The sequence below is a fragment of the Pseudomonas sp. MF08875 genome (genome assembly GCF_059862525.1).
Map to the genome: position 1 here is coordinate 57,672 of NZ_JCBCUW010000005.1, position 115,343 is coordinate 173,014.

Below are 115,343 nucleotides of genomic sequence, written 5' to 3' on the forward strand. Positions count from 1 at the left end.
CAAGCCATGCTCGAAAAGCTCTTCCAGTTTTTTGATGATTATCAGGAGGTACCTGAAGCCCTGATTATTAGCCGTGATGGTGATGTAACCCGCAGCGGTTACCGGGTCGCCGGAACACCGTGGCTCCAGGATGGCCACTTCGTACCCAAGGTCTACGAAAGCATGACCGGCCTGCTGGTATCGCGCTCGGATCGGGTCGATCAATACCTACGCCCGTTCGCCACCAACGAGGAAGAGGACAACCAGAACAAGCGCACCGATATGGGCAAGTTATGGGCCTTCTACTGGAAGCACTCTGTTTTATTCGGCCAGATCTATACGGCCAAGAAGCAGGCGGAGGGCGTGGAGAATGCGCATGGCCCCGGCACCATGCCAAGCGCCTACTGGCACGCCCAACTCCCGCAGCTGTGGCAAACCCTTAGCAATCGCGGCCCCGGCCATTTCACACCCACCCCCTGGCTACCCGTGCGCTGGGCCGAACACCAGGTCAAGGAGTTCGACGCCGCGCCCATGCTCGGTTACCTGCACCGCCCGATCAAAGTGGCGATGAGCGACGAAACCGGCAAACGCCTCAAGCCCGCGCTACAGGTCAAAGCCTTGCAAGGCGCCTGGCTCAAAGCCCTGAACACCTTGCCCGAAGGCGCTGCCCCGGTGCGGGTGTTCTACGACAGCACCGACAACATCGACGGCCTGATTGCCCTCAACAACACCCTGCACATCCTCAATACCGACGGCACCGGTATTGAGCTGGGCAATGTCGACGAAGGTTACGACCTGGGCCGTCGCCTGGGTAATACCGGGGTCAGCAGTGCGCTGGTGGCCATCAACCTGGCTACCATGGCCAGCTACCTCGATGGCGGCACCAGCGCGGTGGTCTACAACGGCAGCGACGGCAGCACCACCGTGCAAATGGTCCGCCCGCCCGACGCAGCCACCAAAGCCCACAACGCGAAAACCCGCTGGGCCGACCCCTTCCTTTTCGGCGCACCGGGAGTGACCCAATGAAGCACCCCGTTTGTTTAGGCGACGCCACCAGCAGTGGCGGCAAGGTTATCGAGTGCCAGCTTGCTGGCACTCATCAGATCAACGGCAAAACCGTCGCTGTGCTTGGCGACAAAGCCACCTGCCCGCTGCATTTAGGCATCTACGCGTTTACACAGGGCCACCCCCATCGGCGCATGAACGGTCTGAGTGTGGTGATGGATGGGCATCGGCTGGCATGCGGCTGCCTTGGGCTTGCAAGCCATGGGGCCAGCGTGCGGGTTGAATGATTGCGCTACGGTGTTCAATCGATCTGTGCACAAGGCCCGCATCCCGATGGATATAGGCCTTTGTTGTTGGGTGCAGGCCTCACCCCCGGCCCACATCCCCGTCCGGCTGATTAAGAAAGATCAGTACTCCCAGGATCGCCATGTAGAAGCGGAACGCGGCGTTTTGGCCGTTCCAGGTGGGGGATTGCCACATCATGAACCACTCGGCGCCGATCACCATGAAGCCGAAGAACCACAGCATGAAGCCCACCGTGAGGCCGGCCAACGCGTATTTTTTGGCGCGGTTGAAGCCGCTGCCGTGGCTGTGCCGTGCGCGCCATAACATCAGCGCGCCCCAGCCCAGCAGGGCGGCGGTGAGGGCTTCGGTGGCGATTATCAGGGCATAAGCCGCGTGCCAGAGCCAAGGGGCGTGGATGGCGCGGTGCAGTTCGCTGTTGTCGGCGAACAGGGTGTCCATGCTCAGCACATGGCGCACGAAGGCGAAGTTGGAGCCGTAGTCGGTGAGGTTGTTAAGCATCGCGAGAAAGGCGAAGGCCGCGAGGGCAAGGGTCATGGCGATTTTTGCGTAGCGTGTGGTCATGGCGTGGGGTCCATCCATTGGCAGGTAATGGACGACGCTAGCAGGCCGGGATTTTGGCGGTTGGGCAAGAAAGCCGCCATTTGTAGGCGGGGAATTACGAAAGTGTAAGGGTGGTTGTCATGTGTCGCCGGGTAAGTCCCAGGTGTGTGTGGGATTGCTCCGGTTGAGTCAAGGCACGGCCTGAATCCGTTGTAGCCGTTGTTGTAGCAAGCGGGCTTGCCCGCTTGCTACAGCGCGACGGGGAGCGTCAGGCGCGCAGGGCTTGTTGCAGGTCTTCGAGGAGGTCTTCGATGGCCTCGATGCCGACCGAGAGGCGGATCATTTCCGGTTTGACCCCGGCCTTGGCCTGCTCGGCTTCGTTCATTTGCCGGTGGGTGGTGGAAGCCGGGTGGCAGGCCAAGGATTTGGCGTCGCCGATGTTGACCAGGCGTTTGAAGATTTGCAGGGCGTCGTAGAAGCGCACGCCGGCCTCGTAGCCGCCCTTGAGGCCGAACGAAAGGATCGCCGAGGGCTTGCCCTGCATGTATTTGAGCGCCAGTTCATGGTGCGGATGGTCGCTCAGGCCGGCGTAGCTGACCCACGCCACTTGCTCGTGGTCCTTGAGGAACTGCGCCACTTTGAGGGCGTTTTCGGTGTGGCGTTCCATGCGCAGGGCCAGGGTTTCCAGGCCTTGCAGCAGCAGGAATGCGTTCATTGGCGCCAGGGCCGCGCCGGTATTGCGCAGGGGCACGGTGCGGGCGCGGGCGATAAAGGCCGCCGGGCCGAACTTTTCGGTGTACACCACGCCGTGGTAGGCCGGTTCAGGGGTGTTGAGGCCGGGGAATTTTTCCGGGTAGTCGGCCCAGGGGAAGGTGCCGCCATCAACGATCACGCCGCCCAGGGAGTTGCCGTGGCCGCCCACGTATTTGGTCACCGAGTGCACGACGATGTCGGCACCGAACTGGATCGGTTTGCACAGGATGGGCGTAGCCACGGTGTTGTCCACCATCAGCGGCACGCCACGGGCGTGGGCAACGTCGGCCAGGGCCTGGAGATCGATGATGTTGCCCGCTGGGTTGCCGATGCTCTCGCAGTACACCAGTTTGGTGTTGTCATCGATCAGTTCGGCGATGGCCTCGGCGCTGTCGTCGCGGGCGAAGCGCACATCGACGCCGAAGCTGGGCAGCAAGTGGGCGAACAGGGTGTAGGTGCCGCCATAGAGTTGCGGCGTGGTGACGATGTTGTCGCCGGCACGGGTCAGGGTCTGGATCGCGTAGTGGATCGCGGCGCTGCCGGCCGAGACGGCCAGGCCCGCGATGCCGCCTTCGAGGGCGGCGAGGCGTTGCTCCAGCACGTCGTTGGTCGGGTTCATGATCCGCGTGTAGATGTTGCCAGGTACGTCAAGATTGAACAGGTCGGCGCCGTGCTGAGCGTTATCGAACTCGAAAGCGACGTTCTGGTAAATGGGCACGGCCACGGCTTTGGTGGTGGGGTCGGATTTGAAGCCGTGGTGCAGGGCGATGGTGGCGTCTTTCATGAGTGGGTATGACCTCCTTGGATTGGGTGGGGGCTCCGGGCGTGGGGAGCGGGGTTGTTGGCGATAGTTTCAGCGTGCCGTGCAGGTAATACCCCGTTGGCTGGCTGGTGGGCAAGCTTAGTCCTACAGAATCTATGGACTTTACTTAGATTATTTTCAGAAATGCCCCCGTGTTTACGGCATAAGCGTCACCTGACGCGCAGCCCTGCACGTTTGTGCCGGTAAAAGGTAAACTCCGCCCCCTGCGCAGGAGCAACCATGAACTATCGTCACGCCTTCCACGCCGGCAACCACGCCGACGTCTTCAAACACCTGACCTTGACCCGCCTCATCGCCCTGATGTCGCGCAAGGAGCAGCCGTTCGCCTACCTCGACACCCACGCCGGGATCGGCCTGTACGACCTGCAGGGCGACCAGGCCAGCCGTACCGGTGAGTACCTGGAAGGCATCGCGCGGCTGTGGGGCGAGGCTGACCTGCCGCCGCTGGCCGCCGACTATATGCGCGTGCTGCACGAGATGAACCCCGATGGCCAATTGCGCTACTACCCCGGCTCCCCAGAGCTGGCGCGGCGCCTGACCCGCCCTCAGGACCGCGTGTTGCTCAACGAGAAACACCCCGAGGACGGTGTGTTGCTCAAGGACAACATGAAGGGCGACCGCCGGGTGAAGGTTCACCTGGGCGAGGGCTGGCACGTGCCACGGGCCATGCTGCCGGTGCCGGAGAAGCGGGCGGTGATGCTGATCGACCCGCCGTTTGAGCAACTCGACGAAATGCAGCGCTGCGCCGCGTCCCTCAAGGAAGCAGTGGGGCGCATGCGCCAGACCGTCGCGGCGATCTGGTACCCGGTCAAGGACCAGCGTGCCCTGCGTCGCTTCTACCAGGACCTGGCCGGCACCGGTGCGCCGAAGTTGCTGCGGGTGGAGTTGCTGGTGCATCCGCTGGACACGCCCAGCAGCCTCAATGGCTCGGGGCTGGCCATCGCCAACCCGCCGTGGGGCCTGGAAGAGGAACTGCGCGAGTTGCTGCCGTGGCTATCCAAGAAACTGGGCCAGACCCAGGGCGGGTGGCAGATGGATTGGCTTATTGAGGAATAAGAGTGGTGAGCGGCAAGTTTCAAGCGGCAAGTAGGGAGAGGAACCCGCGCTTGCAGCGTTTAGCTTGCCGCTGCGATCTTCAGATTGGGCAGGTCACGCCCGTGCCGCCGATCCCGCAATAGCCCTGGGGGTTTTTCGCCAGGTACTGCTGGTGGTAGGCCTCGGCGAAGTACACGGTCGGCGCTTCGTCAATTTGCGTAGTGATATCGCCCAGGCCGGCCTTGGTCAGCGCTTGCTGATAGGCCTGTGCGCTGGCTTTTGCCGCGTCCAGTTGTTCTGGCGTGGTGGCGTAGATCACCGAGCGGTATTGGCTGCCGATGTCGTTGCCCTGGCGCATGCCCTGGGTTGGGTTGTGCAGTTCCCAGAACATTTTCAACAGGTCTTCGTATTTGAGTTTGGCCTGGTCGTAGACCACCAGCACCACTTCGCTGTGGCCGGTCATGCCCGAGCAAACTTCTTCGTAGGTCGGGTTCGGCGTGAAGCCGCCGGCATAGCCGACCACGGTGCTGACCACGCCGTCGCGTTGCCAGAATTTGCGTTCTGCGCCCCAGAAACAGCCGAGGCCAAAGATCGCAAACCCCACATCGTCCATAAACGGACCCAGCAGCGGGTTGCCGTTGACGAAGTGGGTTTCAGGCAGGGCCATCGGTGTTTCGCGCCCGGGCAGGGCTTGTTCTTTGGTTGGAAGCACGTTTTTGTTCACCAGGATTTCCGAGCGCAAGACCATGTTCAGTCCCCTCAGTCAGGTTGAGTTGTAAATAGACAGACCGCCAGTGTGCCCGAGTGTTACCGCGCTGTCAGGCGATTGGGCCGCGGGGGTAGCGCTTGAGCTTCTCCACCAGCTCTGCGCCGGGGATGGGCCGGTCGAACAGGTAGCCCTGGCCGACGTCGCAGCGGTGGCGGCGCAGGAAGGCCAGTTGCTCGGCGGTTTCGATGCCTTCGGCGACGACCTTGAGCTTGAGGTTGTGGGCCATGGCGATCACTGCGGAGGTGATTTCCATGTCGTCCTGGTTGTCCGGGATTTCGTTGATGAAGCTGCGATCGATCTTGATGATGTCGATCGGGAATTTCTTCAGGTAACTCAGCGACGAATAGCCGGTGCCGAAGTCGTCCATGGCCAGGGTCAGGCCCAGTTTTTTGAGCTGGTCCAGTTGCTGGTGCGTGTCTTCCGTGGCTTCGAGCAGCAAGCCCTCGGTCAATTCCAGCTCCAGCAGCGAGGGTGGCAGTTGCTCTTCCTTGAGGATGCTGGCGATGGAGGCCACCAGGTCCGGGTCGGAAAACTGCTTGGGTGACAGGTTGATCGCCACTTGCAGGTTGCCCAGGCCACTGGCGGTCAGTTGTTTGCTCATGCGGCAGGCCTGGCGGGCGATCCATTTGCCGATCGGGATGATGAGCCCGGTTTCTTCGGCGACGCTGATGAATTGGTCGGGGCGGATCATGCCCTTTTCCGGGTGGTTCCAGCGCAGCAGTGCTTCCATGCCCAGCAGGCGGCCGCTGCGCAGGCACAGCTTGGGCTGGTAGAACACGTCCAGTTCGTTCTGGGTCAGGGCGCGGCGCAGGTTGTTTTCCACGAACAGTTTGTAGCTGGCTTCGGCGTTCAGCGCCTCGGTGAACACCTGCACCTGATGCTTGCCGTTGGCCTTGGCCTTGTGCAGCGCCAGGCCGGCGTTGCGCATCAGGGTTTGCGGGTCGCGGCCGTGCAGGGGCGCGCAGGCCAGGCCCACGGAGCCGGTGACGCTGATGAGTTGGTTGTCGACGAACATCGGTTTGTCGAGGGTCATCAGCAACTGGCTGGCCACTTGCTGGCCGCCTTCGAGGTCGGTGTTGTCCAGCAGCACCGCGAACTCGTTACTGGCAAACCGCGCCAGGCTGCCAGTGGGGCTCAGGCTATTGCGCAGGCGCCGGGCCAGGCTTATCAGCAACTTGTCGCCGGTCTGGTGGCCGAGGCTGTCGTTGATCCGCTTGAAGTTGTCGATGTCTACCAGCAGCAGGCTGATGGGCGTATCGCTGTCGCGGGCGAAGCGCTCGTCCAGGTTGCGGATGAAGGCGGGGCGGTTACCCAGGTTGGTCAGGTTGTCGGTGTAGGCCAGGCGTTCGATGCGCTGCTGGGCGAGCTTGGTTTGGGTGATGTCTTCGTAAATGCCGATGTAGTGGGTCAGCTCGCGGTTGTCGCCATACACCTTGGAGATGGACAACTGGCCCCAGTAGGGCTCCAGGTTTTTGCGTCGGCTCTTGAATTCGCCCTGCCAACTGTTGCTCTTGACCAGGTTGGACTGGGCGTCGAACAGCAATTCGCTGAGGTTCTCCAGCGCCGGCAGCTCCGAGAGCTTGTGGCCGTGGACTTCTTCGGTGCTGTACTGGGTGATCGCGGTGAAACTGGGGTTGACGTATTCCACCACGCCCTCGCTGCTGACCAGCAAAAAGGCGTTGGCGCTTTGCTCGACGGCGCGCTGGAACAGGTGCAGGGCGCTGGTGGCGGTACGGCGGTTGTGGTTGTTGATGACCTGGGCGAACTGGTCGGCCAATTCGCCGGCAAAAGCGATTTCGTCGGACTGCCAGGCGCGGGTTACGCCGGTCTGTTCCAGGCACAGCACGCCGACGACCTGGCCATCGACGCGGATGCTGGCGTCGAGCAGGGCGTTCACATCCCGCGGGCGCAGGCTTTCGGCCATCTCCCGGGTGCGTGGGTCGCGCATGGCGTTGTTGGCGTCAATGGCGCGGCTGGTGTGCAGGGCTTCGAGGTAGCTGGGAAAACCGCTGGCGTCGAGCGGCGCCGGCACGCGGTACTCCTGGGAGCTGCGGTTGTAGGCCGAGATCGGCACCAGTTGCTGGCCATCGAGGTTCCAGATACTGGCGCTGTCGATCTGGTAGATGTCGCAGGCGCTGCGGGTAATCAGTTCGGCCGCTTCTTGCAGCGAATTGCCGGTGCTGTAGCGCTGGCGAGCCAGCAGCAGGATCAGCTCTTGCTGGGCGCGCACGCGCTCCAGGTGTTGGAGTTGCTCCTGCTGGGCGCGCTGGTTGAGTTCCAGGGCAATCTGCAGGCGGCTGTTCTGGGTTTCCAGGTCCAGGCACGGGGTGGTGGCGATGCCGTCGAACAGACCGTCCACCACCATCAGGTAGCCGCGCAGCAAGTGGCGATTGTGCTGCTTATAGGCTTCGCCCAACTCCAGCAGGCTCAACTCGCCCAGAGCGGTGTGCAGGGTGTAACGCACCAGATAGTGAGGGCTCTGGGCCAGTTGCTGCTGGATGGTGTCGTGCAACTGATAGCGCGCTTGCGGTTCCATCAGGCTGGCGTAGGGCGAGCCCACCAAGGCGCAGAGTTCGACGGCAGGCAGGCCGAACTGGCGTTCGCAATTGGGGTCCAGAAACAGCAGCGCCCAGCTAGCCTCATTCAGCCGCTCGAAACGCAGCATGCCGAGCCGCGAGGGCACGGGCAACTGCGTCACTACCTCGGCCGCCAGGCGAGTGGCGACATCAGGTTGGCTTTTCATGGGGAAACTCGCTTCGAAAATGCTGATCGCGCCGGGCTCACGCCCTCTTTACTGTTGCCTGCGGCAAGGTTGCATGATGCACAGCAGGCTGACAAGAGAGGATGAAGGCTAAGTGCTATAACAGGCTATCGGCAGGCGAGCGGTTTTCTCCAGAACATTGCCAAAGCCTGACTCAGGTCAACGGCCGCGGGGGACCGCCGACCGGTAATCAAGGGTTCAGCGCAGGGGGATTGCCACCGATTCGAGAAGTTCTCCGCTGATGCCTTGGAAGTTCACCAGCACCTGTGTTTGCTGGATGCTGATGTGCGCAAAGTTGTCCTGGCTGATAACCGCGCTGGTCAGGGTGGGCGTGTAGTGGTCCGCCGACACGCTCTCCAGTGGGCGGTCAAGGATGAAGTCGCTGGTTTTGGCGTAGGGCAGGAGTTTGGAGTTGCAAAACGGCGAAGACACGATGGTGTGCACCAGAAAGTCTGCATCCTGGGTGTGGGTCAGTGCGCAGGTCATGGAGCCATGGACATCGCCGGCGATGAAAATGACGTTTTGGATGCGGTGTGCCTGGATGGTGTCGAGAATCCGTTGGCGCTGGTCGGGGAAGAATTTCCAAGTGTCATCGCCATCGTTCTTGGCGTCGGGAAAAAACATCACGGTGGTGACGATGAACTTAACTCGGGCTTGGCTAGTGATGAGCCATTTAAGTAAGGCGGCCTCCTGTTCTTCGTCAAGTATGCGCCGGTTATTGGCGCTTAGTGATCTGCGGGTGCGGGTATCGAGCACGAACCATTCACAGTCGCCATTGGTGAATTGATAACCGTAGTGACTTGCAGGGGCGTGGCTAGAACCAACTTGCTCTGGTTGGGGGCCGTGGCTGTGTTGGTAAATCTCATAGGCGCGAATGGCATTGTCGTAGAGTGAGTTATCGGCACGGCTTTTTTTCGCGGGCCAGTTATCTTCAATTTCGTGGTCATCAAGAATCATGTAAGTAGGAACGTTGGCCATGAGGTTCTTGATATGGGGCTGGGAAAATGCGAGGCGATACTTATGCAGTATTTGGTTGTAACTTCGGTCGGGGGCGGCAAAGTTGAGGTCGTCCAAATAGACTTGGTCACCGATCATCAGTAAGCCGTCCAGTGGCGTGCTGGAATGCTCGGACAGTTCGTGAATGGATTTGAAAATACGATCTCCGAGTGCCGGCGCAGAGGGTATGCCCAGGGTAACCCGCAGGTAGCGACAGGAGCCGATGACGTAGGTCAGTTCGGTGTCTTTTTGGCGGGTAGCGGTCTTGAACGAATAGAGCGCTTCAGGCCAGTCCAGTGATAGATCGTTGGGGAAACCCGTGACGTCTTTGTCATGGGGGGCGCTGAACCAGCCTGCCTGGAATTCATAGCGGGCATCCTCACGCAGGTCATCCAAGGCAATGACGGCGGTCATGTCTTGCTGTTCGAAAAGCTCCGCAAAATGTGGGTCCGACCAAGAATCTGTGCCGCGCAGGCGATAACGCAGGGCGCAATAAGATGACTCTGAGGGAACGTGTTCGCCCCGTAGAAATATGCGTGTGCTGTGCAGCGTTGTATGGCCGACAATAGGCCCGACAGTGGCGCTAATCATATTCGAATCCTTTCGATATATGGGGGGTGGGTTTTTTCTCCGAGTGGGAGTGCGTGAATAAAGGCTAGTAAGTTGCGCAGGGTTGCTGTTTTAGAAAGAGCGCCAATTGCTGTGTTCTATTGGACTTTATAGGTTGCACACTTTGCTTTGCCTGGGTGGGCTGAAGGTAACTGTGGTGTGGGAAAGTTCAGGCTTGCTGTCAGGCCTCTAAGAGTGATGAGGATATTGGCGGGCAAAAAAAGCCCCGCCACAGGGGCGGGGTTGAGGTACGAGCGTGGCGCTCGGAAAACGTGGAGCCCAACGGCCCTGCGCAAGGCAGGGCCGGCGGGTGTTACAGCAGGATGGTGCGGATATCGGCCAGCAGGTCGCTCAGACGCTTGGTGAAGCGTGCGGCGGCTGCGCCGTTGATGACACGGTGATCGTAGGACAGCGACAACGGCAGCATCAGTTTCGGCTGGAAGGCTTTGCCATCCCAGACGGGCTGGATGGTGGCCTTGGAGACACCGAGGATCGCCACTTCCGGGGCGTTGACGATCGGCGTGAAACCGGTGCCGCCAATGTGCCCGAGGCTGGAAATGGTGAAGCAGGCGCCTTGCATGTCGTCGGCGGTGAGCTTCTTGTCGCGCGCCTTGGCGGCCAGCGCAGCGGCCTCGGCGGCCAGTTGTAGCAAGCTCTTCTGGTCGACGTTTTTGATGACCGGCACCAGCAGGCCTTCGGGGGTGTCGACGGCGAAGCCGATGTGCACGTACTTCTTGCGGATGATCGCCTTGCCACTCGGGGCCAGGGAACTGTTGAAGTCCGGCATTTCCTTGAGCAGGTGCGCGCAGGACTTGAGCAGCAGTGGCAGCACGGTGAGCTTGACGCCGGCCTTTTCGGCCACGGCTTTCTGTGCGACACGGAAGGCTTCCAACTCGGTGATGTCAGCCTGGTCGAACTGGGTCACGTGGGGGATGTTCAGCCAGCTGCGGTGCAGGCTCGACGCGCCGATCTGCATCAGGCGAGTCATCGGCACTTCTTCGGTTTCGCCGAAGCGGCTGAAATCCACTACCGGGATCGGAGGGATGCCCGCGCCGCCGGTCGCACCGGCCGGTGCTTCCTTGGCCTTCTGCATCATGGCTTTGACGTAGACCTGCACGTCTTCTTTGAGCACGCGACCGTGGGGGCCGGTAGGGCTGACGGCGCTCAGTTCAACGCCGAACTCACGGGCCAGTTGGCGCACCGCAGGGCCGGCGTGAGCCTTGGCACCGCTTGGCGCTGGCGCAGCCACCGGGGCTGGCGCGGCTTCGGCCTTGGCGGCCGGCGCAGGTGCGGCGGCAGGCGCTTCAGCCTTGGGCGCAGGTGCCGCAGCGGCAGGCGCTGGGGCGGCCGGGGCAGCAGCGCCCTGGACCTTGAGCTTGAGGATGAAGTCGCCAGTACCGACTTCGTCTTCGAGCTTGACGCCGATGCTTTCCACGATGCCGGCAGCCGGCGACGGGATTTCCATGCTGGCCTTGTCCGACTCAAGGGTAATCAGCGACTGGTCGGCCTCGACGCTGTCGCCGACCTTGACCAGTAGCTCGATGATCTTGGCCTTGCCCGAGGAACCGATGTCCGGGACGTGGATGTCCTGGACAGTCGCGGCCGCCGGTGCAGCGGCCGGTGCCGCAGGGGCCTGGGCAGCAGCCGGTTTTTCCGCGGGTGCGGGGGCTGCGGCAGGCGTGGTGGCCTCAGGTGCCGCAGCAGCGGCGCCCTCGACTTCCAGCTCCAGCAGTTCGTCGCCTTCTTTGAGGCGGTCGCCCAGTTTCACTTTCAGGCTCTTGACCACGCCGGCCTTGGGAGCAGGGATTTCCATGCTCGCCTTGTCCGACTCCAGGGTCAGGATGCTCTGGTCGGCTTCGATGGTGTCGCCGACTTTGACAAACAGTTCAATGACTTCACCTTCACCGCTGCCGATGTCAGGTACGCGAATGAGTTCGCTCACAAAAATTCTCCTCAGCAGTCCAGTGGGTTGCGTTTTTCCGGGTTGATACCGAACTTGACGATGGCCTCGGCCACCACCTTGGGTTCGATGTCACCACGGTCAGCCAAGGCTTCCAGGGCTGCCAACACCACGAAGTGACGGTCAACCTCGAAGAAGTGACGCAGCTTTTTGCGGCTGTCACTGCGGCCGAAACCATCGGTGCCCAGGACTTTGAACTCCTTGGACGGGACCCACTGGCGAATCTGTTCGGCGAACAACTTCATGTAGTCGGTGGAGGCGATGACCGGACCCTTACGGCCGCTCAGGCACTCTTCGACGTAGCTCAGCGCAGGCTTCTGGCCTGGGTGCAGGCGGTTGCTGCGCTCCACGGCGAGGCCGTCGCGACGCAGTTCGTTGAAGCTGGTCACGCTCCATACGTCGGCGCCGATGTTGAACTCTTCGCGCAGGATCTTCGCCGCTTCGCGCACTTCACGCAGGATGGTGCCGGAGCCCATCAGTTGCACGTGGTGGGCCGCTTCGCGGGTGTCTTCTTCAAGCAGGTACATGCCCTTGACGATGCCTTCCTCGACATCGGCCGGCATGGCTGGCTGCTGGTAGGACTCGTTCATCACGGTGATGTAGTAGAAAACGTCCTGTTGCTCTTCGGTCATTTTCTTCATGCCGTCCTGGATGATGACCGCCAGCTCATAGCCGTAGGTCGGATCAAAGGTACGGCAGTTCGGGATGGTGCCCGCCAGGATGTGGCTGTGACCGTCTTCGTGTTGCAGGCCTTCGCCGTTGAGCGTGGTGCGCCCGGCGGTGCCACCGATCAGGAAACCACGGGTGCGGCTGTCGCCAGCGGCCCAGGCCAGGTCGCCAATGCGCTGGAAGCCGAACATCGAGTAGAAGATGTAGAACGGCAGCATCGGCTGGTTGTGGCTGGAGTACGACGTACCGGCAGCGATGAAGGAACTCATGGCGCCCGCTTCGTTGATGCCTTCTTCGAGGATCTGGCCCTTCTTGTCTTCGCGGTAGAACATCACCTGGTCTTTATCGACGGGCTCGTAGAGCTGGCCGACGGAGGAGTAGATGCCCAGTTGGCGGAACATGCCTTCCATGCCGAAGGTACGGGCTTCGTCCGGGATGATCGGCACGATGCGTGGGCCGATTTCCTTGTCCTTGACCAGTTGCGCCAGGATGCGCACGAAGGCCATGGTGGTGGAGATTTCACGGTCGCCCGAGCCGTCCAGGATCGCCTTGAGGGTGTCCAGGGGCGGCGTCGGGATGCTGATGCTCTTGGCGCGGCGCTGTGGCACGAAACCACCCAGTGCGGTGCGGCGTTCGCTCAGGTAACGGGCTTCGGCGCTGCCTTCTTCGGGTTTGAAGAACGGCAGGTTTTCCAGCTCATCGTCCTTGACCGGGATGTCGAAGCGGTCGCGGAACAACTTCAGGCTGTCGACATCGACTTTCTTGGTGTTGTGCGCGGTGTTCTTCGCTTCGCCGGCGCCAGTGCCATAACCCTTGATGGTCTTGGCCAGGATCACGGTCGGCTGTTCTTTGTGGTTGACCGCTTGGTGGTACGCCGCGTAGACCTTGTACGGGTCGTGGCCGCCACGGTTGAGCTTCCAGATCTCGTCGTCGGACAAGTCGGCAACCATCGCCTTGAGTTCAGGGGTGTTGAAGAAGTGCTCACGGACGAACGCGCCGTCCTTGGCCTTGTAGTTCTGGTATTCGCCGTCGATGACTTCGTCCATGCGACGTTGCAGGATACCGTCCACGTCCTTGGCCAGCAGTGGGTCCCAGAAACGGCCCCAGATGACTTTGGTCACGTTCCACTGGGCGCCACGGAACACGCCTTCGAGTTCCTGGATGATCTTGCCGTTGCCGCGAACCGGGCCGTCGAGGCGCTGCAGGTTGCAGTTGATGACGAAGATCAGGTTGTCGAGCTTCTCGCGGCCGGCCAGGGAGATGGCGCCCAGGGATTCGGGCTCGTCGCACTCGCCGTCACCCAGGAAGCACCAGACTTTCTGCTTGCCGGCGGGGATGAAGCCGCGCGCTTCCAGGTACTTCATGAAGCGTGCCTGGTAGATCGCCTGGATCGGGCCCAGGCCCATGGACACGGTGGGGAACTGCCAGAAATCAGGCATCAGCCAAGGGTGCGGGTACGACGAGAGGCCGCCACCGTCCACTTCCTGGCGGAAGTTGTTCATTTGCTCTTCGGTAATGCGGCCTTCCATGAACGCACGGGCGTAGACGCCTGGCGAGGTGTGGCCCTGGAAGTAGATCAGGTCGCCGCCGTGTTCGTCGGTGGGGGCCTGGAAGAAGTAGTTGAAGCCGATGTCATACAGGGTTGCGCTGGAGGCGAAGCTGGAGATGTGACCGCCCAGGTCAGAATCTTTCAAGTTCGTGCGCATCACCATGGCCATCGCGTTCCAGCGTACCAGCGAGCGAATGCGGCGTTCCATGAACAGGTCGCCAGGCATGCGTGCTTCGTGGGTAACGGGGATGGTGTTGCGGTACGGCGTGGTGATGGCGTAGGGCAGTTGCGAGCCGCTGCGGGTCGCGAGTTCGCCCATACGGGTCATCAGATAGTGAGCACGGTCTTCGCCTTCTTTGTCGAGAACCGATTCCAGGGCGTCCAGCCATTCCTGGGTTTCGACGGGATCGAGGTCTTGCATGGCTTGCTCCAGGGCGGAAAGGCTACCAGAATCGGTTGCCTGAGTTTGCGACTGGCCTTGTGGGCAGACGACATAAAATTCTTGGATGGCCGGCAGGTTGTTCCGGCGTCGTGTAGTTTTACTACAAATCGTCGGCCATTTCAGCCCTTCGGATGTATAGACGAGTAGTAAAACTACAGAAGAGTGACCCGTCTGCTCCTATTGGTTGATGAGAAAAAACGTTATTGCAGGTCTTTGTCGAGCAATGAAAGGTGACGGGTTGATGTTCGCTACCAAAAAAATACAGTTTTCAGCTATTTCTAACTTTTGTTGGACAGTCAGTCAGGTAGCGCTTTTCGGGCGTTCACTACATTGCCCTCTTTCTAATGCCGACCAAGGATAGACCATGAGCCTGCCCCCGTTGACCGAACTGCCGGCCATTCTCCTGCCATTGGTCAGCCGCGCCGAGCAGGCGTTTCGCGCCGCCGTGGCAGCCCTTGACGATGACCATGGCCTGGCCGCCTGGCCCGCCGAGCGTTGGGCGGCCTTTGCCCGCGTCACGGCAGCCAGCGACTTCGTGATTGAACAGAGTGTGCGTGACCCTTTGATGTTGCTGGCGCTGGTGCAGTCCGGCGAGTTGGACCGCGCCTATGGGCCGGGCGAGTTGTGCGCGCAGATCGCCAGCACCGTGGCGGCCGCCGACACCGATGATGAGCTGGCTCGCATCCTGCGCCGCCAGCGCACGCGCCACCAGGTGCGGATCATCTGGCGCGACCTGACCCGCCAGGCTGACCTGGTGCAGACCTGCCGCGACCTTTCGGACATGGCCGACGCCTGCATCGACCAAGCCTATCAATGGTTGTACCTGCGCCATTGCCAACAGTTCGGCACGCCCACCGGCGCGCGCAGCGGCGAGCCGCAGCCGATGGTAATCCTGGGCATGGGCAAGTTGGGTGCGGTGGAACTCAACCTGTCTTCGGACATCGACCTGATCTTCGCCTACCCCGAGGGCGGCGAGACGGTGGGGGTCAAGCGTGCGCTGGACAACCAGGAGTTCTTCATCCGCCTGGGCCAGCGCCTGATAAAAGCCCTCGACCCGATGACCGTCGATGGCTTCGTTTTTCGCGTCGATATGCGCCTGCGGCCCTATGGCTCGTCCGGTGCCCTGGTGCTGAGCTTCAATGCGCTGGAGCAGTACTACCAGGACCAGGGCCGTGACTGGGAACGCTACGCGATGATTAAGGCGCGGGTGGTGGCGGGCGACCAAGTGGCCGGCGGGCATCTGCTCGACCTGCTGCGGCCCTTCGTTTACCGGCGTTACCTGGACTTCTCCGCGATCGAAGCGCTGCGCACCATGAAGCAGTTGATCCAGCAGGAAGTGCGGCGCAAGGGCATGGCCGACAACATCAAGCTTGGCTCCGGCGGCATCCGCGAGGTGGAGTTCATCGCCCAGGCCTTTCAACTGATCCACGGCGGCCGCGACCTGAGCCTGCAACAGCGGCCTCTATTAAAGGTGCTTGGCACTCTCGAAGGGCAGGGCTACCTGCCGCCGGCAGTGGTCGGCGAGCTGCGCGAAGGTTATGAGTTCCTGCGTTACACCGAGCACGCGATCCAGGCGATTGCCGACCGCCAGACCCAAATGCTCCCCGATGGCGAGCAGGATCAGGCGCGCATCGCCTTCATGCTCGGCTTTACCGACTGGGCGGCGTTCCACGAACAACTGATGTACTGGCGCAGCCGGGTGGATTGGCATTTCCGCCAGGTTATCGCCGACCCGGATGAAGACGAAGGCGAGGAAAGCGAAGTGGTGGTCGGCGGCGAATGGCTGCCGCTGTGGGAGGACGCCCAGGACGAAGAGGCCGCGTGCCGGCAATTGCACGAGGGCGGTTTTGTCGATGGCCCCAAAGCCCTCAAAGCCTTGGCCGGCCTGCGTGGTAGCCCGCAGTTGCGGGCCATGCAGCGCTTGGGCCGCGAGCGCCTGGATGCGTTCATTCCCCGTTTGCTGGCCCAGGCTGTAGAGCACGCCAACCCGGACCTGGTGCTCGAACGGGTACTGCCGCTGGTGGAAGCGGTGGCGCGGCGTTCGGCCTACCTGGTGCTGCTCACGGAAAACCCTGGGGCCTTGCGCCGCCTGCTGACGCTATGTGCCGCCAGCCCCTGGATCGCCGAGCAGATCACCCGTTTTCCGCTGCTGCTCGACGAGTTGCTCAACGAGGGGCGCCTGTTCAAGCCGCCCCTGGCGCCGGAGTTGGCCGCCGAATTGCGCGAGCGCCTGACGCGCATTCCCGAGGATGACTTGGAGCAGCAGATGGAGGCCCTGCGCCATTTCAAACTGGCCCACCGTTTGCGCGTCGCAGCCTCGGAAATCGCCGGCAGCCTGCCGTTGATGAAAGTCAGCGACTACCTGACCTGGCTCGCCGAGGCGATTCTCGAACAAGTGCTGGCCCTGGCCTGGCGTCAGACCGTGGCCAAGTACGGCGTGCCGCAACGCACCGACGGCACCCTGTGCGACCCGGGCTTCATCATCGTCGGCTACGGCAAGGTGGGTGGCCTGGAGCTGGGCCACGGCTCGGACCTGGACCTGGTGTTCATCCACGACGGCGACCCGCAGGCCGAGACCGATGGCGCCAAACCCATCGACGGCGCGCAGTTTTTCACCCGTCTGGGCCAGCGCATCATTCACCTACTGACCACCCAGACCAACTCCGGCCAGCTTTACGAAGTGGACATGCGCCTGCGACCTTCGGGCGCATCCGGGCTGCTAGTCAGCTCCCTCGGCGCCTTCGAGCGCTATCAGTTGAACGAGGCCTGGACCTGGGAGCACCAGGCCCTGGTGCGGGCGCGGGTGTTGGTGGGCAGTGAGGAGGTGGGCCTCGCCTTCGAGCAGGTGCGCGCCCGGGTACTGGGGCGCGAGCAGGATCTGCCCAAGCTGCGCCAGGAAGTCAGCGAGATGCGCGCCAAGATGCGCGACAACCTCGGCACCAAGGCCACGGCGGCCGGCACGGGCGCCAATGCCTTCCAGGCCAGCGCACCGTTCGACCTCAAGCAGGACGCCGGAGGTATCGTCGATATTGAATTTATGGTGCAATACGCCGCTTTGGCGTGGTCTGCGCAACATCCGTCGTTGCTGCGCTACACCGACAATATCCGCATTCTGGAAGGGCTGGAGCAGGTAGGGCTGATGCCCGTGGCCGATGCCAGCCTGCTGCGCGAGGTGTACAAGGCCTACCGCGCCGCCGCGCACCGCCAGGCCTTGCAGAACGAGGCTGGCGTGGTGGCAGGGGACCAGTTCGTGGACGAACGCCAGCAAGTCCTGCGGATTTGGCGCGAGCTGGGGCTAAGCTGATGCGGGCGACGCACATCTAATGTGCGAGCGGCGCCCCACTGGGGGCGCCGCTTCACAATGACTATCGAGGCGGGGAGGCGTAAGCCTCCCCGTATCGTTTGTGGGAACTACATGAATATCCTGATCGTTGGACCCAGTTGGGTCGGTGACATGGTGATGGCGCAGACACTGTTCCAGTGCCTCAAGCAACGTCACCCGCAGTGCGAAATCGACGTGCTGGCCCCCGAGTGGAGCCGGCCGATCCTGGAACGCATGCCCGAAGTTCGCCAGGCCCTGAGTTTCCCCCTCGGCCACGGCGCCCTGGAGCTGGCGACGCGTCGGCGCATCGGCAAAACCCTGGCGGGCCAATACGACCAGGCGATCCTGCTGCCCAATTCGCTGAAATCGGCGTTGGTGCCGTTCTTCGCCGGCATCCCCCAGCGCACCGGTTGGCGTGGCGAGTTCCGCTACGGCCTACTCAACGACGTGCGCCGCCTCGACAAAGAACGCTACCCGCTGATGATCGAGCGCTTCATGGCCCTGGCCTACGCGCCGGGCGCCGAGTTGCCTACGCCTTACCCGCGCCCGGCCCTGCAAATCGACCCGCTGACCCGCGATGCAGCCCTGGCCAAGTTCGGCCTGAGCCTGGATCGCCCGGTGCTGGCCCTGTGCCCGGGCGCTGAGTTCGGCGAGTCCAAGCGCTGGCCGTCGGAGCACTACGCCAAGGTCGCGGAGCTGAAAATCCGCGAAGGCTGGCAGGTCTGGCTATTTGGCTCGAAAAACGACCACAGCGTCGGCGAAGACATCCGCAACCGCCTGATCCCGGGGCTGCGCGAGGAGGCGATGAACCTCAGTGGCGGCACCTCGCTGGCCGAAGCCATCGACCTGCTGTCCTGCGCGGACGCGGTGGTGTCCAACGATTCCGGGCTGATGCACGTGGCGGCCGCGCTGAACCGCCCATTGGTGGCGGTGTACGGTTCGACCTCGCCGGGGTTCACCCCGCCGCTGGCCGACCAGGTTGAAATCGTACGCCTGGGCCTCGATTGCAGCCCCTGTTTTGACCGCACCTGCCGTTTCGGCCATTACAACTGCCTGCGCCAATTGATGCCGCAACCGGTGGTGGACGCCTTGCAGCGCTTGCACAGCGCCCCGGTCGAGGTCCGTTAAGTTGCGGGTATTGCTCATCAAGACCTCGTCCCTGGGCGACGTCATCCACACCTTGCCCGCCCTGACGGACGCCGCCCGTGCCATCCCCGGCATCACCTTCGATTGGGTGGTGGAAGAAGGCTTCGCCGAGATCCCCACTTGGCACCCGGCCGTGGGCAAGGTGTTGCCCGTGGCGATCCGCCGCTGGCGGCAGAACCTCTGGCAAACCTTCAAAAGTGGCGAATGGCGGCGCTTCAAGCAAAGCGTGCGCGCCAACAAATACGACCTAGTGATCGACGCCCAGGGCCTGCTCAAAAGTGCCTGGCTGACCCGCTATGTTCGCGCCCCGGTGGCCGGTTTCGATCGCCAGTCGGCCCGCGAGCCGTTGGCGGCGCGCTTCTATTCCCGGCGCTTGGCAGTGGCCCGTGGGCAGCATGCGGTTGAACGCCTGCGCCAGTTGTTCGCCGTGGCCCTGGGCTACGACTTGCCCAAGGGCTTGGGCGACTACGGTTTGAGCATCGAGAAACTGGTGGAGCTGCCGCGTCGCCAGCCGTTCGTGCTGTTCTTGCACGGCACCACCTGGGACACCAAGCACTGGCCCGAAGCCTATTGGCGCGAGTTGGCCGAACGCGTGGGCCACCATGGCTTGGAAGTGAAGCTGCCGTGGGGTAACCCGGCGGAAAAGGCCCGGGCCGAGCGCATCGCCAGCGGTTTTCCCCATGCCCAGGTGCTGCCCAAATTGAACCTGGCCGGTGTGGCCAAAGTGTTGGCCGCCGCCCAGGCGTGCGTGGCGGTGGATACCGGGTTAGGCCACTTGGCCGCGGCGCTGGACGTGCCGACCATCTCCCTGTTCGGCCCCACCAACGTCGGCCTGACTGGCGCCTACGGCAAGAGCCAGGTGCACCTGGCCAGCGATTTTCCCTGCGCGCCGTGCCTGCAAAAAAAATGCACTTATCAACCGACTGCGCGGGACCAGCAGCGGTTCGATCTCAAGCGCGAGTGGCCGCTGTGCTTCACTCGCGTCAATCCCGAGCGTGTTGCTAGCCGTTTAAGCACGTTGTTACTGGCTGAGGAATTGCGCTGATGCAACTGGCTTTCGTCCTTTATAAATACTTCCCGTTTGGCGGTTTGCAGCGCGACTTCATGCGCATCGCCCTGGAGTGCCAGCAGCGCGGGCACCAGATCCGCGTCTACACCCTGATCTGGGAAGGCGATATCCCGCCCGGTTTCGAGGTGCTGGTGGCGCCGGTCAAGGCGTTCTTCAATCACAGGCGCAACGAAAAACTCACCGAATGGATGCAGGCCGACCTGGCCCGCCGCCCGGTGGACCGCTTGATCGGCTTCAACAAAATGCCCGGCCTGGACGTCTACTACGCCGCCGACGGCTGTTTTGAAGACAAGGCGCAAACCCTGCGCAACCCGCTGTACCGCCGCTGGGGCCGCTACCGGCACTTTGCCGAGTACGAGCGGGCGGTGTTCGGCAAAGACGCGAAAACCCAGGTGCTGATGATCTCCGAGGTGCAACAACCGCTGTTCATCAAGCACTACGACACGCCGCTGGAGCGCTTCCACCTGCTGCCCCCGGGCATCGCCCAGGACCGCCGCGCACCGGCCAATGCCGACGAAATCCGTGCGCAGTTCCGCCGTGAGTTCAACTTGGGCGACAGCGACCTGCTGCTGGTGCAGATCGGCTCCGGGTTCAAGACCAAGGGCGTGGACCGCAGCCTCAAGGCCCTGGCGGCGCTGCCGGCGGAACTGAAAAAACGCACGCGGCTGTTTGTAATCGGCCAGGACGACCCCAAGGTATTCCAATTGCAAAGTGCCACATTGGGCTTGGGCGACCAGGTGCAGTTCCTCAAGGGGCGCAGCGACATCCCGCGCTTCTTGCTGGGCGCCGACCTGTTGATCCACCCGGCGTACAACGAAAACACCGGCACCGTGCTGCTCGAAGCCGTGGTGGCGGGGTTGCCGGTGTTGGTCAGCGCGGTGTGCGGTTATGCCCACTACATCCGCGAGGCGGACGCGGGCCTGGTGCTGGACGAACCCTTCGACCAAGCCCAATTGGCGCAGTACCTGGCCACCATGTTGGCCGACGATGCGGCCCGTAAGGCCTGGAGCCTCAACGGCCTGGCCTTCGCCGACACGGCCGACCTCTACAGCATGCCGCAGCACGCGGCAGATGTGATTTTGGCGGAGCAAGCGCAATGAAACTGATTCTCGCCGAACCGTTCAAGCGCCTTTGGGCCGGGCGCGATGCGTTCACCGAAGTCGAAGCCTTGAGCGGCCAGGTTTACCGCGAACTGGAGGCCCGCCGCACCCTGCGCACCGAGGTCGAAGGGCGCGGCTATTTCGTGAAAATCCACCGCGGCATCGGTTGGGGCGAAATCTTCAAAAACCTGCTCACCGCCAAGCTGCCGGTACTCGGTGCCGGCCAGGAATGGCGGGCGCTGGAACGCTTGCATCAGGCCGGCGTGCCGACCATGACCGCCGTGGCCTATGGCGAGCGGGGCAGCAACCCGGCGGACCAGCATTCGTTCATCGTGACCGAAGAACTGGCGCCGACCATCAGCCTCGAAGACTTCAGCCTCGACTGGCGCGCCCACCCGCCGGCGCCGCGCCTCAAGCGTGCGCTGATCGACGAAGTGGCGCGCATGACCGGCATGATGCACCGCGCCGGGGTCAACCACCGCGACTGCTACATCTGCCACTTCCTGCTGCACACCGACAAACCGGTGCGCGCCGACGACCTCAAACTGTCGGTCATCGACCTGCACCGCGCCCAGACCCGCCCGGCCATTACCAAGCGCTGGCGCAACAAGGACCTGGCCGCGCTCTACTTCTCGGCGCTGGACATCGGCCTGACCCCGCGTGACAAGCTGCGCTTTCTCAAGGGCTATTTCCTGCTGCCGTTGCGCCAGATCCTGCGCGACGAAGCGCCCTTGCTGTCGCGCCTGGAGGGCCGGGCCAAGAAACTCTACGAGCGCAAGCAGCGTTACGGAGATGCGCTCTGATGGCGGGTTGGAACCTGGAGCCGGCCTACCGTCACCTGGACCAGGACTTCGGCAGCCTGGACGCCGTATTTGCCCTCAAGGGCGAACGCCTGACCCACGACCCCTTGTCGGAAGTGATCCGCGTCGAACGTGGCGGCATTCACTACTACGTCAAGCGCTACAGGGGCGCCGGCAAGGGCCTGCGCCGTTACCTGGGCAAGCCGCGGGTCAAGGCCGAATGGCAGAACCTCAAGCGCTTCGCCAAGTGGGGCATCCCCACCGCCGACGTCATTGCCTGGGGCCTGGAACGCAAAGGCCTGGCCTATGACCGCGGGGCGATGATTACCCGCGAGCTGCCGCACACCGAAGACCTGTCGGCCCTGGCCAAGCGCCAGGACCCGCGCCTCAAGGACCGGGCCTGGGTCGATGGCCTGAGCCGGCAACTGGCGCTCTACACTCGGGCGATGCACGAGCATTGCTTTACTCACAACGACCTGAAGTGGCGCAACCTGTTGATCGATAAAGAGGATCGCCTCTATCTGATCGACTGCCCCAACGGTGATTTCTGGCGCGGCTTCTGGCTCAAATACCGTATTACCAAGGACTTGGCGTGCCTGGACAAAGTGGCCAAATATCATCTTTCGGCCACCCAGCGCCTGCGCTTTTACCTGCAATACACCCAACGCTTGCGCCTCAATGCGGCGGATAAGCAGCGGGTGCGGCACGTGGTGAGATTTTTCGAGGGGCGCGAATGATGGACTTTATGTCGGCGCAGGATCGCGCCTTGCTGGAACGTCATGGCCTGGGCACTTTCGACGCGCTCTGGGCCAAAGAGCTTGAGGCGGTGGACGAGCCCAACAGTAGCCGTGGCGGCTGGAGCAGCGTGTATCGCCTGGACCTGGAAGGGCAGGGCTTCTACCTCAAGCGCCAGAGCAACTACCTGACCCGCACCTTGCATCGCCCGTTTGGCGAGCCGAGCTTCGCCCGGGAGTTTCGTAATATCAGCCGTTACCAGCGCCTGGGCATCCCCGCGTTGGAGGCGGCGTTTTTCGGCGAGCGCAAAGTGCCCGGCGAAACCCGTGCGCTGCTGCTGACCCGGGCCCTGGACGGCTGGGACGACCTCGATTCGCTGTTGCAGCGCTGGGCCGAGCTGAGCGCTGTACAGCACCGGGCAATTTTGCAGGCCTGTGGCGTGCTGGCCCGCCAACTGCACGGCTTGCGCCAGATCCACGGCTGCTTCTACCCCAAGCACATCTTTTTGCAGGCCAGTGGCGACGGTTACCAGGCCCAGTTGATCGACCTGGAGAAAACCCGGCCCCTGCTGTTTGGCGTGCGCGACCGGGTCAAGGACCTGGAGCCCTTGTTGCGCCGCACGGCGCGAGTATGGAATGCGGCGGATGTACGCATATTGCTGGCGGCCTACCTGGACCAGCCCACCGACAGCACCCTGGTGGACGCCTGGCTCGTACGCCTGGGCGCACGCAGTAGCCATAAGGAGGCCCGTTGATGGGTTTGTCCGAACTCAAAAATGCCGGTCGCACGCCCGCGCTACCCATCAGCCTGACCCTGGCCGACGCCGCGGGGCCTGCTGATTTGCAGTTGCTCAGCCTGTTGCGGGTATTGCCGGGCCAGCGTTATGTGGGGGCTGGGGTCTGGCGCGGGCGGGCGGTGCTGGCCAAGTTGCTGGTGGGCAGCAAGGCTGCGCGGCATTTTCAGCGTGAACTGGCCGGTGTGCGTTTGCTCGCCGAACAGGGCCTGACCACGCCGCTGCTGTTGGCCGATGGCTTGCAGGAAGGCGCGGGCGGCTGGCTGTTGTTCGAGTACCTGGAAGGCGCGCAGAGCCTGGGCGAGGCCTGGCAAGCGGTACAAGCCCTGCCGGTGCTGGCCGACGAGCAAGTCGCGGTGCTGGGCGAAGCCCTGGCCGCCATCGGCCAGTTGCACGCCAAAGGCCTGTGGCAGGAAGACCTGCACCTGGATAACCTGCTGCGCCACGGCGGTGAGCTGTATTTGATCGACGGTGCGGGGATCTGCGCCGAACAGGCCGGTAAACCCCTGTCGCGGGACAAGGTGCTGGAAAACCTCGGGGTGTTTTTCGCCCAGTTGCCCAAGGCCCTGGAGCCCTTCACCGAAGAGCTGCTGGTGCATTACCTGCTCAGCAACGGCGAGCACGCCTTGCCCCTCGAATCCCTGCAAAAGCAGGTCGATCGCGTGCGGGCCTGGCGCCTGCGCGATTGGCTGAAAAAGGTTGGCCGCGAATGCACCCTGTTCGCCGTGCAGCGTGGTGCGTTTATGTTGCGCGCCATCCGCCGCGAAGAAGAAGCGGCCATGTTGCCGGTGCTGGAGCAGGCCGACGCCTTGCTCGACCAGGGCCACCTGTATAAAACCGGCGGCGCGGCCAGCGTGGGCCGGGTGGACGTGGCGGGGCGCACCCTGCTTATCAAGCGCTACAACATCAAGGGCTTTGCCCACTGGCTCAAGCGCTTCTGGCGCCCGAGCCGCGCCTGGCACTCCTGGCGTGAAGGCAATCGCCTGGTGTTCCTGGGGATCGCCACGCCCAAGCCACTGGCCTTGCTGGAAAAACGCTTTCTGTGGCTACGCCGTAGCGCTTACCTGGTGACCGAGTACCTGCCGGGCCCGGACATTCTCGAGCGCTTTGCCCCCTACGTGGCCAGCGGTGCCGCGCCCGAGCGTGAGTTGCAGGCGTTGGATCAACTGTTCGCCGAATTGATCCGCGAGCGCATCAGCCACGGCGATTTCAAGGGCCACAACCTGTTCTGGCACGAGGACCGCTGGGCGCTGATCGACTTGGATTCGATGTGCCAGCACTCATCCGCCAGCAGCTTCGCCCCGGCCTACGCCCGCGACCGCGCGCGGTTCATGCGTAACTGGGCGCCGGACAGCGCCCTGTACCGGGTGATCGACCAGCGCTTACCTCGGTAAGCCCTGGTTCCGGCACAAGCCTGTTCCCGCGTCACGTCAAAAGTTGTACTCAGCCCCCGCCCCCGCATACCACGAGCGCCCCGGCGCGGCTTCGTAGTAGCGGTGGTTGCCGTCGCCGACGATCACCGAGCCCACGTACTGGCGGTCCAGCAGGTTGTCCAGGCGTAGGGTCTGGTGGAAGGTCCAGTGCTGGGCCTTCTGCTCGAAGCGGGCGCGCCAGTTGAACACGCTGTAGGCCGGGGCCGCGCGCTGCTGGTTGGTGTCTTCGACGTAGACCTTGCTGCGGTACAGGCCTTCGACGGCGGTGCTGACCCAGTCCCGGGGTTTCCAGTTCAGCTCGGCGAAGAGGGTGGTTTGGGGCACGCCGGGCAGGTAGTTGCCTTTGTCGACTGGGTTTTTAGTCTTTCCGCTTACGCTGACAAAGTCGCTGTCATAGGTGGCCTGCAAGCGGGTGTAGGCCAGGCTGGTGCTCCAGTGCTCGCTGAGTTGGCTCTCCAGGCCCAGCTCGAAGCCGCGGCGCAGGGTGCGGCCGGCGTTTTGATAGCTGGTGCGGCCAGCGTCGGAGCCAGCCACCACCAACTCATCCTCGGTGGTGATCTGGAACACCGCGGCGTTGATCCGCGTGTCCTGGCCGACCTTGGCTTTCAGGCCGATTTCGTACTGGGTACTTTGCGAGGGCTTGAGGCCGAAGTTGAAGCCTTCGTCGCCGCCGGGGGCGTAGGCCAGTTCGGCCTGGGTCGGGGTCTCGAAGCCTTTGCCGGCGCTGACGTAGCCGTGCAGGTTCTCGGTGAAGGCGTACAGGGCGCTCATGGACGGTGTGGTTTTCTGGTAGCGCTTGTTGCCGCTGGCGTCGCCGTTGCTGAGGAACTTGTCGTCAACGTCCATTTCCATGGTGCTGTGGCGCAGGCCGGCTTGCAGGGTCCAGCGGCCCAGGGCCCAGTTGGCCTGGATATAGGGGTCGAGGCTGCGGGCGGTGTCCACTTCGTCGCGACGCTCCTCGCCCTTGACCCCCAACTGGCTGCCTTTGTAATTCTGGTAGCCGTGGCGGTCGTCCTGGCTCTGGTCGAAGTCCAGGCCGCCGATCAGCGTCAGCTCGCCGGCCACGCCCTCAACCGGTTGCAGCCAGCGCACGCCGGCACCGTAGAAGGTGCGGTCGAACTGCACCACGCCGCCGCCGCGTTCGTTGGCGGGATTGGGGATGGTCTCGCCCTTGTCGTTTTTAATCGTCTTGGGAATCGACAGGTACTGAATCACGCTGCGCTGCCCGGTGTAGGCGTTGACCTGCAAGGTCGCGTCGCCGATATAGCGTTCGTAGTTCATGCCCAGTTGCTGGTGGTCGATGCTTTTGCGGGTGTTGTAGTTCAGGGCGTTCGGCGTCACCGAGCGCGGGTCGGCCTTGTACCCCGCCCAGGTCTGGCCCAGCGGGTCCTGGGTGCCGTTCTGTTCCAGGCTGCTGTAGATCAGCGCCATCTTGCTGTCATCGTCGGGCTTGAAGTTGAGCTTGGCGAAGGTCTGGTCGCGGCGTGCGCTGCTGTGGTCGCGGTAGCCGTCGGTGTCCAGGCTGGAGGCATCGAGGACAAAGCCTGCGCCCTCCACCTCGCCTTCGGCGCTGAGGTGGTTGCGGTTCAGGCCATCGCTGCCGAACAGGGTTTCGGCGCCGATGCGCGGCGGGCCTTCGCCCTCGCGGGAGAACATCTGGATCACTCCGCCGGCGTTGCTGCCGTACAGGCTGGCGGCCGGGCCGCGCAGCACTTCGATGCGCTCGGCGGTGTCGAGGTTGAACGTGGCAGCCTGGCCCTGGCCGTCCGGGGTGCTGGCGGGGATGCCGTCGGCGATCAGCTTGATGCCGCGCACGCCGAAGGCCGAGCGAGCGCCGAAGCCGCGGGAGGAAATCTGCAAGTCCTGTGCATAGTTCTGGCGGTTTTGCACCACCAACCCCGGCACGCGTGACAGTGCTTCGGAGGCGTTGATGCCCAGTTGGCCGTCGCTGATCTGCTCGCGGCTGATGGCGTCCACGGAGTAGGGCAGGTCAAAGCTGGAGCTGATACTGCGCGAGCCGCTGACCACGCTGGGGTCGAGCTCCAGGGCGGGGCTTTGGGCATGGCTGGTGCCGATAAAGCCCCACAGCGTGAGGAGGACGAAAGGGGCGCGGGCAACTGTTTTCATTGGGGTGGTAAAGGTCCGTAGTGGGCCGCACGCAGGGTGGCGGCAAAAAAAGGGGCGCGAGTGTAACGATTGATGAGCGTGGCGGGCGGATTTATTTAGCACCCTATCGTTATTGACGGCCTCGCCATACTGTCCTTTGGTGGTGGTGGCGCGGGAAAAAGTCCCGGCGCGTCGCGCTCCTGTGAGCAGGGTAGCTGGCGAGTAGCGAACCGGCAGGCTCGATGTTGCGCGCCTGGGCTGGCTGCCACAGGGCTTGGCCTGCGTCAAAGGCGTGTCTACAGACCCTGGCCTTATTAGGCTATAATCCCGCCCTTTTACTGCCTGTCGCCGCTGTGCGAGGGCACATTCATCTCGGGCGCCCGCCGCCCGCATGCAGACTTACTAGAGGCTAGACCCCTGTGGCATTGACGATTCTTGGCCTGTCCGGCGCCCTTAGCCATGATCCTTCCGCAGCCCTGTATATCGACGGCAAGCTGATCGCAGCGGCTGAAGAAGAGCGCTTCGTACGCGACAAACATGCAAAGAACCGCATGCCCTACGAATCGGCGAAATTCTGCCTGGAACAGGCCGGCATCAAGCCCGGCGACGTCGATGTGGTGGCGATCCCGTTCGCACCCATCAGCCTGTTCGGCAAGGCCCGTTGGCACTACGCCAAGCGCTATTGGTACGCCCCGGACCGCGCCCTTGACGCGATCCTGATGGGCAACCGGCGCTACAAGCGTTATCGCAACAAAATCGTCTGGTGCCTGGAGCAACTGGGCTTCGACCCGAAGAAGATCAAGATCGAGCCGGTCGAGCATCACCTGGCCCACGCCTCCAGCGCCTACCACTGCTCCGGTTTCAAAGAGAAAACCGCGATCCTGGGGATCGACGGCAAGGGCGAGTACGCCACCACGTTCTTCGGCTACGGCGAAAACGGCAAGATCCACAAGATCAAGGAATTCTTCGACCCGGATTCCCTGGGCGGCCTCTACGGCGCGATCACCGAGTTCCTCGGTTTCGAGATGCTCGACGGCGAGTTCAAGGTCATGGGCATGGCGCCCTACGGCGATGCCAGCAAGTACGATTTCTCGCGTTTGGCCTCGTTCGAGAATGGCGAGTTGGTGATTAACACCGACTACGCCAACGTCATTGGCCTGCGTCGCTACAAAGAGAACGGCAAGGGCTTTTACTTCTCGCCCAAGCTGATCGAGTGGCTGGGCCCCAAGCGCGAAGGCGATATCGCCGACGAGCCGTACATCCACTACGCCGCGAGCATGCAAGCGCTGTTCGAGAAACTGGCGTTGCAGATGATCGACTACTACCTGGGTGACGTGCTCAAGGAAACCGGCAAGCTCGCTTTCGCTGGCGGCTGTGCGTTGAACGTCAAGCTGAACCAGAAAATCATCGCGCGCGATGACATCAAGGAACTGTTCGTGCAGCCTGCATCCGGTGACGCCGGCACTGCGGTAGGTGCCGCAGCCTATGTGTCCCATGCCCGTGGCGTGCCGGTGGAGAAGATGGAGCACGTCTACCTCGGCCCTTCCTACAGCAACGAAGATGTGATCGCGGCCTGCGCCCGTCACCCGAGTGCGCCGACGTGGCGCAAGCTCGACAACATGCCGGAAAAAATCGCCAAGATCATGGTGGATGGCAATCCGGTGGCCTGGTTCCAGGGCCGCATGGAGTTCGGCCCACGTGCCCTCGGCGGGCGCTCGATCATCGGTTGCCCAAGCGCCACCGGCGTGGCGGACCGGATCAACCACCAGATCAAGTTCCGCGAGCGCTGGAGGCCTTTCTGCCCGTCCATGCTCGACACCGTCGCGCCGCAGATGATTAAGGTCGATCACCCGGCGCCGTTCATGACCTTCACTTTCGAAGTGGCCGAGGAGTGGAAAACCCGCGTGCCGGAGGTGGTCCACGAAGACGGTACATCCCGCGCCCAGGTGCTCAAGCGCGATTACAACCCGCGTTACTACGACATGATGAAAGCGCTGGAGGTGCTGACCGGCAATGGCGTGTCGTTGAACACCTCGCTCAACCGCCGTGGCGAGCCGATGATCTGCTCGCCCACCGATGCGCTGAATATGTTCTTCGGCTCGGATCTGCAGTACCTCATCATGGAAGACATTTTGGTGGTCAAGGATGGCGCGGACGACTACACCGTTGACTGAATTACTGATTAGCGTTGTTATCCCGGCCTACAACTACGCCAAGACCTTGCCCCGTGCGGTGAACTCGGTGTTGGCGCAGCTAGGGCAGGCGAACGCAGAGCTGTTGGTCATCGATGATGGCTCCACGGACGAAACTCCTCAGGTGCTGGAGCACTTGCAGGATGAGCACCCGGGGCTTTTTCGCGTGATACGCAAGGTCAATGGCGGCCTGGCTTCTGTGCGTAACCTGGGCATCCTGAAGGGGAAGGGACAGTACCTGATCTTTCTTGACGCCGATGACGAGATGGCGCCGGGGGCGCTGAAGGCAGTGACGCAGCATATTGCGGCCGCTCCCCAGACGCGGTTGATTATCGGCGGCCATTGGTCGGTGTTCGAGGACGGCTCCCGTACGCTGCATCACGTTAAGCCTTTGCCCGTCACGGCGCGCGAACGGGTGCGTGGGTACTTGCTGGACAAGACCGTGTCGCTGTCCAATGGCGCCTGCGCCATGCACCGCGAGGTGTTCGCGCCCGGTAATTATCCCGAGCATTTGCGTAACGCCGAAGACCTGCCGGTGTTCGCCCAGGTGCTGGCGCGGTTCCCGTGCAGTGTGCTCGACCAGCCATTGGCACTGATCTACAAGCACCCGGGCAGCATGCGCCACGACCTCAAGCAGAGCCTGGCGGCCGGTGTGGGCATGGTGGAGGAAGTGTTTTCCCCGGCGCGCATGCCCGCTGATTTGCAGGACTTGCGCCAGGCGTTCCTGGCCCAGCGCTGCCTGTCGTTATTCCGCGATTGCTACAGCGCGGGTGATTACGCCAATGCCAGGAAGTTCTATGCCCTGGCCGTGCGCACGGACTGGCGTTCGCTGATGCGCTGGTCCTATACCCGCAAGGCCATCCGATTGCTTTTCGCGTGAGTGTGTTGATGCCTATACAGGGAAGTTGGGCACAAAAGGCCCGTGAGCTGGATCGTTATCGCTGGAAACTGCTGCGCGAGCGCCATGGTCGCTGCGCCAGTGCCCTGCGTTTGCTGCGCGACTTTCTGGTGGATGTGGCAGTTGGCGTCCGTGCCAGGCTGTGCTTGAGCCGCGTGCTGGAACCGACGCCTTGCGAGGTGCTGTTGCTGCACTCGGCGCCCAAGTCCATGGCGTTGCAGCGCAAGAATATTCTGATCGACGCGGTGCGCCATCGGGGCCTGCAATTGGCCGAGGCGGCGCTGCGCTCGGCGCCGGAGTCCTGCGCCAAGCGCATGCTGTTGGCACCGCCCGAACCGGTGCCGTTGCGCTATCTAGCCTACGCGGCCCACGCCCAATGGCTGGTCAGCCAATATCAGCCCAAAGTCCTTGTCAACGAGCGCAACGGCAGCCTGCACGCGCCTTTCCTGCGCTTGGCGCTGGCGGCGCGTGGGGCCACGCTGCTGCAATTGGCGCACTCGGCGACCCTAGAGCCTTCGCGGCGCCTGGCGATGAACGATTTCGACTATTACGGTGTGTTTGGCCGCAGTTCGCTGATGGCGTTGCAGGCACGCGGCTTGCGCTTTGGTGAGTCCACCGTGGTGTTGGTGGGTTCCTACCTGGCTGATGAAACCTACGATTTGCCAGTAGCTGATCCCGCGCTCAAGACGCTGCTGATCCTCGGTGTCGGTCCGGACCGGGAGAAAGAGCCCGGTTACCAACGCACCTACGCCTTACTGCGCGATTGGGCCGCGGCACACGGGCATTATCGCGTGCTGTTCAAGCGCCACCCGCGCAGCAAGGCGCAGTTCTGGAGTGAGGCGGCGGCGAGCCTGGGCAATGTCGAGTTGTTGGCGCCGGCCTGTACCTTGGCCGATGCGTTGGCGCAGTCCAGTGTGGTGGTCAATATCATGTCCAACGCCGGGTTGGAGGCGGGCTTGGCTGGGCGGCCGGTGATCTATGTGAATGCCGGGGATGACGCGGATATCTTTTCCCACGAGCAGTTTTTCGGCGCTCAGGTGCGCGATGGCGAGGTGTTTTCCCGCCGCTTGCAGGCGCTGGAGCTCGATTATCCGGGGCATGTCGCCCAGGCCCGGGCCTTTGCCGATTTCCACTTGGTGTACGGTTCGCAGGGGCTGGCTAAAACCGTGCAACTGGTGGACCTCCTGGCGCGCGGCGAAGACCCGGCCAGGGTCTTCGAGACGATTACCCTGGCCGCCGTAGGCTGACGCCTCAGGCGTTGAGCGCCAGGCTCAATTCCCTTTCGTTGCACACACGCTGATGAGCCAGGTAATGCTCCAGAAACTGGTTGTCCTGGAGCAGCCACGCACGGTCCTGGCGGTAGCGCAGCATGTGCTTGAAGTTGCGCAGGCGCAGGCTTTTGCGCAGCGGCTTGCGGTAGGTGCGCAGGTCGGCGATGTCGATCAAGCCCAGGGTGTTTTGCGGGGTCAGTACCACGTTGCCCAGGTGCGCGGAGCGAAAGTAGACGCCCGCTTCATGCAGGCGCGCGATGAAGGTGCCCAATTGCCCGCGAAGGCCTTCGTGGCCCGGGGCGGCGAGCAACTGGCGTAGGGTCTGGCCAGGGAGCGGGTCGTAGTGCACGGCGTCTCGCTCGACGCTGGGGATGCGGTAGACCTGGCGCACGCGGGGGCACTCGATGGCGCGCTCGCGCAACGCCTGGCAATTGTCGGCGAAACGCTGTGCATAAGGCGCCCATAGGGCCGAGGTGAGCAGGCGTTTACGGCGGAATAGCTTGAGCATCGAACCATCGGCCAGGCGCAGGACTTTATCCCCTTTACCATCGGCTTCGAGAACGTCGGCGCCCTCGCGCAGGTTGAGGTAGAGACTGTGGTCGAGCGTTTGCATCGAGGCTCCGGGCTTGGCCTGACAGAATGGGCAGCCGGCTATGGTAGCGCAGTGGGCATGCGGCCAAAACCGCTGTGCTACAATCGCCGCCCTTTTTCAGGCAAATTGGCTCGTATTGCGTGGATCCCACGGTTCTTGTGCGCTCCAGGCACCGCTGGTTTTCTCCCGCTGAGCATTTCTAGCTTCTATCCTTTCTGCACAAATCAGCGAGCAACAGGGAATTGTTGTCGACGAACCTGTTGTACGCGCTTGTGTCGTATTGGCGAGATAGATGCGGTCTTTTTTGGACACCCTATGACGACAATGCTGTTCATTTCCTTGGCCAAACACCAGGGTCTGTATTTCAATCGTTTGCTTAACGAGACCGAGCTGGAAGGCAAAATCGTCATGCCTGCCCAGATGCCCTGGCCTCGGTTGTCGCGGCTCTTCAGCGTGCTGCCGCGCATCGACTGGGCGAGCCTGGTCGAGGAAAAGTGCGAAGAACGGCGGGTCAAAGACAAGACCGCGGGGCGCCTGTACCGGGCCCTGTTGCGCCTGGAACTACTGTGGGTGGCCTTGCGTGCCCAGGCCCTGCTGGACCGCGAACGCCCCCAGGCGCTGGTGTTCTGGAACGGTTCCCACCGCTATTGTCGGCTGCTCGCGGCGCTGGCTCCCGAAGGCTGCAAAACCTTCTTTTTCGAGAATGGCCTGCTGCCCAGCACCACGACCCTGGATGAGCACGGAGTCAATTACCTCAACTCCGTGCCACGGGAGGCCGAGTTTTACCGCAACTACCCCTATCCCGTGGCGCAGGACAGCGCCCCAGCCGTGCTGATTCCACGCAAGCCCCGTACCGAGGGCCCGGCGCCGATCGAGTTGCCGCAACAGTTCATCTTTATTCCGTTTCAGGACGACCGCGACAGCCAGGTGCGTTTGTTTTCGCCCTGGGTGCGCAATATGCGCGAGCTGTTCGCCCTGGGCGAACGCCTGGTCGAGCAGACGGGTGCAACCGTGGTGTTCAAGGAGCATCCTTCCAGCCGCGAGGTTTACCCCGACCTGCATGCGCGTACCCATGAGCGGCTGTTGTTCGCCAATGGCAACCCCACCCAGCAGTTGATCGAGGCCAGCCAGTTCGTCATTACCCTGAACTCGACCGTTGGCCTGGAAAGCCTGTTATTGGGTAAGCCGGTGCTGACGCTGGGTCAGGCGTTCTTCACTATCGAAGGCTTGGTGATGCACGCTGACAGCGTCGATCAACTGCTGGCGTTGGTGCGGGCCTATCCGCAGTGGCCATTGGATGAGTCGCTGCGGCGCAATTTCTTGCACTACTTGACTGAACACTACTGCATCAAGGGCGCCTGGAAAGAGGCGGATGCAGCTCATTTGCAGCAAGTGGCCAATCGGATGCTGGGTAAGACAGGTTGCTGAAAAGCATGAAAAAACTGTTTGCAAAGGATGTGCTGGCGGTGTGGGCATCCCTGGGCTTGATCGTGATGCTGTGCGGGGCGTGGGTCTTGCCGAGCAACAAGCTCTATCACCAACTGCTGACCCTTTTACTATGGCTGCCGGCTGTATTGGCGCTGTTGCATCGCGATGTACGGCGGATGCTCAAGCAGCCGGAATGGTGGCTCTTTGCTGCGTTCATGGTTTGGACCCTCGTGGTGCTGGCGTTCAAGGGGGGCGAGGATGTGATCGGCAAGGCCAAGGTGACGTTGTATGTGGCCCTGACGTTGCTGGGCATCGTGCTGGCCGCGCAGAGTCCGAAGTGGCGCGTAGAAGCGGTGTTGTTCTATTCCTCTATCCTGGGTGGTGTGTTCGCGTTGGTTTCGCTGACGTCCTTCTATCTGTTGGCGGAACAACCGATCAAGGGACGGCTGGTGGCTGTCGGTCTATGGGATACCGCGATCATGGCGGCCCACGCCGTGGGCGCCTTGGCGATTCTCGGGCTGTGCGTCGTCCAGGCCCGGCGCTGTTCGCCTTGGGTCATGCTGCTATTGTTGATTCCGGCGTTCGGCTATGTGGCGTTCCTGGGCTTTAGCCAGACCCGTGGGGTGTGGATCGCCCTGGCGACCTGTTTGCTGGTGATGAGCGTGGCGCGGCCCTCGCGCCTGGGCACAGGGCTGGTGGCTCTGGCGGTACTGGGGTTGGCGGCCATTGCCTTGCTCCAGCCGCACATCCTGTTGCAGCGCGGGTTGTCGTACCGCCCGCAGTTGTGGGGCGGGGGCATGCAGTTGCTGCTCGACCACTGGGCGATGGGGCTGGGGTTTCATGAGTATTGGATCCCTGTCGAACAACTGGACCGAGCGTTCAAGCACCCCCACAACCTGTTCCTGGACACCGGCGTGCGCGAAGGCGTGATCGGCCTGCTGCTGTTCGGCTGGCTGTGGTTGGCGGCGGGTTGGCGCGGCTGGACTTGTCGGGCACAGCCGCTGGGCCGGGCATTGCTGGCGCTGTGGGTGTTTGCCGGGGCGTCGCTGATGACCGATGGCATCGGGCTTTGGCTCAAGCCCAACGCAGACTGGTTGATTACCTGGTTGCCGATTGGCTTGAGCATGGTGCTGGCGGCGCGGGTGCGTTGTGAAACCGACGCTAATGCAGTGGCTTCCCCGCCTTAGTCAATGTTGGTAGGGGTTCGCTGTTACAATCCGCAGCTTGTCTGTCTTTTCAAATGTACGAGGCGTGCCGAATGGCCAATTCCGACCAGCAATCGAGTATGAAGATCTACCTGCGGTTGCTGAAATACGTGCTCCCGTACTGGGGCGCTTTTGCCATCAGTATTGTTGGTTTCGTGCTCTTCGCCTCCAGCCAGCCGATGCTGGCGGACATGCTCAAGCACTTCCTCGATGCCCTGCAAAAACCCAACGACACCAAGTTTCTCGGTGTCTCACTGGTGCTGGGGGTGCCGCTGTTGATCGTGCTGATTGCGATCTACCAAGGCGTCGGCTCGTTCCTGGGCAACTACTACCTGGCCAAGGTTGCCCGTGGCGTGGTCCACGACTTGCGCTGCGCGCTGTTCGACAACCTGCTGACCCTGCCCAACCGCTATTTCGACAACCACAACTCCGGGCACCTGATTTCGCGCATCACCTACAACGTGACCATGGTCACCGGCGCCGCGACCGACGCCATCAAAGTGGTGATCCGCGAAGGCCTGACGGTGGTGTTCCTGTTCGGCTACCTGCTGTACAGCAACTGGAAAATGACCCTCGTCCTGCTCGCGATCCTGCCGATCATCGCCGTGCTGGTAAGCAGCGCGAGCAAGAAATTCCGCAAGCAGAGCAAGAAAATCCAGGTGGCCATGGGGGATGTCACCCACGTTGCCTCGGAAACTATCCAGGGCTACCGCGTGGTGCGCAGCTTTGGTGGCGAAACCTATGAAATCGAGCGCTTCCACAAGGCCAGCGCCGACAACATGAACCGCAGCCTGGGTATGACCCGCACCCAGTCGATCTACACCCCTGTACTGCAACTGGTGATCTACATCGGCATGGCCGTGTTGATGTACCTGGTGCTGTACATGCGCGGCGACGCTTCGGCGGGCGAACTGATTGCCTACATCACTGCCGCCGGCCTGCTGCCCAAACCGATCCGCCAGTTGTCCGAAGTCAGCGCCACGATCCAGAAGGGCCTGGCGGGTGCCGAGAGCATCTTCGAGCAGCTCGATGAAACGCCGGAAGTCGATACCGGCACCAAGGAGATGGAACGGGTCAGCGGCCGCCTCGAGGTGCGCAACCTGAGCTTCCAATACCCGGGCACCGACAAGGTCGTGCTCAACGACATCTCCTTCACCGCCGAAGAAGGCCAGATGGTGGCCCTGGTCGGCCGCTCGGGCAGCGGCAAGTCCACGCTGGCCAACCTGATCCCGCGCTTCTACCACCACGACAAGGGCCACATCCTGCTCGACGGGGTGGATGTCGAGGAATACAAACTGACCAACCTGCGCCGCCATATCGCCCTGGTGACGCAGCAGGTGACCCTGTTCAATGACAGCGTGGCCAACAACATCGCCTATGGCGACCTCGCCGGCGCGCCGATGGACGATGTGCGCAAGGCGGCCGAAGATGCCTACGCCGCTGAGTTCATCGAGCAGATGCCCCAGGGCTACGACACCCTTGTGGGCGAGAACGGCGTGCTGCTGTCCGGCGGCCAGCGCCAGCGCCTGGCGATTGCCCGGGCTCTGCTCAAGAATGCGCCGTTGCTGATTCTCGACGAGGCCACCTCGGCCCTCGACACCGAGTCCGAGCGCCATATCCAGGCCGCACTCGATCAGGTGATGAAAAACCGCACCACCCTGGTCATTGCCCACCGCCTCTCGACCATCGAAAAAGCCGACCTGATTCTGTTGATGGACCAGGGCCGCATCGTCGAGCGCGGCACCCATGCCGAGTTGCTGGCGCTCAACGGCTTCTATGCTCGCCTGCACGAAAAAGACTTCGTCGAAGGCACCGACGAAGCGATGACGGAGTCCCTGGCTTGATCCTGAGTTACTGGCGTGGTTGGCGGGAAAACGGTTGGACGCCCATCGATGCCTCGGCCTATGCCCAGGCCTGGCAGGCGTTTGGTGGCAGCGTGGCGACTCACCCGCAAGTGGTTGAGCGGCTGTCCGGGCTGGCGGGTATTGCCGTGCGCTACCTGGGGTGGTTCGTCGAGGGCGAGTTGTGCGCCGCGATGCCGACCTGGGGCCGCCATGTCGCGTTGTCCAAGGACGTGCTCAAGCACCAGGGCAAGCGCGGCTTGTTCGACCTGGGCAACGCCGAGATCATCCTTCCGGCCGCCGATGACGCCCGCGCTCGCGTACGTCACCGCATGCGCTACGTTTCCGAACTCAACGCCGCCAACCTCACCGGCCTACGCGAGCAAGCCGAAGGCCTGGCGCTGGCTCGCCAGCCCGAGGATTACAGCAAAAAATTCCGCTACAACCAGCGCCGCGAACAACGACTGTTGGAAGAGGCCGGTGGCAGCATCCGCCCCATGCTTGAATTGAACGCCAGCGAACAGGCGGCGATCTACGCCGATCTGTTTCAACGTCGCTGGGGTTTCGAGGCGCCGGGTAAGGCCCGGCTTACTGAAGTCTTCAGCCTGATGCGCGAGTTCATGACCGGCTCGCTCATCTACCTCAACGATGAACCGGTGGCGGTGCAAATCCTCTACCGCGTCGAGGCGCCCAAGTGGGTCAGCCTGGAGTACATCAACGGTGGGGTCGACCCGCAGAACCGCGAGTTCAGCCCTGGCAGCGTGCTCAGCTTCGTCAACACCCAGGCTGCCTGGGAAGAGGCGCGGGCGTTGGGCAAGCCGCTGCGCTACTCGTTCGGCCGCGCCGACCGGGAATACAAGGACCGCTGGTGCCACCGGGTGCCGGTCTACCAGGTGTGAGCGAGGTTATGCAGCCATGAGTGGACGCAAGCAACAGTTGCTCAAGCGCCATCGCCAACGCAAACGCCTGCTGCTGCTGGGCGCGTTGCTGGCGACGCTGGCATTCGGGCTGCTGGTAGCCTGGTGGCCGTTGCCGCTGCTCCTGCTGCTGGGCTGGATCGCCCATGAAGCCTGGTTCGCCGACCACCTGTTCTACGCCCCGGGTGATGATTACCGCTACGACTTCCCGCCCGGCACGCCGCAGTTTCCCGTGGCCCTGGCCAACGGCGTCCTGCGCGTGGAGGGCAACTTCGCCACGGCGCAAACCCTGGTCCTGCAGGTGTGGGTCAAGAGCCACTGGCTGGGGCGCCTGCTCGACCCGCAGGTGTGGATCGGCGACGACCGCCAGGACCTGGAGCGTGGCGTGGCGGGGGTGCGCTTCCTCAACCTCTCTGGGCAGGAGCAGGCCTTGGCGGCCGGTACCTTGCGCCTGCGCGGGCGCTTTTGTCGCCTGGCCCCGCAGGCCACCCTCCATGCCTTGAACAACCCGGATTTCGCCCAGCAACGCCTGCTGGTCATCGCCCCCCATGCGGACGATGCCGAACTGGCGGCATTCGGCCTTTACAGCCGGGCCGCCGAGGTGGCCATCGTCACCCTGACTCAGGGCGAGATCGAAGCCGAACGCTTTCGCGACATGGGCCTGGACGCCGCCGAGGCGGCGCGGCTCAAGGGGCGCCTGCGCAGTTGGGACAGCCTCGCGGTGCCGTTGTGGGGCGGTGTGGCGCAACACAACTGCGTGCAACTGGGCTATTACTGCCTGCAATTGCCGGCCATGGCGCAACAGCCCGAGCAGGCGTTCGGTTCTCGTGAGTCGGGGCAAAGCGATATCCGCACCGTGCGCCAGCACAACGCCATGCGCCTGCCCGGCGATGTCGATGGCCAGCCTACCTGGCGCAACCTGGTGGCCGACCTGGCCCAATTGCTGGAACAGCATCGCCCCGAGGCGGTACTCACGCCCCACCCTGAGCTCGACCCTCACAGCGACCACGTGGCCAGCACTCGCGCCTTGATGCAAGCCATCGAGCAGAGCACCTGGCGCCCACGCACTCTGTTGCTTTACGCCAATCACCTGCACGACAACGACCGCTGGCCCATGGGCCCGGCGGGCTACGGCATCGCCCTGCCGCCGACCATCGAAGCGCTGCCGGCCGATGGCCTGTGGAGCCCGACCCTGAGCGCCGCGCAGCAGATGGACAAGGCCATGGCCCTGGGCATGCAGCACGACCTGCAGGGCCGGCCACCGTTCAAGCGCCGCGTGCGCCGCGTGATCCAGCGCCTGCTGGCCGGGCGCCGCTGGCCGCGTACCGGCGAGGACGAGTTCTTCCGCAAAGCGGTGCGCCGCCACGAACTTTTCTGGGTGCGCCCACTCGGCCCCCTGCCACCGGATGACCGCCGCTGAGCCTTGGCTCAGGTGCGGCCGCACACTTTCGCTATGTTATTATCCGCGACGCTTTTATCGCCCCTGGAGTCTCCATGAAGTTATCCATGCCACGTTTTGAACAGGCCCCTGTCCTGGTGGTCGGCGATGTCATGCTTGACCGTTACTGGCATGGCGGCACCTCACGGATCTCCCCTGAGGCGCCCGTACCCGTCGTCAAGGTTGAGCAAATCGAGGACCGCCCCGGCGGTGCCGCCAACGTTGCATTGAACATCGCTGCCCTCGGCGCCCCGGCCTCGCTGGTGGGTGTCACCGGTGACGACGAAGCCGCCGATAGCCTGGCCAACAGCCTTGAAGGCGCGGGCGTTCGCGCCATGTTCCAGCGCATCGCCCACCAGCCGACCATCGTCAAGCTGCGGGTCATGAGCCGTCACCAGCAACTGCTGCGCATTGATTTTGAAGAACCTTTCGCCACCGACGCCCTGGCCCTGGCCGGCGAAGTTGATGCGTTGCTCGAAGGCATCAAGGTGCTGGTGCTGTCGGATTACGGCAAAGGCGCCCTGAAAAACCATCAGGCATTGATCCAGGCTGCTCGTGCCAGGGGGATTCCGGTGCTGGCCGACCCCAAGGGCAAGGATTTCTCGATTTACCGTGGCGCCAGCCTGATTACCCCCAACCTCAGCGAGTTCGAGACCATCGTGGGCGGTTGCGCCGATGAGCATGAGTTGGTGAGCAAAGGCGCTACGTTGATGCGAGAGCTGGAACTGGGCGCGCTGCTGGTGACCCGTGGCGAGCACGGCATGACCTTGCTGCGCCCCGAACATCCGCCGCTGCACCTGCCGGCCCGTGCCCGTGAAGTGTTCGACGTGACCGGTGCCGGCGACACGGTGATTTCCACCCTGGCCGCCGCTATTGCTGCCGGTGAAGACTTGCCCCACGCCGTGGCCCTGGCCAACCTGGCGGCGGGCATCGTGGTCGGCAAGCTCGGCACGGCGGCCATCAGCGCCCCGGAACTGCGTCGCGCCATCCAGCGCGAAGAAGGCTCCGAGCGTGGGGTGTTGAGCCTTGACCAATTGCTGTTGGCCATCGACGACGCCCGCGCCCACAACGAGTCGATCGTGTTCACCAACGGCTGCTTCGACATCCTCCACGCCGGCCACGTGACCTACTTGGAGCAGGCCCGTGCCCAGGGCGACCGACTGATCGTCGCCGTCAATGACGACGCGTCGGTCACCCGCCTCAAAGGCCCGGGCCGGCCGATCAACAGCGTCGATCGGCGCATGGCCGTGCTCGCCGGGCTCGGTGCAGTGGATTGGGTTATCAGCTTCCCTGAAGGCACTCCGGAAAACCTGCTGGCCCAGGTCAAGCCGGACGTGCTGGTCAAGGGCGGCGATTACGGGATCGACCAAGTGGTCGGCGCCGACATCGTCAGCGCCTATGGCGGCAAAGTGAAGGTGTTGGGCCTGGTGGAAAACAGTTCCACCACCGCCATCGTCGACAAAATCCGCAGCCGCTGATGGTTGTAGCAAGCGAGCGTGCCCGCGCTGGAGTGCGCAGCGCTCCTGATTCGGTGTTGTAGCGGCCACAGATTTAGGGTCGTTACGCAAGCCCGCTTGCTACCTAAAACAACAGTGTCAGTGCCCGCCGCCGGGCACGATTTTCTTCAGCAACTGCCGCGCCTTGCCCGTCAGGCGGCTCAGGCCCGAGGCGTTGGTCGGTGCGCTCAAGCCTTGCTGCTTGAGCCACTCCTTCCACTTGATCCGCTCATCGCGCACCACCCAGCCTTCCTGGCGGGCGAAGCTTTCGGCCAGGTACAGGCCGCGGGTGCTGGCCGGGTGCAGTTGATCCTTCTTCAAGGTGTACAACTCGGCGCAAGGCTGGCCGTCCGTCAGGGGCATCAGGTACAGGTCCGGGCGCTTGCGATCCAGGCGTGCCACCAGTTGATCGCCCTCCAGCCGCTCCTCGACATGGAACAAGCTCAAGGACTTGGCTTCGCGCGGCACTTCCAGGCGCAGGTCGTAGATCAACTGTAACGACGCCGTGGGCAGGTGCACGTAGGCCCGCGGCCGTTCGATCAGCGGCAGGCTGGCATTGCGCACCGGGCGCGCCGAGCCGGACAGCGGCGAGAGACGAAAGGGCAGGGCTTCGCGGTAATGCAGCGCGGCGGCGTAGGGCGCCGGCAGCCAGGTGTCATTGAAGCGCCCGCCGAGCCAGCCTTCGGGGGTTTCCAGCAGGCATTCCTCGGCGATTTCCTGGATGGCGGTGTGCAGCGGCAGGTTCAATTCGTGGGCCGGGACGTAGCCGGAAATCAGCTTGAGCACCACATCGCCACGGTCCTGGCGACGCTGGCGCACCAGCACCCAGTAATCGCGGTTTTGCCAGTGCAGGGTCAGGCGCACCGAAACCCCCAGGTTGGCCAGCTCCACGGCAAAGCGTTCGGTATCGGCCACCGCCACCGGGCGGCGGCGGTGCAGGGTCTGGGCGAAATTGAGCGGCATGCCGATGCTCTGGTAGCTCAGGCCTTCGGGCGTGGCCTCTACGAACAGCGGCAGGGTCTTGAAGTTACTGGGGTTTTTTCTGATGAGCGTGCGCGACATGTCGGCTCCTTCTTGCGTTGGGCACGGCGTTAGCGACTACCTAATACCTTGGCGACGGTCGCCACATTGTGGGCGAGGTGCAGCGGGTTGATGGTCCCGACGATAGCACTGGCCACACCGGGATGGCCAAACAGTAGCTCAAAACTGGCGCGCACCGGGTCCACGCCGGGCTCAAGGCAGACGTGGCCGCTGGCCAGGGCTTTTTTCACCAGGATGGCCTTGCCGTGGGCCGCGGCGTAATCGATCACCGCGCGCTCGGCCTGCTCGTTGAGGTTGTAGGTGACCATGGCGCAATCCCCTTGCTCCAGGGCTTTGAGTCCGCCCTCCACGGTTTTGCCGGAGAAGCCGAAGCCGCGGATCTTGCCCTCGGCCTTGAGGGCCGCAAGGGTCTGGTACACCTCGCTATCAGTGAGGATCGCCAGGTCGTTGCCGTCCGAGTGCACCAGCACCAGGTCGATCACTTCGGTTTCCAGGCGTTGCAGGCTGCGCTCCACCGAGCGGCGGGTGTGTTCGGCGCTGAAGTCGTGGCGCGACTGGCCGTTATCGAACTCTTCGCCCACCTTGCTGACGATCACCCACTGGTCACGCTGGCCGCGCAGCAGCGGGCCGAGGCGTTCCTCGCTACGCCCGTAGGCCGGCGCGGTGTCGATCAGGTTGATGCCCAGTTCGCGGGCCATTTTGAGCAGCCGGCGCGCGTCGTCGTCATCGGGAATGGTGAAGCCATTGGGGTACTTGACCCCTTGGTCGCGGCCCAGTTTGACGGTGCCCAGGCCCAGGGGCGAAACCATCAGGCCGGTGCTGCCCAGGGGGCGGTGGAAGGGGTGCAGGGTCGGTAGGCTCATGGCAGCAGTTGCTCCCAGGCAGGCACGCCCAGGGGCGGGCGTGGCAGTTCAGGCAACGGCGTGGGCGGATTCGCCACGATGCCGTCGCGTTGCAAGGCGTTGATGACCCGATCGGCGAAATCCGGCGCCAAGGCCAGTTTGGTCGGCCAGCCGACGAGTAGGCGCCCCTCTTCGGCGAGGAAGGCGTTGTCGGGGCGGCTCAGGCCCGATTGCTGGGGCTCGGCGCGATCCACCCGCAAGGTCGCCCAACGGGCGTCACTGAGGTCGACCCAGGGCAGTAACTGGCCCAGTTCCTTTTGTGCCGCGGCGATTTGCGCGGCGGGCTCGCGGGCCACGCCTTCGGCTTCGGCGAGGTCACCGCCCACGTACCAGACCCACTGGCCGTCGGCCGCCGGGTGGGTGGTCACGGTGATGCGCGGCTTCGGCCCGCCGCCCAGGCAGTGGGCGTACAGGGGTTTGAGGGTCGGGCCCTTGACCAGCACCATGTGCAGCGGCCGGCGCTGCATCAGTGGTTTGCTCTGGCCCAGGGCCGTGAGCAGTTCGGCGGTGCCGGCGCCGGCACTGAGGACGATGCGCTGGGCGCGGATCTCGCGGCCATCGACCCGCAGGCCCACCAGCACGTTGTGCTCCAGCCACGGCTCGATCACTTGGCCGGCGAGCAAACTGTCGCCGCCCAGTTCGGCCAGACGCTGGATCAGGCTCGGCACGTCCACCACCAGTTCGGCGAGGCGGTAGACCTTGCCCTTGAAGCGTTTGTCTTGCAGGGCCGGCGGCAGTTGCTCGCCCTTGACCTGGTCGACGCGGCCGCGCACGGCTTTGCTGGCGAAGAAACTGGTGAGGTTGCCGGCCAGGGTGCCGGGGGACCACAGGTAATGGGCGTCGGACAGCAGGCGCACGCCGGTGAGGTCCAGTTCGCCGCTACCGGCCAGGGCTTCGCGCCAGCGCCGCGGCATGTCGGCGATGGCTTCGGAGGCGCCGGTCAGTGCGCCATGCAGGGCGTACTTGGCGCCGCCGTGGATGATGCCTTGGGATTTCACGCTTTGCCCGCCGCCCAGGCTGGCGTTTTCCACTACCACAGTCGAAAAGCCCTGGCGCCGCAGCCGCGCATTGAGCCAGAGCCCGGCAACGCCTGCGCCGACGATCAGCACATCGGTGGAAATAGGGGATGGCATGGGGCGACCTCTGCGTTCAAGACAAGGGGCGCAGTATACAGGGCCGCTTTAAGTTGCAAGCGGCGAGGGGCAAGTAAAAGCGTGATTGGCCGGCATGTAGCCAGGGTCGTCAGTGGCCAGCGGTTTTGGAGAAGAGCTGGATGACCACCACGCCCAGGACGATCAGCGCCATGCCGAGCATGGCCGGGATGTCGAGTTTCTGCCCGTAGATAAACAGCGCCGCCACGCTGACCATGACGATGCCCATGCCCGCCCACACCGCGTAGGCCACGCCCACTGGTACGGTGCGGACCACCAGGGTGAGCATCCAGAACGCAATGCCGTAGCCGCAGATCACCAGCAACAGCGGCAGCGGCGTGCTCAAGCCCTTCACCGCTTTCATCGAGACGGTGGCGATCACTTCGGCGCAAATGGCGATGGCCAGGTAGGAATAGGCGTTCATGGAGCAGTCCTCGGGGTGATGTGGTGCGTTCTGAGGTCGGCATTCTAGAGCTTGCGGGAATGGGGTAAAGTCATTACCTATCTGAATAGGAGATAGGTTATGCAGTGGAGCCTGGAGCAAATGCGCCTGTTCGTCAGCGTTGCCGAACAACGCTCGTTTTCTGCCGTGGCGCGGGACCAGCGCAAGGCGCAATCGGCCATCAGCAGCGCGGTGGCATTGCTGGAAGCGGACCTGGGGGTGAGCCTGTTCGAGCGTAGCAGCGGCCGCCAGCCACGCCTGACCGAAGCCGGCGCGGCGTTGCTGGAAGAAGCCCGCGAGGTGCTGCGCCAATGCGAGCGCCTCAACGGCCGGGCGATGGCCCTGATGCGTGGCGAAGAGGCGCGCCTGCGCCTGGCCCAGGATGAAGCCATGCTGTCCCAGGAGGTGCTCGACGCCCTCGAAGCCCTGGCCGGGCAATTTCCCAGCCTGGAGGTGCAACTGGCCAGCGCGGCCCAGGGCGATGTGGCGCGCAAACTGGTGGAGCGCAAGGCCGACCTGGGGCTGCTGTTCTACCACGACCAGATCCCCGAAGCCCTGGAGCGCCGGGCCCTGGGCAGCGTGGAAATGGTCACGGTGTGCGGCGTCGATCACCCATTGGCGTCGGCCCAGGGCCAGGTGGATAGCCAGCGCTTGGCGCAGTTCCGGCAATTACTGATGTCCACCCAGTCCAGCTCTTATCCCGGCAGCGAGGCGGCGAGCCCGCAGGTGTGGCGCGCCGACAGCTTCTACGTGATGGCCGAATGGGTGGTGCGCGGCTTGGGCTGGGCCTGGCTGCCCCGGCATGTGGTGCAGTACCCGGCGTATCAAGGGTTGATGGTGGAACTGGTGGGCGAATGGACGCCGCCGCCGCTGGTGGTCGAAGTGGTGTGGCGCCGCGACGAGCCGTTGGGGCCGGCGGCGCGGTTTCTCTCCGAGCGTTTTGCCGCGCACTTGCAGGCCACCCATCAAAAAAACCGATAGACTCCGCCGCCATGAATAGAACTCTGTATACCGCGCTGTTTTACCTGGGGCTGCCGTTGGTGGCGTTGCGACTCTGGCTGCGGGCGCGCAAGGCGCCGGCCTACGCCCGGCGCGTGGGCGAGCGGTTTGCCCACGGCTTGCCGGCACTGCAGCCGGGCGGCATCTGGGTGCACGCGGTGTCCGTGGGCGAAAGCATCGCGGCGGCGCCGATGATCCGCGGCTTGCTGGAACGTTATCCACAGCTGCCGATCACCGTGACTTGCATGACCCCCACCGGCTCGGAGCGGATCCAGGCGTTGTTCGCCAACGAGCCGCGCATTCAGCACTGCTACCTGCCCTATGACTTGCCCACAGCGGCGGCACGGTTTTTGGACCGGGCCCAGCCCAGGTTGGCGGTCATCATGGAAACCGAGTTGTGGCCCAACCATATCCACCAGTGCGCCAAGCGCGGTATCCCGGTGGCGCTGGCCAATGGCCGGTTGTCCGAGCGTTCGGCCAAGGGCTATGGACGTTTCGCCCGGTTGACGGCGCCGATGCTGGCCGAAATGAGCTTGCTGGCGGTGCAGACCGAAACCGAGGCGCAGCGCTTCCGTGACCTCGGCGCACGCCCAGAGACGGTGCAGGTCACCGGCTCGATCAAGTTTGACCTGAGTATCGACCCGCAACTGCTAGTACGTGCGGCGGCCTTGCGCGAGCAATGGCAAGCCGTGGAGCGCCCGGTGTGGATTGCTGCCAGCACCCACGAGGGTGAGGATGAAATCGTCTTGGCGGCCCACCGGCAACTGCTCGCCAGTTACCCCAATGCCTTGCTGATTCTGGTGCCGCGCCACCCGGAGCGCTTCGACCGCGTGTTCGCGTTGTGCCAGGAGCAAGGGCTGGCCACGCTGCGCCGGTCCAGCGGCGCCGCCGTGGCGCCGGGCACCTCGGTGCTGCTCGGCGACACCATGGGCGAGTTGCTGTTTTTGTATGCCTTGGCCGACAGCGCCTTTGTCGGCGGCAGCCTGGTGCCCAACGGCGGGCATAACCTGCTGGAACCGGCGGCCCTGGCCAAACCGGTGCTGAGCGGGCCGCACCTGTTCAACTTCCTGGAAATCGCCGCAATGCTGCGCAGCGCCGGCGCTTTGCAGGAAGTGGACGACGCCCAGGGTTTGGCAGTGGCGGTGCAACGGCTGTTCGAGCTGCCCCGCGATGCGCAGAAAATGGCCGAGGCGGGGTTGCAGGTGATGCGCGCCAACCAGGGCGCGCTCAAGCGCTTGCTCGATGGCTTGGGGCGGTTGATAAAACTCTGATAGCCCCTGAAAACCTCAGTGGGAGCGAGCCTGCTCGCGATGGCAACGTCTCAGTCAGCCGAGATGCAGGCTGATACACCGCCATCGCGAGCGGGCTCGCTCCCTCAGGTTTTGGTTTTAGCTCACTTCAAGGCCTGGCCTTGAGCTGTTCCTGTGCGGCTTTGGCCAGGTCTGGCGGAAGGAAGTCGCGGTCGGGGTTGTAGTCGGCCTTGAGGTAGCGCGACAGGTCTTGCAGGTCGCCCGGGCTCAGGGTGCCAGCGGCTTGCTTGAGGCGCAGGTTGTCGAGGATGTAGTCGTAGCGGGTGTTGTTGTAGTTGCGCACCGAGGTGTAGAGCTGGCGCTGGGCGTCGAGCACATCGACGATGTTGCGCGTACCCACCTGGTAACCGATTTCCGTGGCTTCCACCGCGCTCTGGTTGGAGATGATCGACTGGCGGCGTGCCTGCACCTGTTCGACATCGGTGTTCACCGCGCGGTGCAGGTTGCGGGTGTTTTCCACCACTTGCCGGCGCAGGGCTTCGCGGCGTTGCTCGGTTTGGCTCAGGCGCGAGTACGATTCGCGCACCTGGGAGCTGGTCAGGCCGCCGCTGTAGAGCGGGATGTTCAGTTGCAGGCCGATGCTGCGCTGCGACACGTCATTGCCGTAGCGCCCGCCCTGCAGGCCCGGGTCCGGGTTGGTGAAGCCGAAGGCGTCGTTGTCACCTTTTTTGTACTGCGCCACCGCGTCCAGGGTGGGCGCGTGGCCGGCCTTGCGTTGCTTGAGGGTTTCTTCGGCGGCATCGACGGCGTAGTTGCTGGCCAGCAGGTTGAGGTTTTGCTTGGCAGCGGTGTCTACCCAGGCCTTGGCGTCATTGGGCGTTGGCGCGAGCACCGGCAACGTGTGGACAATGCCCTGGATCGAGTTGTACTGACGGTTGGTCAGGGTAATCAGCGCTTCGAAGGCGTCGTCTACCTGGCGCTGGGCGAGGATGCGGTTGGCCCGGGCAGTGTCGTAGCTGGCCTGGGATTGCAGCACGTCGGTCTTGTCCGACAGGCCTACGTCGAAACGCTCGTTGGACTGGTCGAGCTGACGCTTGAACGCCGCTTCCTCGGCCTTGGTCGAGGCCAGGTTGTCTTGGGCACGCAGCACCGCGAAGTAGCTTTCGGCACTGCGCAGGATCAGGTTTTGCTCGGTGGCCGAGAGCTCCAGCGCCGCTTGTTCGTTGACCGCTTCGGCAGCCTGCAACTGGAACCAGCGGTCGGCGCGGAAGATCGGCTGCGCCAGGGTGGCCTGGTACACCGTGCCGCTGCGGGTGGAGGTCATGGACGGCTGGTCGAGTTGGGTGCGGGTGTTGTTCAGGTCGGCACCGGCCGACAGGTTGGGCAGCAGGCCGGCTCGGGCCTGGGGCACGATTTCCTTGCGCGCCTGATAGTCGGCGCGGGCGGCGGCCAGGTCGGCGTTGTTGTCCACGGCTTCCTGGTAGACGCTGACCAGATCGGTCTTGGTGGTCAGGGGCGCTTCTGCTGCCCAGGCCAATCCATTGGTCGCACAAGACACGGCGAGGGCCAGTGAAAGTTTGCGCAGCATGAGGCAATCCCTAGGTAAATATTACGGCGATAATTTAAACGCCAAGGCTACGGCGCACGATCCAGAGCGTCAAGGCCCGGCACAGCCTTGCGAGTGTAGTAGCGGTAGCAATTGGCAACAATCCTGCAATTGCGCCATTCATCACGCTGATTGCACCGGAGTTGGCGTTCTCTACCCGTTGTGTCTAGACTGGCCGCGTTCTTGTCGGGGTGCCTTGCTAAGAGGCTGAGATCGAATCATTTCGGATCCCGTTGAACCTGATCGGGTTAACGCCTGCGTAGGGAACAAGATTTCTCGTCACCCGGCGAGTCCTCTTGTGCTTCGTCCGGGATTTGCGTTCGACAATCGAACACCTCTCGTACGCCAAGCACAGCACCAGCCTCGGTGCGTCCGTCCGTTTACAGGTTCACTCCGACAAAAATCCACTGCCTGGATGTGTCTGGAGAGCCCGTGATGACCACAAAAGCAAAAAACGCCCCGCACCTGAGTGAATCGGCCAAGGTCGACCAACAATCGGTGCAGCCCTTTACCCGCTCGCAAAAAATCTATGTCCAGGGTTCGCGCCCCGACATCCTCGTGCCCATGCGCGAAATCAGCCTGGACGTGACGCCCACCGATTTTGGCGGCGAAATCAACGCGCCGGTGGTGGTCTACGACACCTCCGGCCCGTACACCGACCCCAACGTGCTGATCGACGTGCGCAAAGGCCTGGCGGACGTGCGCTCGCCCTGGATCGAGGCCCGTGGCGACACCGAGCGCCTGCCGGGCTTGAGTTCCAACTTCGGTCAGGAACGCCTGGCCGACGCCGAGCTGACCAAGCTGCGCTTCGCCCACGTCAACAACCCGCGCCGCGCCAAGCCTGGGGCCAACGTCAGCCAGATGCACTACGCTCGCCAAGGCATCATCACCGCCGAGATGGAATACGTCGCCATCCGCGAAAACATGAAGCTGGAAGTGGCCCGCGCCGCCGGCCTGCTGGACCAGCAGCACGCCGGCCACAGCTTCGGCGCCAGTGTGCCGAAGATCATCACCCCCGAATTTGTGCGTGACGAAATCGCCCGTGGCCGCGCCATCATCCCGGCGAACATCAACCACACCGAGTTGGAGCCGATGATTATCGGCCGCAACTTCCTGGTGAAGATCAACGGCAACATCGGCAACAGCGCCCTGGGTTCGTCCATCGAAGAAGAAGTGGCGAAACTGACCTGGGGCATCCGCTGGGGCTCGGACACGGTCATGGACCTGTCCACCGGCAAGCACATCCACGAAACCCGCGAGTGGATCATCCGCAACTCGCCGGTGCCCATTGGTACGGTGCCGATCTACCAGGCCCTGGAAAAAGTCGGCGGCGCCGCCGAAGACCTGACCTGGGAGCTGTTCCGCGACACCCTGATCGAGCAGGCCGAGCAGGGCGTGGATTACTTCACCATCCACGCCGGCGTGCTCCTGCGCTACGTGCCGCTGACCGCCAAGCGTGTTACCGGGATCGTTTCGCGCGGCGGCTCGATCATGGCCAAGTGGTGCCTGGCGCACCACAAGGAAAACTTCCTCTACACCCATTTCGAAGACATCTGCGAAATCATGAAGGCCTACGACGTCAGCTTCTCGCTGGGCGATGGCCTGCGCCCCGGCTCGATTGCCGACGCCAACGACGCGGCGCAGTTCGGTGAGCTGGAAACCCTGGGCGAGTTGACCAAGATCGCCTGGAAGCACGACGTGCAGTGCATGATCGAAGGCCCCGGCCACGTGCCGATGCAGTTGATTAAAGAGAACATGGACAAGCAGCTCGAATGCTGCGACGAGGCGCCGTTCTACACCCTCGGCCCGCTGACCACCGACATCGCGCCGGGCTACGACCACATCACCTCCGGCATTGGCGCGGCGATGATCGGCTGGTTCGGTTGCGCCATGCTCTGCTACGTCACGCCCAAGGAACACCTGGGCCTGCCGAACAAGGATGACGTCAAGACAGGGATCATTACCTACAAAATCGCCGCCCACGCGGCGGACCTCGCCAAGGGCCACCCCGGCGCGCAGATCCGCGACAACGCCTTGAGCAAGGCGCGTTTCGAGTTCCGCTGGGAAGACCAGTTCAACCTGGGCCTGGACCCGGACACTGCACGCTCCTACCACGACGAAACCCTGCCCAAGGACTCGGCCAAGGTGGCGCACTTCTGCTCGATGTGCGGGCCGAAATTCTGCTCGATGAAAATCACCCAGGAAGTACGCGAATACGCCGCCAACCAACGCATCGAAGCGGTGGACGCGGACATCGCCCAAGGCCTGGCAGAACAGGCTGAACGGTTCAAGCAGGAGGGGAGCCAGCTTTACAAGAAAGTTTGAGGGGCAAGCTACAAGCGGCAAGTTAAGGGCGAGAGCAAATCTGCTTTTTCTTGAAGCTTTTAGCTTGCCGCTTGAAGCTTTTTTGAGCGTCAAGTTAGAAGCGAAGGCAACCCCGCGTTGTCTTGCCGCTCGAGGCTTGAGGCTCGCCGCTACAAGGCGCTCTCCTCTTTAGCTGCGCCCGGGAAACAGCTCGGGCCGCAGTACGCCGTTGAGGCGCGGGTAAGGAATTTTCAGCTCGATGTGGCCCAAGGCGTAGGGCGCGATGGTGGTGGTGGCGTACTTGAGGATCACCCCGCCATAGGTCAGGGCCACATTGGGGGTTTTCTGGAAGGGCCAGTTCTTCACGAACTCGGGTTCCTGATCCAGCTTGGTGCTAATCAGCCAACTGTTGTGGGCCACTTGCGCGGCTTTCCAGAAGGCGTCTTCCTGGCCGGGCAACAGCATGTCGGCCAGGTTCAGGACCTTGTGCTGCGGGCGCGAGTAGTTGATGAAGCCACGCCCCGGTTCGCCGTGGGCGCCGCCGGTGTCGAGGTAGCTGGACAGCTCGATAATCACCAGCCCGTCATGTTGTTCCCGTACCTTGGCCTGCAAATAGCTGCTGCTGCGGCTTTGCGCGTCGCGCAGAAACTGCTCGCGGTAGGCGTTGAGGCTGGGTGCCACGGGTTGGCCGGGCGCGGTGCGGGTCATGTCCAGCAGGCGTTTTTCGATGATGGCATCGAGTTGCGGCTCGGCAGGGAAGGTCAGGGTGTCGATGTTCACCAGCGGGCAATCGCTGGCCGTGCAACCGGGCTTGATCTGCTCCGAGGCGTCGCGCTTGGCTTCCAGCGGAACGCGGTAGTTGGGCTGGAACAGGCTCTGGCAGGCCCCTAGGGTCAGGGCGATACAGGCCACGGAGGCGATTTTCACAAGCGACATGGGCGTCCTTCATAAACCAGGGAAAGGCAAAAGTTACCGGCTTCGACTGCCTGCGCGGCAGTCAGTTCGCCACTAAGCTCAATAGTGTCAATTAGAGATGCTTTCGCCCCTTGCCGTCTATCTCGGCGTCTGCAAAGGGGCTGCATGATGGCACGCGGGCGCGTTAGGATGGCGCGAAGTCGAGGTTGAACGCCTCGTATCGAATACGCAGTAAACGAGGACCGCCATGACTGATTTCACCCACGCCGTGCCCACTGCGGTGCAGATCGTTCGTCGCCAAGAGTGCTTCAAGGGCTTTTATCAGCTCGACAAGGTGTTCCTGCGCCATGAACTGTTCGCTGGCGGCATGAGCCGGGAAATCAGCCGTGAACTGTTCGTGCGCCATGACGCCGTGTGCGTGCTGCCCTACGACCCGCAGCGCGACGAGGTGGTGTTGATCGAGCAGTTTCGCGTTGGCGCCATGGGCAAGGTCACCAACCCGTGGTTGGTGGAGCTGGTGGCGGGCCTGATCGACAAGGACGAGCAACCCGCAGAAGTGGCCCACCGCGAGGCCCAGGAAGAAGCCGGCCTGGTGTTTTCAGCGCTGTGGCCCATGACCCAATACTTTCCCTCGCCCGGCGGCAGCAATGAATTCGTGCATCTGTTCCTGGGGCGTTGCGACAGCAGCGGCGCCGGTGGCCTGCATGGCCTGGAGGAAGAGGCCGAAGATATCCGCGTCAGCGTGTGGGCCTTCGAAGATGCCTTGCAGGCCGTGCGCGACGGGCGGATCTGCAATGCCGCCAGCATCATTGCCCTGCAATGGCTGGCGTTGAACCGCGTGGAAGTGAGGGGGCTATGGTCGTAAACAAAGTGCGCGATCGCTATCGGGTGGACCTGGTGGCCTTGCAGGCTGCCTGCGAGGCCAACTACGCGCGCTTGATGCGCCTGCTGCCGGACATGCGTGAGCAACCCATGGCGCGGCGCATCGCCGTGACCCAGGGTGACCAGATGCTCGGCGTGCTGGCCCTGGAGGTGAAACTGGCCTGCCCCTACACCACGACCCTGTTCGTGCGCCAGGAGCACAGCCTGCCGTGGCTGCCGGTGCCGCGGTTGGAAGTGCAGGTCTATCACGATGCGCGCATGGCCGAAGTCATCAGCGCCGAACATGCGCGGCGCTTTCGCGGCATCTACCCTTACCCCAATCCGTTTATGCACCAGCCGGATGAGAAGGCGCAGTTGAACGTGTTTCTTGGCGAGTGGCTGAGCCACTGCCTGGCCTGTGGCCACGAATACGAAGTGGTTCGCTGAGGTTGTGAACTGCGTCCGCTTCACCGCTTTCCTCTTTCCTGCCGGCCCCAGCATAATCGCGCCATTCATCACCTTTTGCGGGAGAGCCGCGTGCCGAGCCTGACGACCGCCGACCCTGTGCTGCTGGTGCAGCTCTCCGACAGCCATCTGTTCGCCGATGCCGACGGCACGCTGCTGGGCATGCAAACCCGCCAAAGCCTGCAAAAAGTCATCGAACTGGTGCAGGCGCAACAAGCGCACATCGACCTGCTGCTGGCCACGGGCGACTTGTCCCAGGACGGCACGCTGGAGTCGTACCAGCAGTTTCGCCGCATGAGCGGGCAGATCGGCGCACCGGCGCGTTGGCTCCCGGGCAACCACGACGAGCCGCGCGTGATGGCCCAAGCGACGCAGGGCAGCGCGCTGCTGGAGCCAGTCGTGGACATCGGCAATTGGCGTGTGACCCTGCTCGATTCCGCCGTGCCGGGCTCGGTGCCGGGTTACTTGCAGGGCGAACAACTGCAACTGCTCGCCCGCGCCTTGAGCGAGGCCCCGGAGCGCCATCACCTGGTGTGTTTTCACCACCACCCGGTGCCCATGGGCTGTGGTTGGCTGGACCCCATCGGCCTGCGCAACCCCGAGGCGCTGTTCGAGGTGCTGGAGCGCTTCCCCCAGGCGCGCGCGGTGCTGTGGGGTCATGTGCACCAAGAATTCGACCGCCAGCGCGGCGATGTGCGCCTGTTGGCGTCGCCCTCCACCTGCATCCAGTTCACCCCTGGCGCCGATGATTTCCAGGTCGATGTGCTGGCCCCCGGCTATCGCTGGCTGCGCCTGCACCCGGATGGGCGGTTGGAAACCGGGGTGGAGCGGGTGACCGGGTTTGATTTTCAGGTGGATTACGGCGGTACGGGCTATTAATGGCTGATTAAGCAAGCGCGTTGCCCATCTCCCATAACCCGGGGTTCCCTGTAAACTGCGCCCTTTGCCTGATACCTGGGGAGCGCAAATGTCTGGTTCGATCCTGTATATCCACGGTTTCAACAGCTCGCCGGCCTCGAAAAAGGCCAGCCAGTTGATCGCGGTGATGAACAGCCTCGGCCTGGGTGAGCAACTGCGGGTGCCGGCGCTGCATCACCACCCCCGCCAGGCCATGGCCCAACTGGAGCAAGCGATCGGCGAACTGGGCCGCCCGCTGCTGGTCGGCAGCTCACTCGGCGGCTACTATGCCACTCACCTTGCCGAGCGCCACGGCCTCAAGGCCCTGCTGGTCAACCCAGCGGTCAGCCCCCATCGACTGTTCGACGGCTACCTGGGCCCGCAAAAAAACCTGTACACCGACCAAACCTGGGAATTGACCCACGACCACGTGACCGCCCTGGCGGAGCTGGAAGTGCCCGCTCCTGGGGACCCGCAGCGGTTCCAGGTATGGCTGCAAACCGGCGATGAAACGCTGGACTATCGCCTCGCGCAGCAGTATTACCGAGCCTGCGCCCTGCGCATCCAGGCTGGCGGCGACCACAGCTACCAGGGCTTTGCCCAGCAACTGCCGGCGCTGTTGAGCTTTGCCGGCATTGGCCCGGATCAGTACCAGGGCATCGACTTTGCGGCACTGTGACAACCCGGACTTTATTTAATCGAACACTGACGACGAGACCCCATGGCCACTCCCAGCGCTAGCTCTTATAACGCCGACGCCATCGAAGTCCTCTCGGGCCTCGACCCGGTGCGCAAACGCCCCGGCATGTACACCGACACCAGTCGGCCCAACCACCTGGCCCAGGAAGTCATCGACAACAGCGTCGATGAGGCCTTGGCCGGGCACGCCAAGTCGGTGCAGGTGATCCTGCACGCCGACCATTCCCTGGAAGTCAGCGATGACGGGCGCGGCATGCCGGTGGATATCCACCCCGAAGAGGGCGTCTCGGGGGTGGAGCTGATCCTCACCAAGCTCCACGCCGGCGGCAAGTTCTCCAACAAGAACTACCAGTTCTCCGGTGGCTTGCACGGCGTGGGCATTTCCGTGGTCAACGCCTTGTCCACCGAGGTGCGGGTGCGGGTCAAGCGCGACGGCAACGAGTACCAAATGACTTTCGCCGATGGCTACAAAGCCACCGAGCTGCAAGTGATCGGCACCGTGGGCAAGCGCAACACTGGCACCAGCGTGTTTTTCGCCCCCGACCCCAAGTACTTCGACTCGCCGAAATTCTCCATCAGCCGCCTCAAGCATGTGCTCAAGGCCAAGGCCGTGCTGTGCCCGGGGCTGCTGGTCAGTTTTGAAGACAAAGGCACCGGCGAGAAGGTCGAGTGGCACTACGAAGACGGCCTGCGTTCCTACCTGGTGGACGCGGTCAGCGAATTCGAACGCCTGCCCGACGAACCGTTCTGCGGCAGCCTGGCCGGTAACAAGGAAGCGGTCGATTGGGCCTTGCTGTGGCTGCCCGAGGGCGGCGACAGCGTCCAGGAAAGCTACGTCAACCTGATCCCCACGGCCCAGGGCGGCACCCACGTCAACGGTTTGCGCCAGGGCCTGCTCGACGCGATGCGTGAGTTCTGCGAATTCCGCAGCCTGCTGCCCCGCGGCGTAAAACTGGCACCTGAGGACGTCTGGGAGCGCATCGCCTTCGTGCTCTCGATGAAAATGCAGGAGCCGCAATTCTCCGGCCAGACCAAAGAGCGCCTTTCGTCCCGCGAGGCCGCGGCGTTCGTCTCGGGCGTGGTCAAGGACGCCTTCAGCCTGTGGCTCAACGAGCACCCGGAGCTGGGCCTGCAACTGGCGGAACTGGCGATCAACAACGCCGGGCGCCGCCTCAAGGCGAGCAAGAAGGTCGAGCGCAAACGCATCACCCAGGGCCCGGCGCTGCCGGGCAAACTGGCCGACTGCGCCGGGCAGGACCCGATGCGCTCGGAGCTGTTTCTGGTCGAAGGCGACTCCGCCGGCGGCTCGGCCAAGCAGGCGCGGGACAAGGAATTCCAGGCGATCCTGCCGTTGCGCGGCAAGATCCTCAACACCTGGGAAGTGGACGGCAGCGAAGTGCTGGCCAGCCAGGAGGTGCACAACATCGCCGTCGCCATTGGCGTCGACCCGGGCGCCGAGGACATGAGCCAGTTGCGCTACGGCAAAATCTGCATCCTCGCCGACGCCGACTCCGACGGCCTGCACATCGCAACCTTGCTCTGCGCCCTGTTCGTCCAGCATTTCCGCCCGTTGGTAGATGCCGGCCACGTCTACGTCGCCATGCCGCCGCTGTACCGCATCGACCTGGGCAAGGAGATTTTCTACGCCTTGGACGAGGCCGAGCGCGACGGCATCCTCGATCGCCTGGTGGCCGAGAAGAAACGCGGCAAGCCCCAGGTCACCCGATTCAAAGGCCTGGGTGAGATGAACCCGCCACAACTGCGCGAAACCACCATGGACCCCAACACCCGGCGCCTGGTGCAGTTGACCCTGGACGATTTTGCCGCGACTTCGGAAATGATGGACATGCTGCTGGCCAAGAAACGCGCCGGCGACCGCAAGGCGTGGCTGGAGTCCAAGGGCAACCTGGCCGAGGTGCTGGGCTGATGCGCAGCGCGTTGGCCCTGGCGTTACTGGTGCTGACGACTGCGGTCGCCGCCGCGCCCGTGCCTGAGCTCAAGCTGTTGGCCGAGCACCCGGTGGACGGCATGCCCAGCGGCAACCTCTCGGGGCTGGCGCTGTGCAGCGGCGAGTTATGGACGGTATCGGACCGCGACGATGGGCAGCTTTACCGGCTCGATACCCGCGCGCCGGTCTGGCAAGCCGAAACCGTGAAAATCGACGTGCCGCCGGTGCCCGACAGTGGCCTGCCGTGGGGCTTGCGCGTGCGCAACCTGGCGGCCGCCCCCCTGCGTGGCGGCGACCTGGATTTCGAGGGCATCACCTGCGATGGCGCGGGCAATCGCTATGTGGTCAGCGAAACCCACGCCGCCGTGCTGCACGTGCCGGTCGAGGGCGCGGCGCAGTGGCTGAAAATCTCCCCGCTGATGGTGCGCCAGGCGCGGGCCAGCGGCATGTTGCTGAATTTCAATGCGTTGTTCGAGGGCCTCGCCGTCAACCCGGCAGGCACCCAGCTCTGGCTGGCCGCCGAGCGCGAGCGCCGTGGCCTGTTGCGGGTGAGCAAACAGCAAAGCCTGTGGGACTGCCCCGACAATTGCGTGGTGATGAGCGAGGGCGGCGCGCAGCAGCCACCGCCGCAAATCCCCGCCGGCCGGGGCCAGCACAAGGACTTCAGCGACCTGGCCTTCTACCAGGACAAACTGTTTACCCTCGAACGCATGGCCTACCGCATCTGCCGCCGCACCCCGGCCACGGGCGCGGTCGAGCGTTGCTGGTCGTTCGCCAATGAGGCGTTGACCGAGCCACGGCGCTACAACACCCGGTTTGGCAACACCGAAGCCCTGGCCCTGGACGAGGGCGGTGCGTGGATTGGCGTTGATAACGGCAGCCACACTCGCGCCGATGGCGAGCAACGGCCGATAGTTTGGCGCTTCGCCGCGCCGGACGGTGGCTGGAGCGCCACGCCATGAGCCAGCAAGCGCCGGGCAAACGCGCCGGCCGGGTGTTGCTGATCCTGGCTTGGTGCGCGGGGTTGTTTTTGGCTACCCGGTTTTTCGGCGAGTGGGAAGCGCGCCGCGAGAACCCCAATAGCGCAGTCACCTCGCAGCAGGGCGCGGGCTATATAGAAGTCAAACTGGTCAGCAATGGCCAGGGGCATTTTGTCGCCAGCGGCCAGATCAACGGCCAACCGGCGACGTTCATGCTCGATACCGGCGCCACCGACGTGGCGATCCCCGTGGCACTGGCCGAGCGCCTGGGCCTGGAGAAGGGCGCGCCGGTCACCTTGAGTACCGCCAACGGGCGCAGCCAGGGTTATCGGACACGCCTGGAACGCCTGCAACTGGGCGATATCGTCCTGCGCGACGTGCGTGCCCTGATCGCGCCCGGCCTGGACGGCGAGCAGGTGCTGCTGGGCATGAGCGCTTTGAAGCAACTTGAATTCACCCAGCGCGGCGGCACCATGCTGCTGCGCCAGACAACGAACTGATGAGGCCCGCATGAGCGACTCCCTTGAACTCAGCCTGGACGGTGTAGAGCGCCGGTCACTGGCTGACTTCACCGAAAATGCCTACCTCAATTACTCCATGTACGTGATTATGGACCGCGCCCTGCCACATATCGGCGACGGTCTGAAACCGGTACAGCGGCGCATTATCTACGCCATGAGTGAGCTGGGGCTGGACGCTGACTCCAAGCACAAGAAGTCGGCGCGTACCGTCGGTGACGTACTCGGTAAATTCCACCCCCACGGCGACTCGGCCTGCTACGAAGCCATGGTGCTCATGGCCCAGCCGTTCAGCTACCGCTACACCCTGGTGGACGGCCAGGGCAACTGGGGTGCGCCGGACGATCCCAAGTCGTTCGCAGCCATGCGTTACACCGAGGCGCGCCTGTCGCGCTACTCCGAAGTGCTGCTCAGCGAACTGGGCCAGGGCACCGCGGACTGGGGCCCGAACTTCGACGGCACCCTGGACGAGCCCCTGGTGCTTCCGGCGCGCCTGCCCAACATCCTGCTCAACGGCACCACCGGCATCGCGGTCGGCATGGCCACCGACGTGCCGCCCCACAACCTGCGGGAAGTGGCCAGCGCCTGCGTGCGCCTGCTGGACGAGCCCAAGGCCACGGTCGCGCAGCTCTGCGAGCACATCCAGGGGCCGGACTACCCGACCGAAGCGGAAATCATCACGCCGCGCGCCGACCTGCTGAAAATGTACGAAACCGGCAAGGGCTCGGTGCGCATGCGCGCCGTGTACCACGTCGAGGACGGCGACATCATCGTCACCGCGCTGCCGCATCAGGTCTCCGGGGCCAAGGTGCTGGAGCAGATCGCTGCGCTGATGCAGGCCAAACCGTCGAAACTGCCCCAGGTCGCTGACCTGCGCGATGAGTCCGACCACGAAAACCCCTGCCGTATCGTGATTATCCCGACCAATAACCGGGTCGATCACGAAGTGCTGATGCAGCACCTGTTCGCCAGCACGGAGCTGGAGTCCAGCTACCGGGTCAACGTCAACATCATTGGCCTGGACGGCAAGCCGCAACTGAAAAACCTGCGGGCTTTGCTGGTGGAGTGGCTGGAGTTTCGCGTCAACACCGTGCGCCGACGTCTGCAATTCCGGCTCGACAAGGTGGAGCGGCGCCTGCACCTGTTGGACGGCTTGCTGATCGCCTACCTCAACCTGGACGAAGTGATTCACATCATCCGTACCGAGGAACACCCCAAGGCCAGCCTGATCGAGCGGTTCGCCCTGAGTGAAATCCAGGCCGACTACATCCTCGACACCCGTTTGCGCCAGTTGGCGCGCCTGGAAGAAATGAAGCTGCGCTCCGAGCAAGATGAACTGCTCAAGGAACAGGCCAAGCTGCAAGCCCTGCTGGGCAGCGAAGCCAAGCTCAAGAAACTGGTGCGCACCGAGCTGCTCAAAGACGCCGAAACCTATGGCGACGATCGCCGCTCGCCGATTGTCGAGCGCGCCGAAGCCAAGGCCCTGACCGAAACCGAACTGCTGCCCAACGAAAAAATCACCGTCGTGCTCTCGGAAAAAGGCTGGGTGCGCTCGGCCAAGGGCCATGAAATCGATGCTACCGGGTTGTCCTATAAGGCCGGCGATGGCTTCAAGACCTCGGCGGCGGGGCGTTCTAACCAATTCGCGGTGTTTATCGACTCCACCGGGCGCAGCTACTCGGTGGCGGCCCACACGCTGCCGTCGGCCCGTGGCCAGGGCGACCCGTTGACCGGGCGGCTGACGCCGCCGCCGGGGGCGAATTTCGAGTGCGTGCTGCTGCCCGAAGATGACGCGCTGTATGTGATCGCCTCCGACGCCGGTTACGGTTTCGTGGTCAAGGGCGAAGACCTGCAAGCCAAGAACAAGGCCGGCAAGGCGCTGTTGAGCCTGCCCAACAACGCCAAGGTGATCGCCCCGCGCCCGGTGAGCGACCGCGAGAACAACTGGCTGGCCTCGGTGACCACCGAGGGGCGCTTGTTGATCTTCAAAATCAGCGACCTGCCGCAACTGGGCAAAGGCAAGGGCAACAAGATCATCGGCATCCCCGGCGAGCGCGTGGCCAGCCGCGAGGAGTACGTCACCGACATCGCCGTGCTGCCCGAGGGCGCGACCCTGGTGCTGCAGGCCGGCAAGCGCACCTTGTCCCTCAAGGCCGATGACCTGGAACACTACAAGGGCGAGCGCGGACGGCGCGGCAACAAACTGCCGCGCGGCTTCCAGCGGGTCGATGCCCTGTTGGTCGAGACGCCCAACTGAGGGCGGCGCCCGGCGCCGTAGCGGCTGCCCAGAGCGTTCGATCTGCGATTTAACCCGTGGATCGACGCTTTCGCGCTGGAGTCATGGCGCAGATTCACGGATGATATGGCCCTTCAAGCGCCAGCGTGGCTGAGCGTTCTTCAGGATTTTGAGTATTGATACTGTGGTCGGCCGTGTGGCCGCCACCTGGATGGGACGATGACTGCTCTGCGCCTTCCTTTTATTTTGCTGCTCGCTGGCGTTCTTGGCCTGGCGGGTTGCAGCGTGCACCAACCGGTGTCGCTGTATCAGCTCGACAGCGGCACCCCGCCCCAGCCCGCGCAAAGCGGCGGCATGGCGGTGTTGCTTGGTCCGGTGCTGGTGGCCGACTACCTGCAACGCGAAACCCTGCTGCAACGCCAGCCCGACGGTAGCCTGCAAGCGGCCACCGATGGTCGATGGGCAGGCAGCCTGTCTTCGGATATCGATCAGTTGCTGCTGCGCCAAGTGGCCGGGCACCTGGACAGCCAGCGCGTAGTGCTGGCCCCGGCGAGCCAGGGCTTCACCCCAGACGTGCAAGTGCTGCTGTCGATCACGCGCCTGGATTCGGGCGTGTCGCAACCGGCGGTGCTGGACGCCCAATGGCGCCTGATCGACCGCCGTGGCCAGGTGCGCGACAACCGCATCATCCACCTGCAGGAAGTCCACGCTGGCAGCACTGCGGCCCAGGTCCAGGCCCAGGGTGTGTTGCTGCAACGCTTGGCGCAGCAGTTGTCGGTGGCCCTCAAGCCCCTGGCCAATCAGCCGCCCATCGTCGAAGCTCCGCGCCGCCAGGCCCCGGCCCCGGCCAAACCTGCGGCCCAGGACAAGCAACCGAAAATCCCGATGGCTGCGCCGATCCGTACCGACATGGAAGTGTTCAGGTTCTGAGCCGAGCGCAGACAAAAAAGGCCCGCTGACTGAGCGGGCCTTTTTATTGGGCGGCATTTATAGGCTGTAAGGACAGGCTTGGAGTGCCTTCCTGTAAGAGCGGGCGTGCCCGCGATGGCGGTGGGTCAGGCGACCTTGATGTAGCTCAACTGACACCACCGCAAGCACGCTCGCTCCCACCGGGGTAGTACCCTCAGGCGCGGGTTTCGTGCATCCGCGCCAGTTGCCGTTCCAACATCGACGGGTAGGGCTCCATCAGGCGTTCGACGCAGCAGGCGCCTTCGGGGCTGGCGATGGGGCGGATGCGCGCGCGTTGGCGAATCAGGTTGTCGTCGCTGATCTTGCGCTCCACCAGCAGCAGGTTGCGGCTGTGTTGGGACAAGGCCAAGGCATCCTGGGCGCTCTCGGTCAGCAGCAGGTCGATCTGGCTCAGGCCGAACAGTTCATCGCCCAGAGTCAGGCCCAGTTGCAGTTGCAAGGTGATGCCGCTGTCCGCCACTTCGATCTGCAACTGATGGCCCAGGGCCCGCAGCAGTTCACCGCAGCAGATGGCGTTGGTCAGGTAGTCTTCGCCGCTGTCTTCGCTGTGGAACAGCATCAGGGTGCTGCCGTCGTTGAGGGTGTGCAGTTCGCTCTGGTACAGCGAGGCAGCCTGGTCGAGGCAGTCACGGTAGCGATCCAGGAGTTCCGTGAGGCGAGCGCGGGGCAGGCGCCGCAATTGATCCTGGGCGCCCAATTGCACCGCCAGTACGGCGCTGTGCTGGGGCACGGCTGGTACGACCGGCCGGGGTTGTAGCTTGGCCACGGCGGTGTCGTCACGCAGGTCGGCGAAGGGGTCTTCTTCGCCCGGCAGGTCTTCTTCGGCGTTGAGCACATGCCGGGGCGCGGCTTTCAGGCTCGGCAGCGGGGCGCTTTCGTCGAAACTGGGGTCGCGCAGGTTGCGCACTTCAAACTCAGGTTCGTCATCGTCGTTGTCGTCGGCTTCGGCCTGGGGTTCAGGCTCGACCCGCTGCGGGGCGAAACTGGTGTGCAACTGGCGGGCGAGGTCGCCGATTTCGTCCTGGCGCTGGGTGGCCGGGGTGTGTTCGTCGATGTCGCGCAGCCACACGCGCAATTGCATCAGCGGCGTGGAGATATGCCGCCCCAGGCGCAAGCTCAAGGCCAGGGCCAACGCCAGCAAAATGGCACTGAGGATGCCCATGCTTTGCAGGCTGATGGTCATTGGTTGCTGGAACTGGTCCATGTCCAGGCTGATGCGCAGGTGCCCGGCGGTCACGTCCTGGAAAGTGATCTTGGTTTGGTACAGGCCTTCGACTTCGCCCAGCAGGCTGTTTTTCGGGCGTTGGCCGGCTTCGGCGAGAATGCGGTTGTCCACGCTATAGATGGCGGCGTGGGCCACCAGCGGATTTTTGGTCAGGTTATTGAGCAGCACGTTGAGGCTAAGGATGTCGTTGGACACCAGCAACTCGGTGGCGGAGGTCGCGGTCTGGGTGGTCAGGCTCTGGCCCAGGGCGTCAGCCTGCTCGTGCATGGCCTGCTTGAACTGCAAACCCATCACACAGGCGTAAATCACCAGGGCCAGGGCGACCAGGATCACGTTATGGCTGGCGATGCGTAATGCGATCGGTACACGGCGATGGCGCAGTGCCCGGAAGATCAGCAGAAAGAAGTTATCGGTTTTGACTGGCGTAGGCCGGTTCACTGAGCTCGGCTCTTGTCCGTGAAGTTGACGCGCAGTATAGCGACAGGCCACATACCGGCAAAGCGCTGGCTATGCCCGATGGTCACTGAAAGTGGGTAGAATGCGGTTTTTTTCCACCTGCGGGGGTGCGCCTTGCGTGAAATTGTCCTGATTAACATCACTGGCGTCGACCGTCCCGGTCTGACGGCGGCCATTACCGGTGTTCTGGCCCAGGGTGGTGTGAACATTCTCGACATCGGCCAGGCAGTGATCCACGACACCCTGTCGTTCGGCATCCTGGTCGAGATCCCCAGCACCGAGCAGGGTTCGTCGGTGCTCAAGGACATCCTCTTCACCGCCTACAAGCTGGATCAGCAGGTGCGTTTCACACCCGTGTCCGAGGCCGATTACCAGCATTGGGTGGCGGGCCAGGGCAAGAAGCGCCATATCGTCACCCTGCTGACCCGCAAGGTCACCGCCGAGCAATTGCAGCGCGTGAGCTCGATCACCGCCGAATACGGTTTGAATATCGACCATATCGATCGCTTGTCCGGGCGCATGCCGCTGGACACCCCGGCCGACCAGGGCAAGGGCTGCATCGAGTTTTCCGTGCGCGGCGAGCCGGGCGACCCCCAGGCCTTGCGCGCCGAGTTCCTCAGCGTGGCCCAGGAACTGAACGTTGATATCGCCTTCCAGGAAGACTCGCTGTTCCGCCGTAACCGGCGCCTGGCGGTGTTCGACATGGACTCGACCCTGATCGAGGCCGAAGTCATCGACGAACTGGCCAAGGCCGCGGGCGTGGGCGAGCAGGTGTCGGCCATCACCGAGCGGGCGATGGCCGGCGAGTTGGATTTTCGCGCCAGCTTCAAGGAACGCCTCGCGCTGCTCAAGGGCCTGGACGTTAGCGTGCTGGACTCCATCGGTGCCTCCCTGCGCCTGACCGAGGGCGCCGAAACCCTGTTCGCCGAACTCAAGCGCCTGGGCTACAAGACCGCGATCCTGTCGGGTGGCTTCACCTACTTCGCCAAGCAACTGCAAGCCAAGCTCGGCATTGACTATGTGTTCGCCAACGAGCTGGAAGTGGTGGACGGCAAGGTCACAGGCGTGGCGGTGGAGCCGATTGTCGACGCGCAACGCAAGGCGGATTTGCTGCGCGAATTGGCGCACAAGGAAGGCTTGCGTCTGGAGCAGACCATTGCGGTCGGCGACGGCGCCAACGACTTGCCGATGCTGGCGATTGCGGGGCTGGGCGTGGCGTTTCGCGCCAAGCCGCTGGTCAAGCAGTCTGCCAAGCAGGCCATTTCGACGCTGGGGCTTGATGGCGTGCTGTATCTGCTGGGCTTTCGGGACCGGGATGGGCAGCTTTAAGGCTGGCTGAACAACCCTTCTCATAAGGTGGAAGCGGGCGCGCCCGCGAGGGCGGCAGCACAGTCGATCTACAGGCTTCTGACCGTTCGCTATCGCGGGCAAGCCCGCTTCCACACTGCTTTTGCGGTGTTTTTAGATCACGCCTTGGGCAATGCCAGACCCTGGCCCATCACCACCGGCGAACCCGCCGCCAACGCTTCGACCCACTTCACCTGATCCGGGCCAAACAGCACGACGGCGGTCGAGCCCAGTTTGAAACGACCCAGCTCGGCGCCTTTTTCCAGGTGGATCGGGCCGCGGGCAGCTTCGTCGTAGCGAAAGGTCTTCAGCTCGCGTTTGGGCGGCGTGACCAGCCCGGCCCACACGGTTTCGATGGAGGCGACGATCATCGCGCCCACCAGCACCACGGCCATCGGGCCGCGTTCGGTGTCGAAAATGCAGGCCACGCGCTCGTTGCGGGCAAACAGCTCCGGCACGTTTTCGGCGGTGGTCTGGTTGACCGAGAAAATCCGCCCAGGGATATACACCATTTCCCGCAGGGTGCCGGCCAGCGGCATGTGCACGCGGTGGTAGTCCTTGGGCGACAGGTAAATGGTGGCGAAATCGCCGCCCATGAACGGTGCTGCTGTCGCGGCATCACCGCCGAGCAATTCCAGCACGCTGAAACTGTGGCCCTTGGCCTGGAACACGCGGCCGTGCTCGATCGGGCCCAGTTGGCTGACGGCGCCGTCGGCCGGGCTGAGAATCGCCCCTGGGGTTTCGTCCAGCGGGCGTGCGCCTTCTTTGAGGGCGCGGGTGAAGAACGCGTTGAAGTGCTCGTAGGCAGTCAGGTCTTCGACCAAGGCCTGGGACATGTCCACCTCATAGCGTTTGGCGAACCACGCGGTGAAGGCGTTTTTGAACCAGCGCACGCGGCATTCGGCGATGCAGCCGGCCAGGCGCGAGAGCAAGTGGTGGGGCAGCAGGTACTGGCTGAGGATAAACAAACGCTTTTTCATTGGGGGTCCTTAAAAAACCTTAAATCTCGACAGGGGTGTCGGGGTGGTTGCCCCATTCGCCCCAGGAGCCGGCATAGCCTTTGACGCGCGGGTAACCCAGCGCCTTGGCCACCAGGTAGGTGAAGCCGGAGCGGTGATGCGTCTGGCAGTGGGTGATGATTTCTTTGTCCGGGGTGATGCCCAGGCCTTGGAGGGTTGGCGCCAGGTCAGTACGCATGCGCAGGTGGCGCGCCGGGTCCATGGCGGCGGTCCACTCGAAGTTCACAGCGCCGGGGATGTGCCCGGCCTTGGCGGCGAGGACTTTTTCGCCGCTGTATTCCTGCGGGCTGCGGGCGTCCCAGATCGCCAGGTCGGCGGCGCCGATGCGGCTTTGCAGGTATTCGCGGGTTGCGGTGGGTTCGTCGTGCAGGGGCAGCGCCACCGGGCCGGCGGCTGGCGCAGGGGTTTCGGTCGAAACCGGCAGGCCTTCGGCCAGCCACGCCGGCAGGCCACCGTCGAGGTAGTGGTAACGGGCGTGGCCAATGACATCGAGCAGCCAGATAAAGCGCCCGGCCCAACCGCCGCCCTCGTCGTCATAAACCACGTAGGTGGCGTCGGGGTGGTGCCCCAGTTCGCCGAACAGGTTTTCCAGGGCTACCTGGCTGGGCAGCAGCCCCGGCGCTGGCGGCTGGCCCAGTTGGGTGCGCTTGGGGTCGACGAAGCGGGCGCCGGGAATATGCCCGGTGGCGTAGCGGGCGGCGCTGGTGAGGTCTACCAGGATCAGGTCGCGGGCATCGAGGCGCGCGAGCAGGTCGCTGGGCTCAATGACCAGCGTCAAGCCAGAGAAGTCGGACATCTGCGTCTCCAGAGCACAAAGGGAGCGATTGTAGCGCTTAGCCGTGGGCGGTAAAGCTGTGCAGGGCTTTTTCGATGCACTGCGCGGTTTTGCCGAAGGCTTGCACGGTGATTTCCGAGAACGGCCCACCGCCCTGATCCGCCATGACCACCATCACCACCCGGCCGTTGTTGGACAGCGAGCGCAGCAGCAAATGATTGCCATCGAAGGGCGCGCGCAGGCTGGCGGGCAGGTGGGCGGAGAACTGGGCGTTGTTGGCCGGGCTCAGGCGCACCTGCGCCGGTTGGCTGAGCAGGCGTTGCAGCACAGTGCTCTGGTTCACTTGCAGGCTCAAGGTGGCCATGCCCTTGGGCAGGCCGGCGGTCTGATGGGCGCGCAGCACACTTTGGTTGCGGTCGGTCATCAGGATCATCACCCGGTGCATGCCGCACGCCACCAGGGCGTCGCGGGCGAATGTGGTCAGGTGCATGGCGTTGGTGAACACACTGGGCTCGGCCAGCAGTTGCCCGCAGAGCTTGCGCCACAGCGCCAGATCTTCAGCGGTGGGTGCCGGCGCCGGTAATTGGCCGGGGTGCAGGTGCTCGGCGCCCCAGGGCCAGATCAGGGAAATGGCCGGGTGCCACAGGTCTGCCATGGCGTGGTGCTGGGCGCTGCGCACGGCTTGCTGGTGTATGTGCTGCTGCAACTCGTCCATGGGTGTTTGCAGGTAAAGGCTGGTGAGGAATTGCCAGCGCAGCAGGTGTGGGCAGGACCAGGATTGTTGCGCCGCCAGGGCAATGCCATTGGCCAGCAGCACGGTGTTGGCCGGTTGGTTGAGCCAGCGGCGTAGCGCCGGGTCGGCATCGAGCAGTTGCTGCTGGTGCAGCGGGTTGTCCGCGCCACGGGCGATGTGCAGGACCTGGACCAGCAAACGCTGTTCGTTCAGCAGCAGGCGATAACCCTGCTGCACCCAGATCGGCAGCCGCCACAGGTCCACCAGGGCCTGGCACAGCACCAGCAGGCGCACGCCGAACAGTTCCTTTTCCACCTTGTGGGCCGATTGCCCGCGGCGGATCACCCGCAATTCCCACTCATCGAGCAGTTGCGGGTAGGTCAGCGCCAATGGCCACAGCGGCGACAGGAACAGCAGGCTGCCCCAATGGATGTCTTGCCACAGCCGCGCCAGGCGACTGCCGAACAGGCCGTTGGCCTGCTGGGTGGCGTGCTGGCTGATGAGCTGCAACTGGCGCAGCGCGATGGGGATTTCGCTTTCAGGGCGGGCGGGGAGGTGGGCCAGCAGTTGCTCGGTGCGCTTGAGGCCCAGGCGATTAAGGGCCACTTCAAGGTTTTCCGCAGTCTCGGTCATGCTGCCGTGGGTGTGCTGGTTGGCCTCGCGGATCACGCTCAGAGCCAGGGCTGGGCTGTCTTGCATCAGCTCGGCGATATCACGCATGGAGCTGCGGCTGTCGGCGATGGCCTTGCACACACGGTCATGGCTCGCCTGCGGCACCGGCAGGCGCACGGCATCGAGCAACTTTACCCAGCCTTCAAGCGTGTGGGGGCGTGAAGTTGGGACTGTCGTTTCATTAGTCATGGTTGATCGCGATCACTATTGACTGGCAGTGCGCCCGCAACGGGCCAAATTGGCTTTTCGCCTGAACTGGCTATAGTCTGGCGCAGTTTTGCCGATAAGCAGAAGAAGAGATTCATTAACTTCCGAATATGACCTTGAACCCGACTCAATAAGTACTTCCCTACTATGGCTAAAATTATCGGCATCATCGTCGTGTTCGCGAGCGTGCTCGGCGGATACGTGCTTTCCCACGGCAAGATCGCCGCCCTGATCCAACCTTTCGAGGTGTTGATTATCGGGGGCGCGGCTTTCGGTGCATTCTTGCAGGCAAACCCTGGGCATATGACGATGCATGTCATTAAAAAGTCCCTTGGCATGTTTGGCTCGCGTTTCAGCCACGCTTTTTATCTTGAAGTGCTGGGCCTGATCTACGAGATCCTCAACAAGAGCCGCCGCGAAGGCATGATGGCCATCGAGGCGGATATCGAAGACGCCGCCGCCAGCCCGATCTTTGCCAAATACCCCACCGTGCTCAAGGACGACCGCATGACGGCCTACGTCTGCGACTACCTGCGCATCATGTCCTCGGGCAACATGGCCCCGCACGAGCTCGAAGGCTTGTTCGACATGGAGCTGTTCAGCATGAAAGAAGAGCTGGAGCATCCTTCCCATGCGGTGACCGGCATCGCCGACGGCATGCCGGGCTTCGGTATCGTCGCGGCGGTACTGGGTATCGTGGTGACCATGGCGTCGCTGGGCGAGGGTGACCAGGCGGCCATCGGCATGCACGTCGGTGCGGCGCTGGTGGGTACGTTCTTCGGTATTCTCGCGGCCTACGGCTTCTTCGGCCCGCTGGCCACGTCCCTGGCCCACGACGCCAAGGAAGAACTGAACGTCTACGAAGCCATCAAGGCTTCCCTGGTGGCTTCGGCTTCCGGCATGCCGCCGTCCCTGGCGGTGGAATTCGGGCGCAAGGTGCTTTACCCGCTGCATCGCCCGAGCTTCTCGGAGCTGGAACAAGCGGTTCGCGGTCGCTAAGCCATGGAAAACAACCAGCCGATTATCATCAAGCGCGTCAAGCGCTTCGCTGCCGGACACCACGGGGGCGCCTGGAAAATCGCCTTCGCCGACTTCGCGACAGCGATGATGGCGTTCTTCCTGGTGTTGTGGCTGCTGTCCACCGCCACGCCGGAACAGAAGATCGCCATCGCCGGTTACTTCAAAGACCCCATCGGTTTTTCCGAAAGCGGTACGCCCTACATCATCGACCTGGGCGGCTCGCCGGAGCTGGCGCCGGACACTACCCTCAACCCCGAGGTCAAGTCCCAGCCGCAACCGGACAAGGTCACGGTCGATACCGACCAGGTCGAAGGCATGGCCGAGCAGGTCGAGCAGGAGCGCCTAGAGCTGCTGCTGCAAGAGTTGCAGAACAAGGTCGATGAAAACCCGCAACTGCAAAAGTTCAAGGACCAGATCCTCTTCGAGATCACGCCGGACGGTTTGCGCATCCAGATCATGGACGCCGAGAACCGGCCGATGTTCGACTCCGGCAGTGCACGCCTCAAGCCGTATTTCGAGGACATCCTGCTGGCCATGGCCGACACCATCAAAGCGGTGCCGAACAAGATCAGCATCAGCGGCCATACCGACGCCACGCCTTATTCGGGTGCCGGCGAGTTCGGCAACTGGGAGCTGTCGGCCAACCGCGCCAACGCGGCACGCCGGGCCTTGGTTGCCGGTGGTTACCCCGATCCACAAGTGGCGCGGGTGGTGGGCTTTGCCTCCTCGGCGTTGTTTGACCGGGCCAAGCCGTTCAACCCGGTCAACCGTCGCATCGACATCGTGGTGATGACTCGCAAGGCCCAGCGAGCCATCGAAGGCGAGCAGCAACCCGCCGAGCCGACTACGCCGACCCAGGGCGAGGGCGCGCCGGGCGAAGTGCCGGCCGACCCGAACGCCTTGCCGGCCGACAAGGTGCCGCTGCCGCCCCACGAGCTGCGCGAGAAGCTCAACATCTTCGAGGATGGCGGCGCCAAGGCGCCGGCGGCGCAGTAACCACCGCGACAAAAAAAGCCCCCGCGACATTCACTGTCGCGGGGGCTTTTTAGTGCGCCGCTGGCCTAGTAACTGCTTTCGGGCAGGCTGGCGATGATCGAGCGGTAGCTGTTCATCCGCTGCTGCTGCACGCGGCCATCTTCCAGCGCCTTGAGCAGGGCGCAACCGGGTTCGCGGTCGTGCTTGCAGTCGCGGAAGCGGCAGGTGCCGATCAAGTCGTTGAACTCGATGAACCCGGCCTCCACATCGGCGCGGCTGACGTGGCCCAGGCCAAATTCACGGATGCCCGGGGAGTCGATCAGCTCGCCGCCGCCAGGAAAGTGGAACAGGCGCGCGGTGGTGGTGGTGTGGGTACCCTGGCCGGACAGCTCCGACAGTGGGCCGACGCGGGTTTCCACTTCCGGCAACAGGCTGTTGACCAGGGACGACTTGCCCACGCCCGACTGGCCGACGAACACGCTGATGCGCCCGTCCAGCTGTTGTTGCAGTTGCTCCATGCCGTTGCCGTGGTGCGCTGACACTTCTAGCACCGGGTAGCCCAGGGTGCGGTAGACGGCCAACAGGGCATTGAGCGCTGGGGCGTTCTGCTCGTCGATCAGGTCGAATTTGTTGAGCAGTAGCAACGGCCGGATGCCCGCGTGCTCGGCCGCTACCAGGTAGCGGTCGATCAGGTTGGCGTGGGGCTCGGGCAGCGGCGCGAAGACGATCACGATCATGTCGACGTTGGCCGCCACAGGCTTGAGCTGGCCGCGGCTGTCGGGGCGGCACAGTTCGGTGTTGCGCGGCAGTTGCGCCACGATCACGCCGATGCCCTGGTTGCCGGCTCGCCATACAACCTGATCGCCGGTCACCAGCGCCGGCAGGTTGGCCCGCAAGTGGCAGCGGAACACCTGGCCGGCCGACTCGCCTTCGCGGGCCTCGACCTCGACCTGCACGCCGAAGTGAGCGATCACCAGGCCCGTTTGTTCGGGGCCCAGGTCGCCGCCCTCCAGGGCTTGCACCGCCGAGGACTCGCGTTTTGCGGCGCGGGCAGCGCGCTCGCCCTGGATTTTTTCGATGCGCCAGTTTTGACGACGATTGAGTTGGCGTTTGGCCATGGGTGTTCCGTGTTGAGAATGCAGCGAAGAGGTAAAACGGCCGCGAGTTTAGCACGCTCGCGCTATCCCCTAGGCTAAACTGCGCGACTACCGGAGGAGCCAACCCATGCAAAACCCACAGAATCTGATTTGGATCGACCTGGAAATGACCGGGTTGAACCCCGACACCGACGTCATCATCGAGATGGCGACCATCGTCACCGACAGCGACCTCAACACCCTGGCCGAAGGCCCGGTGATCGCAATCCACCACAGCGACGCAATCCTCGCCGGTATGGACGAGTGGAATACACGCCAGCACGGCGGCTCGGGCCTGACCCAGCGCGTGCGCGACAGCCGCATCAGCATGGCCGAGGCCGAAGCGCAGACCATCGCTTTCCTGGAGCAGTGGGTGCCCAAGGGCAAATCGCCGATCTGCGGCAATAGCATCTGTCAGGACCGGCGCTTCCTCTATACCCACATGAAAGCGCTGGAAAGCTACTTCCACTACCGCAACCTGGACGTCTCCACCCTCAAGGAGTTGGCCGCGCGCTGGGCGCCTGAGGTCAAGGACAGCTTCCACAAAGGCAGCACCCACCTGGCCCTGGACGACATCCGCGAGTCCATTGGCGAGTTGCAGCATTACCGCAAGCACTTCATCAAGTTTTGATTGTGTAGAGGGGCTGAAGGCCCCATCTCGGGCAAGCCCGCTCCTACAGGGCATCTGCGAACCTGTGGGAGCCGCCCCACGGTTTTCCTGGCACCGCCCTCTTTTGGTGCCATCACATAATGGCTAGACTGCGCGCCTTCCTGTCAGGACCGCCATCATGCTGTTGATGCTCTATTTGATTGCCATTACCGCTGAAGCCATGACCGGCGCACTCTCTGCGGGGCGCCGTGGCATGGATTGGTTTGGCGTGGTGCTGATCGCCTGTGTGACGGCGCTGGGGGGCGGTTCGGTGCGTGACGTGCTGCTGGGCCACTACCCGCTGACGTGGGTCAAGCACCCGGAATACTTGGTGCTGACCACGGTGGCGGCGATGTTCACGGTGTTTACCGCGCGTTGGATGCGCCATCTGCGCTCGCTGTTTTTGGTGCTCGACGCCGTGGGCCTGGTGGCGTTTACCCTGATCGGCTGCATGACCTCCCTGGAAATGGGCCACGGCATGTTGGTGGCATCCGTCAGCGGGGTCATTACCGGCGTTTTCGGCGGCATCCTGCGGGATATTTTCTGCAACGACATCCCGCTAATCTTCCGTCGCGAGCTTTACGCCAGCGTCTCCTTCGCCGCAGCCTGGTGCTACATGTTCTGCCTGTGGCTGAACCTGCCGGGCGAGCAAGCCATCCTTATCACTCTGTTTGGCGGCTTCCTGTTACGCCTGCTGGCGATCCGCTTTCACTGGGAAATGCCCAAGTTCGTCTACAACGACGAGCACTGATCCCGCGTCGCATGCTGCTTGAGTGCCCACGCCACGTGCTCGCGCACCAGCTCCGACGGATAGTCCGCCCGCGCCTTCAAGGCCTCCAGCACAGGGATGGTCGAGGGTGCATTGCCCAGGCCCACCGCCAGGTTGCGCAGCCAGCGCTCATAGCCGGCACGGCGCAGCGGCGAGCCTTCGGTGCTGCTGAGAAATTGCGCTTCGTCCCAGAGGAATAATTGCGCCAATTCGGCGTTATCCAGATTGTGCCGGGGCTTGAAGTCGCTTTCGCCCGACGGGCGGGCGAAGCGGTTCCAGGGGCAGACGATTTGGCAGTCGTCGCAGCCGAACACCCGGTTGCCAATCAGCGGCCGCAGGTCTTCTGGGATGGCGCTCTTGAGTTCGATGGTCAGGTAGGAAATACAGCGCCGCGCATCCAGCACATAAGGCCCGACGAAGGCGTTGGTGGGGCAGATGTCCAGGCACGCGGTGCAGCGCCCGCAGTGTTCGCTGGCGTGGGGCGGGTCCACGGGCAGTGGCAAGTCGACGAACAGTTCGCTGAGGAAGAAGTAGCTGCCGGCCTTGCGGTTGAGCACCAGGGTGTTTTTGCCGATCCAGCCCAGCCCAGCCTGCTCGGCCAGGGCTTTTTCCAGCACCGGGGCGCTATCGACGAAAGCGCGGTAGCCAAAGGGGCCGATCAGTGCCTGGATGCGCTCGGCCAGTTGCTGTACGCGTTTGCGGATCAGCTTGTGGTAATCGCGGCCCAGGGCATAACGGGAAACGTAGGCTTTTTCCGGTTGGGCCAGGCGTTGGGCCATTTGGGTGTCGCCAGGCAGGTAGTCCATGCGCAGAGAAACCACCCGCAGCGTGCCGGGCACCAGCTCTTCGGGGTGCGAGCGCTTGCTGCCGTGGGCGCCCATGTAATCCATTTCGCCGTGGTAGCCGGCATCGAGCCAGCGTTGCAGGTGCTGTTCGTGTTCGCCCAGGTCCAGGCCGCTGATGCCGACTTGTTGAAAGCCCAGTTCACGGCCCAGCGCCTTGATCGTTTGGGCCAGGGCGGGGAGGTCGGGGGAGGTGACAGGCATGAGACGAGAGAAACCGGGGCTGAGGTGCGTATAATTCTGCCAGACATCGGAGCCCGAAGACGCATGCCGCAGACAAATCAACCATTGCCCGACGTACAACACCTCGCGCCCGGCCATCTGCCGGGCCTTTTACCTCGCGGGGCGAGTGCCCATAAAGGCCAGTTCGGCCATGTTTTACTGATAGGTGGTGATCGCGGTTTTGCCGGCGCCATTCTGCTCAGCGCCGAAAGCGCCTTGCGCAGCGGCGCGGGGCGGGTGTCGCTGGCCACCCGCAGCGAGCACGTGCCGGCGGCCCTGGCGCGGTTGCCGGAAGCCATGGCGCGGGGTATTGCCTCGGCCAATCAGTTGATGGGCTTGCTGGCCCAGGCCTCGGTGTTGGTGGTCGGCCCCGGGTTGGGGCAGTCGGCCTGGAGCCGCAGCCTGCTATCGGCTGCCGCCAACACCGCGCTGCCCCAGGTGTGGGACGCCGATGCCCTCAACCTGCTGGCCGACGGCGGCATCAACCTGCCCGCAGGCTGCGTGCTCACGCCCCATCCGGGGGAGGCGGCGCGCTTGCTGGGCGTATCGACAGCCGAGGTTCAGGCAGACCGTACTAAGGTGGCGCGCGCGTTGAGCGCCAAATACGCCGCGGTGGTGGTGCTCAAGGGGGCTGGCAGTTTGATCGCGAGCCCGGATGGGCGGGTTTCCCGTTGCGACCGGGGGCATCCGGCCATGGCCAGCGCGGGCCTGGGGGATGTGCTGGCCGGGTTGATCGGCGCCTTGCTGGCCCAGGGCTTGAGCGCGTTCGACGCGGCGTGCCTGGCCGTGTGGCTGCATGCCTGCGCCGGTGAACAACAAGGCCGATTGGGTCGAGGCCTGGCGGCCAGCGACCTGATTCCAGCCATTCGTCAGTTATTGGAGGAGCAATCGCCGTGCGTGAAGTAACGCTGTTTATGGCGGATGAACAGGCTATGACGGATTTGGGCGGCGTGCTTGCCCGAATCACCCAAGGCCATGGTCTGATTTTTCTCGATGGTGACCTGGGTGCGGGTAAAACCACCCTGTCGCGGGGCATTATTCGCGGGCTGGGACACGTCGGCGCGGTAAAAAGTCCTACCTTCACTTTGGTCGAGCCCTACGAGATCGGGGGCGTCCGCGCCTTCCACTTCGACCTGTATCGGTTGGTTGACCCAGAAGAACTGGAGTTTTTGGGGATTCGCGATTATTTCGACGATGACGCGCTGTGCCTGATCGAATGGCCCGAAAAGGGTGCAGGCTTTTTGCCAAAGCCCGACCTGACCATTACCATTAGGCCGCATAACGCCGGGCGTTCGCTGCATGTGTTGTCCCAAGGTGCGCGCGGTGAGTCGTGGTGCGCAGCCTTGGCATTGAAATTCAAATAAATAATGGGGTTAGGTATGCGCTTTCGCGCGTTGGTTACTGTCGTAGGGGTGTTGCTTGCGGCAATGACTGTCAATGCTCTGGCCGCTTCGCAGGTGCGCAGTGTGCGCCTGTGGCGCGCACCGGATAACACGCGACTGGTGTTTGACCTGTCCGGCCCAGTGCAGCACAGCGTTTTCACGCTCAGTGCCCCGGATCGCCTGGTGATCGACATCAACGGCGCAACACTAGGCGCGCCGCTGAACGTCTCCACCGCCAACACCCCCATCACCGCCATGCGTTCGGCCCAGCGCACGCCGAGCGACCTGCGGGTGGTGATTGACCTCAAGCAAGCCGTCACACCGAAAAGCTTCGTGCTGGCGCCCAACGCCCAATACGGTAATCGCCTGGTGGTCGACTTGTTCGACAACCCGTCCGACGCCGCTTCGCCGCCTACACCGACCCCCAGCGTGGCCACGGTGCCGGCCGTGCCGGTGACCGCACCCAAGCCTGCTATCAATCTGCCGCCAGCGCCGGCCGGAAAGCGCGACATCATTGTGGTCATCGACGCCGGCCACGGCGGCGAAGATCCGGGTGCCTCCGGCTCGCGCGGCCAGCGGGAAAAAGACGTGGTGCTGGCCATCGCCAAGGAATTGCAACGCCAGGTCAACGGAATCAAGGGCTTTCGCGCCGAGCTGACCCGCACTGGCGACTACTTCATCCCGTTGCGTGGGCGTACCGAAATCGCCCGCAAGAAGGGCGCCGACCTGTTTGTCTCGATCCACGCCGACGCGGCCCCCTCCAAAGCGGCGTTCGGCGCCTCGGTGTTCGCGCTGTCCGATCGCGGCGCCACCTCCGAGACCGCACGCTGGCTGGCCGACAGTGAAAACCGTTCTGACCTGATCGGCGGGGCCGGTAACGTCAGTCTCGACGACAAGGACCGCATGCTTGCCGGGGTGCTGCTCGACCTGTCGATGACCGCGTCCCTGACCTCCAGCCTGAACGTGGGCCAGAAAGTGCTGAGCAACATCGGCCGTGTCACGCCGCTGCACAAGCAGCGGGTGGAGCAGGCCGGGTTCATGGTGCTCAAATCCCCAGATATTCCGTCGATCCTCGTCGAAACCGGGTTCATCTCCAACGCCAACGAAGCCTCGAAACTGGCTGCTGCCAGCCACCAGCAGGCGCTGGCCCGCTCCATCAGCAGCGGCGTGCGCCAGTTCTTCCAGCAGAACCCGCCGCCGGGCACCTACATCGCCTGGCTGCGTGACGCCGGCAAGATTGCGCAGGGGCCGCGGGATCACCGGGTCAGCCCAGGCGAAACGTTGGCGATGATTGCTGTGCGCTACCAGGTGTCGGCGGGTGCCTTGCGCAGCGCCAACAATCTCAAGACCGATGAGCTGAAAATCGGCCAGACCCTCAACATTCCGAGCACGGAACTGGCGGTCAAGGAATGAACGACATCGTGAACAACAGCGCTCGCATCGAACTGCTCAGCCCAAGGCTGGCGAACCAGATCGCCGCGGGCGAAGTGGTCGAGCGCCCGGCGTCGGTCATCAAGGAGTTGCTGGAAAACAGCATCGACTCCGGCGCGCGGCGTATCGACGTGGATGTGGAACAGGGCGGCGTCAAGCTGCTGCGGGTGCGTGACGATGGCAGTGGCATCTCCTCCGACGATTTGCCCCTGGCCCTGGCGCGCCACGCCACCAGCAAGATCCGTAACCTGGAAGACCTGGAACAAGTAATGAGCCTGGGGTTTCGCGGCGAGGCCCTGGCGTCCATCAGCTCGGTGGCGCGCCTGACCCTCACCTCGCGCACCCGTGAGGCCGAGCAGGCCTGGCAGGTGGAAACCGAGGGCCGCGACATGGCGCCCCGGGTCCAGCCTGCGGCCCATCCGGTGGGCACGTCGGTGGAAGTGCGCGACCTGTTCTTCAACACCCCGGCGCGGCGCAAATTCCTCAAAACCGAAAAAACCGAATTCGATCACCTGCAAGAAGTTATTAAGCGCCTGGCCCTGGCCCGTTTCGACGTGGCCTTCCACCTGCGCCATAACGGCAAGACCATCCTCAGCCTGCACGAAGCCCACGATGACGCGGCGCGTGCCCGGCGCGTGGCCGCGGTGTGCGGGGCGGGCTTCCTGGAGCAGGCACTGCCGATTGAAGTTGAGCGCAATGGCCTGCATTTGTGGGGCTGGGTCGGCTTGCCGACGTTCTCCCGTAGCCAGGCTGACTTGCAGTACTTCTATGTGAACGGCCGCGCAGTGCGCGACAAACTGGTGGCCCACGCGGTGCGCCAGGCGTACCGCGACGTGCTGTTCAACGGCCGTCATCCGACCTTCGTGCTGTTTTTCGAGGTCGATCCGGCGGTGGTTGACGTCAACGTGCACCCGACCAAACACGAAGTGCGTTTTCGTGATGGGCGCATGGTTCACGACTTTCTATATGGTACCTTGCACCGTGCCTTGGGTGATGTGCGCCCCGAGGACCAGCTCGCCGCGCCTGCGGCGGTCGCGGGTATGGTTCGCCCGACCGGCATCGACGCCGGCGAGTTCGGCCCCCAGGGCGAAATGCGCCTGGCGGCCAATGCCTTGCTGGAGCAGCCCCAGGGGCAACCGAACGTTCATGCGCCGGGCTCCGGCGCGGGGGCGGGTTATCAGTATCAATACACCCCGCGGCCAACGTCCGCTGTGCCGGCCGCAGAAGCCCAGGCGGCGTACCGTGAGTTCTTCGCGCCACTGCCTGGGGCCGGCGCCGTGGCGTTGCCCGAGGGGCAGGGCGATGTTCCGCCATTGGGTTATGCCCTGGCGCAGCTCAAGGGCATCTATATCCTCGCGGAAAACGCCCAGGGCCTGGTGCTGGTGGATATGCACGCGGCTCACGAGCGGATCATGTACGAGCGTTTGAAAGTCGCCATGGCCAGCGAGGGTCTCAGTGGCCAGCCGCTGCTGGTGCCCGAATCCTTGGCCCTGAGCCAACGTGAAGCGGACTGCGCCGAAGAGCACGTCGCCTGGTTCCAGCGCCTGGGCTTCGAGCTCCAGCGCCTAGGCCCGGAAACCCTGGCCATTCGCCAGATCCCGGCACTGCTTAAGCAGGCCGAGGCCAATCGGTTGGTCAGTGACGTGCTAGCAGACCTGATGGAATACGGCACCAGCGACCGGATTCAGGCTCACCTGAACGAACTGCTCGGCACCATGGCCTGCCACGGCGCGATCCGCGCCAACCGGCGCCTGGCCTTGCCGGAAATGAACGGCTTGCTGCGGGACATGGAAAACACTGAACGCAGTGGTCAATGCAACCATGGCCGACCGACCTGGACCCAATTGGGCCTGGACGATCTGGACAAACTGTTCTTGCGCGGTCGCTGATGAGCCATTTACCTCCCGCCATCTTCCTGATGGGCCCTACGGCCGCGGGCAAGACCGACCTGGCCATCGAGCTGACCAAGGTGTTGCCGTGCGAACTCATCAGCGTGGATTCCGCACTGGTCTATCGCGGCATGGATATCGGCACCGCCAAGCCTTCAAAGGCGCTGCTGGCCGAGCATCCCCATCGTTTGATCGACATTCTCGACCCGGCCGAGGCTTATTCGGCCGCGGATTTCCGCCGTGATGCCTTGGAAGCGATGGCGGACATCACCTCGCGCGGCAAAATCCCGCTGCTGGTGGGCGGCACAATGCTCTACTACAAGGCTTTGCTCGACGGCCTGGCGCAGATGCCAGCGGCGGACCCGCAGGTTCGCGCCGATATCGAGCAAGAGGCTGCGCGCCTTGGCTGGCAAGCCCTGCACGACCAATTGGCGGCGGTTGACCCGGTGTCGGCGGCGCGTATTCACCCTAACGACCCGCAGCGCTTGAGCCGGGCGCTGGAAGTTTATCGTGTCAGCGGCCAAAGCATGACCGCCCACCGCGAGCGACAATCTGCGCAAAGTACTGAAGCAGCCGCTTCGGGGCGAGGACAATTGCCCTATACTGTCGCGAACTTGGCCATCGCCCCGGCGAACCGCCAAGTACTGCATGAGCGCATTGCACAAAGATTCACACAAATGTTGGAACAGGGTTTCGTTGACGAAGTCATAGCACTGCGCTCCAGAGGTGACTTGCACGCCGGGTTGCCGTCTATACGTGCCGTGGGTTATCGACAAGTCTGGGATCACCTGGATGGCAAGCTGACATTCACCGAGATGCAGGAGCGCGGCATCATTGCCACGCGCCAATTGGCGAAGCGTCAGTTCACCTGGCTACGCAGTTGGGCTGATTTACAGTGGTTGGACAGCCTGGCTTGCGACAATCTGCCACGCGCCTTGAAATACTTGGGAACGGTCTCCATATTGAGCTGAGTCCTTGCAATTGCCGTCTATCCTTGGGGGTGTGGCGGCCACAAGCCATCTGTTTTCTAATTTTTTATTATTGATCCTTAAAGGAGTGCGGCACATGTCAAAAGGGCATTCGCTACAAGACCCTTACTTGAATACTTTACGTAAAGAGAAAGTGGGGGTTTCCATCTATCTGGTCAACGGGATCAAGCTGCAAGGCACGATCGAATCCTTCGACCAGTTCGTCATCCTGCTCAAGAACACCGTCAGCCAGATGGTGTACAAGCACGCTATCTCCACAGTAGTGCCGGTTCGTCCAATTCGTCTGCCTAGCGCAACCGAAAACGAACAGGGCGACGCTGATCCTGCTCCAGGTAACGCCTGATAGGAGTCTCCTTTGTTCTTTGAGCGCCACGGTGGTGGTGAGCGGGCAATCCTCGTTCACTTGGATGGACAGGACCCTGAGGCGCGCGAAGATCCGCAGGAGTTTCAGGAGTTGGCTCTATCGGCTGGCGCCGAGACCGTTGCGTTCTTTAACGTGCCGCGTCATCGGCCAACCGCCAAATACCTGATTGGCAGCGGCAAGGTCGAGGAACTGCGCGACCTGGTCAGCGCCGAACAGGTCGATCTGGTCATTTTCAATCACATCCTCACGCCCAGTCAGGAACGTAACCTCGAACGTGTTTTCGAGTGTCGCGTGATCGACCGCACGGGTTTGATTCTCGACATCTTTGCCCAACGTGCCCGCACCCATGAAGGCAAGCTCCAGGTAGAACTGGCCCAGCTTGAGCACATGAGTACGCGTTTGGTGCGCGGTTGGACCCACCTTGAGCGGCAAAAGGGTGGCATCGGCCTGCGCGGCCCGGGCGAAACTCAGCTTGAAACCGACCGGCGTCTGTTGCGGGTTCGCCTGCGGCAGATCAAGGGGCGGCTGGAGAAGGTGCGCAGCCAGCGCGAGCAGTCCCGTCGAGGGCGCAAGCGTGCGGATATCCCCACGGTTTCGCTGGTGGGCTATACCAACGCCGGCAAATCCACGCTATTTAACTCGGTGACGCAATCGGACGTGTATGCGGCGGATCAACTCTTCGCCACGCTCGACCCGACCTTGCGTCGCCTGGACCTGGATGACCTGGGGCCGATTGTCCTGGCCGACACCGTTGGTTTTATCCGGCACTTGCCTCACAAACTGGTCGAGGCCTTTCGGGCCACGCTCGAAGAGTCGAGCAACTCCGACCTGTTGTTGCATGTGATCGATGCCGCCGAACCCGATCGCATGCTACAAATCGAGCAGGTGATGGTGGTGCTGGGTGAGATTGGCGCCCAGGACTTGCCCATCCTCGAGGTCTATAACAAACTCGATTTGCTCGAAGGTGTAGAGCCGCAGATCCAGCGCGATGCCGATGGCAAGCCGCAGCGGGTCTGGTTGTCGGCGCGGGACGGTCAAGGGTTGGATCTGCTCAAGCAAGCTATCGCGGAATTGCTCGGCAACGATTTGTTCGTCGGCACCTTGCGCTTGCCTCAGCGTTTTGCTCGACTGCGTGCTCAGTTCTTCGCAGCGGGTGCGGTACAGAAAGAAGAACACGACGAAGAAGGCCTGAGTTTGCTGGCTGTGCGCCTGCCCCGGATCGAGTTGAATCGACTGGTCAGTCGCGAGGGCTTGCAACCGATGGAGTTTCTCGAGCAACACACTTTGCAATAAAAGCCTGGAAAAGCGGTTGTGCCGCTGTCGTAGGCATTCTGTAGCATTGGCCGACGCGCCGTGGGCGCGTCTTTGCTTTATCAGATGGAGAGCGCTATGGCTTGGAATGAGCCGGGTGGCAACTCGAATAATCAGGATCCTTGGGGTGGTAAGCGCCGCAATAATGGCGACCGCAAGGGGCCACCAGATCTCGACGAGGCCTTCCGAAAGCTACAGGAAAGCCTGAACGGGTTGTTCGGTGGTGGAAAAAAACGTGGCAGTGACGACGGCAATGGCAGCTCTGGCAAGGGTGGTGGCTACGGCCTGCTCGGCCTGGGGCTTGTCGTGCTGGCAGCCGTTTGGCTGTACAGCGCCGTCTACGTCGTGGACGAGCAGGAGCAGGCCGTGGTGCTGCGCTTCGGCAAATACTACGAGACTGTCGGCCCGGGCCTGAACATCTACTTCCCGCCGATTGATAAGAAGTACATGGAAAACGTCACGCGTGAGCGTGCCTATACCAAGCAAGGCCAAATGCTGACCGAAGACGAAAACATCGTCGAAGTCCCTTTGACCGTGCAGTACAAAATCAGCAACCTGCGGGATTTCGTGCTGAACGTCGATCAGCCGGAAATCAGCCTGCAGCACGCGACCGAGAGTGCTCTGCGCCATGTGGTGGGTTCCACCGCGATGGATCAGGTGCTGACCGAAGGTCGTGAATTGATGGCGAGCGAAATCAAGGAGCGTCTGCAACGCTTCCTCGACACTTACCGCACCGGTATCACCGTTACTCAGGTCAACGTACAGAGCGCTGCTGCACCGCGCGAAGTGCAGGAAGCCTTCGATGACGTGATCCGCGCCCGCGAAGATGAGCAGCGTTCGCGCAACCAGGCTGAAACCTACGCCAACGGCGTCGTGCCGGAAGCTCGTGGTCAGGCCCAGCGCATCATCGAGGACGCCAACGGTTATCGCGATGAAGTGGTTTCCCGCGCCAAGGGTGAAGCCGACCGCTTTACCAAACTGGTGGCTGAGTACCGCAAAGCCCCTGAAGTCACCCGCGAGCGTCTGTACCTGGACACCATGCAGGAAGTCTTCAGCAACACCAGTAAAGTGTTGGTGACCGGTAATAAAGGTGGCCAGAGCAACCTGCTTTACCTGCCGCTCGACAAGATGATCGAAAGTGGCCGCACTGGCTCCTCGCCAGTAACTGGCGCCGCCGCAGCCAGCAACAATGATGCGGGCACGCACAGCGGCGCGGATTCGCAGCCACAGCCAACGCGTTCCAGGGAGAGTCGCTGATGAGCAATAAATCGCTGATCGCCCTTATTGTCGGCGTCGTCGTGGCGATCGCTGCCTGGAACTGCTTCTACATCGTGGCTCAGACCGAGCGTGCGGTGTTGCTGCAGTTCGGTCGGGTGGTCCAGGCTGATGTCCAACCGGGCCTGCATGTGAAAGTGCCATACGTCAACCAGGTGCGTAAGTTCGATGCTCGCCTGATGACGCTGGATGCGCCGACACAGCGCTTCCTGACACTGGAAAAGAAAGCCGTCATGGTCGATGCTTTTGCCAAGTGGCGCGTGAAAGATGCTGAGCGCTTCTACACCGCGACTTCCGGCCTCAAGCAGATTGCTGACGAACGTCTGTCCCGTCGTTTGGAATCGGGCCTGCGCGACCAGTTCGGTAAGCGTACGTTGCACGAAGTGGTGTCCGGCGAGCGCGATGCGCTGATGGCGGATATCACCGCTTCGCTCAACAAGATGGCCGAGAAAGAGCTGGGCATCGAAGTGATCGACGTCCGGGTCAAGGCCATCGACCTGCCGAAGGAAGTGAACCGCAGCGTGTTCGAGCGGATGAGCACAGAGCGTGAGCGTGAAGCTCGCGAGCACCGCGCCAAAGGTAACGAACTGGCAGAAGGCATCCGTGCCGACGCCGATCGTCAGCGTCGCGTACTGCTGGCTGAAGCCTATCGCGAGTCTGAAGAGGCGCGCGGTGATGGTGATGCCCAAGCAGCGGCGATCTACGCCAAGGCCTACGGCCAGGATCAGGAGTTCTACGCGTTCTACCGTAGCCTGCGTGCCTACCGTGAAAGCTTCGCGAACAAAACCGATGTCATGGTGCTTGACCCAAGCAGCGACTTTTTCCGCTATCTGGAAAAAGCCAAGCCTTGACCCTGCGACACCCCGTCGAGCGGCTAAAGCGCTTGGCGGGGTGATCCTTTGGGAAAACGGGTGTATGATGCGGCAGCCGGGAAATTCCCGGCTTTTTTGCGTCTGCATGTTTGATTGCTTCAGAACGAGTTGATTGGCTCGACAGTTTTTTCGAGGAATGTGGTGGCGAAGCCGATTTCAGGCCTTTCGCCCCGTCGCTCTTGGGCGGCAGGTAACCATTTTCTGCTTCACTCAAGGCTAGCCCGACGGCTCGCCGCCCGGATCATAGGGGAATGGCGTAATGGCAACGGTAGACCGCTGGCTGCTGCCAGATGGCATCGAAGAAGTACTGCCGCCTGAAGCGGCGCGCATCGAAGTAGCGCGCCGCCAGGTGTTGGATCTGTTCCAGAGCTGGGGCTACGAGTTTGTCGTAACCCCTCATATCGAGTACCTGGAATCCCTGTTGACCGGTGCTGGCCAGGACCTGGATCTGCGGACCTTCAAGGTCATCGACCCGCAATCGGGTCGGCAGATGGGGTTTCGCGCAGACATCACGCCGCAGGTGGCGCGCATCGATGCGCACACCCTGCGCCGCGAAGGCCCAAGCCGCCTGTGCTACGCCGGTAGCGTGCTGCATGCGCAGCCGCGTGCGTTGTCGTCCTCGCGCAGCCCAATCCAGTTGGGCGCCGAGTTGTACGGCGATGCCAGCCCCAGCAGCGACGTGGAAGTCATTAGCCTGATGCTGGCCATGCTACAACTGGCCGATGTGCCGGATGTGCACATGGACCTGGGGCATGTCGGCATCTATCGTGGCCTGGCACGCGCCGCCGGTCTGTCCGGCGAAGTGGAGCAGCAGTTGTTCGACGCCCTGCAACGCAAGGCCATTGACGAAGTGATCGCGCTGACCGAAGGCCTGCCGGCCGAATTGGCCGCAATGCTACGGGCGCTGGTTGACCTGTGTGGCAGTCGCGAAGTGCTGGAGGCCGCCCGTGTGCGCCTGGCGAACGCGCCGGCCCCGGTACTGGCGGCGCTGGACGATTTGCTGGCGATTGCCGAGCGTCTGTCCGCGCGTTTCCCCCAGTTGCCGCTGTATTTTGACCTGGGCGAGCTGCGCGGTTACCACTACCACACCGGCGTGGTGTTCGCCGTGTTCGTACCGGGCGTGGGTCAATCCATCGCCCAGGGCGGTCGCTACGACGATATCGGCGCCGATTTTGGTCGTGCCCGTCCAGCGACTGGTTTTTCCACCGATTTGAAAACCCTGGTGACCCTGGGGCGTGCTGAGATCGAGCTACCGTCTGGCGGTATCTGGATGCCTGACAGTACGGATGCAGCACTCTGGCAGCACGTTTGCCAGTTGCGCAGTGAGGGTCAGCGCGTTGTCCAGGCCTTGCCTGGGCAGCTGTTGGCCGCCGCCCGTGAAGCGGACTGCGACCGGCAATTGATTCAGCAGAACGGGCTTTGGCAAGTATTGCCGCTGGCTTCTTGAGTTTTCCTGCCGGCGGCTGCCGGCACCAAGTTTGCGCGAATGAGGACAAGTGTTATGGGTAAGAATGTCGTAGTCCTGGGCACCCAATGGGGTGATGAGGGCAAAGGCAAGATCGTTGATCTGCTGACCGAACATGCTGCCGCCGTAGTGCGCTACCAAGGTGGCCACAACGCGGGCCACACCCTGGTGATCGACGGCGAGAAAACCGTCTTGCACCTAATCCCGTCGGGCGTGCTGCGCGAAGGCGTGCAGTGCCTGATCGGCAACGGCGTGGTGGTTGCACCGGACGCCCTGCTGCGGGAAATCACCAAGCTGGAAGAGAAAGGCGTACCGGTGCGTGAGCGCCTGCGTATCAGCCCTTCCTGCCCGTTGATCCTGTCCTTCCACGTTGCGCTGGACCAAGCCCGTGAAAAGGCCCGTGGCGAGTTGAAGATCGGTACCACCGGTCGCGGCATCGGCCCGGCTTACGAAGACAAGGTTGCGCGTCGTGGCCTGCGTGTGGGCGACCTGCTCAACATGCCACGTTTTGAAGACAAGCTGCGTGAACTGGTGGATTACCACAACTTCATGCTGGTGGGTTACTACAAAGAGCCGGCCATCGACTTCGACAAGACCCTGGCCGAGTGCAAGGAGTACGCCGAGCTGCTCAAGCCGCTGATGCTGGACGTGACGGCCGAGCTGCACGACCTGCGTCGTGCTGGCAAAGACATCATGTTCGAAGGCGCCCAGGGCTCGTTGCTGGACATCGACCACGGTACCTACCCCTATGTAACCAGCTCCAACACCACCGCGGGCGGCGTTGCTACCGGTTCGGGTGTGGGCCCTATGTTCCTGGACTACATCCTGGGCATCACCAAGGCTTACACCACGCGCGTCGGTTCGGGCCCGTTCCCGACCGAGCTGTTCGACGAAGTCGGCGCGCACCTGGCCAAACAAGGTCACGAGTTCGGCGCCACCACCGGTCGCGCTCGTCGTTGTGGTTGGTTCGACGCCGTTATCCTGCGTCGCGCTATCGACGTGAACAGCATTTCGGGCATCTGCCTGACCAAGCTGGACGTACTCGACGGTCTGGAAGCCATCAACATCTGCATCGGCTACAAAGATGCAGAAGGTAAAGACGTAGCCCCGACTGACGCTGACAGCTACGTGGGCCTGCAGCCTGTGTACGAAGAAGTGCCGGGCTGGACCGAGTCCACCGTGGGCGCCAAGACGCTGGAAGAGCTGCCTGCCAACGCCCGTGCTTACATCAAACGCGTCGAAGAGCTGATCGGCGCGCCGATCGACATTATTTCGACGGGCCCGGACCGCAACGAAACCATCGTTCTGCGTCATCCGTTCGCGTAATAAGCTGTTGATGTAAAAAGCAAAGGGCCCTCGATTGGGCCCTTTGTCGTTTCTGCCTGACAAGCGGCACGACCCTTGCTGTGTTTCCCTCTTTGGTGGTGCTATCAATTTAATGGCACCCTAGGTGGAGGGATTCCCAATGTCTGCCGTTCTCTCATTGTTACAAAGCCGGCTGTTGCGACCGGTGTTCGTTACCCTTGGTATCGCTCTTTTGGTGCAAGTGCTGGTGGCCGTTGCACTAACTCGGAGCACGGTGACCGCGTTGGAGGCCGATTTGGCCAATCGGTTGGGTGTGGATAGCCAGAAGCTTTCGGGTGAATTGGAGCAGGCCGGGCGCGAGGTGACGTCGAGCCTCGACGGCCTCTCCAGCAGCACGCGTCAGCGCCTCACGGCGGGGCTTTCGTCGCGCCTGGAAGATGAGCAGGCGCAACTTCGCGCCACGTTGGAGAAAGACCTTCAGGATTCGGCTAACGATATGGCCCAGCTCCTGGCCTCCGTGGCGCCGCGCGCCATGTGGGACAACGATGTGCCAACCCTGTCTGAATTCGCACGACGCGCGCAGCGCAACCCCAACGTGTTGTTCGTGGTGTATGACGACGCTACGGGCCAGCATCTGACCCGCTACCTGAACCGGGAAAACCCGATCAACAAGGCCCTTCTGGAAAAAGGCCAAGGCGAGCGGGCGCTGGATAAGGTGCTGGACGCGGCGAAGAACGATAAGTCGGTGTACTACCTGGAAGCCTCCATCAACCCCAATGGCGTGGAAATCGGCAAGGTGCTGATGGGCGTGTCGACAGCGTCGGTGGAAACCGACCTGGCGGCGCTGGACAAACGCTTTAGCGCGTTGATCGCCAGCAGCGACCAATTGGTGGATGACAGCCTCAAGGGCGCGGCGGCTGACAGCGCCACGGCTATGCGCGCGCGCCTGCAATCTGCCCAGGGCACGGCGGCGGCAATGAAAGACAACACCGCCAGCACCGTGCAGGAAGCGGCGGCGACGTTGCGCTGGCGCATTGGCCTGGCCCTGGCCCTGGTGGGCTTTGGCGTCTTGCTGCTATTGGCTGTGGTGCTGGGGCGTCGGGTGGTCAATCGCTTGCACCTGCTGATTGCGGCCATGGACGATCTGGCGGCCGGGGACGGCGACCTGACCAAGCGTGTGCAAATCAACAGCAAGGATGAAATCGGCGACATGGCCTCGGCGGTCAATCGCTTTGTGGATAAATTGCAGCCCATCGTGCGCGAGGCGGGCGATGTGGCCCAGCGTACTGGCGTGGAAATCGGCGCCATGACCCGGCGCAATGCGGGTGCCGATGCGGCGGCCGCGTCCCAGCGCGACGAAGTGGCCGAAAGCCTGCGGGCGCTGTCGCAGATGGCCGATGAAGCGCAGGCAGAGAGCCAGGCCATGCAGTCGGCATTGCAGCAAGTGGTGGAGATCCGCCAGGCCACGGACGAGAACACTCGCACTTCGGCTCAGGTGGGTAGCCTGATTGAGGCGCTGGCCGGGCAGGTGGACACCGGGGCCAAGGTTATCGAGCGCCTGGCGCAGCAGAGCGAGCAGATCGAGGTGGTGCTGACGGTGATCCACGGGATCGCCGAGCAGACCAACCTGTTGGCGTTGAACGCGGCTATCGAGGCGGCGCGAGCCGGTGAAACCGGGCGCGGTTTCGCGGTGGTGGCCGACGAGGTGCGCGCGCTGGCCAGCAAGACCCAGAGTTCCACCGGCGATATCCAGGCCCACATCGGCGCCTTGCAGCAGGGCGCGCGGGAGGCGGTGGCTGCGATTGGTCAGGCCGGGCGCCAGGCCAGTGAAGGCTTGTTGGTGCTGCGCGACAGTGCACGCTTGCAGCAATCGGTGCAGTCATCGGTGGAGCAAGTTCACGCGGCCATTGGCCTGGCGACCCAGGCGGCGGCGCATCAGGCTCAGGGCGCGCACGCGGTGCGGGGACGGGTTGAAACCATCCACGCTCAGGCCGAGCAAGCGGCGCAAGCGGTGATAGAGACTACGGCCAGCGGCAAGGTGCTCGATGGCCTCGCGGCGCAGCTGAAGGCGAGCTTGGGGCAGTTCAAGGCTTAAGTGGGTCGTAGATCTTCTGTGGGAGCGGGCTCCCTCCCACAGCCACCAGGCCTATTTCAACGGCTCAGGTACATCCGCGTCGTCAGCAAATACACCGGTAACCCCGACACCAGGATCAGCAGCGCCGCATAGGGTGCGGCGGCGGCGAACTCCACATTCGCCGTATGCGCCCACACCTCGGTGGCCAGGGTGTTGAGCCCGGTGGGGCTGAGCAGCAGGGTCGCGGTGAGCTCTTTCATGGCATCCAGGAACACCAGCGCAAACGCAGCGCCCAGGGCCGGGAAGATGATCGGCAGGGTCACCCGGCAAAACGCGCTGAAGGAGCTGGCGCCAAGGGTGCGTGCGGCTTCCTCCAATTGCGGCGCGGCTTTGTTTAGTGCGGTGCGGATCGGTGCCTGCGCCAAGGGCAGAAACAACAGGGCGTAGGCGATCAGCAGCAAGGCCGACGTCTGATAAAGCACGGGCACGTAATGGAGGGCGAAGAACACCAGGGTCAGTGCGATCACCAGTCCCGGCAGAGCGTGCAGTAGGTACGGCAGGCGTTCGGCCCACAGCGCCAAGGCACCTTTGTAGCGCACCACCAGCAAGCCGACGGGCACCGCCAGCACCAGGCACAGCGCCGCGCCGCCCAGGGACAGGGCCAGGGACGAGAGCAAGGCCTCGCTGATGGCCGCCACGGGAAAGGCCGCCGAAGACCCCACCGCCAACCAATAAGCCAGCATCCCCAGGGGCACACCGCTGCCAATGATCGCCAGTATCAGGCAATAGGCCTGCCCCATCAGTGCCCAGTTGCCCAGGCGCACTTGTTCGCCATGGCGTGCCGCGCCTTGGCCGGTGCGCACGTGGCGGCCCTTGCCGCGTACCCGTAACTCCAGCCCCAGCAGCACCAGGCAGAGGGCGAGCAGCACTGCCGAGAGCATCGCAGCGTTGGCGTTGCTGAACTCCAGTTCAAACTGCTGGTAAATCGCCGTGGTAAAGGTTTGCAGGCCAATGATCGACAGGGCGCCGAACTCCACCAGCATGTGCAGGGCAATCAGCAGTGAGCCGGCCAGCAACGATGGCCAGAGCAGGGGCAAGGTGACACGAAAGAACACTCCCCAGCGGTTTTGCCCCAGGGTGCGGGCGGACTCCTCCAGGGATGGGTCGAGGTTGCGCAGCGTCGCCGCCACCGGCAAAAACACCAGCGGGTACTTGGACAGGGTCATTACGAGAATCGCCCCGCCCAGGCCCTCGAAACTGGCGCTCAAAGATACCCAGGTGAAGCTGCTGACAAACGCCGGTACCGCGAACGGCAAGCACAGGATCACGCCCCACAGGCGTCGCCCAGGTAGGTTGCTGCGCTCCAGCAACCAGGCCAGCGACAGGCCAATGACCCCGCAAGCCATCGTCACGCCAACCATCAGCAGTAAGTTGTTGCTCAGCAGGCGCAGCACATAGGGCCGCCACAGCAGATGCACCGCCTCGGCCCAGCCGGCCTGCCAGGCCTTGAGCCCCACATATAGCAGGGGCAGCAAGCTGAGGCCGATCAGCAGCAACACCGGTAGCAGCAGCCAGATCGAGGGGCGTTTGCGCCCGGGCACATAGTTCGAGCCTTGGGCGCGCGCGCGCAGCGATGTGCCCATCAGTTCAGGCCAACGTCACGTTCCAGGTCCAGGGCTTCTTCGGCGTTGCCCAGGTCCGCCGGGGTGACTTTCGGCGCCTGCAGTTCACTGAACGGCTTGAGCCCGCGATCCGACTCCATGCCTTTGTGCAGCGGATATTCGGCGGTGGTCTGGGTAATCACGCGCTGGCCTTCTTCGCTGACCATGTAGGCGAGCAACTGTTGGGCTTCTTTTGGGTATTTGCTGGACTTGATGACCGCAGCGCTAGACACGGTAATCAGCCCGCCGGCGTCGCCATCGGTGAAGTAGTGCAGTTTGGAGTCGAGCTTGCCTTTTTCCCGTTGCAGGGCGAACCAGTAGTAGTTGTTCACCAGCACGGTGGCGACTTCACCGTTCTCCACGGCTTTGAGCGCCACCATGTTGTTGCTGTAGGTTTTGCCGAAAGCGCGCAGGCCGGTGAGCCATTCTTCGGCCGCGTCCATGCCATGTAATTTGATGATCGCCACCGCTTGTTCCTGGAACGCGCCGCTGGTGGGCACGAAGCCGACTTTGCCCTGCCACTCGGGGTTGGCGAAATCCAGCACGGTTTTGGGCAGGTCTTTTTCGTCGATCAGTTTCGGGTTGAACGCCACCACGCGCACACGAGCGGTCACGCCGATCCAGGTGCCATTGCTCGCCACGTAGTCCTTGGGCAACACGGTGAGTGTGGCGTCGTCGGCTTTGGCCAGCAGGCCTTGTTCACCGAGTTTGTTCAGGGGAGGGGACTCCTCGGTGTAGATCACATCGGCGGGGGAGCGGTCGCCTTCTTCGACGATCTGGCTGGCGAGCTGGTTGCTGCTGCCCTTGCGCACGTTGACGTGAATACCGGTCTTGGCCTCAAACGCCTTGGCCACGGCGTCCCCCACTTCCTTGTGCTGGCCGTTGTAGAGCGTCAGGGTGACCGGGTCGCCAGCCTGGGCGAGTGGTGCGAACAGGGCCAGGCCCAGCAGGGAGAGGATCAAGCCACGTAGAAGGGAGGTTGCACGTCGGGTATATCGAAGCATCATTCGCAGGGTTCCTCGCGGTCGCATTGCAAAAACTTGTAACAATAATAAACGATATTGTTTCTCAAGTGCGGATGGATACCGCTTGACTGCCGAGGAGGGAAATGGGGAGGGCTTGCTGAGGAGGTGTGCGCAGTTTTGCAAATCAAAAAGCCAGAAATGCAAAAACCCGCTTTCGCGGGTTTTTGTGAAACACCAGCGTGAGAGGCTGATGCTTGAATTGGTGCCCAGAAGAAGACTCGAACTTCCACGACCTTGCGGTCACCAGCACCTGAAGCTGGCGTGTCTACCAATTTCACCATCTGGGCAGTATCAACAACATTTTCGCGCTGTTGATGGGGCGAACTATACGGAGAGAGTTTTGATCTGTAAACCCCTGTTTTCGTTTTAATAAACCGAATACTTGGAATGAAATCAAACACTTGGAATGCAAAAACCCGCTTTCGCGGGTTTTTGTGTGAGCTTCAAAGTTGAACTAACCTCAAGCTCTGAATTTGGTGCCCAGAAGAAGACTCGAACTTCCACGACCTTGCGGTCACCAGCACCTGAAGCTGGCGTGTCTACCAATTTCACCATCTGGGCAGTATCGGCAACGGCTACGTCGTCGATGGCGCGCACTATACGGAGGCAGTTTTGAGCTGTAAACCCCTGTTATCAAAAAACCAGCGAAAAATTCGCGAGCGGTCTTCTAATGCGTTTTCTGCGTAGGTCAAAGGGCTTTTAAGGGGCTCTTGGAGTCTGAAATTTCCCGTTTCATTACGCCTATGCCAAACTAACCCGCATATAGACAAGGTGAAAACTCTCTAATGGCCGATTGGCAGTCCCTCGATCCCGAGGCCGCTCGTGAAGCGGAAAAATATGAAAACCCTATTCCTAGCCGTGAACTGATCCTTCAGCACCTTGCTGATCGGGGTTCGCCTGCTAGCCGCGAGCAACTGGTAGAAGAATTCGGCCTGACCACCGAAGACCAGCTCGAAGCCTTGCGCCGCCGCCTGCGTGCCATGGAGCGCGATGCTCAACTGATCTACACGCGCCGTGGCACTTATGCGCCGGTGGACAAGCTCGACCTGATCCTGGGGCGCATCAGCGGCCACCGTGACGGCTTTGGCTTCTTGGTGCCGGATGACGGCAGCGACGACCTGTTCATGAGCCCGGCGCAAATGCGCCTAGTGTTCGATGGTGACCGCGCGTTGGCCCGTGTTTCCGGTCTGGATCGTCGTGGCCGCCGCGAAGGCGTGATCGTCGAAGTGGTGTCCCGTGCCCACGAGACCATCGTCGGTCGCTATTTCGAGGAGGGCGGCATCGGCTTCGTGGTTGCCGATAATCCGAAGATCCAGCAGGAAGTGCTGGTGACTCCGGGTCGCAACGCCAGCGCCAAAGTCGGCCAATTCGTTGAGGTGAAAATCACTCACTGGCCGACGCCACGCTTCCAGCCACAAGGTGATGTGGTGGAAGTGGTGGGCAATTACATGGCGCCCGGCATGGAAATCGATGTCGCGCTGCGTACCTACGACATTCCCCATGTCTGGCCTGAAGCGGTGCTCAAAGAAGCCGCCAAGCTCAAGCCGGAAGTCGAGGAAAAGGACAAAGAGAAGCGCATCGACCTGCGCCACCTGCCATTCGTCACCATCGACGGCGAAGATGCCCGCGACTTCGACGATGCGGTGTACTGCGAAGCCAAGCCGGGCAAGCTGCGCCTGTTCTCCGGCGGCTGGAAGTTGTACGTGGCGATTGCCGACGTTTCCAGCTACGTGAAGATTGGCTCGGCCCTGGACAATGAAGCCCAGGTACGCGGCAACTCGGTGTACTTCCCCGAGCGCGTGATCCCGATGCTGCCGGAGCAACTGTCCAACGGCTTGTGCTCGCTGAACCCGAAAGTCGACCGTTTGGCCATGGTGTGCGAGATGACCATGTCCAAGACCGGCGAAATGACCGATTACCAGTTCTACGAAGCGGTGATCCACTCTCAGGCGCGCCTGACCTACAACAAGGTCAGCACCATCCTGGAACAGCCGAAAACCAGCGAGGCCAAGGCCCTGCGCGGTGAGTACGGCCATGTCGTGCCGCACCTCAAGCAGCTTTATGCGCTGTACAAGGTGCTGCTGGGCGCTCGTCATGTGCGCGGTGCCATCGACTTTGAAACCCAGGAAACCCGAATCATCTTCGGCTCCGAGCGCAAGATCGCGGAAATCACCCCGACCACCCGCAACGATGCCCACAAGCTGATCGAAGAGTGCATGCTGGCGGCCAACGTGGCCACCGCGGAATTCCTCAAAAAGCATGAAATCCCAGCTCTGTACCGGGTGCACGATGGTCCGCCGCCGGAGCGCCTGGAAAAACTGCGCGCTTTCCTGGGTGAACTCGGTTTGTCCCTGCATAAAGGCAAGGACGGCCCATCGCCGAAGGATTACCAGGCACTGTTGGCCAGCATCAAGGATCGTCCGGATTTCCACCTGATCCAGACCGTCATGCTGCGCTCGTTGAGCCAGGCAGTGTATAGCGCTGATAACCAGGGCCACTTCGGCCTGAACTACGAAGCCTATACCCACTTCACCTCGCCGATCCGCCGCTACCCGGACTTGCTCACGCACCGGGCGATCCGCAGCGTGATCCATTCGAAGATGAACACCCCGCACGTCAAGCGCGCCGGTGCCATGAGCATTCCCAAGGCGCGGATCTATCCGTACGACGAAGCGGCCCTGGAGCAACTCGGCGAGCAGTGCTCAATGAGCGAACGCCGTGCCGACGAAGCGACCCGCGACGTTGTGAACTGGCTCAAGTGCGAGTTCATGAAAGACCGCGTGGGCGAGTCGTTCCCGGGGGTCATTACCGCCGTGACCGGTTTCGGTCTGTTCGTCGAGCTGACCGATATCTACGTCGAAGGCCTGGTTCACGTCACGGCATTGCCGGGCGATTACTACCACTTCGATCCTGTGCACCACCGCCTCGCTGGCGAGCGCACCGGCCGTAGCTTCCGCTTGGGTGACACCGTGGAAGTGCGGGTCATGCGCGTCGATTTGGACGAGCGCAAGATCGACTTCGAGATGGCTGAAAAAACCATCAGCGCGCCGATCGGCCGCAAGAAACGGGGTGCAGAAGCAACCGCCCCAGCCGCTAAGACCGCCACCGAACCAGCGCCGGCCAAAACCGGGCGCCGCACTTCGACCAAAGAGAAGGCCAGCGAAGCCTATCGCCCAAGCGATGCGGCGGCGAAAAACGCCGAGTTGCGCAAAAGCCGTGAATTGAAGCAGGCGTTGTTGGCCGAAGCGAAAAGCGGTGGTAAAGCGGCGTCTGGGGGAAAGCCCGCAGCGTCGGACAAGTCGAGCAAACCGAGTAAACACCGTAAGGGCCCGCCCAAGGCAGGCTCGGCCCCGGCTGCGAAAAGCGGCGGGGCGCGCAAACCTAAGGCCAAGTCATGAGTCTGGAAAAAATCTACGGCGTGCATGCCGTGGAAGCGTTGCTGCGTCACCACCCCAAGCGCGTCAAGCAGATCTGGCTGGCCGAAGGCCGCAATGATCCGCGGGTGCAGACCCTGATCGAGCTGGCCAACGAAAACCGCGTTGCGGTCGGCCAGGCCGAGCGTCGCGAGATGGACGCCTGGGTCGAAGGCGTGCACCAGGGCGTGGTCGCGGATGTGAGCCCGAGCCAGGTCTGGGGCGAAGCCATGCTCGATGAGCTCCTGGATCGCACCGAAGGCGCGCCGCTGTTGCTGGTGCTCGACGGTGTGACCGACCCGCACAACCTCGGCGCTTGCCTGCGTTCGGCCGATGCGGCGGGTGCGCTGGCGGTAATTGTGCCCAAGGACAAGTCGGCAACCCTGACGCCGACTGTACGAAAAGTGGCCTGCGGTGCGGCGGAAGTGATCCCGCTAGTGGCCGTGACCAACCTGGCCCGGACGCTGGAAAAGCTCCAGCAGCGCGGCCTGTGGGTCGTGGGCACGGCAGGGGAGGCGGAGGTCAGCATCTATGACCAAGACCTGACCGGCCCGACCATCCTGATTATGGGTGCCGAAGGCAAAGGCATGCGCCGCCTGACCCGCGAACATTGTGACTACCTGGTGAACCTGCCGATGGCGGGCAGCGTCAGCAGCCTCAACGTGTCCGTGGCGACCGGCGTATGCCTGTTCGAGGCCCAGCGCCAGCGCGGCGCGAAAAAAGCCGCCGCTACACGCAAGTAAATCAGCCCTAAGCTGCAAGTTAAGCGTCGATGCGCTTGCAGCTTGTCACTTGCAGCTTGCAGCTTAGAGCCTCCTTCTCTACTATTGCGCCCCTTGCCTTCATGGCAGGCACGCATGTGCCTCACCGTGGCAAGGTCCATAAGTGTCATTCACTCCTTGTCTGACCGCTTTTGAGCGGCAGGCTACAACCCGTAAGGAGCATTCATGCGTCATTACGAAATCATCTTTTTGGTCCACCCGGATCAAAGCGAGCAAGTCGGCGGCATGGTTGAGCGTTACACCAAGCTGATCGAAGAAGACGGCGGCAAAATCCACCGTCTGGAAGATTGGGGCCGTCGTCAACTGGCCTACGCAATCAACAATGTTCACAAGGCTCACTACGTGATGCTGAACGTTGAGTGCACCGGCAAGGCCCTGGCCGAGCTGGAAGACAACTTCCGCTACAACGATGCAGTGATCCGTAACCTGGTCATCCGTCGCGAAGAAGCCGTTACTGGCCAATCCGAGATGCTCAAGGCTGAAGAAAACCGCAGTGAGCGCCGTGAGCGTCGCGACCGTCCTGAGCACGAAGGCGCTGAAAGCGCTGATAGTGATGACAGCGACAACAGCGATAACGCTGACGAGTAATCCACGGACCTTTTAAGGAGCCAATTACATGGCACGTTTCTTCCGTCGTCGTAAATTCTGCCGCTTCACCGCTGAAGACGTGAAAGAGATCGATTACAAAGATCTCAACACTCTGAAAGCCTACGTATCCGAGACCGGCAAAATCGTTCCAAGCCGCATCACCGGTACCAAAGCTCGTTATCAGCGTCAGCTGGCCACCGCTATCAAGCGCGCCCGCTTCCTGGCCCTGCTGGCCTACACCGACAGCCACGGCCGCTGAGACCGGGCAGTCGACACGTAGTAAGGGATTGAATGCATGCGCGCCTTAGCTGAGTTCATCATGCGCGGTCGTGTGCAGGCCACTGCTGTAGTGGCCGGATGTGCTGCATTGCCGCTGTTGTATTGGTTGGGTGCTGCCGCAGGAAGCCTTGTGCTGCTGCGGCGCGGTTTGAAGGATGCCTTGGGCGTCGTTGCCCTGGGATTGCTGCCGGCCTTGTTCTGGTGGCTGTACTCCTCAGATCCTCGCGCACTCATGGTGCTGCTGGGGTCTTCGGGCCTTGCGTTGGTTTTGCGCGCAAGCGAGTCCTGGAACCGCGTGCTGCTGGTCAGCATAGCGATGGGGTTGGTGTTTTCAGTGGTGTTGGGTGCGGCTTTCCGCCCTCAGATCGAAGGCTTGGCGCAGGAATTGATAAAAATCCTGCCGCTGGCCCTCGGGGATCTCTACCAGCAGTTCTCGGTAGAGGAGCGAGCGCGTCTCGCAGCACTGGTGGCACCGGTCCTGACCGGCCTGATTGCGGCATTGTTGCAGGTCGTCAGCTTGTTGAGCCTGATGCTTGGGCGTTATTGGCAGGCGTTGTTGTACAACCCGGGTGGTTTTGGTCGCGAGTTTCGCGCCATCCGAATCCCGCTGGGGCCGGCGATGTTGCTGCTGGCGTGCATGCTTGTGGGGCCGAACTTCGGTTCCCAGATGGCCATGTTGACGCCGTTGTGCAGCGTACCGTTGGTGTTCGCCGGGCTGGCCCTGATGCACGGGCTGGTGGCGCATAAGCGTCTGGCCAAGTTTTGGCTGGTGGGGTTGTACGTAACGCTGTTGCTGTTCATGCAGCTGATCTATCCGTTGCTCGTGGTGTTGGCCATTGTCGACAGCCTGATTGATTTTCGCGGTCGTTTGGCGCCGAAAGACGCCGATAGCGCGAACGGTGAAGGTTAAAAGTTAAGAGGATTTTCACATGCAACTGATCCTTCTGGAAAAAGTCGCCAACCTGGGCAACCTGGGCGACAAAGTAAATGTTAAGGCCGGCTACGGTCGTAACTACCTGCTGCCTTACGGCAAGGCTACCGCTGCGACCGCTGCCAACCTGGCTGCGTTCGAAGAGCGTCGCGCCGAGCTGGAAAAAGCAGCAGCGGACAAGAAAGCTTCGGCTGAAAGCCGTGCTGCCCAACTGGCTGAGCTGGAAGTGACTATCACTGCCACCGCTGGTGACGAAGGCAAGCTGTTCGGTTCGATCGGCACCCACGACATCGCTGATGCACTGACCGCCTCTGGCGTTGAAGTGGCAAAAAGCGAAGTTCGTCTGCCAAACGGCACCATCCGCAACGTTGGCGAATTCGACGTGGCCGTGCACCTGCACGCCGAAGTCGAAGCAACCGTACGCGTTGTTGTGGTGGCTGCTTAAGCAGCACGCAATCGTCTGGCACCTTGTGTGCTGGACGGTTAACATCGGGCACGATCCTGTTTACAGGTCGTGCCTTTTGTTTTTCTGCAGCTTCCGATTTTTCACCACCCCCAATTCCAAGTGGCCATGAACGATATCTCTGTTCCCGAGCAATACGATCTGCAAACCGCTGCCCTGAAGGTCCCGCCCCATTCCATCGAGGCCGAACAGGCTGTGCTCGGTGGTCTGATGCTGGACAACAACGCCTGGGAACGCGTGCTCGATCAAGTCTCGGACGGTGACTTCTATCGCCATGACCACCGCCTGATCTTCCGCGCCATTGCCAAGTTGGCGGACCAGAACTCACCGATAGACGTAGTGACCCTGGCCGAGCAACTGGACAAGGAAGGCCAGAGTGCCCAGGTCGGCGGCCTCGGTTATCTGGGTGAACTGGCGAAAAACACGCCGTCGGTCGCCAACATCAAGGCTTACGCACAGATCGTCCGTCAGCGCGCCACCCTGCGCCAGTTGATCGCCATCAGCACTGAAATCGCTGACAGTGCCTTCAACCCGGAAGGGCGCACCGCCGAGGAGATTCTCGACGAAGCCGAACGGCAGATTTTCCAGATCGCCGAGGCCCGGCCGAAAACCGGTGGCCCGGTCAGCGTCAACGACCTGCTGACCAAGGCCATCGACCGCATCGATACCCTGTTCAACACCGATAACGCCATCACGGGCCTGTCCACCGGTTACACCGACCTCGACGGCATGACCAGTGGCTTGCAGCCTTCGGACCTGATTATCGTCGCCGGTCGTCCGTCCATGGGTAAGACCACGTTCGCGATGAACCTGGTGGAAAACGCCGTGTTGCGCAGCGAGAAGGCGGTTTTGGTGTATTCCCTGGAGATGCCAGGCGAATCGCTGATTATGCGTATGTTGTCGTCCCTGGGGCGGATCGACCAAACCAAGGTCCGCGCCGGTCGCCTGGAAGATGACGACTGGCCGCGCCTGACCTCGGCGGTCAATCTACTCAACGACCGCAAGTTGTTCATCGACGATACCGCCGGCATCAGCCCTTCGGAGATGCGCGCCCGCACCCGGCGCCTGGTGCGTGAGCACGGCGACATCGGCCTCATCATGATCGACTACCTGCAATTGATGCAGATCCCGGGTTCGGGGGGCGACAACCGCACCAACGAAATTTCCGAGATCTCCCGCTCCCTCAAGGCCCTGGCCAAGGAGTTCAACTGCCCGGTGGTGGCCCTGTCCCAGCTCAACCGCTCCCTGGAGCAACGCCCCAACAAGCGCCCGATCAACTCCGACTTGCGTGAATCCGGCGCTATCGAGCAAGACGCCGACGTCATCATGTTCGTGTATCGCGACGAGGTGTATCACCCCGAGACCGAGCACAAGGGCATTGCCGAGATCATCATCGGCAAGCAGCGTAACGGCCCCATCGGCACGGCGCGCTTGGCGTTTATTGGCAAGTACACGCGCTTCGAGAACCTGGCGCCGGGCAGCTACAACTTTGACGACGAGTAACGCCTCTCTCACGGCGCTCGGGTCATGATCCGGCGGATCTGCTCCGAGGTGTAGCCGTAGTCCCAGCGCAGCTCCGTTTCGGCGGGGATGTCCGTGAGGGTGAACAGCACGCTGATCTGCAAGCTCTGCGCCTCCTCTTGGCCACGGCTGGCCTTCACCGCGTAGCTCACCATATGGGCGTTATAGCCTTGGCGGGCCTGGCGGGGCGAGCGGTTCCTGGGGAACTCGAACAGGGTGTTGATACGCGAAAGGATGTTGTCGCCCGACAAGTAATCGCCAGCACGCAAGCGTTCGCGAATCGCCCGTTTGTAAGGGGGCAGGTCTTCCACGTCGATCACAAAGGCATTGTTGCTCTGGTCGGCACGCCACCTGGGGATCAACCGCCCGCCATAAACCCCCAGAATTTCATCCTTGCGCAGGTCCCTGCGGGCCACCACTGTGTGTTGGCCGATCATCACCCGTTCTTGCGGGCTGCGCGCGTCGCTTTCGATAAAAGTGCGCACTTTCAGTTTTTCCTCATAGAGCTGTGCTACCCGTTCATACCCCTCGCGCTCCAGATAAGGCATCACCAGCTCCGTGGCGAAGCGTGGTTCGTCGTTCGGCGGGCGGATCTGGGTGATGTAGAGCGGTCGGTCATAGTTGTCGCGCAGTGGGTAGCGGCCATTGTTGACCCGGTCGTACTCCCCGATCTTGTTGGGTACGCCGTTGGTCGCCGAGCGTTGGCGCATGCGTGCCAGCTCTTGCGTCGTAAACGGCTCGGGCATGAGGTAGTCCGAAGCGGTGTAGAAGGTGCTGCTGCTCGGTTCCACCGCCCGGTAGCGCGAAGGACCGATACCGCCACCCAGCAAGCCGGCGTCTGTGGCGATTTCCCAGCCGCCGTCGGTCTTGGGGCGGATGTAGGGTTTGTAAGCGCGCCAGGGGTTGCGGGCGTCCACCAGTTGCCAGCCGGGGTTGGCGTTACGCACCTGGTAATACAGATTGTTTTCCTGCACGTAATGGTTGTAGCCACCCACATCCCGGCGGGGCTGCTCATAGATATTGTCTTCGCGCAGGGTCAGTCGTGGCGGGGTGGTGGGCACGGCGAACAGTTCATCGAAGCCCCCGCCAGGGCTGGCCGCGGCCGTATCCACCGCAGTGCTCGCTTGCATGTAGGCCACGGCATTTTCCACCCGTTGTTTCACGGTCGCGCGTAGGGCGTCGTGAATGACTCTGGGTTCGACTTGGGCCGTGCCGAACAGGGCGTTGCGATCGGCTTCGGGCAGGGCGCGGGCGAGGGTGGTGAACAGATCGGCGGGCGTCTGGCGTGGGGTATCGGCGACCACATAGGTGCTGGCGCTGCGGGAAAGGGTGAGGGTTTGAGTAGCGGTCTCATCGCCGACGCTACCCAGCAAACGGTTGTTGTGCAGGGCGTCGCGCATCTCCAGGCGCAGGTGCTGGGGCCAGCGGGGCAGTTGCTCCAGGCAAACAAACGCCAGCAGATCGCTGTCGGCGCTGTGCAGGGTGTCGAGGAACAGGCCTTCATAGGGCGCGCGTGCCAGCACCTCTTCGTGGTACTGCAGCGCTTCTTCGTGCATCAGCGGGTTTAGGCTTTCCTCGCGCACCAGGCGTTGCTGCTCAGGGTGGCCGAGGCTGAGGCTGAGGTCTTGCAGGTAGCTTTTGGGCAGGTCGGGCAGCAGTTGGCGCAGGGTTTTTTCGGTCGTGGTCTCCGGTTGCTCGGTGCCCTGGTAGAGCCGCGCGAATAAGGCCTTCTTGTATTCGAGGGCCTCTTCGTGAAGGCGCAAGGCCAGTCGGTCGGGGTTGCTGACGTAGGGCAAGTAGGTGTCGTCAATCAGGGCAAGGTAGGTGTCGGTGTCGAGTTGCTCTTCCAGGCATTGCAGCAATTGGCCGTTGCGCAAGCGGGCCAGCGGCACTTGAATCTCGCGCTCGCCTTGCGGCTCGGCGGCGGGTAGCGCGAGCAGGGTGTTGCCCGACGGGTCGAGCACTTTCACGCTGTGGCTGGCTGGCCATTCGGGCAGCAGGGTCACCAGGTGCAGTTGGATAAAGGGTGACTCAGGCGTCAGAGTTCGCCCTTCGGCCTGCGCCAGGTCGAAACCGTCGATGGCCCGTTCCAGGTTCAGGCGTTTCACGCTGTCGCGCAGCAGCGCGGGCGGGCGCATGCCTTCCTGATGCAACTGGCGCAGCGCGGGTTGGTCGATGCCGCTGATGAGCATGAGCGGCTCTACATCCTCGGCCTGGATATGGGCGGTGGTTGCCCCCAGGCGTTTTATCAACTTGAGGTTGTTCCATTCCTGCGGGCGCTCATGGGGCAGGCGCCAGCCGCCGGCGCCATTACTCAGCAGCGGCGGGCGGTAGGCGTCCGGGTCCTGGGGGTGTAGCAGTTGCCACTGGTTGCTGGCCGTGTCGAGTTGCGCCTGGTAGAGCTGGTCGTCCAGGCGCACATAGTGACTGGCGTTGAACGCGTACAAACCGCGGCTATCGGGGGGCAGGGCGCCGGGCAACTGCAAGGTTTGCCGGTAAGGTGTCAGGTCCGGGTTCCAGAGGCGCCAGTTGCCGTTGCGCAATTTGACGCTGACCAGCTTGGCCACGGCCCCGCCGGCTTTGACCGCGGCCGCCGTAAATACCAGCGATGCGGCTGTATCGGCCACGTCCAGCAGGTCGTTCAGGGCGGCGACACTGTCCCCGCGGCTCCAGAATTCGAACCCGTGGTACACCGAGTGGATGACTTCGGCGGCGGTCACCGCCAGCATCGCTTCGCCGACTACCGGCACGAAGGACAGGGCGAAGAACAACAGCGATTTGCCCAGGTCCTCATAGCCTTGCAGGCGTACTTCGCGGGCGGCCAGATCGGCGTCTGCTGAGGACACGGCGAGCACTTTGGCATCCTCCTTGATCTTGGCGATGTGCAGCGCGGCACTGGCACTCAGCACATCGCCTTGGATCAACTGGCGCGCCACAGGCTCGACGATGCTCGCCGGCTCGTTGATGAGGCGGGGGCCGTTGGGCCAGTGGGTGACCCATCGGTACGTGTGGGGCTTAAGGGTATAGAGGCGGCCGTGGTGGCGCTGGGGCACGAAGCGTTTGAAGAACGTCTCGTAACCCGGCTGTTCCAGGCGGTTGGCCAGCGCATCTTTCAGGGCCTGGAACGACGGGTACTGGTACAAGGGGCCGTAGGGGTCTTGGGGGATGTAGAGCACCTGCTCGGCGTCGATGTGTTTGTCGTAAATCACCAGAATGCCGGGCAGTGGCACGTTGTTGATGGTCAAGTGCGCACAGCGCAGGTCGGGGTGTTCGCCGTTCGCTTGCAGAGTGATTAGCGATTCATACAGGCGTGGGGAGATGACCCCCTTGATCCTGGCGATATGGGCGGCCACCGCTAGGGCGTCCTGCTCGCAGCGGCGTAACACGGTCGCCGCGTCCGGCCCGCTGGTGGCGCTGAGCACGCTGTCCAGGTGCTCCTGGAAGCGCTGGCCCAGGTTCAGGCGTCGGCAGAACCCGGCGAACATGACCGGGGTGACGACGCTTTTTTCCTGTCTGCCGTGTTCGTCGGTGTACAGGCCGGAACCGGTCTCGAACCCGCCATCCTCAGCCTCTGCCGCGTCGAAATTCTGCAGGGCCGCTTCCAGCAGCGATTGTGTGGTGGTTTGCCGGTGGGTCTTTACCAGGCCCAGGATGTGGGTGGTTTTCCATTCGCGCACCAGTGTGGTGCGGTCACTGTCCAGCAGGTCGAGGAACTCCTGGCGCAAGGCGTTCTTGAGCAGTGGGCTGGCAAACTCGACCGGGTTTTGCAGGGGGCTGAGCAGCTCGGCCATGTCATGCCGCGACTGGTTGCTGGCCAGCAGGCTGGTGCGCAGGGCGGCACGCAGGGGCGGTGTGGCTTGCTTGAGCCATGTCGGCAAGTGGTAGTGAATGAAGCGGGCGTGCTGGGGCAGGGCTTTTGCAACGGGAGAGGCGTCGTTCAAGTGGGTCACCGCAGGTCGGAATGAGTGGGCCATCGTTCGGGCCAGACTATTGCTCCGCTGCCTGCGCCTGCGTTGGATATCTAGTGCCATGGGCGGGGCAAAACAGGCGAGTGGGGCGCGAGGCGGTAAAGGCCGACCGTTGCGGTCGGAATTGGTCAAATTTTGTGCTATATTCCGCGCCCGCGATTTTTCATCTCAACACCGGTCACCGTCATGCAAACAGCCAAGCCGTTATTTGACTATCCCAAGTACTGGGCCGAATGCTTCGGTCCAGCGCCATTCCTGCCCATGAGCAGGGAGGAGATGGATCAGCTCGGCTGGGATTCATGCGACATCATCATCGTCACCGGTGATGCCTACGTCGACCATCCGTCCTTTGGCATGGCGATCATCGGCCGGCTCCTGGAATCCCAGGGGTTTCGCGTCGGGATCATTGCCCAGCCCAACTGGCAGTCCAAAGACGACTTCATGAAACTGGGCGAGCCGAACCTGTTCTTCGGCGTCGCGGCCGGCAACATGGACTCGATGATTAACCGCTACACGGCCGACAAGAAAATCCGCTCCGACGACGCCTACACCCCCGGCGGCATGGCGGGCAAGCGGCCGGACCGCGCCAGCCTGGTCTACAGCCAGCGCTGCAAGGAAGCCTACAAGAACGTGCCTATCGTGCTGGGCGGCATCGAGGCTTCGCTGCGCCGCATCGCCCACTACGACTACTGGCAGGACCGGGTGCGCAACTCGATCCTGATCGACGCCAGCGCCGACATCCTGCTGTACGGCAACGCCGAGCGGGCCATTGTCGAAGTTGCCCAGCGCTTGTCCTACGGGCACAAGATCGAAGACATCACCGACGTGCGCGGCACCGCGTTCATCCGCCGTGACACCCCGGCAGGCTGGTACGAGGTGGATTCCACCCGCATCGACCGCCCGGGCCGGGTCGACAAGATCATCAACCCCTACGTCAACACCCAGGACACCCAGGCCTGCGCCATCGAGCAGGAAAAAGGCCCGGTCGAAGACCCGAGCGAAGCCAAGGTTGTGCAGCTGCTGGCCAGCCCGAAGATGACCCGCGACAAGACCGTGATCCGCCTGCCCTCCGTGGAAAAAGTGCGCAACGACGCGGTGCTCTACGCCCACGCCAACCGCGTGCTGCACCTGGAAACCAACCCGGGTAACGCCCGCGCCTTGGTGCAGAAGCATGGCGAAGTGGACGTCTGGTTCAACCCGCCGCCCATTCCCATGACCACCGATGAAATGGACTACGTGTTCGGCATGCCTTACGCCCGCGTTCCGCACCCGGCGTACGGCAAGGAGAAAATCCCCGCCTACGACATGATCCGCTTCTCGGTGAACATCATGCGCGGCTGCTTCGGCGGCTGTACCTTCTGCTCCATCACCGAGCACGAAGGGCGGATCATCCAGAACCGCTCCGAAGAGTCGATCATTCGCGAGATTGAAGAAATTCGCGACAAAGTCCCTGGTTTTACCGGCGTGATCTCCGACCTCGGCGGCCCGACCGCGAACATGTACCGCATCGCCTGCAAGAGCCCGGAAATCGAATCGGCGTGCCGCAAGCCGTCCTGCGTGTTCCCCGGCATCTGCCCGAACCTGAACACCGACCACTCGTCGCTGATCCAGCTGTACCGCAGCGCCCGTGCGTTGCCGGGGGTGAAGAAGATCCTCATCGCCTCGGGGCTGCGCTACGACCTGGCGGTGGAATCGCCCGAGTACGTCAAAGAGCTGGTGACCCACCACGTGGGTGGCTACTTGAAGATCGCCCCGGAACACACCGAGGAAGGGCCGCTCAACCAGATGATGAAACCGGGCATCGGCACCTACGACCGGTTCAAGCGCATGTTCGAGAAGTACACCAAGGAGGCAGGCAAGGAGCAGTACCTGATTCCGTACTTCATCGCCGCCCACCCCGGCACCACCGACGAAGACATGATGAACCTGGCCCTATGGCTCAAGGGCAACGGTTTCCGCGCCGACCAGGTGCAGGCGTTCTACCCCTCGCCCATGGCCACCGCCACCGCCATGTACCACTCGGGCAAGAACCCGCTGCGCAAGGTCACCTACAAGAGCGACAGCGTGACCATCGTCAAGAGCGAGGAACAGCGCCGCTTGCACAAGGCGTTCCTGCGCTACCACGACCCCAAGGGCTGGCCGATGCTGCGCGAAGCCTTGACCCGCATGGGCCGTGCCGACCTGATCGGGCCGGGCAAGAACCAGTTGATCCCGCTGCACCAACCGGCCACCGACAGCTACCAGAGTGCCCGGCGCAAGAACTCCACGCCGGCGGGCAGCCATAAAGTGGCCCAGGAAAAAACCACCAAGATCCTCACCCAGCACACCGGCCTGCCGCCGCGTGCCAGTGACGGCGGCAATGCCTGGGACAAGCGCGAACAGGCCAAGGCCGCCGCGTTCGCCCGCAACCAGCAGGCCGCCAAGGAACGCAAGGACGCGGCCAAGGGCAAGGGCCCCAAACCTGCGCGCAAACCGGTCGTGCCGCGCTAAGCGCCAGCGCCTGTGGATAGAACGCCAGCCTTCGGGCTGGCGTTTTGCGTTGGGGGCATCGCGAGCAGGGCTCGCCACATTTATGTGCGCCTGCCACCTGCACAAATCCTGCATTGCGCGGTTTTGGTGCTGTACTGCGTTGAGCAAATGGAGAAAGCGCCGAGGATGCCGGGTGGCATAACTCTTGCGCGCTTTCAAAGACGCCCAAGGCTCGCAGGAGGCACGCCGTGTCGATTCATGTCGCATTGCACCATGTCACGCATTACCGCTACGACCGCGCCGTCGAGCTCGGCCCGCAGATCGTTCGCCTGCGCCCGGCGCCCCATAGCCGCACGCGGGTGCTTTCCTATGGCCTGAAGGTGTGGCCCGAGCAGCACTTCATCAACTGGCAACAAGACCCCCAGGGCAATTACCTGGCGCGGTTGGTGTTCCCGGAAAAAACCGCTGAACTGCGCATCGAGGTCGACCTGCTGGCGGAAATGGCGGTGTTCAACCCCTTCGACTTCTTCCTTGAGCCCTACGCGGAAAAAATCCCCTTCAGCTACGGCGCCGATGAACGCAAGGAGCTGGCGCCGTACCTGGCAACCCTGCCCCTGACCCCGGCCTTCAAGGCCTACCTGGACGGCATCGACCGCACACCGCTGCCGGCCGTGGACTTTCTGGTGGCCCTCAACCAGCGCCTGAGCAACGACATCCGCTACCTGATCCGCATGGAGCCGGGGGTGCAAACCCCCGAGTACACCCTGGCGCACGCCAGCGGCTCGTGCCGCGACTCGGCCTGGTTGCTGGTGCAACTGCTGCGCAACCTGGGGCTGGCGGCGCGGTTCGTGTCCGGCTACCTGATCCAGCTCACCGCCGACGTCAAAGCCCTGGACGGCCCGTCCGGCACCGAGGTGGACTTCACCGACCTGCACGCCTGGTGCGAGGTGTACCTGCCCGGCGCAGGCTGGATCGGCCTGGACGCCACCTCCGGGCTGTTTGCCGGGGAAGGGCATATCCCGTTGGCCTGTAGCCCCGATCCGTCTTCGGCGGCACCCATCAGTGGCCTGGTGGAACCGAGCGAGTGCGAGTTCAGCCACGAAATGTCCGTGGAGCGGATTTGGGAAGCGCCGCGGGTCACCCAGCCCTACACCGACGACCAGTGGCTGGCGATCCAGGCCCTGGGCCGGCAGATCGATGCCGACCTGGCGGCCGGCGACGTGCGCCTGACCATGGGCGGCGAGCCGACCTTCGTTTCCATCGACGACCCCGATGGCGCCGAGTGGAACACCACCGCGCTGGGCCCGGCCAAGCGCCGGCTCTCGGCCGAGTTGTTCCAGCGCCTGCGCAAACGCTATGGGCCCCAGGGGCTGGTGCATTTCGGCCAGGGCAAGTGGTATCCCGGTGAGCCGCTGCCGCGCTGGTCGCTGAACCTGTACTGGCGGCGTGACGGCGTGCCGCTGTGGCACAACCAGGCGCTGATCGCCGACGAGCAGCAAGACTACGGCGCCGATGGCGAACTGGCCGGGCGTTTTCTGGCCAGCGTCGCCGAACGCCTGAAGTTGCCCAGCCGCTTCGTGTTCCCGGCCTATGAAGACCACGTCTATTACCTGTGGCGCGAAGGCGCCTTGCCCGTCAATGTGCGCGCCGAAGATTCGCGCCTGGAGGATGAACTGGAGCGTGCGCGCTTGCGCAAAGTGTTCAGCCAGGGCCTGGGCAAGGTCATCGGCCAGGTCTTGCCGCTGGCGCGCACTGCCAGTGGCGAGCAGTGGCAAAGCGGCCGCTGGTTTTTGCGCGACCACGATTGCCGCTTGGTGCCGGGAGATTCGCCCCTGGGCTACCGCTTGCCCTTGGCCTCGCAACCCTGGGTGAGCGCCGCCGAATACCCCTTCGTCCACCCGCGCGACCCCAACCAGGAACTGCCCGAGCTGCCCGCCAACCGCGCGCCGGGGGAACCGGCCGTGGCCAACGAGCGCGTGCCCGAGGTGGATGAATCCGCCCACTGGCTGACCCGCACCGCCCTGTGCGCCGAGGCGCGGGAGGGCCGCTTGTACCTGTTCATGCCTCCGCTGGAGCGGCTCGAGGATTACCTGGAACTGGTCAGCGCCATCGAGGCCAGCGCCCAGGCGCTGCATTGCCCGATCCTCCTTGAAGGCTACGAACCGCCCGCCGACCCGCGCCTGAGCAACCTGCGCATCACCCCCGACCCTGGCGTGATCGAGGTCAACGTGCAGCCGTCCGCCACCTGGGACGAGTTGGTGGAGCGTACTGAATTCCTCTACGAAGAGGCCCGGCAGACGCGCCTGAGCAGCGAAAAATTCATGATCGACGGGCGCCACACCGGCACTGGCGGCGGCAATCACTTCGTTCTCGGCGGTGCCACGCCGGCCGACTCGCCGTTCCTGCGCCGCCCCGACCTGCTGCGCAGCCTGATTAGCTACTGGCACAACCACCCGTCGCTGTCGTACCTGTTTTCCGGCCTGTTTATCGGGCCTACGTCCCAGGCACCACGGGTAGACGAGGCGCGCAACGACAGCCTGTATGAGCTGGAAATCGCCTTCGCACAGATGCCCGCGCCGGGTGAGGACTGCCCGCCCTGGCGAGTAGACCGCTTGCTGCGCAACCTGCTGATCGACGTCACCGGCAACACCCACCGCGCCGAGTTCTGCATCGACAAGCTCTACTCCCCGGACGGCGCCACCGGGCGCCTGGGCCTGCTGGAGTTACGCGCCTTCGAGATGCCGCCCCATGCGCGCATGAGCCTGGCCCAGCAGTTGCTGCTGCGGGCGCTGGTGGCGCGGTTCTGGCGCCAGCCCTACGCCCCGGCCAAATTGGCGCGTTGGGGCACGGAGCTGCATGACCGCTTCATGCTGGCGCACTTTATCGAGCAGGACTTCGCCGATGTCATCGTCGAACTCAACGCCGCCGGCTATGCCCTGCGCGCCGAGTGGTTCGCCGCGCACCTGGAATTCCGCTTCCCCAAGGTTGGCGACTACGCGGTCGGCGGCGTCGAGCTGGAGCTGCGCCAGGCCCTGGAGCCTTGGCATGTGCTGGGCGAGGAGGGCGCGGCGGGCGGCGCGGTGCGTTACGTCGATTCGTCCCTGGAGCGCTTGCAGGTCAAGCTCAAGGGCCTGGCGCCGGACCGCTACACGCTGACCTGCAACGGCGTCCCGGTGCCGCTGCACGCCACCGGGCGCATCGGCGAGTTCGTCGCTGGGGTGAGGTTTCGCGCCTGGCAACCGGCCAATTGCCTGCACCCCACCATCGCGGCCCACGCGCCGCTGGTCTTTGACCTGTTCGACACCTGGATGCAGCGCTCCCTGGGCGGCTGCCAATACCACGTCGCCCACCCGGGCGGGCGCAACTACGACAGCCTGCCGGTAAACGCCAACGAAGCCGAGAGCCGACGCATGGCGCGGTTCTTCCGCCTGGGCCACAGCCCCGGGCCGTGGACGGCGACGCCGCCGGTTATCAACAACGAACTGCCCATGACCCTGGATTTGCGCCGCTTTGACCACACCGCGCAGTAAGCGCGGGTGTACCTGTTTGCAGATCATCCTGAATTTTTGCCCGAGCCTGCCATGCCAGACCTGCTAGACCGCTACCCGTTGTCGCCCGGCACCTACCACGAACTGCTCGACGCAAGCGGCGCGGTGCGGGCCCATTGGCGGCGCCTGTTCGACCAGTTGCAGCGCAGCACCCCGGCGCAACTGGCCCAACGCCAGGCCTTGCTGGCGCGGCAGATCCACGAAAACGGCGTGACCTACAACGTCTACGCCGACCCCAAGGGCGCCGACCGGCCCTGGGAGCTGGACCTGCTGCCCCACGTGATCGCCGCCGAAGAGTGGCCGCAACTGAGTGCCGGCATCGCCCAGCGTGCGCGCCTGCTCAACGCGGTGCTGGCCGACCTCTACGGCCCGCAACGGCTGATAGCCCAAGGGCTGCTGCCGGCTGAACTGGTGTTCGGCCACAACAACTTCCTTTGGCCTTGCCAGGGCATCGCGCCCCCCGATGGCACGTTCCTGCACCTGTATGCCGTGGACCTGGCGCGCACCCCGGACGGCCGCTGGTGGGTCACCGCCGACCGTACCCAGGCCCCGTCCGGCGCCGGTTATGCCCTGGAGAACCGCACCATCGTCTCCCGCGCCTTCCCCGAGTTGTACCGCGACTTGCAGGTGCAGCACCTGGCCGGGTTCTTCCGCACCTTGCAAGAAACCCTGGCGCGCCAGGCTCCCGGCGCCGAGGACGAGCCGCCGTTGGTGGTGCTGCTGACGCCCGGGCGCTTCAACGAGAGTTACTTCGAGCACCTGTACCTGGCGCGCCAACTCGGCTACCCGTTGGTGGAGGGCGGCGACCTGACGGTGCGCGACGCCACGGTGTACCTCAAGACCCTCAATGGCCTGCGCCGAGTCCACGCGATCATGCGGCGCCTGGACGACGACTTCTGCGACCCGCTGGAGCTGCGCACCGACTCGGCCCTGGGCGTGCCGGGGTTGCTCGACGCGGTGCGCCAGGGCCGGGTGCTGGTGGCCAATGCCTTGGGCAGCGGCGTGTTGGAATCTCCGGGGTTATTGGGTTTTTTACCGAAGATCAGCGAATTTCTCTTCGGCGAAGAACTGATCTTGCCGTCCATCGCCACTTGGTGGTGCGGCGAGGCGCCGGTGCTGGCCCAGGCCCTGGAGAAACTCCCGGACCTGCTGATAAAACCGGCGTTCCCGTCCCAGAGCTTCGCCCCGGTGGTGGGCCGCGACCTCAGCACGGCCGAACGCGAAGCCTTGATCGAACGCATGCGAGCGCGGCCCTACGCCTACGTTGCCCAGGAAGTGGCGCAGCTGTCCCAGGCGCCGGTGTGGCAGGCCGATGGCGGCCAGTTGCAACCGCGTGCCATCGGCATGCGCGCCTATGCCGTGGCCAGCGCCGAGGGGTATCGGGTGCTGCCCGGTGGCCTGACCCGGGTGGCGGCGCAGGCCCACGCCCAAGTGGTGTCGATGCAGCGCGGCGGCGCCAGCAAGGACACCTGGGTGCTCGGAGACCGCGCACCCGCCGGCGAGCAATGGAAAACCCAGCGCACCCTGGGCGTGCACGATCTGGTGCGGCGCGACCCCTACCTGCCCTCGCGGGTGGTGGAAAACCTGTTCTGGTTCGGCCGCTACTGCGAGCGCTGCGACGACAGTGCGCGGCTGCTGCGCATCATGCTCACCCGCTACGTGGACGGCGACGACCCCCAGGCCCTGCAAGCGGCAGTCGACTTGGGCGAACGCCTGTTGCTGCTGCCCGACGAGGGCGAACTGCCTGAGCGCTTGCTGGCAGCGATGCTAGGGGACGACTGGGCCTGTAGCCTGCGCGCCAACCTGCAACGCTTGCAGTGGGCGGCCTCGCAGGTGCGCGGCAAGCTCTCGCGGGAGAACTGGCAAGCGCTGGTGGAGTTACAGCGCGAAGCCCTGGAGCTGGAAACCGACGAGCCGGACTTCGGCGAACTGATGGATTTTCTCAACCGTTTGGTGATGTCTCTGGCGGCGCTGTCCGGTTTTGCCTTGGACGACATGACTCGCGACGAAGGCTGGCGGTTTCTGATGATCGGCCGGCGCCTGGAGCGTTTGCAGTTTCTGGGCAACAGCCTGGCGGCGTTCCTGCGCGGCGCCGGGGCGCAAGACCAAGCGGCGCTGGAATGGTTGCTGGAATTGGGCAACAGCAGCATCACCTACCGCTCGCGCTACCTGGCGGTGGCGCAGTTGATCCCGGTACTCGACCTGTTGCTGCTGGACGAACAGAACCCCCACGCGCTGCTATTCCAGCTCAAATTGGTGGCGCGTACCCTCAAACGCCTGAACGACGACTTCGGCGCGCCCCGCGACAGCGTCCTGCCGGGGTTGATCGAACGGCTGGCGCGTTTTGACCTGGGTTGCCTGGAAAACCCGCTGTTCGGTGAAACCAGCGTGCGCGCGGCCCTGGACGGCTTGGCCGAACTGCTGCAGAGCATCGCCGACGCCAGCGGCCAGGTGTCCGATCGCCTGGCCTTGCGCCACTTCGCCCACGTCGATGATGTCAGCCAGCAAACGGTGTCCGTGTGATGAGCGCCCACTACCAGATCCTCCACGACACCCACTACCGCTACGACAGCCCGGTGTCGTTGGCCCAGCAACTGGCTCACCTGTGGCCCCGTGAATGCCCGTGGCAGCGCTGCACCGAGCAGCAATTGCAGGTCAGCCCGCCACCCTCGACGCGCCGCGATGAGCTGGACGTGTTCGGCAACCCCTTGACGCGCCTGGCGTTCGAGCGGCCCCACGATGAGTTGCAGGTCAGTGCGCGGCTCAGCGTCGAGGTGCTGGCGCGGGCGGCGCTGGACTTCAACCAATCGCCGCCCTGGGAGCAGGTTCGCGACGGCCTCGCCTACAGCGGGAGCCCCCTCGCCGCGCCGGCGTTGCAGGCCTGCCGCTACCGGTTCGAGTCGCCTTATGTGCACCTCAAGCGCAGCTTCGTCGAGTTCTCGGCCAGTTGCTTCGCGCCGGGGCGCCCGCTGTTGCTGGGGGTGCGGGCATTGATGGAAAAGATTTTTTGCGAGTTCACCTTCGACGCCGAAGCGACCCAGGTGGCGACGCCCCTGGTGGAGGTGTTGGAGCGGCGGCGCGGGGTGTGCCAGGACTTCGCCCACCTGATGCTGGCGTGCCTGCGTTCGCGGGGGCTGGCGGCGCGCTACGTCAGCGGTTACCTGCTGACCCAGCCACCGCCCGGCCAGCCACGGCTGATCGGCGCCGATGCGTCCCATGCGTGGGTGTCGGTGGATTGCCCGCAACTGGGCTGGGTGGATTTCGACCCGACCAACAACGTGCAACCGGCGCTGGAACACATCACCCTGGCCTGGGGCCGGGATTTTTCCGATGTGTCGCCGTTGCGTGGGGTCATTCTGGGGGGCGGCAACCACGACCCGGAGGTGCGGGTGACCGTGATGCCAGTGCCGTAAGTAGCAAGTGGGCTAGCCCGCGCGGGGGGGCGAGGCGCCCCTAAAGCACTCGTTCAAGTTACGCAGTTACATCGTTGTTGTCGGTTTTTGGGCTGCTACGCACCCCGGGGCGGGCGAACCCGCTTCCTACCTACGGGAGCGGGGTTTCTTCTGTGTCGGCGTCGGGGGCATCCACTTCACCCTCGGCATCCGGGTTCAGGGCGGCGGCCTCTTCATCGGCGGCGGCTTTCTTGCGTTGTAGCTTTTCCTCTTTCTTCTGCTCTTTGGCCAGGTCTCGCTGACGTTTGGCGAAGGAGTAATTAGGTTTTGCCATGGGCGATCCTCTGGGGTCGAAGGTGAGGTTGAGCGGCGCGTATTCTGCCCGTAAACGAGGCACAAGGGTTAGCCGGGTTTTTGTCCGGCCCACTTTGGCAGTGCCACCGGTTGCCAGGCATCCAGCGCATCGAGCAGGGTGGCCGGCGATTCGCCGTCCTGCAGCATGGCACGGTGCTGCTCGCGCACGAAGCCTTCGCCGACGACGTGATCGAAAAAAACGATGAGTTTCTTGTAGAAACCGTTCCCTTGCCGCAGCCCCAGGGTTTTGCCGTGGTCGCCGAGCGGGCCCTGTGCTGCACCCCCAACCGGCGTGAGCGAAGTGCCTGACGTTCGGGGCGTGAGCGCCTTAGCCGTGGCGTGACGGCGTTTCACAGGTGCCGCTGGCGCCACAGGCGTAGGCGGCGAGCAAACTGCATAACAGGCTATTGAGGGGCATCACAAGCGCTCCAGAGAGGAAGGAAAGGCCCGATTGTGGGCGCCTGCAGTACTAATGGCCGTTTGATTGTGTGTATCGCTGCCATAGCCCGAAAGTTGTAGACCGCTCGTTGATACAGGTCATAGGAACTTTTTGCTATTTAAGGCAATCTGGGGTGATAAGCGTTTTCGTTAACCCTGCCTTGGAGATTCACCATGTTTGCAAAACTCGTTGCGGTTTCCCTGCTGACACTGGCCAGCGGCCAATTGTTGGCTGCAGAGTGCAAGGTCACTGTCGATTCCACCGACCAGATGTCCTTCAACACCAAGGAAATCACCATCGACAAGAGCTGCAAGACCTTCACCGTGGAACTGACCCACTCCGGTGCCTTGCCGAAAAACGTCATGGGCCACAACCTGGTCGTGAGCAAGACTGCTGACATGGCAGGCGTTGCCACCGACGGCATGAGCGCCGGCCTGGACAAGAACTACCTGAAGGAAGGCGATGCTCGTGTGATCGCGCACACCAAGATCATCGGTGCTGGCGAGACAGACTCGCTGACCATCGACGTGTCGAAACTGACCGATGCGGGCGGTTACTCGTTCTTCTGCTCGTTCCCAGGCCACAACTCGATGATGAAAGGCGCCATTGTCCTGAAGTGATTCAGGCCCCGGCTGCAAAAAAAACGCCCTCAGGGGCTAATGCCAGTCAGTTAAGCTGACTGGCATTTTTATTTCTGATCGGATACTCCGGGGGTATCAAGCCTGATGGCCAGGGCTAAACGCATTCCTCTCGTCTAATTTGCAGCAGCCAAAGTTCAAGCGAGAGGGCTCAACTGATCGGCATTAGCCCGCATTCTGCTGATGAGCAAGCAGCGCTAAAGCGTTGCCTGAAACGGTTCCTCGCAGACAACACGTTCGGCTTAGGGATCACTAATGACCAGGTGTCGCACTCAGGCTTCGGGCGCTCTTGATTGTGAGCCGTGTTCTTCATAGGCAGCGGCAGCAGCTCTGGCGAATTCCAGGTATTCAGATCGCCGGCGTTCATCCTCATCATCGAAGCCAGGAATATCACCCGCCGTAATGGGCTCTTTTTGCTGATAGGGATCATTGGCCGGAATCTGGCATTGGGCTTCAACTTCATTTGGCCAGAGGGGTTCGCGACAAGTTTTTAACGCAAGCCAACGGAACAATCCCCATAACACGCTGAGTATAAAAACCGCTTTGGATAGATGCGCACCAAGCCAACTCATATTCAACAACATACAGTTGCGTAAAGTGGGGCGAGTGGAAAGAGTTAGTGCTAGGGGGGGATAAGGCAACGCCGCCGGGGCGTCTTCCATATACAAGCGAATCATTTCCCAGTGCTGCAAAATTTCCACATGACTTTCACGGTACTGGCCGACGGCGAAGGTATAACGCACGATACCGTCGTCATCCAGCACATGACCGCGCAGCTCATAAATATAATGCCCCACATCACGACCCCGCCCGACACACCAATGGACCTTATCCCAATCCAGGGTCATGACACCGCTCTTTTTATTGTGCCGAAAGAGGTAGACCTTGCGATTTATTCGGTTGAAGCGAATGGGGTAATGGGTATAACAGAAAAAGTCCTTCCCCAGAAGAATCACATAGATTGCAATCACAAACAAAGAGAGCACTATCGTCGCGAACCATCCAAACATAATTCGCGCAAAATCAACCGCTATGCCAGGCGGCGGGTTATATATGGTAGTCCCAAATACAAGCGCAAAGCATACGCACATAATAATTAGAGGCGCCCCCCACATAGCACCCCATCCGCGCTGAAAAAACCAGCGCTCAATACATTCAACAAACACACTGTTAATTTTAATCAATCCGCTATCCATTGGCGGTAGATGGATTGGCATTCTTACATCAAGCCTGCCTTCAAGCTCAGGCTCACTCAGCGGCCTATTTATTTTGTAGCGCGTTAACCATCCTTCAAACACTCGTGTATCTTTACTCACTGGGCACCTCCCACGCTAAGACCCAGCAGTTCATTCCACGCATTATCTTGTTCAGCCCAAGATACAAAGGGAGTAGATTTGTTGCTGCCAAACGGTGTTTTATCCAACCATTGTTCTATTTTGTTTTCGCGCAGCAGATCGATAATCCACTCCCCCAACAATGATAGTGCAGCAATAGTCAAGAAGAGGATAATACCCGCGCCAGCAGTCATAGTTGTAACTACCAAAGCAACTGTGGTGGCCAGCCCTAAACTTCCGACAGCAAGCCGTAAAAAGGCAACTGGGTAGTCCCCTTTATTCGATGCCTCCCATGCACTTATAAAATCAACAAACGCCTTGAGAATACCTCCAACCACACTCAGCCCTTTCGCAATACCACCCAGCCCCCCCCAAGACCTAACTGTTTTCTCCACCGTCGATCCAAACGTCCTAGCCAACCGACTCCCCACCTCCGGATACCGCTTCAACACCCGGTCTGCCATATCCACCCCGGCCCCCGTCAAACTAAAGGCCGCCGCCAAGTTGATGCCCGATTTAACCGTCACGCCCTCTTTCTCCATCAGTTCCATCGCCATGTAGCCGTTCCATCCAATATTCCGCCCATGACGCTGACCCCAACATCCATGTTCGCCAATCTTGGCAAGGTCAAATGACGGTCGGTGATGACCTTCCTTGGTTGATCTTGAGTAAGTAATACCGTCCTTCCATGTTTAATTTTTGCTCGTTGGACGCCGAGGTCGAGAACTCTAGGATTGGGTTAGGGGAGTCATTCAGACTTCAGGGGCTTTTGATTTTGAGTGGGCTTCTTCATAGGCAGCGGCAGCAGCTCTGGCGAATGCTACATATTCGTTTTGTTGACGCTTATCCTCTTCATCGAAATCGGGGTACTCGCCTACAGTCATGGGGGCTGTTCGTTGATAGGGATCATTGATCGGGATTTGGCACTCGGCTTCAACTTCGCTCGGCCAGCGAGGTTCGCGGCAAGTGCTTAAAGCAAGCCAACGAAAAAAACCATACAGCATGCTGAATAAGAACAGCTTTATAGACTGATAGCCGTCAAACCAACTAATAACCAGCAACATACAATTGCGAAAGGTCGGCCGAGTCGAGATCGATAAAGCAAGGGGTGGGTAAGGCAAGGCCGCTGGTGATTCTTCCATATACAAGCGAAGCGCTTCCCAGTGCTGCAGGATTTCTGCATGGCTTTCACAATACTGGCCGACGGCGAAGGTGTAACGCACGATACCGTCGTCATCCAGCACATGACCGCGCAGCTCATAAATATAATGCCCCACATCACGACCCCGCCCGACACACCAATGGACCTTATCCCAATCCAGGGTCATGACACCGTTCTGTTTATTGTGCCGAAAGAGGTAGACTTTGCGATTTATTCGGTTGAAGCGAATGGGGTAATGGGTGTAACAGAAAAAATCTTTTAATATCCCGAACAGGCACGCCACTACCATAAACGCAACCAGCACTAGCGTCATGCTCCAACCCGTAATAATACGTGCAAAATCTACATCCCCATTAGATCCCGGCTCATATATCGTAGTCCCAAACAATAATGATAAATACAGACACATCATAACTATAGGTATGAAACCCATAGCGGCCCAGCCACGCTGAAAAAACCAGCGCTCAATATACTCAATTAATATACTATTAATCTTAATCAGCCCGCTATCCATTGGCGGTAGATTGATCGGTATTTTTACATCAAGCCTGCCTTCAATCTCAGGCTTACTCAGTGGTCTATTGATTTTATAACGGGTCAGCCAACCATCGTATGGTCGCGTATCTTTAATCACAGGCCACCTCCCGCGTTCAGCCCCAGCAGTTCATTCCACGCCTTATCTTGTTCAAACGAAGATGCGAAGGGGGTGGACTCGTTACTCCCAAACGGCGTTTTATCCAGCCACTGTTCTATTTTGTCGTCGCGCAGCAAGTTGATAAACCAATCCCCTAACAATGACAAGCCAGCGATG

Annotated in this window: 89 protein-coding genes, 2 tRNA genes, 2 pseudogenes and 1 riboswitch (2 of these 94 cut by a window edge); of the genes and pseudogenes, 61 read left to right on the forward strand and 32 right to left on the reverse strand. The window is 62.7% G+C overall.

The features are described from left to right. Together AC19YT_RS04305 and AC19YT_RS04310 are read left to right on the forward strand one after the other, a co-directional pair. On the forward strand, positions 1-1,005 hold the 3' portion of the coding sequence (locus AC19YT_RS04305) for a type VI lipase adapter Tla3 domain-containing protein (protein WP_500609815.1). Its footprint begins 651 nt before the window's first position; 1,005 of the gene's 1,656 nt are visible here — the last part of the coding sequence; the start codon falls outside the window, past its left edge; the stop codon is at positions 1,003-1,005. Then, a complete protein-coding gene (locus AC19YT_RS04310) occupies positions 1,002-1,271 on the forward strand; it encodes a PAAR domain-containing protein (protein WP_095109293.1) in 270 nt (89 codons plus the stop codon). The genes AC19YT_RS04305 and AC19YT_RS04310 overlap by 4 nt, the downstream gene beginning before the upstream one ends. Before the next feature lie 79 nt (positions 1,272-1,350). Here the strand turns inward: AC19YT_RS04310 and AC19YT_RS04315 are convergent, their stop codons facing one another. Further along, complete coding sequence (locus AC19YT_RS04315) at positions 1,351-1,851, reverse strand: DUF2165 family protein (protein ID WP_500609816.1); 501 nt, start codon at positions 1,849-1,851, stop codon at positions 1,351-1,353. 247 nt (positions 1,852-2,098) lie between these two features. Further along, positions 2,099-3,367, reverse strand: a complete 1,269-nt coding sequence (locus AC19YT_RS04320; RefSeq protein ID WP_095109295.1) for an O-acetylhomoserine aminocarboxypropyltransferase/cysteine synthase family protein — start codon at positions 3,365-3,367, stop codon at positions 2,099-2,101. Positions 3,368-3,625: 258 nt separating this feature from the next. Here AC19YT_RS04320 and AC19YT_RS04325 point away from each other — a divergent pair, with 258 nt between their 5' ends. Continuing rightward, positions 3,626-4,462, forward strand: coding sequence for a 23S rRNA (adenine(2030)-N(6))-methyltransferase RlmJ (locus AC19YT_RS04325; RefSeq protein WP_095109296.1), 837 nt, complete (start codon positions 3,626-3,628; stop codon positions 4,460-4,462). Between the two features lie 79 nt (positions 4,463-4,541). Here AC19YT_RS04325 and msrA read toward each other — a convergent pair whose 3' ends face one another. From msrA to aceE, 5 genes are all read right to left on the reverse strand, one after another. Continuing rightward, the gene (gene msrA, locus AC19YT_RS04330) at positions 4,542-5,189 is read right to left on the reverse strand and encodes a peptide-methionine (S)-S-oxide reductase MsrA (protein WP_500609817.1); all 648 of its coding nucleotides are present in this window, start codon (positions 5,187-5,189) and stop codon (positions 4,542-4,544) included. Positions 5,190-5,259: 70 nt separating this feature from the next. Continuing rightward, complete coding sequence (locus tag AC19YT_RS04335) at positions 5,260-7,953, reverse strand: putative bifunctional diguanylate cyclase/phosphodiesterase (RefSeq protein WP_500609818.1); 2,694 nt, start codon at positions 7,951-7,953, stop codon at positions 5,260-5,262. A 216-nt stretch (positions 7,954-8,169) separates the two neighbouring features. Next, the gene (locus AC19YT_RS04340; RefSeq protein ID WP_500598942.1) at positions 8,170-9,558 is read right to left on the reverse strand and encodes an alkaline phosphatase D family protein; all 1,389 of its coding nucleotides are present in this window, start codon (positions 9,556-9,558) and stop codon (positions 8,170-8,172) included. A 331-nt stretch (positions 9,559-9,889) separates the two neighbouring features. Continuing rightward, the gene (aceF, locus tag AC19YT_RS04345) at positions 9,890-11,518 is read right to left on the reverse strand and encodes a dihydrolipoyllysine-residue acetyltransferase (RefSeq protein ID WP_095109300.1); all 1,629 of its coding nucleotides are present in this window, start codon (positions 11,516-11,518) and stop codon (positions 9,890-9,892) included. 11 nt (positions 11,519-11,529) lie between these two features. Continuing rightward, on the reverse strand, positions 11,530-14,175 hold the full coding sequence (aceE, locus tag AC19YT_RS04350; RefSeq protein WP_500609819.1) for a pyruvate dehydrogenase (acetyl-transferring), homodimeric type: 2,646 nt from the start codon (positions 14,173-14,175) through the stop codon (positions 11,530-11,532). 385 nt (positions 14,176-14,560) lie between these two features. On the opposite strand from aceE, the gene glnE reads away from it, so the two are divergent. The 8 genes from glnE (at position 14,561) to AC19YT_RS04390 (ending at position 24,555) form a co-directional block, all read left to right on the forward strand. Beyond that, on the forward strand, positions 14,561-17,500 hold the full coding sequence (glnE, locus tag AC19YT_RS04355) for a bifunctional [glutamate--ammonia ligase]-adenylyl-L-tyrosine phosphorylase/[glutamate--ammonia-ligase] adenylyltransferase (RefSeq protein ID WP_500609820.1): 2,940 nt from the start codon (positions 14,561-14,563) through the stop codon (positions 17,498-17,500). 111 nt (positions 17,501-17,611) lie between these two features. Then, entirely contained in the window at positions 17,612-18,646 is a 1,035-nt protein-coding gene (gene waaF, locus AC19YT_RS04360) for a lipopolysaccharide heptosyltransferase II (protein ID WP_095109303.1), read from the forward strand. 1 nt (position 18,647) lies between these two features. Further along, a complete protein-coding gene (waaC, locus tag AC19YT_RS04365) occupies positions 18,648-19,709 on the forward strand; it encodes a lipopolysaccharide heptosyltransferase I (protein WP_095109304.1) in 1,062 nt (353 codons plus the stop codon). After that, positions 19,709-20,833, forward strand: a complete 1,125-nt coding sequence (locus AC19YT_RS04370) for a glycosyltransferase family 4 protein (protein ID WP_500598938.1) — start codon at positions 19,709-19,711, stop codon at positions 20,831-20,833. Before waaC ends, AC19YT_RS04370 begins: the two co-directional genes overlap by 1 nt. Further along, a complete protein-coding gene (gene rfaP / locus AC19YT_RS04375; RefSeq protein WP_095109306.1) occupies positions 20,830-21,636 on the forward strand; it encodes a lipopolysaccharide core heptose(I) kinase RfaP in 807 nt (268 codons plus the stop codon). Before AC19YT_RS04370 ends, rfaP begins: the two co-directional genes overlap by 4 nt. Next, positions 21,636-22,370: a lipopolysaccharide kinase InaA family protein gene (locus AC19YT_RS04380; protein WP_095109307.1), complete on the forward strand. Its 735-nt coding sequence runs from the start codon at positions 21,636-21,638 to the stop codon at positions 22,368-22,370. Before rfaP ends, AC19YT_RS04380 begins: the two co-directional genes overlap by 1 nt. Then, the gene (locus AC19YT_RS04385; protein ID WP_095109308.1) at positions 22,367-23,122 is read left to right on the forward strand and encodes a lipopolysaccharide kinase InaA family protein; all 756 of its coding nucleotides are present in this window, start codon (positions 22,367-22,369) and stop codon (positions 23,120-23,122) included. Before AC19YT_RS04380 ends, AC19YT_RS04385 begins: the two co-directional genes overlap by 4 nt. Continuing rightward, a complete protein-coding gene (locus AC19YT_RS04390) occupies positions 23,122-24,555 on the forward strand; it encodes a lipopolysaccharide kinase InaA family protein (protein ID WP_500609821.1) in 1,434 nt (477 codons plus the stop codon). The genes AC19YT_RS04385 and AC19YT_RS04390 overlap by 1 nt, the downstream gene beginning before the upstream one ends. A gap of 36 nt (positions 24,556-24,591) precedes the next feature. Here AC19YT_RS04390 and AC19YT_RS04395 read toward each other — a convergent pair whose 3' ends face one another. Further along, the gene (locus tag AC19YT_RS04395) at positions 24,592-26,721 is read right to left on the reverse strand and encodes a TonB-dependent receptor family protein (protein ID WP_500609822.1); all 2,130 of its coding nucleotides are present in this window, start codon (positions 26,719-26,721) and stop codon (positions 24,592-24,594) included. A gap of 398 nt (positions 26,722-27,119) precedes the next feature. Between AC19YT_RS04395 and AC19YT_RS04400 the strand changes: the two genes are divergently transcribed. The 3 genes from AC19YT_RS04400 to AC19YT_RS04410 are packed head-to-tail and all read left to right on the forward strand — an operon-like array spanning position 27,120 to position 31,037. After that, the gene (locus AC19YT_RS04400) at positions 27,120-28,874 is read left to right on the forward strand and encodes a carbamoyltransferase family protein (RefSeq protein WP_095109311.1); all 1,755 of its coding nucleotides are present in this window, start codon (positions 27,120-27,122) and stop codon (positions 28,872-28,874) included. Further along, positions 28,867-29,772 carry a glycosyltransferase family 2 protein gene (locus AC19YT_RS04405; protein ID WP_095109312.1) on the forward strand — a complete coding sequence of 302 codons (906 nt, stop codon included), beginning with the start codon at positions 28,867-28,869 and terminating at the stop codon, positions 29,770-29,772. The genes AC19YT_RS04400 and AC19YT_RS04405 overlap by 8 nt, the downstream gene beginning before the upstream one ends. 8 nt (positions 29,773-29,780) lie before the next feature. Beyond that, positions 29,781-31,037 (forward strand): capsule biosynthesis protein, encoded by a 1,257-nt coding sequence (locus AC19YT_RS04410; protein ID WP_095109313.1) that lies wholly within the window; start codon positions 29,781-29,783, stop codon positions 31,035-31,037. Positions 31,038-31,041: 4 nt separating this feature from the next. Here the strand turns inward: AC19YT_RS04410 and AC19YT_RS04415 are convergent, their stop codons facing one another. After that, a complete protein-coding gene (locus AC19YT_RS04415) occupies positions 31,042-31,674 on the reverse strand; it encodes a BUD32 family EKC/KEOPS complex subunit (RefSeq protein ID WP_095109314.1) in 633 nt (210 codons plus the stop codon). A 294-nt stretch (positions 31,675-31,968) separates the two neighbouring features. Between AC19YT_RS04415 and AC19YT_RS04420 the strand changes: the two genes are divergently transcribed. The 6 genes from AC19YT_RS04420 (at position 31,969) to hldE (ending at position 39,960) form a co-directional block, all read left to right on the forward strand. Further along, positions 31,969-33,081 (forward strand): capsular polysaccharide export protein, LipB/KpsS family, encoded by a 1,113-nt coding sequence (locus AC19YT_RS04420; RefSeq protein ID WP_500609823.1) that lies wholly within the window; start codon positions 31,969-31,971, stop codon positions 33,079-33,081. Between the two features lie 5 nt (positions 33,082-33,086). Next, positions 33,087-34,268 (forward strand): O-antigen ligase family protein, encoded by a 1,182-nt coding sequence (locus AC19YT_RS04425; RefSeq protein WP_500609824.1) that lies wholly within the window; start codon positions 33,087-33,089, stop codon positions 34,266-34,268. Positions 34,269-34,339: 71 nt separating this feature from the next. Further along, the gene (msbA, locus tag AC19YT_RS04430; protein ID WP_095109317.1) at positions 34,340-36,130 is read left to right on the forward strand and encodes a lipid A export permease/ATP-binding protein MsbA; all 1,791 of its coding nucleotides are present in this window, start codon (positions 34,340-34,342) and stop codon (positions 36,128-36,130) included. Beyond that, entirely contained in the window at positions 36,130-37,026 is an 897-nt protein-coding gene (locus tag AC19YT_RS04435; protein ID WP_095109515.1) for a GNAT family N-acetyltransferase, read from the forward strand. The genes msbA and AC19YT_RS04435 overlap by 1 nt, the downstream gene beginning before the upstream one ends. A gap of 16 nt (positions 37,027-37,042) precedes the next feature. Beyond that, positions 37,043-38,464, forward strand: coding sequence for a PIG-L deacetylase family protein (locus AC19YT_RS04440; RefSeq protein ID WP_500609825.1), 1,422 nt, complete (start codon positions 37,043-37,045; stop codon positions 38,462-38,464). 74 nt (positions 38,465-38,538) lie between these two features. Continuing rightward, a complete protein-coding gene (gene hldE / locus AC19YT_RS04445) occupies positions 38,539-39,960 on the forward strand; it encodes a bifunctional D-glycero-beta-D-manno-heptose-7-phosphate kinase/D-glycero-beta-D-manno-heptose 1-phosphate adenylyltransferase HldE (RefSeq protein ID WP_095109319.1) in 1,422 nt (473 codons plus the stop codon). A 117-nt stretch (positions 39,961-40,077) separates the two neighbouring features. On the opposite strand, the gene AC19YT_RS04450 is transcribed toward hldE, so the two are convergent. From AC19YT_RS04450 to AC19YT_RS04465, 4 genes are all read right to left on the reverse strand, one after another. Continuing rightward, on the reverse strand, positions 40,078-41,040 hold the full coding sequence (locus AC19YT_RS04450; protein WP_095109320.1) for a metal ABC transporter ATPase: 963 nt from the start codon (positions 41,038-41,040) through the stop codon (positions 40,078-40,080). A 29-nt stretch (positions 41,041-41,069) separates the two neighbouring features. After that, positions 41,070-41,882 carry an aldo/keto reductase gene (locus AC19YT_RS04455; protein WP_500598925.1) on the reverse strand — a complete coding sequence of 271 codons (813 nt, stop codon included), beginning with the start codon at positions 41,880-41,882 and terminating at the stop codon, positions 41,070-41,072. Continuing rightward, on the reverse strand, positions 41,879-43,054 hold the full coding sequence (locus AC19YT_RS04460) for an NAD(P)/FAD-dependent oxidoreductase (RefSeq protein WP_095109322.1): 1,176 nt from the start codon (positions 43,052-43,054) through the stop codon (positions 41,879-41,881). The genes AC19YT_RS04455 and AC19YT_RS04460 overlap by 4 nt, the downstream gene beginning before the upstream one ends. Positions 43,055-43,163: 109 nt before the next feature. Continuing rightward, a complete protein-coding gene (locus tag AC19YT_RS04465) occupies positions 43,164-43,496 on the reverse strand; it encodes a DMT family transporter (protein ID WP_500598924.1) in 333 nt (110 codons plus the stop codon). 99 nt (positions 43,497-43,595) lie between these two features. On the opposite strand from AC19YT_RS04465, the gene AC19YT_RS04470 reads away from it, so the two are divergent. Together AC19YT_RS04470 and waaA are read left to right on the forward strand one after the other, a co-directional pair. Next, positions 43,596-44,495: a LysR family transcriptional regulator gene (locus AC19YT_RS04470; protein ID WP_095109324.1), complete on the forward strand. Its 900-nt coding sequence runs from the start codon at positions 43,596-43,598 to the stop codon at positions 44,493-44,495. 11 nt (positions 44,496-44,506) lie between these two features. Beyond that, positions 44,507-45,784 carry a lipid IV(A) 3-deoxy-D-manno-octulosonic acid transferase gene (waaA, locus tag AC19YT_RS04475; RefSeq protein ID WP_500609826.1) on the forward strand — a complete coding sequence of 426 codons (1,278 nt, stop codon included), beginning with the start codon at positions 44,507-44,509 and terminating at the stop codon, positions 45,782-45,784. Positions 45,785-45,911: 127 nt separating this feature from the next. On the opposite strand, the gene AC19YT_RS04480 is transcribed toward waaA, so the two are convergent. After that, the gene (locus AC19YT_RS04480) at positions 45,912-47,351 is read right to left on the reverse strand and encodes a TolC family outer membrane protein (RefSeq protein ID WP_095109326.1); all 1,440 of its coding nucleotides are present in this window, start codon (positions 47,349-47,351) and stop codon (positions 45,912-45,914) included. A gap of 195 nt (positions 47,352-47,546) precedes the next feature. Further along, a riboswitch (TPP riboswitch) is annotated at positions 47,547-47,652 on the forward strand. 152 nt (positions 47,653-47,804) lie between these two features. Here AC19YT_RS04480 and thiC point away from each other — a divergent pair. Next, positions 47,805-49,694 carry a phosphomethylpyrimidine synthase ThiC gene (gene thiC / locus AC19YT_RS04485; protein ID WP_095109327.1) on the forward strand — a complete coding sequence of 630 codons (1,890 nt, stop codon included), beginning with the start codon at positions 47,805-47,807 and terminating at the stop codon, positions 49,692-49,694. Between the two features lie 168 nt (positions 49,695-49,862). Here the strand turns inward: thiC and AC19YT_RS04490 are convergent, their stop codons facing one another. Next, positions 49,863-50,609, reverse strand: a complete 747-nt coding sequence (locus tag AC19YT_RS04490) for an RsiV family protein (RefSeq protein WP_500609827.1) — start codon at positions 50,607-50,609, stop codon at positions 49,863-49,865. A 226-nt stretch (positions 50,610-50,835) separates the two neighbouring features. Between AC19YT_RS04490 and AC19YT_RS04495 the strand changes: the two genes are divergently transcribed. From AC19YT_RS04495 to AC19YT_RS04535, 9 genes are all read left to right on the forward strand, one after another. Further along, entirely contained in the window at positions 50,836-51,453 is a 618-nt protein-coding gene (locus AC19YT_RS04495) for an NUDIX domain-containing protein (protein ID WP_500609828.1), read from the forward strand. Beyond that, complete coding sequence (locus AC19YT_RS04500; protein WP_500609829.1) at positions 51,444-51,896, forward strand: DUF1249 domain-containing protein; 453 nt, start codon at positions 51,444-51,446, stop codon at positions 51,894-51,896. Before AC19YT_RS04495 ends, AC19YT_RS04500 begins: the two co-directional genes overlap by 10 nt. Before the next feature lie 90 nt (positions 51,897-51,986). Then, complete coding sequence (gene cpdA, locus AC19YT_RS04505; RefSeq protein WP_095109331.1) at positions 51,987-52,793, forward strand: 3',5'-cyclic-AMP phosphodiesterase; 807 nt, start codon at positions 51,987-51,989, stop codon at positions 52,791-52,793. A gap of 88 nt (positions 52,794-52,881) precedes the next feature. Next, the gene (locus AC19YT_RS04510) at positions 52,882-53,490 is read left to right on the forward strand and encodes a YqiA/YcfP family alpha/beta fold hydrolase (RefSeq protein ID WP_095109332.1); all 609 of its coding nucleotides are present in this window, start codon (positions 52,882-52,884) and stop codon (positions 53,488-53,490) included. Positions 53,491-53,532: 42 nt separating this feature from the next. Next, the gene (parE, locus tag AC19YT_RS04515) at positions 53,533-55,437 is read left to right on the forward strand and encodes a DNA topoisomerase IV subunit B (RefSeq protein WP_095109333.1); all 1,905 of its coding nucleotides are present in this window, start codon (positions 53,533-53,535) and stop codon (positions 55,435-55,437) included. Continuing rightward, on the forward strand, positions 55,437-56,420 hold the full coding sequence (locus tag AC19YT_RS04520) for an esterase-like activity of phytase family protein (RefSeq protein ID WP_500609830.1): 984 nt from the start codon (positions 55,437-55,439) through the stop codon (positions 56,418-56,420). The genes parE and AC19YT_RS04520 overlap by 1 nt, the downstream gene beginning before the upstream one ends. Further along, on the forward strand, positions 56,417-56,938 hold the full coding sequence (locus AC19YT_RS04525) for a retropepsin-like aspartic protease family protein (protein ID WP_095109335.1): 522 nt from the start codon (positions 56,417-56,419) through the stop codon (positions 56,936-56,938). Before AC19YT_RS04520 ends, AC19YT_RS04525 begins: the two co-directional genes overlap by 4 nt. A 10-nt stretch (positions 56,939-56,948) precedes the next feature. Then, entirely contained in the window at positions 56,949-59,213 is a 2,265-nt protein-coding gene (parC, locus tag AC19YT_RS04530) for a DNA topoisomerase IV subunit A (RefSeq protein ID WP_500609831.1), read from the forward strand. Between the two features lie 198 nt (positions 59,214-59,411). Beyond that, positions 59,412-60,122 carry a PqiC family protein gene (locus AC19YT_RS04535; protein ID WP_095109337.1) on the forward strand — a complete coding sequence of 237 codons (711 nt, stop codon included), beginning with the start codon at positions 59,412-59,414 and terminating at the stop codon, positions 60,120-60,122. Between the two features lie 193 nt (positions 60,123-60,315). Here the strand turns inward: AC19YT_RS04535 and AC19YT_RS04540 are convergent, their stop codons facing one another. Further along, a complete protein-coding gene (locus AC19YT_RS04540; protein WP_500598910.1) occupies positions 60,316-61,824 on the reverse strand; it encodes an AhpA/YtjB family protein in 1,509 nt (502 codons plus the stop codon). A gap of 132 nt (positions 61,825-61,956) precedes the next feature. Here AC19YT_RS04540 and serB point away from each other — a divergent pair, with 132 nt between their 5' ends. Further along, entirely contained in the window at positions 61,957-63,171 is a 1,215-nt protein-coding gene (gene serB / locus AC19YT_RS04545; protein ID WP_095109339.1) for a phosphoserine phosphatase SerB, read from the forward strand. Positions 63,172-63,308: 137 nt separating this feature from the next. Here the strand turns inward: serB and asd are convergent, their stop codons facing one another. Genes asd through AC19YT_RS04560 form a run of 3 tightly spaced genes read right to left on the reverse strand, consistent with a single transcriptional unit; the run spans position 63,309 to position 66,577 of the window. Next, positions 63,309-64,169, reverse strand: a complete 861-nt coding sequence (gene asd / locus AC19YT_RS04550; protein ID WP_095109340.1) for an archaetidylserine decarboxylase — start codon at positions 64,167-64,169, stop codon at positions 63,309-63,311. A 19-nt stretch (positions 64,170-64,188) separates the two neighbouring features. Further along, positions 64,189-65,004, reverse strand: coding sequence for a rhodanese-like domain-containing protein (locus tag AC19YT_RS04555; protein WP_095109341.1), 816 nt, complete (start codon positions 65,002-65,004; stop codon positions 64,189-64,191). Positions 65,005-65,041: 37 nt separating this feature from the next. Continuing rightward, positions 65,042-66,577, reverse strand: a complete 1,536-nt coding sequence (locus AC19YT_RS04560; protein WP_095109342.1) for an HDOD domain-containing protein — start codon at positions 66,575-66,577, stop codon at positions 65,042-65,044. 165 nt (positions 66,578-66,742) lie between these two features. Between AC19YT_RS04560 and motA the strand changes: the two genes are divergently transcribed. Together motA and motB are read left to right on the forward strand one after the other, a co-directional pair. After that, positions 66,743-67,594 (forward strand): flagellar motor stator protein MotA, encoded by an 852-nt coding sequence (gene motA, locus AC19YT_RS04565; protein WP_095109343.1) that lies wholly within the window; start codon positions 66,743-66,745, stop codon positions 67,592-67,594. A 3-nt stretch (positions 67,595-67,597) separates the two neighbouring features. Further along, a complete protein-coding gene (motB, locus tag AC19YT_RS04570; RefSeq protein ID WP_095109344.1) occupies positions 67,598-68,611 on the forward strand; it encodes a flagellar motor protein MotB in 1,014 nt (337 codons plus the stop codon). Between the two features lie 65 nt (positions 68,612-68,676). Here the strand turns inward: motB and rsgA are convergent, their stop codons facing one another. Next, entirely contained in the window at positions 68,677-69,708 is a 1,032-nt protein-coding gene (rsgA, locus tag AC19YT_RS04575) for a small ribosomal subunit biogenesis GTPase RsgA (protein WP_095109345.1), read from the reverse strand. A 106-nt stretch (positions 69,709-69,814) separates the two neighbouring features. Between rsgA and orn the strand changes: the two genes are divergently transcribed. Both orn and AC19YT_RS04585 read left to right on the forward strand, forming a co-directional pair. After that, on the forward strand, positions 69,815-70,357 hold the full coding sequence (gene orn, locus AC19YT_RS04580) for an oligoribonuclease (RefSeq protein WP_095109346.1): 543 nt from the start codon (positions 69,815-69,817) through the stop codon (positions 70,355-70,357). Between the two features lie 154 nt (positions 70,358-70,511). Further along, positions 70,512-71,126 (forward strand): trimeric intracellular cation channel family protein, encoded by a 615-nt coding sequence (locus AC19YT_RS04585; protein ID WP_176465113.1) that lies wholly within the window; start codon positions 70,512-70,514, stop codon positions 71,124-71,126. On the opposite strand, the gene queG is transcribed toward AC19YT_RS04585, so the two are convergent. Continuing rightward, positions 71,108-72,190 carry a tRNA epoxyqueuosine(34) reductase QueG gene (queG, locus tag AC19YT_RS04590; RefSeq protein ID WP_500609832.1) on the reverse strand — a complete coding sequence of 361 codons (1,083 nt, stop codon included), beginning with the start codon at positions 72,188-72,190 and terminating at the stop codon, positions 71,108-71,110. The two genes, AC19YT_RS04585 and queG, sit on opposite strands and share 19 nt — an antisense overlap. A 63-nt stretch (positions 72,191-72,253) precedes the next feature. Between queG and AC19YT_RS04595 the strand changes: the two genes are divergently transcribed. From AC19YT_RS04595 to AC19YT_RS04650, 12 genes are all read left to right on the forward strand, one after another. Continuing rightward, positions 72,254-73,114 (forward strand): NAD(P)H-hydrate dehydratase, encoded by an 861-nt coding sequence (locus AC19YT_RS04595; protein ID WP_500598901.1) that lies wholly within the window; start codon positions 72,254-72,256, stop codon positions 73,112-73,114. Then, the gene (tsaE, locus tag AC19YT_RS04600; RefSeq protein WP_095109350.1) at positions 73,102-73,572 is read left to right on the forward strand and encodes a tRNA (adenosine(37)-N6)-threonylcarbamoyltransferase complex ATPase subunit type 1 TsaE; all 471 of its coding nucleotides are present in this window, start codon (positions 73,102-73,104) and stop codon (positions 73,570-73,572) included. The genes AC19YT_RS04595 and tsaE overlap by 13 nt, the downstream gene beginning before the upstream one ends. A 3-nt stretch (positions 73,573-73,575) precedes the next feature. Then, positions 73,576-75,003: an N-acetylmuramoyl-L-alanine amidase gene (locus AC19YT_RS04605; RefSeq protein ID WP_218192055.1), complete on the forward strand. Its 1,428-nt coding sequence runs from the start codon at positions 73,576-73,578 to the stop codon at positions 75,001-75,003. Further along, positions 75,000-76,910 (forward strand): DNA mismatch repair endonuclease MutL, encoded by a 1,911-nt coding sequence (gene mutL / locus AC19YT_RS04610; protein ID WP_095109352.1) that lies wholly within the window; start codon positions 75,000-75,002, stop codon positions 76,908-76,910. Before AC19YT_RS04605 ends, mutL begins: the two co-directional genes overlap by 4 nt. Next, positions 76,910-77,881 carry a tRNA (adenosine(37)-N6)-dimethylallyltransferase MiaA gene (gene miaA, locus AC19YT_RS04615; protein WP_095109353.1) on the forward strand — a complete coding sequence of 324 codons (972 nt, stop codon included), beginning with the start codon at positions 76,910-76,912 and terminating at the stop codon, positions 77,879-77,881. Before mutL ends, miaA begins: the two co-directional genes overlap by 1 nt. A gap of 94 nt (positions 77,882-77,975) precedes the next feature. Continuing rightward, a complete protein-coding gene (hfq, locus tag AC19YT_RS04620) occupies positions 77,976-78,242 on the forward strand; it encodes an RNA chaperone Hfq (RefSeq protein WP_095109354.1) in 267 nt (88 codons plus the stop codon). Between the two features lie 12 nt (positions 78,243-78,254). Continuing rightward, the gene (gene hflX, locus AC19YT_RS04625) at positions 78,255-79,556 is read left to right on the forward strand and encodes a ribosome rescue GTPase HflX (RefSeq protein ID WP_095109355.1); all 1,302 of its coding nucleotides are present in this window, start codon (positions 78,255-78,257) and stop codon (positions 79,554-79,556) included. 96 nt (positions 79,557-79,652) lie between these two features. Further along, positions 79,653-80,831 carry an FtsH protease activity modulator HflK gene (gene hflK / locus AC19YT_RS04630; RefSeq protein WP_095109356.1) on the forward strand — a complete coding sequence of 393 codons (1,179 nt, stop codon included), beginning with the start codon at positions 79,653-79,655 and terminating at the stop codon, positions 80,829-80,831. Continuing rightward, positions 80,831-81,700 carry a protease modulator HflC gene (hflC, locus tag AC19YT_RS04635; RefSeq protein ID WP_095109357.1) on the forward strand — a complete coding sequence of 290 codons (870 nt, stop codon included), beginning with the start codon at positions 80,831-80,833 and terminating at the stop codon, positions 81,698-81,700. The genes hflK and hflC overlap by 1 nt, the downstream gene beginning before the upstream one ends. A gap of 280 nt (positions 81,701-81,980) precedes the next feature. Continuing rightward, on the forward strand, positions 81,981-83,168 hold the full coding sequence (locus AC19YT_RS04640) for an ATP phosphoribosyltransferase regulatory subunit (protein WP_095109358.1): 1,188 nt from the start codon (positions 81,981-81,983) through the stop codon (positions 83,166-83,168). Between the two features lie 54 nt (positions 83,169-83,222). Beyond that, the gene (locus tag AC19YT_RS04645) at positions 83,223-84,512 is read left to right on the forward strand and encodes an adenylosuccinate synthase (protein ID WP_095109359.1); all 1,290 of its coding nucleotides are present in this window, start codon (positions 83,223-83,225) and stop codon (positions 84,510-84,512) included. Between the two features lie 139 nt (positions 84,513-84,651). Then, the gene (locus AC19YT_RS04650; protein ID WP_095109360.1) at positions 84,652-86,586 is read left to right on the forward strand and encodes a methyl-accepting chemotaxis protein; all 1,935 of its coding nucleotides are present in this window, start codon (positions 84,652-84,654) and stop codon (positions 86,584-86,586) included. A gap of 56 nt (positions 86,587-86,642) precedes the next feature. On the opposite strand, the gene AC19YT_RS04655 is transcribed toward AC19YT_RS04650, so the two are convergent. From AC19YT_RS04655 to AC19YT_RS04670, 4 genes are all read right to left on the reverse strand, one after another. Next, positions 86,643-88,208: an ABC transporter permease gene (locus AC19YT_RS04655; protein WP_500609833.1), complete on the reverse strand. Its 1,566-nt coding sequence runs from the start codon at positions 88,206-88,208 to the stop codon at positions 86,643-86,645. Next, positions 88,208-89,233: an extracellular solute-binding protein gene (locus AC19YT_RS04660; protein WP_500609834.1), complete on the reverse strand. Its 1,026-nt coding sequence runs from the start codon at positions 89,231-89,233 to the stop codon at positions 88,208-88,210. Before AC19YT_RS04660 ends, AC19YT_RS04655 begins: the two co-directional genes overlap by 1 nt. 218 nt (positions 89,234-89,451) lie before the next feature. After that, positions 89,452-89,538: transfer RNA gene (locus AC19YT_RS04665), tRNA-Leu, on the reverse strand. Positions 89,539-89,725: 187 nt separating this feature from the next. Beyond that, positions 89,726-89,812, reverse strand: a tRNA-Leu gene (locus tag AC19YT_RS04670). A gap of 224 nt (positions 89,813-90,036) precedes the next feature. Between AC19YT_RS04670 and rnr the strand changes: the two genes are divergently transcribed. The 7 genes from rnr (at position 90,037) to dnaB (ending at position 97,210) form a co-directional block, all read left to right on the forward strand. Continuing rightward, positions 90,037-92,649, forward strand: coding sequence for a ribonuclease R (gene rnr, locus AC19YT_RS04675; protein ID WP_500609835.1), 2,613 nt, complete (start codon positions 90,037-90,039; stop codon positions 92,647-92,649). After that, positions 92,646-93,407, forward strand: coding sequence for a 23S rRNA (guanosine(2251)-2'-O)-methyltransferase RlmB (rlmB, locus tag AC19YT_RS04680; RefSeq protein WP_095109364.1), 762 nt, complete (start codon positions 92,646-92,648; stop codon positions 93,405-93,407). The genes rnr and rlmB overlap by 4 nt, the downstream gene beginning before the upstream one ends. A 204-nt stretch (positions 93,408-93,611) precedes the next feature. Further along, entirely contained in the window at positions 93,612-94,034 is a 423-nt protein-coding gene (gene rpsF, locus AC19YT_RS04685) for a 30S ribosomal protein S6 (RefSeq protein WP_003217491.1), read from the forward strand. 28 nt (positions 94,035-94,062) lie between these two features. Beyond that, positions 94,063-94,293: a 30S ribosomal protein S18 gene (gene rpsR, locus AC19YT_RS04690; RefSeq protein ID WP_002551829.1), complete on the forward strand. Its 231-nt coding sequence runs from the start codon at positions 94,063-94,065 to the stop codon at positions 94,291-94,293. A gap of 36 nt (positions 94,294-94,329) precedes the next feature. Then, a complete protein-coding gene (locus AC19YT_RS04695; RefSeq protein ID WP_095109365.1) occupies positions 94,330-95,223 on the forward strand; it encodes a YybS family protein in 894 nt (297 codons plus the stop codon). 19 nt (positions 95,224-95,242) lie between these two features. Further along, on the forward strand, positions 95,243-95,689 hold the full coding sequence (gene rplI / locus AC19YT_RS04700; RefSeq protein ID WP_027617542.1) for a 50S ribosomal protein L9: 447 nt from the start codon (positions 95,243-95,245) through the stop codon (positions 95,687-95,689). Between the two features lie 126 nt (positions 95,690-95,815). After that, positions 95,816-97,210, forward strand: a complete 1,395-nt coding sequence (gene dnaB, locus AC19YT_RS04705; RefSeq protein WP_095109516.1) for a replicative DNA helicase — start codon at positions 95,816-95,818, stop codon at positions 97,208-97,210. Positions 97,211-97,218: 8 nt separating this feature from the next. Here dnaB and AC19YT_RS04710 read toward each other — a convergent pair whose 3' ends face one another. Next, positions 97,219-101,202: a dermonecrotic toxin domain-containing protein gene (locus tag AC19YT_RS04710; RefSeq protein WP_500609836.1), complete on the reverse strand. Its 3,984-nt coding sequence runs from the start codon at positions 101,200-101,202 to the stop codon at positions 97,219-97,221. A 180-nt stretch (positions 101,203-101,382) separates the two neighbouring features. Between AC19YT_RS04710 and AC19YT_RS04715 the strand changes: the two genes are divergently transcribed. The 4 genes from AC19YT_RS04715 (at position 101,383) to AC19YT_RS04730 (ending at position 110,626) form a co-directional block, all read left to right on the forward strand. Next, the gene (locus AC19YT_RS04715; protein WP_095109367.1) at positions 101,383-103,686 is read left to right on the forward strand and encodes a YgiQ family radical SAM protein; all 2,304 of its coding nucleotides are present in this window, start codon (positions 101,383-101,385) and stop codon (positions 103,684-103,686) included. Positions 103,687-103,913: 227 nt separating this feature from the next. After that, on the forward strand, positions 103,914-107,195 hold the full coding sequence (locus AC19YT_RS04720; RefSeq protein WP_095109368.1) for a transglutaminase family protein: 3,282 nt from the start codon (positions 103,914-103,916) through the stop codon (positions 107,193-107,195). Positions 107,196-107,246: 51 nt separating this feature from the next. After that, entirely contained in the window at positions 107,247-109,736 is a 2,490-nt protein-coding gene (locus AC19YT_RS04725; protein ID WP_095109369.1) for a circularly permuted type 2 ATP-grasp protein, read from the forward strand. Next, entirely contained in the window at positions 109,736-110,626 is an 891-nt protein-coding gene (locus AC19YT_RS04730; protein WP_500609837.1) for a transglutaminase family protein, read from the forward strand. The genes AC19YT_RS04725 and AC19YT_RS04730 overlap by 1 nt, the downstream gene beginning before the upstream one ends. A 130-nt stretch (positions 110,627-110,756) precedes the next feature. Here AC19YT_RS04730 and AC19YT_RS04735 read toward each other — a convergent pair whose 3' ends face one another. Together AC19YT_RS04735 and AC19YT_RS04740 are read right to left on the reverse strand one after the other, a co-directional pair. Then, on the reverse strand, positions 110,757-110,939 hold the full coding sequence (locus AC19YT_RS04735; protein ID WP_095109371.1) for a hypothetical protein: 183 nt from the start codon (positions 110,937-110,939) through the stop codon (positions 110,757-110,759). Between the two features lie 68 nt (positions 110,940-111,007). Further along, a pseudogene (locus AC19YT_RS04740) lies at positions 111,008-111,229 on the reverse strand (TIGR00730 family Rossman fold protein); the annotation flags it as partial. 342 nt (positions 111,230-111,571) lie between these two features. Here AC19YT_RS04740 and azu point away from each other — a divergent pair. Then, entirely contained in the window at positions 111,572-112,018 is a 447-nt protein-coding gene (gene azu / locus AC19YT_RS04745; RefSeq protein WP_500609838.1) for an azurin, read from the forward strand. Between the two features lie 290 nt (positions 112,019-112,308). On the opposite strand, the gene AC19YT_RS04750 is transcribed toward azu, so the two are convergent. From AC19YT_RS04750 to AC19YT_RS04765, 4 genes and pseudogenes are all read right to left on the reverse strand, one after another. Further along, positions 112,309-113,352 (reverse strand): DUF6708 domain-containing protein, encoded by a 1,044-nt coding sequence (locus AC19YT_RS04750; RefSeq protein ID WP_500609839.1) that lies wholly within the window; start codon positions 113,350-113,352, stop codon positions 112,309-112,311. Further along, entirely contained in the window at positions 113,349-113,927 is a 579-nt protein-coding gene (locus AC19YT_RS04755) for a hypothetical protein (RefSeq protein WP_500609840.1), read from the reverse strand. Before AC19YT_RS04755 ends, AC19YT_RS04750 begins: the two co-directional genes overlap by 4 nt. A 195-nt stretch (positions 113,928-114,122) precedes the next feature. Continuing rightward, on the reverse strand, positions 114,123-115,166 hold the full coding sequence (locus AC19YT_RS04760) for a DUF6708 domain-containing protein (RefSeq protein WP_500609841.1): 1,044 nt from the start codon (positions 115,164-115,166) through the stop codon (positions 114,123-114,125). Beyond that, a pseudogene (locus AC19YT_RS04765) lies at positions 115,163-115,343 on the reverse strand (hypothetical protein); its annotated part runs 1,072 nt beyond the window's last position; the annotation flags it as partial. The gene AC19YT_RS04760 and the pseudogene AC19YT_RS04765, both read right to left, overlap by 4 nt.

Coding starts and splice junctions, on each gene's coding strand:
- hflK (WP_095109356.1), top strand. CDS start 79,653: ATGGCTTGGAATGAGCCGGGTGGCAACTCGAATAATCAGGATCCTTGG.
- orn (WP_095109346.1), top strand. CDS start 69,815: ATGCAAAACCCACAGAATCTGATTTGGATCGACCTGGAAATGACCGGG.
- waaA (WP_500609826.1), top strand. CDS start 44,507: ATGAATAGAACTCTGTATACCGCGCTGTTTTACCTGGGGCTGCCGTTG.
- dnaB (WP_095109516.1), top strand. CDS start 95,816: ATGAACGATATCTCTGTTCCCGAGCAATACGATCTGCAAACCGCTGCC.
- AC19YT_RS04595 (WP_500598901.1), top strand. CDS start 72,254: ATGCCGCAGACAAATCAACCATTGCCCGACGTACAACACCTCGCGCCC.
- AC19YT_RS04470 (WP_095109324.1), top strand. CDS start 43,596: ATGCAGTGGAGCCTGGAGCAAATGCGCCTGTTCGTCAGCGTTGCCGAA.
- AC19YT_RS04455 (WP_500598925.1), bottom strand. CDS start 41,882: ATGAGCCTACCGACCCTGCACCCCTTCCACCGCCCCCTGGGCAGCACC.
- AC19YT_RS04385 (WP_095109308.1), top strand. CDS start 22,367: ATGATGGACTTTATGTCGGCGCAGGATCGCGCCTTGCTGGAACGTCAT.
- AC19YT_RS04415 (WP_095109314.1), bottom strand. CDS start 31,674: ATGCAAACGCTCGACCACAGTCTCTACCTCAACCTGCGCGAGGGCGCC.
- queG (WP_500609832.1), bottom strand. CDS start 72,190: ATGCCTGTCACCTCCCCCGACCTCCCCGCCCTGGCCCAAACGATCAAG.
- AC19YT_RS04520 (WP_500609830.1), top strand. CDS start 55,437: ATGCGCAGCGCGTTGGCCCTGGCGTTACTGGTGCTGACGACTGCGGTC.
- rplI (WP_027617542.1), top strand. CDS start 95,243: ATGCAACTGATCCTTCTGGAAAAAGTCGCCAACCTGGGCAACCTGGGC.
- AC19YT_RS04320 (WP_095109295.1), bottom strand. CDS start 3,367: ATGAAAGACGCCACCATCGCCCTGCACCACGGCTTCAAATCCGACCCC.
- AC19YT_RS04710 (WP_500609836.1), bottom strand. CDS start 101,202: ATGGCCCACTCATTCCGACCTGCGGTGACCCACTTGAACGACGCCTCT.
- msrA (WP_500609817.1), bottom strand. CDS start 5,189: ATGGTCTTGCGCTCGGAAATCCTGGTGAACAAAAACGTGCTTCCAACC.
- AC19YT_RS04440 (WP_500609825.1), top strand. CDS start 37,043: ATGAGTGGACGCAAGCAACAGTTGCTCAAGCGCCATCGCCAACGCAAA.
- AC19YT_RS04490 (WP_500609827.1), bottom strand. CDS start 50,609: ATGTCGCTTGTGAAAATCGCCTCCGTGGCCTGTATCGCCCTGACCCTA.
- AC19YT_RS04535 (WP_095109337.1), top strand. CDS start 59,412: ATGACTGCTCTGCGCCTTCCTTTTATTTTGCTGCTCGCTGGCGTTCTT.
- motA (WP_095109343.1), top strand. CDS start 66,743: ATGGCTAAAATTATCGGCATCATCGTCGTGTTCGCGAGCGTGCTCGGC.
- AC19YT_RS04510 (WP_095109332.1), top strand. CDS start 52,882: ATGTCTGGTTCGATCCTGTATATCCACGGTTTCAACAGCTCGCCGGCC.
- AC19YT_RS04560 (WP_095109342.1), bottom strand. CDS start 66,577: ATGACTAATGAAACGACAGTCCCAACTTCACGCCCCCACACGCTTGAA.
- AC19YT_RS04640 (WP_095109358.1), top strand. CDS start 81,981: ATGGCAACGGTAGACCGCTGGCTGCTGCCAGATGGCATCGAAGAAGTA.
- AC19YT_RS04555 (WP_095109341.1), bottom strand. CDS start 65,004: ATGTCCGACTTCTCTGGCTTGACGCTGGTCATTGAGCCCAGCGACCTG.
- waaF (WP_095109303.1), top strand. CDS start 17,612: ATGAATATCCTGATCGTTGGACCCAGTTGGGTCGGTGACATGGTGATG.
- AC19YT_RS04650 (WP_095109360.1), top strand. CDS start 84,652: ATGTCTGCCGTTCTCTCATTGTTACAAAGCCGGCTGTTGCGACCGGTG.
- asd (WP_095109340.1), bottom strand. CDS start 64,169: ATGAAAAAGCGTTTGTTTATCCTCAGCCAGTACCTGCTGCCCCACCAC.
- hfq (WP_095109354.1), top strand. CDS start 77,976: ATGTCAAAAGGGCATTCGCTACAAGACCCTTACTTGAATACTTTACGT.
- AC19YT_RS04695 (WP_095109365.1), top strand. CDS start 94,330: ATGCGCGCCTTAGCTGAGTTCATCATGCGCGGTCGTGTGCAGGCCACT.
- AC19YT_RS04410 (WP_095109313.1), top strand. CDS start 29,781: ATGCCTATACAGGGAAGTTGGGCACAAAAGGCCCGTGAGCTGGATCGT.
- AC19YT_RS04370 (WP_500598938.1), top strand. CDS start 19,709: ATGCAACTGGCTTTCGTCCTTTATAAATACTTCCCGTTTGGCGGTTTG.
- AC19YT_RS04390 (WP_500609821.1), top strand. CDS start 23,122: ATGGGTTTGTCCGAACTCAAAAATGCCGGTCGCACGCCCGCGCTACCC.
- rlmB (WP_095109364.1), top strand. CDS start 92,646: ATGAGTCTGGAAAAAATCTACGGCGTGCATGCCGTGGAAGCGTTGCTG.
- AC19YT_RS04425 (WP_500609824.1), top strand. CDS start 33,087: ATGAAAAAACTGTTTGCAAAGGATGTGCTGGCGGTGTGGGCATCCCTG.
- AC19YT_RS04645 (WP_095109359.1), top strand. CDS start 83,223: ATGGGTAAGAATGTCGTAGTCCTGGGCACCCAATGGGGTGATGAGGGC.
- AC19YT_RS04325 (WP_095109296.1), top strand. CDS start 3,626: ATGAACTATCGTCACGCCTTCCACGCCGGCAACCACGCCGACGTCTTC.
- AC19YT_RS04450 (WP_095109320.1), bottom strand. CDS start 41,040: ATGTCGCGCACGCTCATCAGAAAAAACCCCAGTAACTTCAAGACCCTG.
- AC19YT_RS04500 (WP_500609829.1), top strand. CDS start 51,444: ATGGTCGTAAACAAAGTGCGCGATCGCTATCGGGTGGACCTGGTGGCC.
- rpsR (WP_002551829.1), top strand. CDS start 94,063: ATGGCACGTTTCTTCCGTCGTCGTAAATTCTGCCGCTTCACCGCTGAA.
- AC19YT_RS04420 (WP_500609823.1), top strand. CDS start 31,969: ATGACGACAATGCTGTTCATTTCCTTGGCCAAACACCAGGGTCTGTAT.
- rfaP (WP_095109306.1), top strand. CDS start 20,830: ATGAAACTGATTCTCGCCGAACCGTTCAAGCGCCTTTGGGCCGGGCGC.
- AC19YT_RS04495 (WP_500609828.1), top strand. CDS start 50,836: ATGACTGATTTCACCCACGCCGTGCCCACTGCGGTGCAGATCGTTCGT.
- hflC (WP_095109357.1), top strand. CDS start 80,831: ATGAGCAATAAATCGCTGATCGCCCTTATTGTCGGCGTCGTCGTGGCG.
- parE (WP_095109333.1), top strand. CDS start 53,533: ATGGCCACTCCCAGCGCTAGCTCTTATAACGCCGACGCCATCGAAGTC.
- AC19YT_RS04335 (WP_500609818.1), bottom strand. CDS start 7,953: ATGAAAAGCCAACCTGATGTCGCCACTCGCCTGGCGGCCGAGGTAGTG.
- AC19YT_RS04715 (WP_095109367.1), top strand. CDS start 101,383: ATGCAAACAGCCAAGCCGTTATTTGACTATCCCAAGTACTGGGCCGAA.
- AC19YT_RS04730 (WP_500609837.1), top strand. CDS start 109,736: ATGAGCGCCCACTACCAGATCCTCCACGACACCCACTACCGCTACGAC.
- AC19YT_RS04460 (WP_095109322.1), bottom strand. CDS start 43,054: ATGCCATCCCCTATTTCCACCGATGTGCTGATCGTCGGCGCAGGCGTT.
- motB (WP_095109344.1), top strand. CDS start 67,598: ATGGAAAACAACCAGCCGATTATCATCAAGCGCGTCAAGCGCTTCGCT.
- AC19YT_RS04755 (WP_500609840.1), bottom strand. CDS start 113,927: ATGGCGATGGAACTGATGGAGAAAGAGGGCGTGACGGTTAAATCGGGC.
- AC19YT_RS04660 (WP_500609834.1), bottom strand. CDS start 89,233: ATGATGCTTCGATATACCCGACGTGCAACCTCCCTTCTACGTGGCTTG.
- miaA (WP_095109353.1), top strand. CDS start 76,910: ATGAGCCATTTACCTCCCGCCATCTTCCTGATGGGCCCTACGGCCGCG.
- AC19YT_RS04725 (WP_095109369.1), top strand. CDS start 107,247: ATGCCAGACCTGCTAGACCGCTACCCGTTGTCGCCCGGCACCTACCAC.
- hldE (WP_095109319.1), top strand. CDS start 38,539: ATGAAGTTATCCATGCCACGTTTTGAACAGGCCCCTGTCCTGGTGGTC.
- AC19YT_RS04465 (WP_500598924.1), bottom strand. CDS start 43,496: ATGAACGCCTATTCCTACCTGGCCATCGCCATTTGCGCCGAAGTGATC.
- rsgA (WP_095109345.1), bottom strand. CDS start 69,708: ATGGCCAAACGCCAACTCAATCGTCGTCAAAACTGGCGCATCGAAAAA.
- glnE (WP_500609820.1), top strand. CDS start 14,561: ATGAGCCTGCCCCCGTTGACCGAACTGCCGGCCATTCTCCTGCCATTG.
- rpsF (WP_003217491.1), top strand. CDS start 93,612: ATGCGTCATTACGAAATCATCTTTTTGGTCCACCCGGATCAAAGCGAG.
- aceE (WP_500609819.1), bottom strand. CDS start 14,175: ATGCAAGACCTCGATCCCGTCGAAACCCAGGAATGGCTGGACGCCCTG.
- AC19YT_RS04380 (WP_095109307.1), top strand. CDS start 21,636: ATGGCGGGTTGGAACCTGGAGCCGGCCTACCGTCACCTGGACCAGGAC.
- AC19YT_RS04525 (WP_095109335.1), top strand. CDS start 56,417: ATGAGCCAGCAAGCGCCGGGCAAACGCGCCGGCCGGGTGTTGCTGATC.
- AC19YT_RS04480 (WP_095109326.1), bottom strand. CDS start 47,351: ATGCTGCGCAAACTTTCACTGGCCCTCGCCGTGTCTTGTGCGACCAAT.
- AC19YT_RS04340 (WP_500598942.1), bottom strand. CDS start 9,558: ATGATTAGCGCCACTGTCGGGCCTATTGTCGGCCATACAACGCTGCAC.
- AC19YT_RS04655 (WP_500609833.1), bottom strand. CDS start 88,208: ATGGGCACATCGCTGCGCGCGCGCGCCCAAGGCTCGAACTATGTGCCC.
- msbA (WP_095109317.1), top strand. CDS start 34,340: ATGGCCAATTCCGACCAGCAATCGAGTATGAAGATCTACCTGCGGTTG.
- mutL (WP_095109352.1), top strand. CDS start 75,000: ATGAACGACATCGTGAACAACAGCGCTCGCATCGAACTGCTCAGCCCA.
- parC (WP_500609831.1), top strand. CDS start 56,949: ATGAGCGACTCCCTTGAACTCAGCCTGGACGGTGTAGAGCGCCGGTCA.
- AC19YT_RS04605 (WP_218192055.1), top strand. CDS start 73,576: ATGGGGTTAGGTATGCGCTTTCGCGCGTTGGTTACTGTCGTAGGGGTG.
- AC19YT_RS04735 (WP_095109371.1), bottom strand. CDS start 110,939: ATGGCAAAACCTAATTACTCCTTCGCCAAACGTCAGCGAGACCTGGCC.
- thiC (WP_095109327.1), top strand. CDS start 47,805: ATGACCACAAAAGCAAAAAACGCCCCGCACCTGAGTGAATCGGCCAAG.
- AC19YT_RS04395 (WP_500609822.1), bottom strand. CDS start 26,721: ATGAAAACAGTTGCCCGCGCCCCTTTCGTCCTCCTCACGCTGTGGGGC.
- AC19YT_RS04310 (WP_095109293.1), top strand. CDS start 1,002: ATGAAGCACCCCGTTTGTTTAGGCGACGCCACCAGCAGTGGCGGCAAG.
- AC19YT_RS04315 (WP_500609816.1), bottom strand. CDS start 1,851: ATGACCACACGCTACGCAAAAATCGCCATGACCCTTGCCCTCGCGGCC.
- rnr (WP_500609835.1), top strand. CDS start 90,037: ATGGCCGATTGGCAGTCCCTCGATCCCGAGGCCGCTCGTGAAGCGGAA.
- azu (WP_500609838.1), top strand. CDS start 111,572: ATGTTTGCAAAACTCGTTGCGGTTTCCCTGCTGACACTGGCCAGCGGC.